The sequence below is a fragment of the Cognatilysobacter bugurensis genome (assembly GCF_014652095.1).
GTDB lineage: Bacteria > Pseudomonadota > Gammaproteobacteria > Xanthomonadales > Xanthomonadaceae > Cognatilysobacter > Cognatilysobacter bugurensis.
Window position 1 is genome coordinate 1 of record NZ_BMYD01000005.1, and the last position, 114,154, is coordinate 114,154.

Below are 114,154 nucleotides of genomic sequence, written 5' to 3' on the forward strand. Positions count from 1 at the left end.
CGGCGCGCGCGCGGCGTGCCGGCCGCCGCGGGGCCGAGCGCGGCGACGATGCGCTCGCGAGCGAGCTCGGCCATGCGGCGCCGGCCGTCGGCCACGCCCGGCGCGATCGGCTCGAGAAAGTGCACTTCGGCCAGCCGCGTGGGCTCGCCGAGCAGGCGAACGAAATTGCCGACGAACGACTCGCCGCGCGCGAATGCGACGCGTGTCTGCGCGCTGCCGCGCTCGCCGTAGACGAGCGCAACCGGCTGCACGGGCACCTGCGCGTCGACTGCGGCGGTGAAGATGCGCGCGTGGAACGGCCCGACCTCGGCGCCGCCGCGCGTGCCACCTTCGGGGAACACGCCGACCGCGCGGCCGTTGCGCAGCCGGCGCGTCATCAGCTGCATGACGCCGCCGAGCGACTCGGTGTCGCCGCGGCGGTGGAAGATCGTCTCCCCGCGCGTGGCCATCCAGCCGACCAGCGGCCAGCTGCGGATCTCGCGCTTGGCGACGAAACCCATCATGCGCTGGGTGTGCAGGATCGAGATGTCGACCCAGCCGACGTGGTTTGCGACAAACAGCACCGCGCCCGGCAGCGGGGTGCCCACGCGCCGCAACCGGAAGCCGAACACGCGCATGAGCCCGGCCTGCCAGGCGCGGATCACCCAGTGGTCGAGCCGTTCGCCGCGCACGTTGAGGCCTCCGGTCAGCGGCGTGATCAGCAGCAGCGTCAGCGGCAGGTGCACCAGCGCATGCCACAGCAGCATCGGCACGCGCACCGCGTAGCGCAGTGCACGTGCGAACAGGGCGTGGGACGCGGCGGCCGGACCGGGGGAGGAATGCGGCGCGTTCATCGACGACACGATACCGGAGCGCCTGCGGGCCCAGCCAGACGCGGCCCACGACCGACTCAGTCCGCGTCGATCACCGCGAGCGTGAGCCGCGACACGCACACCGGCTTGCCGCGCGCGTCCTCGATGCGGATCTCCCAGACCTGCGTGCGTGCCCCAACGTGCAGCGGCCGCGCCGTGCCGGTGACGGTGCCCTCGCGCACCGCGCGAAGGTGGTTTGCGTTGATTTCGAGCCCGACGCAGCGCCGGCCCGGCGCGGTGCACAGGTTGCCGGCGGTGCTGCCGAGCGTTTCGGCGAGCAGCACGGACGCGCCGCCGTGCAGCAACCCGTACGGCTGCTGCGTGCGTGCATCGACGGGCATCGTGCCGCGCAGGAAGTCCGGGCCGAGTTCGGTGAACACGATGCCGAGCGTTTCGATCGCGGTGCCGCGCGAAAGCGCGTTGAGCGCCTCAAGGGTCGGCGGGTTGCGGAACAGCGGCGTGGGAGCGGTCATCGCGGCACGGTAGCCGACGGCGCGATCGGATGCGATCGGCGCGTCGGCCGGGGCGCGGCGGCTTAGGCGAAGCGGAACCGCGGCAATGCGGGGTTCGTGATGTAGCGGCGCGGGGCGGCGTAGCCGCTGCTGCGCCCGTAGCCGACGCCGAACTCGCGCTCACGGCGGCCGAAGGCGCGGCATCGCGCGGCGGGCGCGGGGCGACGGTCGGGGCGGGAGAGACGGGGCAGATGGCGGTCATGGCGGTGGACTCGGGCGAAGGCGGGTGAGGCAGGAGGTCGTGATGCAGGCGGATCAGGCGAAGCGGAAGCGCGGCAGCGCAGCGTTGGTGACGTAGCGGCGCGGGGCCGCGTAGCCGCTGCTGCGGCCATAGCCGACGCCGAAATCACGCTCGCGGCGCTCGGCCGGTCGCGGGGACAGGGCCACAGGCGTGCGGACGGTGGCGGGGACGAAGGTCTGCGGGCGGGGGATGTTCATGGCGGTGCTCCGGTCGGGGTGTGCTCTGGTGTGCTGGTAAAGTACAACACCAGGTCGACGCCGCCATGGGCCGGAAGTCACCCAACCGGTGGGGGATCGGCGCGAGCGCAGCGCGGGGCGCGTTTGGAGGCCCCGTGGTGGCCGGCGCGGAGCGCCCCGATCAAGCGCGTGCCGCTGCGTCGTCGCCCGCGGAGCGACCGCCCGGCTTGGGCGCGGGGATCTCAGCGCGGCGGGGCCGGGGTGGCGCGGGCCCGAAGGCGCAGCGGCGTGACGTGCGGCGTGCGGCGTGCGGGGTGCGGGGTGCGGGGTGCGGGGTGCGGCGTGCGGCGTGCGGCGTGCGAGGTGCGAGGTGCGAGGTGCGGCAACGATCAGTGAACGCCGCTGCAGCCGCTGCGGTCACTTCGACGGTTGTGGCCATCGCGCTCACTGCGCCAGTGCGCCCGTCGCATGCGCTGTCGAGCGATCACGGCCCGCGACGCGGCGCGGCCGCCGGCCTCAGAGAATCGGCGCGAGCCCGGCGCCGAACGCGGTGAAGATCCGCGTGGTCAGGCCCTTCAAACCGAGCGCGACTTCCGGGAAATCGCCGACCGGCCGGTAGCAGGCGCGGAAGTTTGGCGCGTCCGGCGGCAGCGGCTGCGGGCACTCCGCGCTCGCGACGAACTCATAGCTGGTCGCGTAACGCATCGGCCACAGGTCGAACACCGGCAGTTGCTCGGAGACCTTGCCGAGCGAGTACTCCAGGCCCGACAGCACCGGCGGCTTGTCACGGCGCGCGATCACCCACGAGTTCGCCGGCGCGATGTCGCGGCGGATGCTGTCGGCGAGCGCACGGGCGAACGCGGGATCGGGGATCACGACGGCGCTTTCGGTGTTGTACGCATCGCCGCGCGGATCGAAGTTGTGCGTGCCCACCACGCCGACCCGGCGGTCGATCACCAGCGACTTCGCGTGCAGGCCCATGCGCACGCCCGCGCGGCGCAGCGGCACGGGTTCGTTCGCGCGTCGCCGTGCATAGCGCAGCGCCGCGTACTCGCGCGACAGCGCGCGGTAGCGCTCGCGCTCGGTCGCGCTGCCCTGTGGGTGGCGCGGTCGCGCCGGCAGCGGCGCGTTCGCGGGTTGCGACGCCGGCATCGTGGCGCCGGTGGCGGACAGGTCGATCGGCGCATCGAGCGGGAACGGCTTGTACTCGTAGATCGTGAAGCCAAACTCGCGCAGGTAGCGGCGTTTGTACTTGTGCGACAGCGCGTAGACGATGAACGCGTCGGTCGCCGCGAGGCTGTTCGTCGAGATGATCACGCGCGGCGGCGCCGGGCGTTCCTGCATGTCGCGAAACATCTGCTGGGCGGGCTGCGACAGCACGAGGTACGGCGTCTGCAGCAGCACTTCGTCCTGGGCCGATTCGATGAGCGCGCGCAGCGATTCCGATGCCTCCGCGTGCACGTGGCCTTCATCGGCGTGCTTGTCGGGCGAGTCGGAGATGTAGTGCACGGTGCCGACCTGCATCGCGCGGTCGGCGAGGCGTTCGCGCACGAGCGCGGCGTCGGCGGCGTCGCGCTGCATCGCGGCGGTGCGCTGCGGCCGCTCGTAGACGGGCGCGGGCCACGCGGGCACCCCGTTGCGCAGCAGGTGACGGCCGACGTCAGTGAGCTGCTCGATCGGCACCGCGCGGCGGTCGCGCCAGAAGCCGTCGAACTCGGTGTCCATCGCACGCGCGGTTGGCCCGGCGATGAGCACGTCGCGATCGCGGAACACGTACTCGTCGTCCCAGTCGTAGTACTCGTCCTGGTAGTTGCGCCCGCCGCTGATGCCGACGGCGCCATCGACGAGCAGCAGTTTGGTGTGCATGCGCCGGTTGAGCGTGCGCCAACAGCACGCGGCTGCGAGCACGTACTGCGGGTAGTTGATGCGTGCGCGGCCGAGCACGGGGTTGTAGAGGCGCACCTCGAGGTTTTCATGCGCGCCCGCGAGCGCGGCGAATGTTTCCACGTCGCGCAGTGCGGACAGCTGATCGAGCAGCAGCCTCACGCGCACGCCGCGCTTGGCCGCGGCGATCAGCTCCTCGAGCACGAGCCGACCGGCGTCGTCCTCATCGAAGATGTAGGTCTGCAGGTCGATCGTCGTCGTCGCACTGCGGATCAGGTTGATGCGCGCGAGCAGCGCGTCGGTGCCGCGTTCGAGCAACAGCGCGTAATGGCGCGGCGCCTCCGGCGTGGAGGCGGCGAACGCATCGGCGCCGAGCGCACGCAGCGGCGAAGGCTGCGCGCAGGCGTCGACGCGCTCGCAATCGACCTGCGACGGCCGCGCCTGCGCAGCGATCTGCGCAGCCGAGTCGCGCTGGGCGGGCGAAAGCGTGGCGCAGGCCGGCAGCAGCGCGGCCAGGGCGAGCGCCGCGAAGCGGCGAAATAGCGTCATGAACCGTCGGCGTGGCGGACGCGTAAAGTCAGGTGGACCCGGTTGCCGAGCAGCATCGGCAGACCGTCGAGGCCGTAATCGTCGCGCTCGACCGTGCCGTGTGCAACGACATCGCAGGCGCGGCCCGGGGTGTCGCAACCGGTCGCTTCGACCTCGAACGCCGCGGGCCGACTCTCGCCGAGCAGCGTGAGCGTGCCGGGCAGCGGACCGCCGCGTTCGAGCAGCGCAGGCTCGAATGGCGCCGAGACGAACGTCGCGTGCGGGTGGCGCTCGGAGTCGAAGAAGCGCGGCCCGCGGGCCAGGCGCGTGTAGCGCGTCGAGTCGGCGATGACGAGCGCGCCGGTGGCCAGCGCGACGCGCACGCGCTGCCGGCCGTCGGGCATCGCTTCGAGCACCACATCGGTGTCGGGAAACGCGCCGATCACACGCTGGCCCCAGCGCGTGCGCAGCTGGAACGTGGCAACGGTGTCGAGCGTGTGCGTGCCGGGCTCCAGCGCGGCCGGCTCTCCGGCGTTCACGGCCGGGGCGAGCAGGCCGAGCAGCAAAGCAAGTGCGAGGCTGCGTGCGATCACGGCCACCAGAACGCGTCGAGCGTGGCGATGCCCGGCTCGATCGCCGCGTCGGCGGGCAGCTTCAGCACCGCGACCGCCCCCGGCGGCATGCCGCGGTAGTCGCCGCTCTGACCGCTGTGCATGAGCGCGACGAGCTGCTCGAGACCCGGGTTGTGGCCGACGATCATCAGCCGGCCCACCTGCGCGTGCGCGTCGGCCAGTGCGATGAGCGTGCCGGGCGTGGCCTCGTAGATCGACGGCTCGAGCCGTTGCTCGACGTAGCCGATCGCGCCGAGCACGGTCTCGAGCGTTTCGCGCGTGCGGCGCGACGGCGAGCACAGCACGCAATCGGGCACGAGGCCGTGCTCGGCAAGCCAGCGGCCGGCCGACTCGGCCTCGGCGACGCCGTCGGGCGACAGCGCGCGGTCGAGGTCGGCCTGGCCGAGCGCGGCCGGCTCGGCATGGGCATGGCGCAGCAGGATCAGTTCACGCATCGTCGGTCGCTCGCGTCGGAAGAAGGGGGGCGGCGCGGGCGGTCATCGGTCGATCCAGTCCAGCAACGGATGCCAGTCGGCCTGGTGCTCGCGCACGTTTGCAGAGTGGTAGTCAAACAGGCTCTTGCCGAGCGAGCACAGCAGCACGTACGCCTGGCTGTCGCGCAGCTGCGCAACGAGCGGGTACGGCCAGCTTTCGAGCAGCTCGACGGTCTGTTGGGAGGCCTGCGTCCACGGCTTGAGCTTGTTGCCGACCAGCCCGACGCGCAGCTCGCCGCGTCGCACGCGCGGGTGCACGGCGAGCGAGTCGAGGAACGTCACCGTCGCCTCGATGTCGAGCGTCGATGGCGGCACGGGCGCGACCAGCACGTCGGCCTGCTCCAGCGCGGCCGCGAGGTCGCCGGCCATCGCGCCAGCAGGCGCATCGATGATGAGCCAGTGGGTGTCGGGCGGGACCTTGTCGGTCCACGCGCGGCGGCCCGCGCCGTCGATGCCGAGCACCGGGCTGGGCATCTGCAGGCGCCGCTGCGCCCAGCGCAGCGACGAGCCCTGCGGGTCGAGATCGACAAGCGCGGTGTTGCGGGCGCCCAACGCCGAATGGGCAGCCAGGTGCGTGGCGATCGTGGTCTTGCCGACCCCGCCTTTCGACCCGGCCACGAGCACGGTTTTCATCGCGTCCTCTCCGCCCCAACCCGTGGCGAGCCTACACCGCGCAGGCGATGGCAGTCATCACGGTTCAGCCACGCTGCGGTGGCTCAGGTCAGCAACCAGCCGGTGATCGACAGCCGGTCGTCGCGGGCCCACGGCGCGACCGTCGAGACCGCATGGCCGGCCGGCACCTGGAACAGCGAAAGCGAATTCCAGCGCGGCAGGAGCGTGGCGGTGACGCGGTCGCGGTCGATGAACTGCAACAGGCCGCCCCAGTCCGGCTTCCACTCCCGTGACAGGTTGAGCACGTACGCGTAAAGCCGCCCTTCGCCCGAGTGCGCATCGGTGTGCTCGCGCAGGAACTGCCCGGCGCGGTAGCGCGTCGCCTGTGCATTGACGCGGCGCACGCGCACGTCGCCCGTCAGGGCCTGCATCAGGTTCACGTAGTCGGGCGAATTGAACAGTTCGAGCACGCGGTGGAGCAGCAGCCCCGGGTCGCGCCCTTCCTTGTAGGCCGCGACCATCATGTAGCTGTCGTACGCGAACCGGTATGCCCGCAGCACGTCGGTTTCATCACGCGCGCTGCGCGCGACGTCGTGGAACAGGCGCACGCGCGCCGCCTCGTCCATCGCCACGTACGTGCGGTGGTCGATCGTGCGTGCGCCCTCGCCGTCCTGCAGCGCGAGGGTCCACGGCACCTCCTGCTGCAGGCACGTGCGCAGCCGCTCGGCCGCCGCCGGCTGCAGGTACTGCTCGATCTGCACGCGGCCTTCGTTCTGAAGACGCGTGCGCCAATGCATGACGTCGAGCGCGGGGTTGATCATCAGTACCCCGCGGCTTGCCCGTCCTTGCGGGACTCGCTCGCGCCAATGTAACCGCCGTTCGGATTGACCATGATCGCCTGGTAGCCGCCGTACGGGCCGTCGGCGAACTTCACGGCATGGCCCTTGCGCATCAGCGCCTGGATCGTTTCGTACGGAAAGCCGGTCTCGAGTTCGAGCACGCCGCCATCGCTCATCGCGGTGTTCTGGCCCGCGGGCTCGGTCGAGCCGTCGTGGTGGATGCGCGGCGCGTCGCCGGCTTCCTGCAGGTTCATGCCGAAATCGACGAGGTTGACGATGATCTGCGCGTGTCCCTGCGGCTGCATCGCGCCGCCCATCACGCCGAAACTCAGCCATGGCTTGCCGTCCTTCGTCGCAAAGGCCGGGATGATCGTGTGGAACGGGCGCTTGCCCGGCGCGTAGGTGTTCGGGTGGCCGGGCTTGAGCACGAACTGCTCGCCGCGGTCCTGGAAGATGAAGCCCAGCCCCGGCGGCGCCATGCCGCTGCCCATGCCGCGGTAGTTCGACTGGATCAGCGAGACCATCATTCCCTGATCGTCGGCGACGGTCATGTAGATCGTGTCGCCCTCGTTGAGCTCGGGGATGACGCCGGGCTCGACGGCCTTGGCGGCCGCGTCCATCGAGACGAGCTTGCCGCGCTCGCGGGCATAGGCCTTGGAGATGAGCTTTTCGACCGGGGCCTTGTAGAAGTCCGGATCGGCGTACGAGGCGGCGCGGTCGGCGAACGCGAGCTTCTTCGCCTCGGCGACGAGGTGCACGTGCTCGGGGCTGCCAAAGCCGTACTTCTTCAGGTCATACGGCTCGAGCAGGTTGAGCATCTGCAGCGCGGCAATGCCTTGGCCGTTCGGCGGCAGTTCCCACACGTCGATGCCGCGGTAGTTCGTGCTGACCGGCTCGACCCAGTTGCCGCGGTGCGCGGCGAGGTCCTCGTAGGACAGGAAGCCATCGTTCGCCTTGAAGTAGGCGTCGATCGTGCGCGCGATGTCGCCCTTGTAGAACGCGTCGCGCCCGCCCTTGCCGATTTTTTCGAGCGTGCTCGCGAGGTTCGGGTTCTTCCACATCTCGCCCGTGCGCGGCGCGCGCCTTTTATCCGTGCCGCCGCCGTCGACGGTGAACTGCTCGGCAAAGCCCGGCCATTTGCTCAGGCGCGGCACCGAGCGGTCCCAGTAGTACGCGATGACCTCGTGCACCGGATGGCCTTCGCGCGCATAGCGGATCGCGGGCGCTAGGTTCTGCGCCATCGGCTGGCGGCCGAACTTCTCGTGCAGCGCGAACCAGGCGTCGACCGTGCCGGGCACGGTGACCGGCAGCGGTCCGTGCGCGGGGATATCGGTGAGGCCGCGGCGCTGGAACTCGGCGAGCGTGAGCGATTTGGGCGAGCGGCCCGAGCCGTTGTAGCCGTAGAGCTTCTTCGTCTTCGGGTCCCAGACGATCGCGAACAGGTCACCGCCGATGCCGTTGCCGGTCGGTTCCATGAGGCCGAGTGCGGCGTTGGCGGCGATCGCGGCATCGACCGCGCTGCCGCCGCCCTTCATGACGTCGAGCGCGACCTGCGTGGCGAGCGGGTGCGAGGTCGCAGCCATCGCGTGCGGCGCGTAGACCTCGCTGCGCGTGGCGAACGGCTCGCCGGTGATGCGGTCGGCCGCCTGCGACGGCAGGGCGACGACGAGGCCGAGCGCGAGCGCGGCGGACAGGGCACGGAGCGGGAACAGGCGCATGCGGCGGATCCGGAATCGGGACACCGTCCGAGTCTGCCGTCGCGAGGGGTCGACTGCACGCGATGGGGCGCGCATCCGCCCAAGCCATTCAGTGCGGCCTTGCGAGCCGCCACAAAACGAAAACGCCCGGCCGGAGCCGGGCGTCGTTCGCGACCGATGGCCGGGCTCAGGCGCCCGGATCGAACGCGATCGTGCGGCGCGTGGTGACGGGTGCGTCGACCGGCTGGAAGCGCCAGCGCTTGACCGCATTGACGGCCTCGCGGTCGAACACGCGGGCCGGCTGCGCACGCACGACGCGCGCGTTGCTCACCGAGCCGTCCGGCGCGACCGTGAACTCGACCTGCACCTCGCCGGACTGGCCGGCGCGCAGCGCTTCGGCCGGGAAGCGTGGGGCGGGCGTCGACAGCGCACGCAGTTCGGACGCGGCCGACGATGCAGCCGGCGCGGCGGCGGCGGTGCGGGCCTGCGCCGCGCGCTGCTCGGCAGCGCGCTGTTCGGCCACGCGCTGCTCGGCGGCCCGCTGCTCGGCCGCCTGTTGTTCGCTCGCACGCTGCTCGGCGGCGCGGCGGTCGGCGGCCTGCTGCTGCGCCTGCGCGCCCTGCTGCGACGCGAGCTGCTTGGCGGCCTCCTGCTGCAGGCGCTGCTGGTCAGCAAGGCGCTGCTTTTCGAGCTCGGCCTGCTTCAGGGCCTCCTGCTCGGCCGTGAGCTTCTGCTCTTCGGCGCGCTTGGCGACGGCGACCTGCTGCGTCGCGATGCTCGTCTTCAGACGCGCGACGGCCGGGTGCTGCGGGTCGGCCTTCTCGAGCAAGGCGGCCAGCCGCTGCGCTTCGGCAAAGTCTTCGCGGTTGACGCTCTGCTCGATCGCGATGACGGTCATCGGCAGCAGGTCGGTCAGCGCGCTCGCGACCGCGGCGTCGCCCGGCTGCTTGTCGCGCAGGGCGAGGTAGTACTCGAGCGCGTTGTTGCTGCCCGGTGCGTACAGGCGGTTCTCGCGATAGGCGGTCGACGCCGCTTCGCGCAGCTGGTCCGGCGTCATCGCGGCGACCTGGGCCGACACGGCGTTGCCGGCGTCCACGGCGGGTGCGGCGGCGGCCGGTGCATTCGTTGCGGCCGGCGCGCTTTCATCGCTGCCGCAGCCTGCGAGCGCGAGACCCAGCGCCAGCACGAGCGAGAGTTGGGTGGCCCGGCCTGCACGGCGAGACGACAGGATCTGGATATTCAGGTTCATCGATCTCTCTCCCCAGAGAAGCATGCGCCGACAGGCGCCCGCGTCGTAGGACGCGCCAGAGCGCGTCGTTTGTCAATGCGCCGCGCCGCACCTGCGTGGCGGCGGTTTGGAACTGTGATCACGGTCGAATCCCGCCGTGCGCCGGGAGGGCACAAAGTGACGCAGGCCGGCGGCGCGCGTCGTTGTTTGCCGATGCAAAATCGCCGCTCGATCGCCGATGCGCAAGGCTCAGGCGTGCGTCCGCGCGCAGGGGCCCAGCGGTCGCGTCCATCGTTGTGCCGTCGTCGTGGTGACCGGGCCGATCCTGTCCGGGGCGACTTTCATCGACCGCATGACCTCCACTGCGTCGATTCGCTCCTGCGGCCTCGCGGCCCGGCGCCGGCCCATCGGGTCAGTTGCGGGAGCCGGTCCGGCGCGGTGCAGAACGTTCTGCAGCCGGGCGCCACGCCGCTCACCTGAAACCTGCAGCCGCGTTCTCAAAGCCCGCCTTCGTTTGATGCTCACAGGCCCCTGCGCTACGGTGCCCCGGTGCTGCGCCGTATCGCCAAGTCGTACCGTGCCGGGTTTCCAGCCGCTTCCGAGCAGCCGGTATCGGGCGTTCGTGCGGAGTCGGTGTCGTGAAGCTGCGCGGCTTCCGTCACCGTCGGATGGCCTTGCGCATCGCGGTCGCGCTGCTTTTTACGCTGCTCTTCCAGCATGCGGCGATCGCCGCGTATGCCTGTCCGCTGATGGGCGTGCCAACCCCGGTCGAGGCCGCGATGCCCGACTGCGGCGGCATGGAGACGATGGACGCACCGGTGCTGTGCGAACAGCACTGCAACCCGGACAACTCGACCACGCCCGACGTGCGCGTCGCGCAGCCCACGCCGGTGCTGCTGCCGCCGCTGCGATTCGAGCTGACCCGGACGCTTGCTTCGGCGTCGTCGCTGCAGCTCTACGAAAGCGTTCCGGTCCTGTGGGCCGATCCGCCGCCCACGCTGCGCTTTTGTAGCCTGCTGATCTAGATCTCCTGTTGATACGCCGTTCGCCGTTGCCCGTGAGGGCGACGCTTCGTTGTGCGCGTCAGGAGGTTTTTTATGTGTGTTTCCTTTGCCTTGCGCCGTGGGCGCCTAGCCACAGCACCAGCCCGTGCAGGGCTCGTTTTCGCCCTGTCGGTCTTCGCGTTATTCCTGCCGGTTCACGCGGCCCCGGGTGCGGCCGCGCAGCTGAGCTTCGAAGAAGCCGTGGCGCTTGCGGGGCGCGGCGCGCCGACGCTCGAGTCGCGATCCGCCAATATCGATGCCGCACGGGAGGAAGCCGCGCGCGCCGACGAACTGCCCGACCCGCAACTCATGGTCGGCATCGAGAACATGCCCGTGTCCGGCTCCGGTGCGTTCCGGCCGAATGGCGACGACATGACGATGAAGAAGATCGGCCTGATGCAGTCGTTTCCTGCGCGTGCCATGCGCGAGGCGCGGCAGCTGATTGCCGACCGGCAGCTCGAGCGCGCGCAGGCGTTGAGCGCGATCGAGCAGCTCGAAGTGCAGGAGCAGGCCGCGCAGGCCTGGCTCGCGACCTGGGCCGCGCAACGCGAGACGGACTCGTACGCGGCACTGCGCGAGCAGGCGGCTGTGGCAGTCAAAGTCGCGAAGGCGCGGCTCAGCGCGGGCACGGGTTCGGCCGTCGATGCGATGGCCGCGCAGGCCGCGGCGCTCGAGGTCGAAAACCGTGTCGATGCTGCCCAGGCGCGGCTGCAAGCTGCACGGGCGAGCCTCGCGCGCTGGCTCGGCCTGCCGTCGGAGCAACTGCCCGCGGTCGGCGCGGCGCCGACGCTCACCGAGTTGCCGTTTGCCGAACAGGTGCTGCTGTCGACGATCGACCGCCAGCGCGAGCTGCTCGACTGGCGCTATCGCGAGGCGATCGCGGAGGCCGAAATCGCGCTGGCCTCGGCCGACAAGCGCCCGGACTGGAGCATCGCAGCGGCCTACGGGCAGCGCGACGGCTCGCGCGCAGACATGGTGATGGTCGAGTTCCGGGTGGGCCTGCCGCTGTTTTCCCGCAACCGCCAGGACCGCGCGATTGCCGCACGCCGCGCGCAGCTCGCGTCGGTGGTCGCCGAGCGCGAGGACGCGCGGCGCGCTCAAAAGGAGGCGATCGAGCGCGCGCTGGCCGAATGGCGCGGCCTCAAGCAGCAGGTCGAACGCAAGGAGTCGCAGATCCTGCCGCTCGCGCGCGACCGCTCCGAGACCGCCGTGGCGGTGTTCGGCGGCGGCGGCCCGCTGCAGCCATGGCTAGAGGCACGCCGCAACGAGCTTGAAATCCACGTCGAGCACGCCCGCCACCTGGGCGAGCTGGGACGTGTCTGGGCCGCGCTGGCCTACCTGCTGCCGCGCGAGGAGACCGCCCGATGAACATGTCCCGAGAGCAGACCACGATCGCCGGCGTGGCCGGCGCGCTGCTGCTGGCCGCGGGCCTCGGCGGCGGTTACTGGCTGGCCAATCGCGACGGTGGTGAGCCCGCCGGCGCAGCGCCCGCCACAACCGCAACGGCTGAAGCCGGCGAGCCCAAGGTCCTGTACTGGTACGACCCGATGGTGCCGGACCAGCACTTCGACAAGCCGGGCAAGTCGCCCTTCATGGACATGGAACTGGTGCCCAAGTACGCCGACGAAGGCGGCGGCGCGACCGGCATTCGGATCGACCCCGGCGTGCAGCAGAACGTCGGCATCCGCACCGAAGCGGTCGAGACCGGCACGCTCGCCGGGCAGCTTCGCGTGCCCGGCACGCTGACCTGGGACCTGCGCAAGGAGGCGATCGTCAGCGCGCCGGTGGAAACAATCATCTCGCGCCTGATCGTCAAGGCACCGTTCGAGTCGGTGGGACGCGGCCAGCCGCTCGCGACCGTGCTCTCCCCCGTGTGGGGCAGCGCACTCGCGGAAAGCCGCGCGCTGGCGCAGGCGGACTCGCCGTACGCACGCGAGCTGCAGGGCGCCGCCCAGCAGCGGCTGCGCTATCTGGGCTTGTCGAACGCCACGACCGCCGGCAGCGGCGGCGTCACGCTGCGCGCGCCGCGCGGCGGCGTCGTCAGCGAGATCATGGTGCGCGAGGGGCAAACCGCGATGCCCGGCATGCCGATGTTCCGCATCAACGGCACCGACACGATGTGGCTCGAGGCCGCGATCCCGCAGGCCGGCGTGCAGGGCATCGGGCCGGGCACACCCGTCACCGCGACCGTCAGCGCCGCGCCGGGCAGGACGTTCGAAGGCGAAGTCGAGACGCTGTTGCCCGACATCGATCCGACCACGCGCACGCAGCGGGCGCGCGTCGTGCTGAAAAACGAGGACGGCGTGCTGGTGCCGGGCATGTTCGCCCAGCTCACGCTCAAATCCGAGGAGGGCCGCGAGGTGCCGCTGATTCCGAGCGAGGCGCTGATCGCGACCGGCGAGGACAGCCGCGTCATCGTCGTCGGGCCCGATGGCAACTTCCAGCCGGTGCGGGTGACGACGGGACGCACCAGCGGCGGGCGGACGGAAATTCTCTCAGGCCTCAAAGGCGGCGAACGCATCGTGACGTCAGGCCAGTTCCTGATCGATTCGGAAGCGAGCCTCTCGGGCGCGCTCGGTCGGCTCGAAGCGCCTGCGGACGACGCGGGCCAGCCCGCCGCGCCCGCCCAGGACGCCGCGCCCGCCAACGACCATGGCGGCATGGCGATGCCGCCGCCGAAGCCCGCTGCGCCAGCGAAGGGCGGCGGGCAATGATCGCCGCGATCATCCGGGCGTCGATTGCAAACCGCGCGCTGGTGCTCGTCGCGGCCGTGCTGCTGGCCATCGCCGGCATCTGGTCGGTGCAGCGCACGCCGCTCGATGCGCTGCCGGACCTCTCTGACACGCAGGTGATCATCCGCACCGAATGGCCAGGCCAGACGCCGCGCATTATCGAAGACCAGGTCACCTACCCGCTGACCACGACGATGCTGTCGGTGCCCGGCGTCAAGGCGGTGCGCGGTTATTCGTTCTTCGGCGATTCGTTCGTCTACGTGCTGTTCGACGACGACACCGACCTGTACTGGGCGCGTTCGCGCGTGCTCGAGTACCTGAGCCAGGTGCGCGACCGCCTGCCCGAGGGCGTGACACCCGCGCTCGGCCCCGATGCAACCGGGCTGGGCTGGATCTACGAGTACGCGCTGGTCGACCGCACCGGCAAGAACGACCTCGGCCAGCTGCGCGCGCTGCAGGACTGGTTCCTGCGCTACGAGCTCAAGACGATCCCCGATGTCGCCGAAGTCGCAAGCGTCGGCGGCATGGTGCGCGCCTGGCAGATCGTGCCCGATCCGCAGGCGCTCGCCGCGCGCGGCGTGACGATTTCGGAGCTGGTCGACGCGCTGAAGGCCGCGAACGGCGCGACCGGCGGCTCGGTCATCGAGCAGGGCGAAGCCGAACTGATGGTGCGCAGCGAGGGCTACCTCGACCGCCGGCAGGACTTCGAACAGATCCCGATCACGTCGCCGGACGGCGTGCCCGTGCTGCTCGGCGAAGTGGCCACGGTGCAGCGCGGCCCGACGTTCCGCCGCGGCATCGCCGAACTCGACGGCGAAGGCGAAGTGGCCGGCGGCATCATCGTGCTGCGCAGCGGCAAGGACGCGCTGGCCGCGATCGATGCGGTCAAGGCGCGCCTGCAGGAACTCAAGGGCAGCCTGCCGCCCGGCGTCGAGATCGTGCCGGTGTACGACCGCTCCGAGCTGATCCGCGAAGCAGTCAGCAATCTTTCACACAAGCTCATCGAGGAGTTCATCGTCGTCGCGCTCGTGTGCGCGTTGTTCCTCTGGCACCTGCGCTCAGCGCTGGTGGCGGTGATCACGCTCCCGCTCGGCATCCTCGCCGCGTTCATCGTGATGCGCATGCAGGGCATCAGCGCGAACCTGCTGTCGCTTGGCGGCATCGCGATCGCGATCGGCGCGATGGTCGATGCGGCCGTGGTGATGATCGAAAACGCACACAAGCACCTCGAACACTTCCACGAAGCGCACGGCCGCGAGGCCGAAGGCGAAGAGCGCTGGCAGCTGATGGGCGAGGCCGCGACCGAGGTCGGCCCGGCGCTGTTCGCGAGCCTGCTCGTGATCACGCTCTCCTTCATCCCGGTGTTCGCATTGCAGGCACAGGAAGGTCGGTTGTTCGCACCGCTCGCGTACACGAAGACCTATGCGATGGCGGCCGCGGCGGCCCTGTCGATCACGCTGATCCCGGTGCTGATGGGCTACCTGATCCGCGGCAAGATCAAGCCCGAAGCAAAGAACCCGGTGAACCGCGTGCTGATCGCCGGCTATCGACCGCTGCTCGAATGGGTGCTGCATTTCCCGCGCCTGACGATGGCACTCGGCGTGGTGCTGATCGCAATCACGCTGATCCCGTTGTCGCGCATCGGCAGCGAGTTCATGCCGCCGCTCAACGAAGGCACGCTGCTGTACATGCCCACCGCCCTGCCCGGCCTATCGGCCGGCAAGGCCGCGCAGCTGCTGCAGCAGACCGATCGCATGATCAAGACCGTGCCCGAGGTGGCGCATGTGTTCGGCAAGGCCGGTCGCGCGGATACCGCAACCGATCCCGCGCCGATCGAGATGTTCGAAACCACGGTGACGTTCAAGCCGAAGGACCAGTGGCGGCCCGGCATGACAATGGAGAAGCTGCAGGCCGAGCTCGATGCCGCGGTGAAGGTGCCGGGCCTCACGAACCTGTGGGTGCCGCCGATCCGCAACCGCATCGACATGCTCGCGACCGGCATCAAGAGCCCGATCGGCATCAAGGTGCTAGGCCCCGACACCAAGGTGATCGAGAAGCTCAGTGACCGCATCGAGCAAGTCGCCAAGACCGTGCCCGGCGTGAGCTCGGCGCTCGCCGAGCGCGTCAGCGGCGGACGCTACGTCGATGTCCAGATCCGCCCCGAAGCCGCAGCGCGCTATGGACTGAGCCAGGGCGATCTGCAGCGGCTGATCGGCACGGTCGTCGGCGGCGATCCGATCGCCGAGACGATCGAAGGCCGCGAGCGCTACCCGATCGTCGTGCGCTACCCGCGCGCCGATCGCGATTCGCTGGGCGCACTCGCGCAGCTGCCGATCATCGCGCCCGGCGGTGTGCAGCTCACGCTCGATCAGGTGGCGACGCTGTCGCTGAGCCCCGGCCCGCCGATGCTCAAGAGCGAGAACGGCCGGCTGGCCGGGTACGTGTTCGTCGACGTGGCGGGGCGCGATCTGGGCTCGGTGGTCGAAGACCTGCAGGCGGCCGTGGCACGCGAGGTCAAGCTGCCGCCGGGCTATGCGCTGGGCTGGTCGGGCCAGTACGAATACTTGCAGCGTGCGCTTGCAAGCCTGCAATGGGTCGTGCCCGCCGCGCTCGCGATCATCTTCCTGCTGATCTACCTCGTGTTCCGCGACGTCATCGAGGCCTCGATCATCATGCTGAGCCTGCCGCTCGCACTCGTAGGCGGGCTGTGGCTGATCTGGATGCTCGGCCACGCGATCTCGGTCGCGACGCTGATCGGTTTCATCGCATTGGCGGGCGTGGCGGCCGAGTTCGGCGTGATCATGCTGCTGTACCTGCGGCAGGCGTGGCATCGCGAACTGGAGCGAAACCCGCACGCCGGCCCGGACGAGCTCGACGCCGCGATCCGCGAAGGCGCAGTGTTGCGCGTGCGCCCGAAGGCGATGACCGTGGCCGTGATCCTGGCCGGCCTGATCCCGCTGTTCATCGGCAGCGGCGCCGGCTCGGAGGTCATGCAGCGCATTGCCGCCCCGATGATCGGCGGCATGGTCACGGCCCCGCTGCTATCCATGTTGATCATTCCGGCGGCCTACCGGCTCTTGTGTCGCCGCCGGATCGCCCGCAGTCGTTCCACCCCCGTCACTCCGTGAGGATTCCACCATGAAAGTTTTGATTGCCCCGTTGCTCTCGATCGCCCTTCTCGCCGGCTGCGGCGAAGAAGCCGGCACCGCTGCCGCGCCAGCCGATGCCACCGCGGAGGTCGCAGTGCCGGCGGCCGTCGATCCTGCCGTCGATCCTGCCGTCGAGCCCATCGCGGCGCCGGCCGCCGGCATGGACGCGCAGGCGGGCATGGCGGGCGACGCCGCCGGCACCGTCGCGACCGCGACCGGCACGGTCGAATCCGTCGACGCCGCCGCGAACAAGATCGTGATCGCCCACGGCCCGGTCGAAGCGCTGAAGTGGCCGTCGATGACGATGGGCTTTGACGCGACCCCGGAGCAGGTGCAGACCGTGCAGGCCGGCCAGAAGATCAACTTCGAGTTCCGCTCGGCCGGCCCGAACAACACGATCACGACCATCACGCCGGCCGAGTAAGCCGCGCCGGCAAAGCAAGATCGTCGAGGCGGCCACGGGCTGCCAGCCGTCCGGGCCTTGCGGATCAACGCACGGCCCGGACCGCGCATGCGGTTGGGCCTGTCCCCGCGGGCGCCGAAACGCCCGGCAGGCGTTTTCGTAGCCACGGCGTAAGCCCCTGCGCGAGCTTTGGGCTTTATTTCCCGATGCAAAAGCTCGAGAAAATCGCGCCGAGCAGGTCGTCGGCGCGAACCCGTCCGGTGATCTCGCCGAGCGCATCGTGCGCGTATCGCAACGCCTCGGCGCTGAGGTCGAGCATCTGCCCGTCGAGCTGGCCGCGCGCGTCGTCGAGTGCGTCGCCTGCACGTTGCAGCGCATCGACGTGGCGCGCGCGCGCCGTAAACGCGCCCTCGCCAGCGTCGCCGCCGGTGGCGAGCGCCGCGAGCTCGGCGTGCAGCCGATCCAGTCCCAGGCCGGTGCGTGCGGAGACCTGCAGGCGCACGTCGGACGCGGTGGCGCCCGCCGCGACGGTTTGAGTGGGCCGGTCCGCATCGCCGTCCGCGGCGCCGAGCAGGTCGGCCTTGTTGTGCACCCACAGCCGCTGCGGCACGTCGGCGATCGCATCGGCGACCGCCGCGGCGCCGGCGTCCGGTTCGCGCGCATCGAGCACGACGATCGCGAGGTCGGCGCGCTGCAGTTCGACCCGCGCGCGCCGCATGCCCTCGCGTTCGATCGCATCGCCGCCGTCGCGCAGGCCCGCGGTGTCGACGAGCGTGAGTTCGACCCCGTCCACGCGTACGGTCTCTTCGAGCACGTCGCGCGTGGTGCCGGCGACGTCGGTGACGATCGCGCGCTCGCGGCCCGCGAGCGCGTTGAGCAGCGAGCTCTTGCCCGCGTTCGGCGGACCGACGATCACGGCATGCAGCCCGTCGCGCAGCCGGCGGCCGCGCTCGGCGGCGGCGCGCAACGCGGTGAGCTCATCGGATAACGCGGCAAGCCGCGCGCGGAGCTGCGCGCCACCGAGCGTTTCGATCGGCTCGTCGACGAAATCGATCGCGGCCTCGACGTGCACGCGCACGGTCAGCAGGCCCTCGGCGATCGCCTCGACGCGGCGGCTGAACTCCCCATCGAGCGCGCGCCGCGCCGCACGCGCCGCGCGTGCGTCCGCGGCGGCAATGAGGTCGGCGACCGCCTCGGCCTGGGCGAGGTCCAGCCGGCCTTCGAGGAAGGCCCGTTCGCTGAATTCCCCCGCCCGCGCGTGGCGGGCGCCGAGCGCGATGCAGCGCGCGAGCAGCGCATGCAGCACGGCCGGGCTGCCGTGCGCCTGCAACTCGACGACGTCCTCGCCGGTGTAGCTCGCCGGCCCGGCAAAGTGCAGCGCGATGCCGTCGTCGATCGTCGCGCCGTCCGCGTCGCAGAACCGGACGTGGTGCGCACGCCGCGGTTCGAGCGCGCGCCGGCACACGGCACGCGCGATCGCAGGCGCGCGCGCGCCCGAGAGCCGGACGATGCCGACGCCCCCGTGGCCGGCGGCGGTCGCAATCGCGGCGATCGTGTCGCGCGCGGGAATGGAGTCGGTCGATGCCATGCGTGCAGTCTCGCGCAAGCGGTCTGGGCGCGACACACGCGCCTGCCGGGCCGTCGTGCCGCAGGCGGTGGTGTCACCCTGAAACGCGGAACCCGCCTCGCGGCGGGTTCCGGTGTCTTACTTCGCGACCGTCGCCGCCTTGCTCGGCGGCTCGGCGTAGCGCCGCGTCATCCACCACTGCTGCAGCAGGCCGAGGCCGGCGTTCGTGACCCAGTACAGCACGAGACCGGCCGGGAAGAACGCGAACATGACGCCGAACACGAGCGGCATGAACTGCATCATCTTCTGCTGCATCGGGTCCATGCCGACCGCAGGCGTGAGCTTCTGGGTGAACCACATGATCGCCATGTTCAGCGCAGGCAGCACGAAGAACGGGTCGCGCGCGGTCAGATCGTTGATCCAGCCGATCCACGGCGCCTGCCGCAGCTCGACCGATTCCAGCAGCACCCAGTACAGCGCCAGGAACACCGGCATCTGGATCAGCAGCGGCAGGCAGCCACCGACCGGGTTGATCTTCTCCTTGCGGTACAGGTCCATCATCGCGACCTGGAAGCCCTGCTTGTCGTCGCCGAAACGCTCCTTGAGCTGGGCGATGCGCGGCTGGAACTTGCGCATCTTCGCCATCGAGCGGTACTGCGCGGCCGACAGCGGGTAGAGGACCAGCTTGATCACGACGACGAGGCCGACGATCGCCCAGCCCCAGTTGCCGGACAGGGCATGGATCTTTTCGAGCAGCCAGAACAGGCCGTCGCCGAGCGCGGCGAGCCAGCCGAAGCGGCTGAAGTCGACCGCGCGCTCGAGGCCCGGCACCTGCTGCGCCTGGATGCCGGAGATCAGTTTCGGGCCCACCCACAGGCGCGCCTGCGTCGCCGCGGCGCCGCCCGGTGCGACCGTCACGGCCGGGCCCAAGGTGCGGATCAGGTATTCGGTGCCGGCGCTGCCGCGCGGCGTCGCGAGCGAGAACGTCGTCGTCGCGTCGGACTGCGGAATCCACGCCGCAAAGAAGTGGTGCTGGAGCATCGCGATCCAGCCGCCGATGACCTGCTTGTTGAGCGTGCCGTCCTCGACAAAGTCCTCGTAGTCGCGCTTTTCGTACTTGTCTTCAGCGCTGTACCACGCCGCGCCCTGGAAGCTGTAGCCGGCCGCGTTCATCGGCCCGGAGTTCTCGAGCGCGCGCGGCACGCGGCTCAGCTGCCGATAGACGTAGCCCTGCCACGGCGCCGCGCCGCGGTTGACGACCTCGTCTCGCACCTGCACGGCGTAGTCGCCGCGCCGGAACGTGTACGTGCGGCGGATCGTCACCCCGTTCGGACCGGTCCACACGAACGGCACGGTGACTTCGTTCTGTCCCGGCGCGAGGGCGTATCGGCGCGCGGCGCCCTGCGGCGCGAAACCGCCTTCGTGGCTCGGGGCCGGGCCGGTGCCGCTGACCCAGCCGCTTTGCGCAATGAAGAAATTCGCCGGGTCCTGGTCGAACAGGCGCACGGGGGCGCTGCCGTCGTCCTTCGTGCGCGGGTAGCGCAGCAGGTCGGCTTGGCCGAGTTCGCCGCCGTCGAGCACGACGCTCAACACGTCGGTCGTGACCGTAACCGGGGTGGCTCGGCCCGGTCCGGCAACCGCCGTCGCAGTTCCAGGGGCGGTCGGCACCGCCGGGACACCGGCCGCGGTCGGCACCGGCACCGCGCCATCGGCAGCGACCGTCGGAGCGATCGTGGGCGCGTTCTGCTCGCGGCCCCACTCCATCCACAGCAAGGTCGCCACCATCAGCCAGGCGAAGATCAGGAAGGCGCGGGTCTGGTTCATCGGCAGGCAGGCTCGGCCGACGCAAAGGCGCGGCGCGTTGATCGGAAAGGGCGGATCAGCGGGATGGGGGCTGCACGCGATCGGTGCAAGCCGCGGTCGGCATTGTGCCGGCCGGGGGGGCGGGCGGCAACGCGCCGGCGCGCTGCAGCAGCGTCAGCAGCGCGCGCTGCAGCGCCGCGGCGTCGAGCGCTGCAGCGCCGGGTCGGGCGACGACCACGTACTCGCCCGGCGCAAGTCGGGTGCGCTGCGCGCGGAATGATTCACGCAGTCCGCGCTTGATGCGGTTGCGCACGACCGCGCGGCGATCGACCTTGCGCGAAACGGCTAGGCCGAGGCGGGCGCCGGCATCGACCAAGGGCTCGAGAACCGGTGCCGCGTCGGGTCGCGCAGCGCGATGTGCGCCGGCCGAGCGCCGTGCAGGCGTCGCCGAAGCAGCCGGCACGCTGCCCGCGGTGGGGACGTCGGTGGATGCAGATGCGTGTGCGGGATCAGCGCCGCTGTGCACGCGGGCCATGTCAGCAGGCGCAGCGGTGTCCGGCGGCGGAGATACATCCAACTGGGATGCATCGGCGACGGCGGACGCATCCGTCGGCAACGGCTGGGCGGCTGGCTCGGCAGCAACAGGCGGTGCAGGCCGCCAATGCAATGCCAGCACGGGCAACGCCACGCGTCGGCCGTGCTGGAATATGCGGTCGTACTCGGCGCGCGTGCGGACACGCGCCGCGCGCGGAAACCGGCGCGTCACGCCCGCGCGCGCCGGCCGCGCAACGCGGCCGATGCCACGGGGCGCACCGGGATCAGGCGCAGAGGCGCTTGCGGCCCTTCGCGCGGCGGCGGGCAAGAATCTTGCGGCCGTCGGCGGTCGCCATGCGGGCACGGAAGCCGTGATCGCGCTTGCGCTTGAGGTTGCTGGGCTGGTAGGTGCGCTTCGTGGCCATGGTCGGCTCGGGGTGACGGCAAGAGAGAACCGCGAAGTCTAGCGACGGTGTCGACGTGGCGTCAAATCGCCAGATGCGCTCTGCCGCAGGGCTGCCCGCCCTACGCCGCCGCGTGCCTGTGGATTACCGCGGTCGAAGCCTGTGGACAAGTCCTGTCGTCCGCCGCCCCCCGGTGATAGGCTGCCGCATCCCTGACGCCTGTCCGCCGCGGCCTGCACGCCGCGCGATGGGCGCATTTCGTCCGCCGCGCGCGGACCGACCGAGCGAGCATTTTCCGCACGATGGATGCCTGGCCCCGCTGTCTCGAACGCCTCGAAGCGGAATTCCCGCTCGAAGAGGTCCACACCTGGCTCAAGCCGCTCCAGGCCACGCGCCGGCACGACGCGGCGGTGCTGTACGCGCCGAACGCGTTCGTCGTCGAGCACGTGCGCGAGCGCTACTTGCCGCGCATCCGCGAACTGCTGTCGTATTTCGCCGGTACCGACGAGGTGCTGCTCGAGATCGGCTCACTGCCGCGCGTCCCGGCTGCGGCGCCGACGCCGGCTGCGACCGGAGCAGCAGAACCGCCTGCGCCGCGCACGGTGCAGGCGATCGAATCGTTCAACGGGCAGCTCGACAGCCACTACACGTTCGAGAACTTTGTGGAAGGCCGCAGCAACCAGCTCGGGCGCGCCGCCGCGATGCAGGCGTCGCTCAAGCCTGGTGATCGTGCGCACAACCCGCTGCTGCTCTACGGCGGCACCGGCCTGGGCAAGACGCACCTGATGTTCGCCGCCGGCAATGCGATGCGCGAGTCGAACCCGGGCACGCGCGTGATGTACCTGCGCTCAGAGCAGTTCTTCAGCGCGATGATGAAGTCGCTGCAGGACAAGACGATGGACGCGTTCAAGCGCCAGTTCCAGCAGATCGACGCGCTGCTCATCGACGACATCCAGTTCTTCGCCGGCAAGGACCGCACGCAGGAGGAGTTCTTCCACACCTTCAACGCGCTGTTCGACGGTAAGCAGCAGATCATCCTGACCTGCGACCGTTATCCACGCGAGGTCGAAGGGCTGGAGCCGCGGCTGAAATCGCGCTTGGCATGGGGCCTGTCGGTCGCGATCGAGCCGCCGGACTTCGAGACGCGCGCGCAGATCGTGCTCAGCAAGGCCCACGAGCGCGGCGTCGACATCCCCGAGGACGTCGCCTTCCTGCTCGCGAAGAAGATGCGCAGCAACGTGCGCGACCTCGAGGGCGCGCTCAATACGCTCGTCGCACGCGCGAACTTCACCGGCCGCGCGGTCACCGTCGAATTCGCCCAGGAAACGCTGCGCGATCTGCTGCGCGCGCAGCAGCAGTCGATCGGCATCCCGAACATCCAGAAGGTCGTCGCCGACTACTACGGGCTGCAGATCAAGGACCTGCTCAGCAAGCGGCGCACGCGCTCGCTCGCGCGGCCGCGTCAGGTCGCGATGGCGCTGACCAAGGAACTCACCGAGCACTCGCTGCCCGAGATCGGCGACGCGTTCGCGGGCCGGGATCACACGACGGTGCTCCACGCGTGCCGGCAGATCCGGACGCTCATGGAGACCGACGGCAAGCTGCGGGAGGACTGGGACAAGCTGATTCGCAAGCTCAGCGAGTGATCGCAGCGCCTGTGGGCAAGCGCGGTGCACAACCCGGGGACGGATGCGGTGGAAGCTGTGGACAGATCGGACGTCGCCCGGGTGCGGTAGAGTTGTCCACAGCTTGTCCGTGACCTACACCGCCGGTTTTACCGGGGTTTGGCATGAGCAAAAAGCTTTTGAATTCAGTGGCTTGAGTCGGTTTTCCCGGGTTTTCCGGCCCTCCATCACCACCAAGCTTTTGATTTAATCCACTTCTTTAGTAATGGCACCGGGACGGGAATCCGCATGCGTTTCAGCCTTCAACGCGAAGTCTTTCTCAAGCCGCTCGCGCAAGTCGTCAATGTGGTGGAGAGGCGCCAGACGCTTCCGGTGCTCGCGAACCTGCTCGTGCAGGTGAACGACGGACAGCTGTCGCTGACCGGCACTGATCTCGAGGTCGAGATGATTTCGCGCGTTGCGGTCGACGACGCGCAGGACGGGGAGACCACGATCCCGGCGCGCAAGCTGTTTGAAATCGTGCGTGCGCTGCCGGACGGCAGCAAAATCACGGTCTCGCAATCGTCGGAAAAGATCACCGTGCAGGCGGGGCGCTCGCGCTTCACGCTTGCGAGCCTTCCGGCCGGTGATTTCCCGTCGATCGACGAGGTCGAGGCGACCGAGCGCGTGCACGTACCTGAGGCAGCCCTCAAGGAGCTGATCGAACGCACCGCGTTTGCGATGGCGCAGCAGGACGTGCGCTATTACCTCAACGGCCTGCTGTTTGACCTGCGCGAAAACGCGCTGCGCTGCGTGGCGACTGACGGCCACCGCCTGGCGCTGTGTGAGTCGGGCTTCGAAGGCATGGGCGCGCAGACGAAGCGTCAGATCATCGTGCCGCGCAAGGGCGTCCAGGAGCTGCAGCGCTTGCTCGAGGGCGGCGATCGCATTCTCGAGCTGGAGATGGGGCGCGGCCATTTGCGCGTCAAGCGCGACGACGTGACGTTCACCAGCAAGCTCATCGATGGGCGCTTCCCCGACTACGAAGCGGTCATACCGATCGGTGCGGACCGTGAAGTCAAGATCGAACGCGAGCTGCTTCGCGCGTCGCTGCAGCGCGCGGCGATTTTGTCGAACGAAAAGTACCGCGGCGTCCGCATCGAAGTGTCGCCCGGCCAGCTGAAGATCTCGGCGCACAATCCCGAGCAGGAGGAAGCGCAGGAGGAGGTCGAGGCGGACACGCGGGTTGACGACCTGGCGGTTGGCTTCAACGTCAACTACCTGCTGGATGCGCTGTCGTCGTTGAAGGACGAGCACGTCGTCCTCGCATTGCGCGACGCAAACTCGTCGGCGCTTGTGCGCGAGGCGGGCAGTGAGCGCTGCAGGCACGTGGTGATGCCGCTGAGGCTCTGATTCGCGCCGATGGGCGTGTTTCACGTGGAACATCTCGGCGCCCGGTTCTTCCGGGCGTCGTCTTTTGGAGCAGCGCCGCGGTGCAGGTCAGCCGGATCGACGTCAAGAACTTCCGCTCGATCCGGGAGGCCACGCTGGCGCCCTGCAGTGGCGTAAACCTGATCGTCGGAGACAATGGCGCGGGTAAGACCTCACTGCTCGAGGCGCTTCACCTCATGGCGCACGGGCGCAGCTTCCGCGGGCGCGTTCGCGACGGGCTCGTGCGCACCGATGCCGCAGGGCTTGAGGTCTACGTCGAGTGGACGGATCTGAGCTCGCCGATTCCGCGCGGCCGCCGCGCGGGGCTCAGGCACACGGGCTCCTCTTGGGAAGGGCGGCTCGACGCAGAGCCGGTGTCGCAACTAGGCGACCTGTGTGCGGCGCTCGCTGTCACGACGTTCGAGCCCGGCAGCCATTCACTGGTGACCGGCGGAGCGGAATCGCGTCGTCGCTACCTCGACTGGGGCTTGTTCCACGTGGAACAGGCGTTTCTACCGGCATGGCGACGTTATTCGCGCGCCCTGCGGCAGCGCAACGCGCTGCTCAAGGCCCGCCCGAACGCCGCCCAGCTCGATGCGTGGGACCGCGAACTCGCCGAATCCGGCGAGCTCCTCGCCCGGCAGCGCGACGCTTACGTCGAGGCGCTCGAGCCCGCCGTGGTAGCGACCGCAGCGGAGCTGGGGCCAAGCCTCGGTGAAGCCCGTCTCGAGCACGTGCCGGGCTGGCGTCGAGAGTCGCTCTCGCTGCTGGACGCCCTGCTCGTGAGTCGCGAGCGGGACGCGTTCGCCGGCTACACGTCGGTTGGCCCGCATCGTGCCGATCTCCGACTCGAGTTCGGTGCGGTTCCGGGGCGGAGCGCGCTGTCCCGCGGACAGGCCAAGCTCGCCGCACTGAGTGTTCTTCTGGGCCAAGCGCGTTTCCACGCGCAGGCCACCGGCGATTGGCCGGTCATTGCGCTCGACGACGTCGCGTCAGAACTCGACCGTCGCCACCGGGCCGGGGTGCTGGAATGGCTCGACGCGCTTCCGGCACAAGTGTTCATATCGGGGACGGAAGTGCCTGAAGACGTTCTGCCCTGGTCGCGTCCGAAGGCGACGTTCCACGTGGAACACGGCGAAGTCACCGCGACGGTCCTGGCCTAGCGCGACCGCACGACCGCCCCACCCTTGATCACGTTTCACGTGGAACATCGGAATCGCGTCTTCGTTGCCGGGCAGTCAGCCACCGACGCCCTGCGTCGCAGGGGCTGAGCCGCCCTCCGCTATACTCCAGCCACATCCCGTTTCTGCACCCCGGCGCGTGCCTGACCCGCGCCGATGGAGTTCGCTGCCGCATGACCTCGCACGATTCGATCCCCGAGCCCACCGCCGGCACCGCCCAAACCTACGACTCCAGCAAAATCACGGTTCTGCGCGGGCTCGAGGCGGTCCGCAAGCGCCCCGGCATGTACATCGGCGACGTCCACGACGGGACCGGCCTGCACCACATGGTGTTCGAGGTCGTCGACAACTCGATCGACGAGGCCTTGGCCGGACATGCAAACGAAGTGCTCGTCACGTTGCATGCCGATGGCTCGTGCTCCGTGTCGGACAACGGCCGCGGCATCCCGGTCGACATCCACAGGGAAGAGGGCGTCTCGGCGGCCGAGGTGATCCTCACCGTGCTGCACGCGGGCGGCAAGTTCGACGACAACAGCTACAAAGTCTCCGGCGGCCTGCACGGCGTCGGCGTCTCGGTCGTCAACGCACTCAGCGAGAGATTGTGGCTTGAGGTCTGGCGTGACGGGCATCATTGGCAGCAGGAGTACGCACTCGGCGAGCCCGTGTACCCACTCAAGCAGCTTGAGGCCTCGACCCGCCGCGGAACGCTGCTGCGCTTCAAACCTGCTGTCGAAATTTTCTCGGACGTTGAATTTCACTACGACATCCTGGCGCGCAGACTGCGCGAGCTGTCGTTCTTGAACTCGGGCGTGCGCATCGTCCTGACCGACGAACGCGGTGAGGGAAAGCGCGACGTGTTCGAGTACGAGGGCGGCATCCGCTCGTTCGTCGAGCATCTCGCCCAGGTCAAGACGCCGCTGCACCCGCACGTCATTTCGGTCTCCGGCGAGCAGAATGGCATCACCGTCGACGTCGCGCTGCAGTGGACCGACTCCTACCAGGAGACGATGTTCTGCTTCACGAACAATATTCCGCAAAAGGACGGCGGCACCCACCTGCAGGGCTTCCGCGCCGCGCTCACGCGTACGCTCACGAACTACATCGAGCAGAACGGCATCGCGAAGCAGGCGAAGATCGCGCTGTCTGGCGACGACATGCGCGAAGGCATGATCGCCGTCCTCTCGGTCAAGGTGCCGGACCCAAGTTTCTCTTCGCAGACGAAGGAAAAGCTCGTCTCATCTGAGGTCCGGCCGGTAGTTGAGAACACGTTCGGCGCACGTTTGCAGGAGTTCCTGCAGGAAAACCCAAATGAGGCCCGGGCGATCGCCGGCAAGATCGTCGACGCGGCCCGCGCGCGCGAGGCCGCACGCAAAGCGCGCGACCTCACCCGTCGCAAGGGCGCGCTCGACATCGCCGGCCTGCCCGGCAAGCTCGCCGACTGCCAGGAGAAGGACCCCGCGCTCAGCGAGCTGTTCATCGTCGAGGGTGACTCGGCGGGCGGCTCGGCGAAACAGGGCCGCAACCGCCGCACCCAGGCGATCCTGCCGCTGAAGGGCAAGATCCTCAACGTCGAGCGTGCGCGGTTCGACCGCATGCTCGGCAGCGCGGAAGTCGGCACGTTGATCACCGCGCTCGGCACCGGCATCGGCAAGGACGAGTACAACCCCGACAAGCTGCGCTACCACCGCATCATCCTGATGACCGACGCGGACGTGGACGGTTCGCACATCCGCACGCTGCTGCTGACGTTCTTCTACCGCCAGATGCCCGAACTCATCGAGCGCGGCCACATCTACATCGGCCTGCCGCCGCTGTACAAGATCAAGCAGGGCAAGACCGAGCTCTACCTCAAGGACGACGCGGCGCTCGTCGCGTACCTCGCCGGCAACGCCGTCGACGGCGCGTCGCTGATCCCCGCCGACGGGGAGCCGCCAATCACCGGCGGAGCGCTCGAAAAGCTCCTGCTCGCTTACGCAGCCGCCAAGGACGCCATCGGGCGCGCCGCGCACCGCTTCGATCCAGCCGTGCTTGAGGCGCTGCTCGATGCTGCCCCGATCGACACCACGCGCTTCGCCGACGCCGCCGAGGCCCGCGTGGAACTCGACCGTCTCGAGGCGCGACTCAACCGCACCGGACTCGGCCGGCCGCGTTACCGGCTCGAGTTCGCGCCGGGGACCGACACGTCCTCGCCGGTGCTCCGCATCCATCGCACGCACATGGGCCTCGACGTGCTGCAGACACTGCCGCTGTCGGCGTTCGAGGCAGGCGAATTGCGCGCGCTGCGCGAGGCCGCCGCGATGCTGCACGGGCTCGTGCGCGAGGGCGCGCAGATCGTGCGCGGCAACCGCTCGCAGGCGATCGACTCGTTTGCGCAGGCGCAGGCCTGGCTGCTCGACGAAGCGAAGAAGGGCCGCCAGATCCAGCGCTTCAAGGGTCTGGGCGAAATGAACCCCGAGCAACTCTGGGACACGACGGTGAACCCCGACACCCGCCGCCTGCTGCAGGTGCGCATCGAGGACGCCGTCGCGGCGGACCAGATCTTCTCGACGCTGATGGGCGACGTCGTTGAACCGCGCCGCGAGTTCATCGAAGACAACGCGCTCAAGGTCGCGAACCTCGACGTTTGACCCGCGCTTGAGTCCATCCACGTCCCGCGCGCGCCCGTGTCGCGCGGGCGCATTGACGGCGCATTGATGCCGCGACCGCTACAACCCAGCGGACATGAACACGGGATCGACCATGAAACACCTCCTGCTCGCCGGCGCCATCGCCACGGTCGTCGCCGCCTGCGCGACCGCGACGTCCCCCACCGGTCGCACGCAGCGCGTCGGCGCCGTGTCGCAGGCCGAGCTCAACCAGCTCGGTGCAGAAGCGTTCGCGCAGGCGAAGGCTAAGAATCGTCAGAGCAGCGATGCGCGGCAGAACGCGTATATGCGCTGCGTTGTAAACGCCGTTACAAGCCAGCTGCCAGCGGAGTGGCAGGCGCAGTGGGATGCAGCGCTGTTTGCCGACGAGTCGCCGAACGCGTTCGCGCTCCCGGGTGGCAAGGTCGGCGTCAACACCGGCATCTTCAAAGTCGCCCGTAATCAGGACCAGCTCGCGGCCGTCATCGCGCACGAGATCGGGCACGTTGTCTCGCGGCATCACGACGAGCGCATCACCCGTCAGATGGGCACGCAGGCCGGCCTCGGCATCCTCGGTGCACTCGTCGGCTCGCAGTACGGCCAGGGCGCCGCGCAGGCCACCAGCCAGCTCGGCGGCGCGGCGGCTCAGGGTCTGATCCTGCTGCCGAATAACCGCGACCAGGAAAGCGAGGCCGACGTCGTCGGCCAGCAGCTGATGGCAAGCGCGGGATTCGACCCGCGCCAGGCCGTCAACCTGTGGGAGAACATGATCGAAGTCGGCGGTTCGCGTGGCCCGGAGTGGCTGTCCACTCATCCCGACCCGCGTGCACGTCTCGACGAATTGGGCAACCGCGCCACCGGTTTGATGCCCGCATACGAGCAGGCGCGTCGCGCCGGTCGCTCGCCGAAGTGCGGTTGATCCCCGATATTTCCGGTTGCTGACCCCGTTCCTTCGTTCCGCACGTTTCTGTTAGCGTGACCGGCCGCGGCGCTGCGCCGTACCGCACTTTTACGGACCCCGCACCACGGGGCCCAAGACTCTCAGGTGACCGTATGAAGCATTCGACTCTCCGCCACGGTGTGTTGGCGGCCGCACTCGCCGCGCTGATTGTTCCGGCGTCGACCGCGTTTGCGCAGGACACCAGCGAACGGGAGAGCAAGACGCAGGACGCGAAGGGCCGCGCCGGAGCCGCATCACAGCGCGCGCGTGAAAAGAATGCAGATCGCGGCCGCGGCGAACAAACCGAAAACAGGGCCGAGCAGCAGTATCCGAACGCGACCCGCAAAGCCCCGGACGTAAAGGCGTCTGCAAAGATGTCGCCGAAGCTGCAAAAGCTCGTCAAGCAACTCGACGAGGACAAGCCGGCCGAAGCACGCCGCATCGCGGACGAGATCATCGCCGACCCGAAGGCAAACGCGTACGACCGCGGATTCGCAGCGCAGGCCGCCGCACAGGCCGCATTCGACGCCGATGACATTGCGGGCGCCACGCAGTATCTCAATCAGGCGATCGAGTCGAACGGGCTCGACAACAACGCGCACTTCGGCGCATTGCTGATGCTCGCCCAGCTCCAGCTGCAAGAAGACCAGTTCGAACAGTCCATCAAGACCTTCGATCGCTTCTTCGCCGAGACCAATTCCCAAAAGCCCGAGCATCTCGTGCTCAAGGGGAATGCGCTGTACCGCCTGGACCGCTTTCCCGAAGCGGCGGCCGTGCTCAAGCAGGCCATTGACGCTTCGCCCGAGCCACGCAGCGATTGGCTGCAGCTGCTGATGGGCGCGTACATCGAAAACAACCAAGTTGCGGAAGCCGCTCGGGTCGCCGAAACCGTCGCTGCGAAAAACCCCAACGACAAGCGCGCACAGATGAACCTCGCTGCTGTGTATCTGCAAAGCGACATGTTCGACAAGGCGGCTTCGGTGCTGGAGAAGCTGCGCGCGGCCGGCCAGTTCAACGAGGATAAAGACTACCGTCAGCTTTATTCCACCTACCTCAACATGGAAGGCAAGGAGAAGGAAGCGGCGACCGTCATCAACGAAGGTCTGGAAAAGGGCGTTTTGAAGCCTGAATTCCAGACCTACCTGGCGCTTGCCCAGGCGTACTACTTCTCGGACCAGCCCGGCCCGTCAATCGACGCTTATAAGAAAGCCGCGCCGCTTGCACCCGATGGTGAGACCTACCTCAATCTCGCGCGTGCCTTGTGGCAGGAAGACCGCATTGCCGAAGCGAAGGACGCCGCTAAGCAGGCCATCGCAAAAGGGGTCAAAAAGCCCGACGACGCGAAGAAGATCCTCGCGTTGCCGGCCAAGTGAGACAAGGCAACATGCCAAACCGCGCTTGGAACCAAGCGCGGCCTTTGGTATATGCTACGAGATTCCCGCGGTTTGAAGCCCGCGGTCATTCGAAAGCCCGCGGCGCACTTGCGTATTGCGGTAATCCTTCCCGAGCTGACGGCGCATGACGCAAGACCTCGAACTCCGTAAGAAGCACGATCGCGACGAAGGGTTGAACTGGGCGCGCATCGCCGGTATCACCTCCGCGATCGCCGTACACACGGCGGCCCTGCTGCTGATGTTGGCCCCGATGGCGCCGCCGGCAACGGAAGAGGCGGAAGAAGAGGTGACCATGGTCAACCTCATCAAGCCGCCACCGCCGCCGCCGCCACCGCCGCCGCCGCCGCCGGAAGAGATCAAGCCGCTGACGCCGCCGAAAACGCTGACGCCGCCACAGCCGACGCCGCTGCCGCCGCCGCCGGAAGAGCCGCCGATCGTCGTCGACGACCCGACGCCGATCGATGTGCCGGCTCCGCCGCCGGCCCCACCAGCGCCTCCCGCACCGGCCACGGACCTCAACACTGAAGGCGCGGTCGACCCGTCATCGCGTTCGATGAATCCGCCGCGTTATCCGCCGACGGAAGCACGCCAGGGCGTAGGTGGTACGGTGGTGCTCATCATCAGCATCGACGGCCAAGGCAACGTGCTCGACGTTTCGGTCGAGAAGTCGAGCCGCAACCGAAACCTCGATCGCGCAGCGATGGATGCGGCACGCAAGTGGCGTTTCCGTCCGGCGATGGAAGCTGGCAAGCCAGTGGCGAGCCGCGTGCGTGTCCCCGTCGACTTTGTCCCGCCGACCTGATTCCACGTTGTCGTAGCATCCTTTTCGATTTCCGATTCTCTTTCCTTTCCACGACATACAAAGGTAAGCGTCATGCTTCAGGAAGCCACCACTACTGCCGCTGCCACCGGGGGCGCCGAAGGACTCCAGCAGATGGGCTTTGCCCATGTGATGGCAAACTTCGACCCTGTCGGCTGGATCGTTTTCTTAACGCTCGTCCTCATGTCGGTCATGTCGATCTACTGGATCGTCATGAACTTCTTCAAGAACATGCGTCTGAAGTCGAGCTCCGACCGGGTCGTCAGCACGTTCTGGGAAACCCCGAACGCCCAGGACGCGATCCGTTACATGGAAGAGCAGCCGCGCAGCGAGCCGTTCTCGAAGATCGCGCTCGACGCCGCACAGGCCGCTGCGCACCATCAGCGTCACGAGGGTTCGCGTCTCGTCGAATCGCTGAATCGCTCCGAGTTCGTCGACCGCGCCCTGCGCCAGGCTGTCACGCGTGAGAGCGGCCGCCTCGAGTCCGGTCTGACCGTGCTTGCGACCGTCGGTGCGACCGCGCCGTTCGTCGGCCTGCTCGGTACGGTGTGGGGCATCTACCACGCCCTCGTCAAGATCGGCGCGACGGGTCAGGCATCGATCGACGCCGTGGCCGGCCCGGTCGGCGAGGCGCTCATCATGACCGCGATCGGTCTGTTCGTCGCAATTCCGGCCGTGCTTGCTTACAACTTCTTCGTGCGCCTCAATCGCGTGACGAACAACAAGTTCGACACGTTCGCGCATGACCTGCACGACTTCTTCGCCACGGGCTCGCGCGTTGGCGAGCTGGCCGCGAAGCGCTGAGTCTGAGTCCCGTCATCTCAAGCAGTTTGGAGTCCCGACATGGCCTTCAGTTCAGGCAATGACAGTGGCGGCCCGATGGCCGAGATCAACGTCACGCCGCTCGTCGACGTGATGCTGGTGCTGCTGATCATCTTCATGATCACCGCCCCGTTGATGTCGCATAAGGTCAAGGTCGAGCTCCCTGAGGCGACCCTCAACGACTGGGAAAAGACTGCGCCGCCCGTGCCTCCGATCACGCTCGCCGTGACGGAGCGCGGGGCGATCTTCTGGAACGACGAACCGATCACTAAAGATCTGCTCGAAAGTCGCCTGTCGATCGAAGCGCAGAAGACCCCGCAGCCCCAGATCAACGTGCGCGGCGACAAGACGGCCAAGTACCGCCTTGTCAACGAAGTGGTGAAAACAGCGCAGGCTCAAGGCATGCGCAAGGTCGGCTTCGTAGCGACCAAAGAAAAACGCTGATTCGACCGGAGATACGACATGGCTTTCAGTAGTGGTTCCGGTGGCGGCCCGATGGCGGACATCAACGTCACGCCGCTCGTCGACGTGATGCTGGTGTTGCTGATCATCTTCATGGTCACGGCGCCCGCGCTCACGTATCCGATCGACGTCAACCTGCCGCAGAAGTCGCTCAACCCGCCGCCGCAGACGAAGACGCCGCCGGATCCGATCAGTCTGCGCATCGACGCGTCGGGCCAGGTGTTCTGGAACGACACGCCGTACCCGCTGCCGACGATCGCGAACATGATGGAAGTCGAGGTCCAGCGTGACCCGACGAACCAGCCGATGCTCGAGATCGACGCCAGCGGTGATGCCGATTACGGCATCCTCGCCAAGGTGCTCGCTTCGGCGAAGAATGCACACATGGACAAAATCGGCTTCGTGCAGAACTGAGCCGACTGCTTACCGTCGATATTGGAAACGCCGCCCTTGGGCGGCGTTTTTTTTGCGCGCAGGCTGCCGAACGCGCTGCTCTGGCGCGGACGCGCGGCTTCAATGTCGCAGCTCCACGCAGCGAAATGCTCCAGGTGCCGGCACGTATTCCTAACCGGATGCCTGCAGATCGCCGCCGCGCGCGGCATCGCACCGTGGGCACACACCAGGTCGAGTCAACGGATGCAGCCACAGGCACCTCCGCAAAGCTGAAAACCCGTGCCTACACCCGTGCGTGTGCCTGTGGCCTGCATGCGCCCACGAGCCTGCGCTTGCACCCGCATCGGCGCCACGTCCCACACCGCACGCCCCACACCAAACGGCAGACCGCAGACGGCGGATAAATCTCCGCGGTGAGCGGGAGGTTGGAGCTTGCTCACACCGTACGTCTGGGCGTAGCGTCGAGTTGGGCTTGTCGCCCGAACCGGGAGAAGTGCATGGCCGCCTACGCTCCGCAGTCGTCCGAACGCGCGATCGCGCAGATCAACATCACGCCGCTGGTGGATGTGATGCTCGTCCTGCTCGTGATCTTCATGATTGCCGCGCCCGTCGTGACCCAAACACTGACGCTCAACCTGCCGGCGCCCACCGTGGTCCCCAACGAGCCGCCGCCGCGCGCCTTGCTTCAGGTCACGCAGGCCGGCGATTTCGTCCTCGACGGCCGCACGCTTGACGCGCGGGCGCTGCCCGTCGCGCTGACTGCGCTGGCCGAACGGCGCGGTGACACGGTGCTGGAGATCAAAGCCGCCGGAGACGGCGACTACCAGAGCTTCACCACCGCGCTATCGGCGGCACGGACGAGCGGGCTGCAGCACGTGACCTTCCAGCCGTAACGCGCGCAGCTTCCGCCACTGCGGCAGCGTCGCGATCGAGGCCCGGTCGCGACGCTTGCCGCGTCGAACCTGATCCAGCAAGCGGGCAAGTGATCCGTGATCCCACGGGATCCGGAACAGGCCTGCCGCACGCGGCCCCGCCGTGCGCACCAAACGGACGACAACCGATGCGGGCGCACTACGACCGTGGGATCGACTGCTAAGTTCTCAGCGCAGACGCTGGCCCGAATCCACGATCCGTCGATAAGCGCCCACCGTGGCCGCGAGTCCCGCGTACAACGCCTCGGCGACCAGCGCGTGCCCGATGGACACCTCGAGGACCCCGGGCACGGCCCTCAGGAACCCCGGCAGGTTGTGCTGATTCAGATCGTGGCCTGCGTTTATGCCCAAGCCTGCCGCCTGCGCGACGCGGGCCGTGTGGGCAAAGCGCGCGAGCACGTCAGAAGCATCGCCGCTCTCAAACGCTTCGGCGTAGGGGCCGGTGTAAAGCTCCACCCGGTCTGCGCCGATCTCCGCCGCGCGGGCCACCGATGCGCGTTGCACCGCATCGCCGTGCGCGTCGGCGAACACGCTGACGCGGCACCCAAGTGCTTTCAGCTCCGCGATCAGAGGCGCAAGCCGCGCGGCATCGCGAGCAAAATCGAAGCCGTGGTCCGAGGTGAGCTGCCCGTCGTCGTCCGGCACCAGCGTCGCCTGCGCCGGGCGCACGCGCTTGCACAAGGCCAGAAAGCCCGGATACCCGGCGCGAGCCGGCGCGAACGGGTTGCCTTCGAGGTTCAACTCGACCCCGCGCGCCGCCGTCAGCGCGGCGAGCGCGTCGACGTCGTCCGCGCGGACGTGGCGCGCGTCGGGACGCGGATGGACGGTGATGCCGTGCGCACCGGCGTCCAGGCACGCCGTGGCCGCCCGCACGATGTCGGGCTCGGCGCCGCCGCGCGAATTGCGCAGCACTGCGATCTTGTTCACGTTGACGCTGAGGACGGTCATGTCTGCACTTTAGCCGGGCCCCGCACCGAGCGCATCGGCGCCGAACTCGCAGCCGATGGGCAAGACATTTGGCCGCAAGCCACCGAGGACGAAACGGTCAACCACGACAGCGCAAGACGCCCGCCAACGCAGCCTGCCCCCGACCTACCGAATCGCCTCGCCAAAGCGGCGAACCCCGCCAGCCGACCGGCGCCCTCAGCGGCGCGCGTCACCCAGCGCAGTCGACTCGGCCGCCGCCGCGAGGCGGCGGGCCTCGGCCTGCTCGCGCAGCCGCTGCAGCTCCACCGCATCGACCAACGAAGACTCGTCGCGACTGCGACTTGCGACGCGTTGGGCGAGCCACCCGAGCGCCGCCGCGAGCGTCGCGACGCAGGCCACGAGCAGGCAGATGATGACGAGCGTGACCGAGCTGGCGCGGAATGCGACCGCGAACGCCGCGGCCGCGAGCAAAGCATAGAGCCAGGGCATCGCAGATCCTCCAAGGGGCACGGGTCGAGTCTAACGGTCGCGCGCTGCCCGCCACGTGCACTTGGCGCGCCGCGTCGACCGTTCGTCGTCTACAGCAGCGGCGACACCAGCCTCGCGAGCGCCTCGGGCAGGCGAGAGCGCAGCAGCGGGCGCGCGCGATCATTGCGGACCTCCGGCGCGTCGAGCAGGTCGTGCTCGAGCAGCTTTGCCAGCTCACCGGCGACCGTCTCGTCGCGAAACAGCACCGACACTTCGAAATTCAGGCGGAAACTGCGGTGGTCGAAGTTTGCGCTGCCGATGATCGCCAGGTCGTCGTCGCACAGCAGCGCCTTGGTGTGCATCAGGCGCGGGGTGTATTCGTGGATGCGCACACCAGCCTGCAGCAGGTCGTCGAAATACGAGCGCGTCGCGTACGTCACCAGGCGGCTGTCGCACACCTTGGGCACGATCAATCGCACGTCGAGCCCGCCGAGCGCCGCGGACGTAAGTGCCATCATCGCGGCCTCGCCGGGCACGAAGTACGGCGTGACGAGCCACACGCGCCGCGCCGCGGCGTGGATCGCGCTCACGTGCACGCGATGGATCGCCTCCCAAGGCGAGTCGGGGCCGGACACGAGCACCTGCGAGGCGATCGGACCGAGCGGCCCGCTCGTCTCCGGCAGCACCAGCGGAGGCAGGCGGGTCGCATACGCCCAGTCTTCGACGAACACGAGTTGCAAGGCACCGACGACCTCGCCCTCGAGCCGCAGGTGCAGGTCGCGGTACGCGTCCCCGCAGGCGCGTTCGTCCTGCTCGTCGGTGATGTTGATGCCGCCGGTGAACGCCACGCGGTGATCGATGATGACGATCTTGCGGTGCGTGCGCAGGTTCAACCACGGTCGCTTCCAGAACCGATGCAGGCGCATCGGGTGGAACCAGGCGATCTCGCCGCCGGCATCGAGCAGCGGCTGCATGAAACGCCGCGTGATCCGGGCGGCACCCACCGCATCCAGCAACAGTCGGACCGTCACGCCCGCGCGCGCGCGCTCCGCAAGCGCATCGCGCAGGGCCGTGCCGATGCGATCGGGCTTGTAGATGTAGTACTCGAGGTGGATGTGATCGCGGGCCTGCGCAACGGCCGCGAGCAGCGCGTCGTATTTCGCTGCGCCGTCGACGAGCAGCCGCACCGACGTCGCGCTGCCGGCGGGCAGCCCCGTGGTGGCACGCGCGACCCGCGCAAGCTCCGTCGATTCCGGGCTCGGGTCGTGCCCGACAGGCGGCGGCGGCATGCCCACGCGCGCGCGGCCACGGCGCAGGCGCTGACGCCGGATGCGCTGTGGGCCGAACACGTAGTAGATGAAAAAACCGAGGTACGGCAGCGCCGCGAGGCTGACCAGCCAACTCAGCGTCGCGACGGGCTCGCGCTTTTGCAGCACGATCCAAAGCCCCAGGCCCGCGACGTACGCAAGCCAGCCGATCGTGAGGTACAGGCCAATGTGCGGAATGCGCGCGAGCGCGTGCCAAGCCTGTTCGAGCGTGTCCACGCAGCCTCCCTCAGCGTTCCGGGTGCGCCGTCGCAGTGCCTGCGACGCCACGCGTTAGCCTAGGCGGCATGGACGATGCCCGCAAAGCCCGGGCGCCGATCAAAGGCCGCGGCGCTGCCTCGCGCGTGGCCGGGCGCTTCGACAAAACGCACACCGCCGGTGAGGACGACGGCTGGGGCTCGGTGTACGACGGCCTCGACGACGCTGCGCGTCCGCGCACCGAAGTCACCGCCGAAACCGCGCGTTCGATCATCACCCGCAATACATCCCCCGATATCGGCTTCAGTCAGTCGGTCAATCCATACCGCGGTTGTGAGCACGGCTGCGTGTATTGCTTCGCCCGGCCCTCCCACGCGTACCTCGATCTTTCGCCCGGGCTCGACTTCGAAACGCGCCTGTTTGCGAAGACGAACGCCGCCGAGCGCCTGCGCGAGGAACTGGCCAAACCGGGCTACGTGCCGTCGACGATCGCGCTGGGCATCAACACCGATGCGTACCAGCCGATCGAGCGCGGCCACCGGATCACGCGCGAGGTGCTCGAACTGCTCGCTCAGTGCCGGCACCCGGTGAGCTTTGTCACCAAGAGCGCGCTGATCGAGCGCGACCTCGACGTGCTTGCGCAGATGGCGCAGGACCGCCTTGTGCACGTGTTCTTCTCGATCACCACGCTCGACAACCGGCTCGCTTCGAAACTCGAACCGCGCGCCGCGGCGCCGCATGCCCGGCTGCGTGCGATGCGCGCGTTGCACGAGGCCGGCGTGCCGGTCGGCGTGATGATCGCCCCGGTGATCCCGTTCATCACCGACGCCGAGCTCGAACGCATTCTCGAGGCGTCGCATGACAACGGTGCCCGCGCCGCCGGCTGGGTGCTGCTGCGGCTGCCGCACGAGCTCAAGCCGATCTGGCGCGAGTGGCTCGAACTGCACTACCCGGACCGCGCGGCGCACGTCATGAGCTTGGTGCAGCAGATGCGCGGCGGGCGCGATTACGACAGCGGCTTCGGCACGCGCATGCGCGGCGAAGGCCCGTTCGCGCAGCTGCTCGCCCAACGCTTCAAACGCGCCACCCGGCAGCTCGGCTACGGGCGGCTTGCGCCACTCGATGTGTCCCGCTTCGAACCGCCGCGCCCGCCGTCGCCGCAGGGCGACCTGTTCTAGCCCTCAGCCGACTGCGGGCCAGAGCGGCCCATCGAGCCACAGCCAGCGCGCCATCCACGCCGATACGAGCGCGATCAGCACGGTCAGCGGCAGGCCAATGCGCAGGAAATCGTTGAAGCGGTACTGGCCCGGCCCGAGGATCAGCAGGTTGCCGTGGTGGCCGATCGGCGTGAGAAACGACGCCACTGCGCCGAGCGCAGTGCATACGACGAACGGCGTGGCCGGCAGGCCGATTGCCTGCGCCACCCCGATCGCGATCGGCCCGAGTAGCACCGTCGTCGCGGCATCCGACAGGATCTGCGTGAGCAGCCCCGCCAGCGTGAACAACACCAGCAACACGCCCAGCACGGGCCAGCCGGCGACGACCGTGAGCAGCGCGTCGGCCATGAGCTGCGCGGTGCCGGTCTGCTCCATCGCAATGCCGAGCGGAATTACGCCGGCGATCATCACGAAGATGCGTACGTCGATCTCGCGGTAGGCCTGATCGATATCGACGCAGCGCGTGGCGACCATCGCAACCGCGCCGAACAGGAACGCAAGCGGCGCCGGCAACCACTCGGTGCCGGCCGCGAGCACCGTCGCGGCGAGGATCGCGAGCGCGATCGGTGCGCGCACGCGGCGCCGCGCTTCGCCCGCGAACGGCACGAGCATCAGAAAGCCGTGGTGCGAGGCGAGCTCGGCAAAGCGCGACGGCCGGCCCCACAACACGAGCAGGTCGCTCTCGCGTAGGCGCGCGTCCGCGAGCCGGGGCGCAATGTACTCGTCGCGTCGCCACAGCCCGACGATCACCGCATGGAAGCGACGCGCGAAGTTGAGCTCGCCGATCGAATGGCCGATGAACTCCGAGCCCGGCGCCACCAGTGCCTGCACCAGCTGCGCATCGCCCTCGCCGCCTGCGTGGTCGGCAAAGCGCGACACCGCGTAGAGGTCGAGGTTTTCGTCGGCGTGCAGTGACGCTAGCGCATCGGCCGATGCTTCCACGAGCAGCACATCGCCGCTGAGCAGCGGGCTCGTCGGCGTGAGGTCCGCGCGCAGCTTCCCATCGCGCATCCAGCCGAGCAGGCGGAACTTGTCGCCGAGCGATTTCTGCAAGTCTGCGAGCGGCTTCGTGCTCCAGCGCGAGCCTTCGACGATCAAAAGCTCGGTGCGGTACCGGTCCAGGCGCAGGTAATCGGCGTCCCCCATCGCGCCGAAGTGCTTGGGCAGCAGCCAGCGCGCGATCAGCATGTACACGACGCCGATCAGCACCAGCGCCAGGCCGATCGGGGTGATCGAGAAGATGCCCAGCCCCGGCTCGCCGCTGCGCTCGATCATGTTGTCGGCGAGCAGGAACGCGGGCGCACTCACGAGCGTGAGCGTGGTGCCGAGCGACGCCGCGAACGACATCGGCATCAGCAGCCGCGACACCGACAGCCCGCGCGACTGCGCGAAGCGCGAGAGGATCGGCAGCATCATCGCGGTCACCATCACGTGGTGCGTGAACGACGACAGCGCCGCGACGGTCGGCATGACCACGGCGATGGCGCGCGATTCGCGCTGACCCGCGGCGCGCCCGATGCCTTGGCCGATGCGTTCGGTCAGACCGGTCGCGGCCAGGCCGCCGGAGATCACGAACACGGCCGCGACGATGATCGCCGGCTCGCTCGCAAAGCCCGACAACGCCTGCTTCGCGTCGAGCACGCCGGTGAGCACAAGCGCGAGCAGCGTGAGCATCGCGGTGACGTCGACGCGCAGACGCTCGCTGATGAACAGATACAGCGCGCCCGCGAGGATGAGCAGGAACAGCGCTTGTTGTAAGTCGATCGCCGGCATGCGCGCATTGTGCGGCACCGCATGGGCCCCGCCCATGCACCACCCCGTCACGGATCCTCGCTAAAATCCCGGCCGGCCCGCGGTTCCCGACCCGAATGACTGACTTTTCCGCCCTGTCAGGCGGCCCGGCGTCCCACCGCTTGCGGCGCGCGATCGAAGCGCTCGACACCGGCCTCGCCCTCGTCGACGCACGCGGACACTGGCTTGAATTCAACGCCGCCGTGCCGCGCCTGCTGGGCCAGTGCGCTTCTTCGCTCGAGGCGTCGCCCGCGAACGAACACGTAGCTGTGCATGATCGCGCCGCGTTCGACGGCGCACTCGCGGCCTGTCGCGACCGCGGCGCACGCGCCGATCTCACCTGCACCTGGCAGTGCGCCGACACGGCGCGCAGCATGCGCACGCGCATCGCACCCGCCGATGGCGATGACGGCGTCGTGCTCATCCAGCTCGATGCGATCGCCGATGTGACTGATACCGATCGCGCGCGCACGCTGCAGCTGTTTGCCGACAAGGTCTCGCACGACCTGCGCGCGCCGCTGCGCTCCATCGAGAGCTTCTCCACCTTGCTCGCGCGCCGCGCGGCCGAACGCCTCGACGACACCGACCGCGATCACCTCGCACGCATCCGCGCCGCGGCCGGTCGCATGGCCGGACTGCTCGATGCGCTCGGCGAATACGCACGTGCGTTGCAGGCCGAGCTGCGTTGCGCGGAGGTTGATCTGAGCCTGCTTGCCGAATGGGTCGGCGCGGAGTTGCGTGAAGCCGAACCGGACCGTGACGCCGCATTGCATGTGCAGCCGGGCCTGGTGGTGCATGGCGACGAGCGGCTGCTCAAATCAATGCTCGCGCAAGTGTTGCGCAATGCGTGGACCTTCTCGCGCGATCGCGACACCGTGCACATCGAATTCGACGGCGAACGCAATCACGACCGCCTCTATGTGCGCGTGCGCGACCGCGGCTGCGGATTCGACATGCAGTATGCTCACAAGCTGTTCGAGCCGTTTCAGCGCCTGCACGGCAGCGAGCAAGGCGGCGGCCATGGCCTCGGCCTGGCGATCGCGCAGTGCATCGCACAGCGTCACGGCGGATCGATACGCGGCACGTCGCAACCCGGCGTCGGCAGCGAATTCACGCTTGAATTGCCGGCCGTGCCGGACACGGACAAGGAACGGTGATGCAACGCGACATCCTGCTCGTCGAAGACAACCCGGACGACGTCGAACTCACGCGGCTTGCGTTCGACGAGGCGAAGGTTGCGAACACACTCGTCGTGGTCGGCGACGGCGCTGAAGCGCTCGACTATCTGTTTGCACGCGGCGCGTACGCCGATCGCGATCCCGCCGCGTTGCCGTCGATCGTGCTGCTCGATCTGAACCTGCCGAAGATCGACGGCCGCGAAGTGCTGCAGGCGATCCGCTCGAACGAGCTCACGCGCACGTTGCCGGTCGTGGTGCTGACCACGAGCACCGAGCCGTTCGACGTCGAGGCGAGCTACGCGCTCGGGGTGAACAGCTACATCCAAAAGCCTGTGGATTTCGAGCAGTTCGTGTGGGCGGTCAAGCAGGTCGGCCTGTACTGGCTCGTGCTCAACCACCCGCGCGAAGCGGGCTGACGCGCCCGATCAACCGCCGCCGAATAGTGTTTCGGCGCGCTGAAACAGCACCCAACTCGTCGCGATGACCTTGTCGCCGCCCTCCGGGCGGTTACCGCGATGCGTGTGCGTGAACGCGGCCGGCGCCAGAAGCACGGCACCTGCACGCGGCGCGACCTTGCGCTGCTGGTAGAGGAACTCGGTCTCGCCTTCACTGAAGTCATCGTTGAGGTAGACCGTCCACAGCAGGTGGCGGTGCAGCGTCTCGTTGCGCGGATCGCGCGGATAGAGCTCGCAATGCCAGTACGGGTAGCCGCCGCGACCGGCCGTGTAACGCTGCAGGTTGATCGCGCCGGGGCGGAACACGGTCTGCACGACCGGCGTGAGGTCTTCGTCGCTCATGTCGCGCAGGCGCTCGGGCGTGAGGCGATGGCGCGCGCCGTCGCGGCCGGGCACTTCGAGCATCAACGGCGCGATCAGCGTGTGCGGGTAACGGCGCAGATACGTGAGCAGCGCGCGGAACACTGCGAAGTTCAGCGTGTTCTCGATGTCCGTCCATTCGGCACGGCCGCTGATCGTGAGGTCACGGCTGTCCTTGAGGTCGGGCATGTGGCCGCCGCCGACCAGCCCCGGACCGTCCTGGCCGCTGCTGCGGAACCGCTCGACAAGCGCGGCGCACCACGCGGGATCGAGCAGGTCCGGGTAGATCTCGATGAAGTCCGAAGACGCGTCGGTCATGGCGGTACGCAAGCCAAACGGGAAGCGGCCATCCTCGCACGCAAAAAGCGAGGATCAAAAACGATACGTGCTGCTCGCTGTGCCGGTCTGCATTGCCAAACCGCGCGCTTACTGACTGAAAGCCGCGTCGACGACGCGTGAACATGTTCTGAGTTTGTTCAGCGACGTCATGACGATTTCACGAACGCAACGTTTTGCTGAACAAACCGCTGTGGCATCCCGATGACAACACCGAAAACTTTTTGATTTCAGAGGGTTGAGGAGTTGGCACGGAACTGGCTCCAAGGCAGGGGCCCGCCGAGACGCGGGCTTCGACCGGAGTCCCCCATGTCCCACCGCCCCCAGCGCCCTGCGCTCTTCCAGATGCCGCTCGCCGCAGCGTTGGTGCTCGCCGCTGCGGTGCCTGCAGGCGTGGCGGCCGCTGACCCGCAGATCGCGCCCGACCCGAAGCTCGTCATCGCCCGCACCGTCGAGCTGCGCATCGCGTACCGGGGCGTGCCGCGCGAGGACAATCCGATCCGCTCGCAGGCCACGACGTTTCCGTCGGCCGTGTTCCACGGTGCGGTCGGTTCGCTCGTCAATGAAGTGGCTGACGACCGCGTGCTGGCCGAACGCGGCGCCGCGAACAGTGCGCTGCCGATGATCGCGCCGTCGCTCGAGCGCGGTGCGAACGACACCGCGCTCGGTGCCCAGGCCGCGGGCGCGACGCTCGTGCCGCTCGGGCCTGCGGGCCCGGTGTCGCTGGGCGGCTCGATGCGCGGCGTCGCGAACACCGTGACCGGCGCGCTCGCCCCGATGATCAATGCCGCGCGCGCCGGCGCCGGGAGCGGCCCATGAACCGCCTGCGCGCGCTGGGATGGTTCGCGCTCGCTGTTACGACCGCCGGCCATGCGGCATCGCCGGGCGACCGCGCGCATGTCGGCGGGAGCGCCGTCCGCGACGCGCAGGGCCGCATCGCGCTCAACCAGGCGGCCGGCCACGGCAACGCGCAGGCGAACGTCGCCGCGATCGCCGTCGCCACCGATGCAGGCCTGCTTCGTCTTGATGTCGGCCAGCGCGTCACCGCCGGTGACGCGACGCGCGATGCCAGCGCGCGCCTCGATGGCCAAGCACTGTCGAACACGCGCGGTCTGCTGTCGATCAATCAAGTGGCCGGCGGCGGCAACGCACAGGCGAATGCGTTCGGCCTCGGCCGCGCCGACCTCGCCAGCGGCGCGCCCTCGCTCGGCCAGCACGTCGAAGGATTGGGCGACGCGGCACTCGCGGCCGTCGCCGGCAACGCCCCGATCGAGACCGCAGCCACCGCGGTGCCGCTGCGCGAGGCGGTGATCGCCGGCGACGCGCTGCGCGGCAGCCAGGGCGCCGTCCAGCTCAACCAGACCGCCGGCACCGGCAATCGCGCGGCGAACACCATCGTGCTCCTGCTGCCCGGGAGCGCCCCGTAAGCGTGCATTCCGCACACCCCGCAGCCGGGGACAGGCTGCCCATCCGCACCACCACGTCCACCCAGGAGAGAAGACCATGCAACTCAAGACCAAGCTCGTCGTCGCCCTCGTCGCATCGATGTTCGCCACCTCCGCGTTCGCCGAGGGCGACGACGTGGCCAACGACGTCGCATGGGACCAGATCAACAGCATGTGGACGATCGGCGACGTCTTCGTCAGCGGCGACATCGCCGTCGGCAGCCAGTCCTCCGCCACGGTCGACCAGGACCAGACGACCGCGCTGAACTTCGTACTCGGCGACGGCGACATGTCGGCCTCGGCCGAAGACAGCGCGCTGTCGGGCGCGATGGGCAACATCGGCGCGAACATCGCGGCGGGCGCAGGCAATGCCCAGGCGAACGATGCCGCCCTGTCGACGATCGACGGCGAGAGCGTGTTCTCCTCGGCGTCGGTGTTCAGCAGCCAGGCCTCGGGCGTCAACATCGCCTCCGATTTCCCGAGCGGCGCCGACAACCAGCTGAGCTACGACGCTTCGGTCGGTGACGACGTGCTCGCCGATGCGATGGGCAACATCGGCCTGAACGTCGCGGCCGGCGTGGGCAATGCGCAGACGAACGCGATGGCCGCCTCGGTCAACACCAGCGGCACCGTCGCGAACGCCAGCGCCGACTCCGAACAGACCTCGCTCGCGAACTTCGTCGCGGTGCTCGAAGACCTCGACGCGAGCGCCACGCTCGACGGCGGCGCGCTCGCGAATGCGATCGGCAACATCGGCGTCAACATCGCGGCCGGCTCGGGCAACCTGCAGCACAACGGCCTCGCCCTCGCCACGGGCACGGGCAACTGAGGTCGGATCCGGAGCGGCTTCACGCCGCTCCACCGGTCGGCGCCGGGCACCGTGTGTGCCCGGCGTCTCCGGCTGTCGTGCTGTGCCGTGTAACGCCGCTCTCCGTCGGAAGTCCGCCACCCTATGATCCGATCGACTCGCGCTTCGTTGTGGCAACTCGTTGTGCTCGCGGCATTGCTGGTGTGTCCGGCGCTGGCCTGCGCGCAGACGGCGGTCGATCTGGGTCGGCTGACGGGCCCCGTCGCGGCGCCGATCAAGAAGCAGGTGCGCACGCTGCGCGACCTGCGCTTTCGTGACCTCACGCCGCAGCGCTACGACTTCAGCTGCGGCTCGGCCGCGCTCGCCACGTTGTTGGAGCACGGCTACGGCATCGAGACGAACGAGACCGACCTCATCAAGCACATGCTCGTCGGCGCGGACGCAAAGGACGTCGTCAAGAACGGCTTTTCGATGCTCGACATGAAGCGCTACGTGTCGACGATCGGCATGCGCGCGCACGGCTTCAAGATCGAGCCCGACGCGCTGTACCGGTTGCAGATGCCGGTGATCGCGCTGCTCGATCTCAAGGGCTACAAGCACTTCGTGGTGGTGAAAGGCGCGGCCGCGGGCCGCGTGTTCATCGCCGATCCCGCGCTCGGTCATCGGGTCATGCCCGAGGCCGACTTCGTGCGAGGCTGGAACAACGTCGTGCTCGCCATCGTCGCCGACCGCCCGATGCGCACCGACTCCTACCTGCTCAACAGCCGCACCTCGCCCGCGCTTGCGCGCCGCGTCGATGCGCTCGATCGCGCGACGTCGCCGCCGCGCCTCGTCGAGTTCGGGCTTGTTTACGCGGATCTGTTCTGAGCGATGGACGACACGCCTGCGGCCATGAATCGAGGTGCTCCGTGAACCGACGTGCTCTGTCCCGGGCCTTGTGTGCCGCGTTCGTAGCAGTCGTGGCCGCGGTGGAGGCCGCAGCTGCGGCGCCGCCGGTCCGCGTGGAAGTGGTCGATGACGCCACGCTCGCAGGCATCAACGGCAAGTACCTCGGTGCGAACATGCTCGTGGGCCTTCGCATCGACATCGTGTCGTCGGTGCACGCGCCGGGACAGACGCAGGCACACGCCGCGGGCAGCCTGCTCGTGCGCCGCACCGGCGCAGGCTACGACGTCGCCGTCGATACGCGCGCGCACGCCGAGCCCGGCGCCGGCGCGCCGTCGCCGACGGGCATTGCAACCGGCGGCGAGGCGTTGCAGGTGGCGGGCATCGGCCAGGTCACGCAGATCGCCGGCAACGGCAATGCGATGTCGAACCTCACCACGATTCGCTTCGTGTCCAATGTCGGCACCGCGAGCGGCTTCAACGGCGCCGCGGCGAGCGCCGCCGCGGGCGGCGGGGTCAGCGCGCAGATCGCGTTCGGCAACGGCGGCGTACGCCTGGACCTGAACGCGCCGGGCGCGCTGCTCGGCCAGCACATCGACACCCACGCGCTCCACGGCGCCGGCGGCGTGATGCAGATCGGTCAGCTCACCGGCAACGGCATCGTGGCGCACAATCAACTGCACCTGCAGATCGCCACCGAGCTCATGCCCTCGCTGTGGCAGCATCAGCTCGGCGTGCAGCAGGCGCTGTCCGGCTTGCAAGGCCTGTCGCGTTGAATCGCTCGGCGCCGGGAGGGCGGCGCCACACCACAGGGATGGGGACCCCATGCGCACATTAAGCCAGCCGCCGGCGTTTGCGCCGTTGTTCATCGCCGTCGCGCTCGCACTCGGCGGCACCGCTCATGCGGCCGAGCCTGTTTCGCAGGACGTGTTGCTCGCGCGCCTGGACGCGCTCGCGGGGCAGGTGGAAGCCCAGCAGGCCGAGATTGCCCGGCTGCGCGCGCAGCTCGAAGAGGTCGAACTCGCGCAACGCGGCCGCGGACTTCCGGCCGCACCTATGGCTGCAGCGCCGCAACCGTTTGCTATTGCACAGGCCGGAGCTGCCCCGGCCGCCGATGCCACGTCGCCGCCAGGCGCCCCTGAGCCCTCCGCTGCGCCGACTCCGGCCGCGGCGCCGGTGGCTGCACCGGTGCAGATCGGTCAGGCGCGTGCCGAAGAAAACGCCGAGCGCCGCGAGCAGGAACGTGCGCTGGTCGTGCGCGAGCATGCGCCGCTGTTCGAGCGCACGCTCACGTTCGACGCCGGCTACAGCTACAGCTATTACGACCGCCGCCAGCTCGCGCTCAGCGGTTTTTTAGCGCTCGACGCGATCTTCCTGGGCACGATCAACCTCGATCAGACCAAGGCGACGCTGATGACGCTCGATCTCAGCGCGCGTTACGGCCTCACCGATCGCCTGAGCCTCGAAGCGACGGTGCCCTACGTCTGGCGCGACACGCGCTTCGTCAGCGCCGGTGCGGGCGGCGCATCGAACGTCGTCACTGAGCTGCAGCTGCACTCGAACGGCATCGGAGATGCGAGCCTTGCGCTGTACTACCAGTGGATCAAGGAATCCGCGCGCCTGCCCGACATCGTGACCAGCCTGCGCGTGCGCGGGCCGACCGGGCGCAGCCCGTTCGGGCTCAAGCTGATCCAGCCCGACGCGGAAAACAGCAACCTCAACGTGCCCGAGGACCTGCCGACGGGCACCGGCCTGTGGAGCGCGACCGCGAACGTGTCGGCGCTGCGCACGTACGACCCGGTGATCCTGTTTGGCAACCTCGGCTTCACCTGGAACCGCGCCAACGAGTTCGACGACATCTCGCCGGTGCTCAACCAGACCGTCCCGGCACGCGTTTCGCTCGGCAACACGATCCAGCTCAGCGGCGGCATCGCGATCGCGCTCAACGACCGGTCCGCGATCAGCTTCAGCGCGGCGAGTGCGCTGTCGGCAGCGACGCACACCAAGGTGCCGGGCCAGGATGAAGAGCAGCGCGTGCCCGGCAGCTCGGTCAACGCGACCACGCTGAACATCGGTGCGAGCTACGCACTGCCGTCGGGCTGGACGCTCAACGGCCAGCTCGCCGCGGGCCTGACGCCGGATGCGCCGAACTTCGTGTTCGGCCTGCGCGCATCGCATTCGTTCTGATTGCGACGCGGCGGTGCGGACGCGGGTTACGCGTGCCGTTCGGGGGCGCACGGCAGCAACGTTTAGCGGGGAGGTCTATACGGACACCGCCGCATGCGACGTTGGCGGGTGCACACGCGCGGACACCTGACCTTTGTGTTCGGCTCGGGCCGGTCGCTTTAGGTTTCAACGCGACGACGCGCGACGCCAGCTTGCAGCGCACAGCACGTGGCGCCGGGCGCCGCACTGCCGCATGGCTCCCGGCGACATCGGAAGAAGCGGCGACGCAGGCTGCACTGACGCCGTCGAAGCCGTGAGAAACAAGTCCGATCGGACCTGCTTCAGTGGTTAGATGCGGACGACTGCGGCTCCGGTCGAACCGTGACTACGGCATTGAAGGCATCAACGGTGCCGAGGGCATCGACGGCGACGAGCGTCGATGCCCTCGGCACCGATAGCCGACAACCCACAGCCGATAGCGGATAACCAATCGTCGGCACGCAGTGGCACTCACGCTGCGCGCGACGGGTCACCTCGCGTTGCTCTTCAGCGCGCGTCATACACCCAGCCACCGCGCGAGCGGCCGACTCACTGCAGGCGCACAGGCTGCGCGCAACGACGCGCTCACGATGACGCGCAGCACAGCGTTCCGCAGCTGCAACCGCCGGCAAGGGCGGGCCCGGCACGGCGGCCGGGTCCGCTGGCTCACGCGCCGACGGCCTGCGTGTCCTCGGCCTCGGCCTCGCGCAGGCCATGGCGGCCGATCAGGCGGTAGAGCGTGACCCGCGAGACGCCGAGTTCGCGCGCGGTGTCGATGAGGCGCCCGCGGTTGCGTTGTAGCGCGCGTTCGATCGCGTTCCGCGTCGCCGCGTCGCGCACCTCCTCGAGTGTCGGCGGCGGGCGCGAACTCGCGCTATCGATGTTGAGATCGGCCGCGGTGATGAGCCGGCCCTCGGCCATCACGACGGCCTGGCGCACGCGGTTGATGAGCTCGCGCACGTTGCCCGGCCACGGGTGCGTATGCAGCGCCTGGCGGGCGCAGGGCGCGAAGCCTTTGAGCGCGCGCCGGCCTTCCTGCGCGTACCGGCGCAGCGCGTGTTCGGCAAGGCGGTCGATGTCCGAGCCGCGCTCGCGCAGCGGCGGCTGCTGCAGGCGCAGCACGCACAGACGGTGGTAGAGGTCGGCGCGAAAACGCCCTTCGGCCACGGCGACATCGAGGTCGTGGTGCGTGGCCGAGATGATGCGCACGTCGATGCGGATCTGCTCGTGCCCGCCAAGCCGCTCGATGCTGCCCTGCTGCAGGAAGCGCAGCAGCGAGGCCTGGCTTTCCAGCGGCAGATCACCGATCTCGTCGAGAAACAGCGTGCCGCCGTTCGCCATCTCGATGCGGCCGAGCTTGCGCGTCTGCGCGCCGGTGAACGCACCGCGCTCGTAGCCGAACAGCTCGGACTGCACGAGGTTATGCGGAATCGCGCCGCAGTTGATCGCCACGAACGGTTGCGCCGCGCGACGCGAGAGCCGGTGCACGGCCGTCGCAGCAAGCTCCTTGCCGGTGCCGGTCTCGCCGGCGATGAACACCGGCGCGTCGGTCATCGCCGCCTTGCGCAGCGTGCGCGCGAGCATGCGCATTGCCGGGCTGTCGCCGATGATCCCGTCCATTGCGCCTTCGCCGGCAAAGTCAACGCCCGCGCACGCCAGGCGTGCCATGCCGTGCGCATGGCCGATCACGGTGTCGAGCACCGCTTCCGGGCACGGCATCGTGACGTAGTCGTAGCAGTAGTCGCGGATGAGCCGGCGCACCGTCTCGTCCTCGAGCTGGTTCGCCTCGACACCCGCCACCCAGCCGACGTTGTTCTGCGACAGCGCCGCGCCGAACGCGGCGAGGTCCTGCGCGCAAAAGCCCTCGCGCAGGTCGATGAGCGCGGCGAATGCGCGCTCGGGGTTGCGCTGCAGGATGCGCAGCGTCGCCCGTGCATCGGGCGCGCGGTGCAGCTGCCAGCCCAGGTGTTGCAATCGACCCAGCGTGAGCACGCGGCCGGCCCCGCCGCGCGTCACGTAGATCAGGTCCCGTCCGTGGTCTTTCGTTCCTTCGATACTGCCCGCTTCGCGTCCGAATGCGCTGACTGCGCTCCCGGCCGATCGATCGAAGCGGCTTGCGCCGTCCATTCCATCGCTTGCCATAGATTCCTCCATGCCCGCCGACGGGTTGCGCCGACTCCTCCGGGCACGACGGACAACGCGCTGTCCGGCCGTGACCGGCCAAAGCACGAAGCGCGTGACGGCAATGCGAATGGATCAGGCTGCGGCAGCGTCGCGCTCGAGGTGGTAACGCACCGCGGTTTCGACCTCGTTGCGGCTGCCGAGGAACACCGGCACGCGCTGATGCAGGCCGGTCGGGTTCACCTCGAGCATGCGTTGACGCCCCGTGCTTGCCGCTCCGCCGGCCTGCTCGACCAGCAGCGCCATCGGGTTGGCTTCGTACATCAGACGCAGCTTGCCGCCTTTTTCTGCACACTTCGCATCGAGCGGGTAGGAAAAAATCCCGCCCCGGGTCAGGATGCGGTGCACGTCGGCCACCATCGACGCCACCCAGCGCATGTTGAAGTCCTTGCCGCGCGGGCCGGCCTTGCCTGCCAGCAGATCCGCTACGTAGGCCTGCATCGGCGCTTCCCAGTGGCGCTGGTTCGACATGTTGACCGCGAATTCCTTCGTGTCCTCGGGAATGCGCATGCCGCGCGTGGTCAGCATGAAGCTGCCGATTTCACGGTCGAGCGTGAACGCGTGCGTGCCGTGGCCGACCGTGAGCACGAGCATCGTGCTCGGCCCGTAGGTGCAGTAACCGGCCGCGACTTGCGACGTGCCCGGTTGCAGGAAGTCCTCGTCCTTCGGCCCGTCGACGCAATCGGGGCAGCGCAGCACGGAGAAGATCGTGCCGACCGAGATGTTGACGTCGATGTTGCTCGAGCCGTCGAGCGGATCGAACAACAGCAGGTAACGGCCGCGCGGGTAGTGCTCGGGGATGCGCACCGCGTGGTCCATCTCCTCCGACGCGAGCGCCGCGAGGTGGCCGCCCCAGGCGTTCGCCTCGAGCAGGATGTCGTTGCTCAGCACGTCGAGCTTCTTCTGCGCCTCGCCCTGCACGTTGATGCTCGCCTCGCCCGCGCCGCCGGCATCGCCGAGCACGCCGCCGAGCGCGCCCTTGCCGACGGCGATCGAAATCGACTTGCACGCGCGCGCGACGACTTCGATGAGCAGCCGCAGGTCGGGCTGGATGTGGCCCTCGCGCTCGGCTTCGATGAGAAAACGGGTCAGGGAGATCGACGAACTCGGCGACATGGGCGAGATCCGGAGCAGGAAAGTGGGCATTGTCGCCGATGCGCGGGGGCGGTTCGAACCGTTGGTGGCCGCGGGCGACACGCGGCGCGGCGTTTACGCCTCGGCGGTCGCTTGGTTATCGGTGCGATCGGCGCGGCGCAGTGCGCGCATGAGCTGCTCGCGCGCAAGGCGCAGCATCAGCAGCGGCGCTTCCGGATCGGCCGCGTCCATCACGCGCCGCGCCAGTTCGACCGTATCGCGCACCGCATCGACGAGCGCCGCATGCACGGCCGCGAACGCATCGCACAGCTGGTGCGCCGCGGTGTCGAGCCTGCGCGCGAGTTGCGGATCGACGCCCTGGCCGGCGCGCTGCACGGCTTCGTCGAGCAGCGAATCGATGCGGCGGGCGGCGGGGTGCAACGAGTCGGCGGCTGCAGGCATCGCGGGTCCTCGGCGGGCGGGCGCGCATGATCCGGCCCCGTGCGTGAGGTGAGCGTCATCCGGCCGCGCGCCGGCCGTGACCTCGATTTAATCGGCCATGTGCTTACGCTTCGCCGCATGCAAGCGGCCGGCTGAACCGCTCAGATGACGCGCAGCGTGATCGCTTTGAGCACCGCGCGCGTGCGATCGCGGGTGTCGAGCTTGTCGAGGATTGCCGACACGTAGTTCTTAATCGTGCCTTCGGCCAGGAACATCGCGCGCGCGATCTCCTTGTTCGAATAGCCGCCGGCCATGAGGCGCAGCACCGCGACCTCGCGTTCGGAAAACAAGCTGCGCGGCGCGTTGTCGGCGTGGTAGCGATAACGCGCACGGACTGGTCCGCTGCTGACCGGCGCCAGCAACACCTCGCCGCGCGCGAGGCGCGCGATCGCCTCATGCAGGTCATCGGGCGCCGCATCCTTGAGCAAGAAGCCCTGCGCGCCGGCGTCGCGGGCGCGCAGCAGCAGATCGGGATCATCGAACGTGGTCAGCAGCAGCACGGGCGTAGCATCGCCGCGCTCGCGTAACGCGCCCACGAGCGCGATGCCATCGAGTCCGGGCATACGCACGTCGCTGATCACCACGTCGACGCGCGTCGTCGCCAGCGCGTCGAGCACCGCATCGCCGCTTTCGGCTTCGAGCGCGATCTCGATGCCGCGGCGCTCGAGCAGTGCGCGCAGGCCGGCACGCACGAGCGCCTGATCGTCGGCGAGCGCAATGCGCACGGCGGCTTCGCTCATCGCGGCAGCACCGCTTCGATGCGCAGCGCGCCGCGCTCGCTGCGCGCGAGGTGCAGCTGCCCGCCGCGCTCTTCGACGCGCTCGCGCATGCCCGACAGGCCGTTGCCTTCGCGCAGGGTGCCGCGCAGCCGCCCGTCGTCTTCGATGGCGACGACGAGCGCGCCTGCTGCATCGCGCAGTGCCACCTGCACCTGCGTTGCGTCGCCGTGCCGTGCGCTGTTCGTCAGCGCTTCCTGCACGAGCCGCAGCACCGTCTCGGCGAGCGCCGGATCGTCGATGCGCACGCGGTCGTCGATGTCGAGCGCAAGCCGCGGGCGCGGCAGCGGCGCCGCGAGTGCGTGCAGCGCCGTGGCGAGATCGAGCCCGGGCGCATCGCGCAGCGCATGCACGACGTTGCGCAGGTCGCCGAGCAGCTCGCGGGCCATCCGCTGCGCGATCGCCACTTCGGTGCGTGCTGCGAATGCGGGGTCGGCGGCGAGCACGTGCAGATTGAGCGACATTGCAGTGAGCTTGTGGCCGGCCACGTCATGCAGCTCGCGCGCCACGCGCAGGCGTTCGGCATCGCGCGCGCTGTCGGCGAGCAGCGCGCGCGTGGCGAGCAGATCGGCGTTGACGCGGGCGAGCGCATCGCGTGCGCGCTCGGCGGTCAGCGCGTAATGCGCGCACAGCATCGCGAAGCCCTGGAAGCCCGCATACAGCAGCGTGACAACGAGGGCGGCCGGGTGCCCGTGCGTGCGCAGGATCAGATAGACCGTTACGTCCGCCAGCACGAGCGCGGCGAGCACGACTTGCATCGGCCAGGCCAGCGTGATCGCCACGGCCCAGATCACAAGCAGCACCTGCGCGGTGCCGACCTTCGGCGACAGCGCAATGAGACTCAGCGCGAGCACGGACTGCACGATCAGCACCGCATGGCCGAGCGTACGATGACGTGCCGATGCGGCGTCGTGGAAGAAAAAGGCGAGCGTGAAGGCGGCCAGCAACGCCCAGCCCAGACCCGCGTTCTCGGTCGGCAGCCACCGCAACGACAGTGCGACCGCGAACAGCGTGCACATCGCCGCGAGATTCAGCGGTCGGAACAGCGCGGACAGGGTGGCGTGCATGGCGGCCATGCTGGGGGGTGCCGGTCGCGACCGCAACGGAACACGCGTCGAAAGTGACTTCCGGCAGGTCGACGTCGTGACCGCCGGGCCTGCCCCGCAGCAGTGCGCGCGCCGAAGCTGGACGCCGTTCACTGCGGAGGTTGCCCCGATGTCCGGCTATTCGCTTTTCGTTGCCCTGCACGTCGGCGCCGGCGTGATCGCGCTGGTTGCGTTCTGGCTCAACGCCGCACTGCGCAAAGGCAGCCGCCCCCATCGCCTCGTCGGTCGCACCTACCTCATCGCGATGGCTGCCGTGATCGTGAGCGGCGCGCCGCTGCTCGTGCAGCGCGTGATCGACGGCCACCCGGCCACCGCCGCATTTCTCGGCTACCTGCTGCTGCTCACCGCGACGGCGACGTGGCTGCTGTGGCGCGCGGTGCGCGATCGGACGGCGCTGCACCGCTACACCGGCCCGGTGTACGGCGGGCTCGCGATCACGAACATTGCGGCCGGCCTCGGCGTGCTGCTGCTCGGCCTGCGCGTCGATGCGCCGCTGCTGATCGGGTTCTCGGCCGTGGGCTTGGTGACCGGCATCGACATGCTGCGCAAACGCGCGCGCCTTGCCGCGCAGCCGCTGTGGTGGCGGAGCGAGCACACCGCCGCGGTGATCGCCTGCGGCGTTGCCACGCACATCGCGTTCCTCAGCCTCGGGCTGCCGCGTCTGCTGCCGTCGGTCGACGGCGCCGCGCTGCATTACCTCGCGTGGTTCGGACCGCTCGCCGTGGCCGTCGTCGCGCGTGTGCTGATCGCGCGGCGCCAGCGGCGCGCGATGTTGACCCGGACCACTCGCCCGGCCGTCGTGACGACCGCGGCCGCAGACGTCGCCCGCTGACCGCCTACAACGCGAGCGGCTCCACGCGCACCGACCGCACGGCGGCACGCCCGGCATCGGCTGCCGCCTCGCGTGTCTGCGCCGGCGTTGCGACGTCGATCTCGACGCGCACGCCCGCGCCCAGCGCATCGGCCACCGCCTGCGCGCGGGCCCGCGCGGTGCGTGCATCGCCGCCGTGGCCGGTCACGCGCACCGCGTCGACGCCCCAGCGCGCGAGTGACCAGGCAATCGCGTCGGCGCGGGCTTTCATCTCGGCATCGAGTTCGGCGCTGTCGTCGGCGAACACGAGCGGCGGCAGCGCCTGCAGCGCGGGCACGACCCGCACCGGCACCGCGGCGTCGGCCTGCAGCGCGCGTTCGAGGCCGAGCGCTTCGATCGCATCAAGCCCCGCGCGCGGGCGCAGCTGCCAGCGCACGCCGCCGCCTTCGAGCACTTCAAACTCACCCAGGTGCGCGAGCGCACGATCACGCATGTCCTCGAGCGCGCGATCGCGTGCGCTGCGCCGCTGCGCATCGCGCGTGGCCGCGTCCTGCAAGCGCTCGACGCTGGTGCGCAGCTGCGCGAGCGTTGCCTCCTGCGCCTGCAACTGCGCGTCGTCGGCGGTCAGCACTTCGCGCAGCTGCACGGTGACCGGCTGGCCGATCTCGCGCTCGAGCCGCTGCTCAAGCTGGGTCGCAAGCTTGGGCCGGTGCCGCGGCGTGAGCAGCACTGCGTCGACATGCAGCACGCGCCCGTCGCGGTCCACGCGCAGCGTCGTGACCCGGCCGTTGCTCTCGCGCGCGGCCTCATCGAGCGTGGTGCGGATCGTGCGGTCGACGACGCTGCGCTGCGCGATGTCGCGCAATGCGAGGCCGAGCGGCACCGACAGCAACGCGAACGTGCCGATGATGAGCGTGGCTTGCCACGCGGTCTGGCGCGGCGAGTCGTCGCGGGCAAAGCCATACCAGCGCGCCATCATCGTGACCGACAGCGCGATCGCGAGCAGGTTGGTCATGAACAAAAAGCCCGCACCGCCGACGATGCTCGGGCTGTTTGATGCGATGCCGTACCCGACCACTGCGAGCGGCGGCATCAATGCGGTCGCGATCGCGACGCCGACGATCGTCTCGCCCTTGCGCGTGATCGTCGCGTACGCGCCGGCAAGACCCGAGAACACTGCGACAAGCAGGTCGAACAACGTGGGCTCGGTGCGCGCGAGGATCTGCGGCGTGGCTTCCTGCAGCGGCGAAACCGCGACGATGAGCACGGCGATCAACAGCGATGCGGCCAGGCCGACCGCGAGCGTCGTCAGCGCGAGCCGCAACTTGCGGAAGTCGAACGTCGCAAGCGACATGCCCATCTCGACGATCGGCCCCATCAGCGGCGAGATCAGCATCGCGCCGATGATCACCGCGACCGAGTCCTGCAGCAGGCCGAGCGTCGCGATGCCGCACGACATCACGATCATGAAGCCGTAGCGCGGACGCAGCGCACCCGCGTCCTCGACGTGGTCGAGCACTGCCTGGCGGTCGACTTCCAGGTGGGTGCGACGCCAGTGGCGCAGCCAGCGCCACCAGATACCGGGACCGGTCATCGCGCGCGAAACCGCAATGCGGCGTTCGATCGCTTCGATAGCGTGCGCGGGCCGCGCGCGCCGAGCCGCAACGGTAACGCGCTCACGGCCTGCGGTTGGGTTCCAGCCCCAGGCTCGCCTGCAGCCGGTGCTGAAGGCGCTGCACCTGCGCCAGCAGGCGCTCGGCCTGGGCGTCGTCGAGATCGCGCAGGCCGTGCGACAACGTCGCGAGTTGGTCGAGGCTGCTCTGCAATTCGCCGAGTTCGACCTGAGCGCGTTCGCCCGCGAGCGAACCGACCGAGGTGCCGGCATTGCCCGCCCCGCAGCGGTGCTTGAGCATCAGGCGCAGACGCTCGGCCAGGCGTCGGTCGGTGTCCGTCCACGGCCGTGCGTGGCCGACCGAGGTCTCGCGCCAGCTCGCGAAGCTCGTGCGCGGGCCGACCTTTGCACCGGTCGCGTCGATCTGGAACGGCGCATCCGGGCGTCCGGCCCAGCGCACGTCCTCGAGCTGCTCGCGCCGGAAGAACAGCAACCACTCGGCGCATGTGCTGTCGAGCGCCACCGCGAGCACGCCGGCGAGGCCGTCATCGCAGCGACCTTCACCGCCCAAGCGCCAGTCGGCCACATCGCCGGTCATGACGATCGCATCACGGCCGTTGCCAATGCCCGCGCCGGTGCGGCGCAGCCAGTCGCGTGCCTCGTCCAGGCCCGCGCGGCTCGGCACGCGGCCCGTCGTGTTCCAGTCATCGCCGCGCAGCATCGCCACGCCGTCGCTTGGAACCGCGCGCTGCACGAGCGTGAGTTCGGTCGAGAGCGCCAGCGACGGCATGCGTGCATGCACGAGCTTGGTTTCAAGATGATCGCGGGCGGCACTGGCCTGTTCCTCGTACGCCATGGTCAGCTGCAGTTCGCGCGCGGCAATGCGCATCGACACGAACATACCGAACAGGTCGGCTGCGCCGCGCACCGCGGGCGGCACCGCACGCGGCGTGCGGTGATGGCAGGCGATCAGGCCCCAGAGGCGGTCGTCGACGACGATCGAGATCGACATCGAGGCGGCTACGCCCATGTTCTTGAGGTAGGCGATGTGGACCGGCGACACGCTTCGCAGCGCATGCTGGGAAAGATCGAGCGGCCGGCCGTCGGGCAGTGTCGGCGGCACCAGCGGCACCGGCGCGTAGCCGACGTCGGGGATCACGCGGATGCGGTTGCGCAGATACAGCGCACGCGCCTGCGGCGGGATGTCCGAGCCCGGGAAACGCAGGCCGAGATACGGGTCGAGATCGCCGGCGCGGGCCTCGGCGATCACCTCGCCCGAGTCGTCGTGCAGGAAGCGGTAGAGCATCACGCGGTCGAAGCCGGTCACCAGGCGCACCTGCTCGGCGATCGCGCGGTGGAACTCGGCCTCGTCCTCGACGTTCACGAGCCGCGCGATCATCTGCTGCGACAGGTCGCTCGCGCCGGTCTTCGCGCGCAGCCCCTGCGGCTCGATCTCGATGTGCACGAGATCGTCCTCGCGGTGCACGCCGAACTCGAAGATCTCCGCATGCGGGCCGAGGTTGCCCGCCGCGGCGCCGAACGGGCGATGGCCGACGCCGCTGTCGACGGCGGCGTTCGCGATCGCCTCGACCATGGCATCGTCGAGCAGCTGAGAGAGGTCCAGCCCGACCAGCTGCGCCGCGGGCTCGCCAAAGAGCTGCTCGCAGTTCGCCGAGGCGTGGCGGACGATCCAATCCGGCGCCGAGCACGACAGCAGGTAGCCGGCCGGCTGGATCGAGGCCGAGTGCTGGATCGGCTCGCTCGCGCATTGCGCAAGGGCCTGTTCGTAGCCGGCGACGTCGGTCGGGTGCATCCTCAGGTCCTTTCCGCCGCAAGGGCGAAGCTGTCCTCGGCAAGCGCGAACGTACGCATCGCGCCCAACTCTGCCGACGCGGCAGCCGCGCCGTCGTCCTCGACACCGTCCAGCCGGGCCAGCAGCGCGCGCCAGCGTCGCGGATCGTCCGCGTGCGCCTGCAGAAAGTGTACGCCCCCCACGGGACCGGGCCGTTGGCGCAGCTGGTGCATCATCATGCGCGCGCCCTGCGCCGAGCCTTCGAGCACGTAGAGCGCGCCGAGCAGGCCCGGGCCGTCGTCGAACTCCAGGGCCGGGGCCAGCGTGAGCGCGGGGAGTTCGAGTTCGGCGAGGTCGGATTCGAGCAGCGGTGAACGCGCGGGGACCAGCCAGTCCCGCCACTCGGGCTCGGCGTGAAAGCGCGCCGAGCCGCGTTCGAACGCGTCGACCGTGCGCTGCATGCCGCGCAGGTAGCACGCGTGGCTCGGCGCATCGAGCAGGCCGTTCGAAAAGCGCGCATCGATGCGCGCATGGACGGCCTCAGTGGCGCCGCGCAGACGGGTGAGCAGTGCCACGCGGCAGGTCCGGCGCGCTCAAGGCCCGCTGGCCCGAACGCGATCTGAAGAGGTCAGGGGCGTCGACTGGAGTCGCTGCCCACGGTGGCGCGTGCATCGGCACCCGCGGCTCAGACGTCGCCTTCGCTGAGCCAGCCCTCGCCGGTACCCCGCTGGTGCGCGACGTCGGTGTCGAGCACGTCGCCGGCGGGGATCGACGGCAAAGTGTCGAGCTTTTGGTAGATCGGCGCGAAGTCCGGGCTCGTCGCTTCCATCAGCTGCTCATAGCTGTCGATGACGAAGTACGTCTTCTGGTACGTGTCGATGCGGTAGCGCGTGCGCATGATGCGCTCGAGGTCGAAGCCGATGCGGTTCGGCGCGGCCGATTCGAGGCAGTGGATCGACTCGCCCTTGCTGCTCACGATGCCGCTGCCGTAGATGCGCAGCCCGTCCGCCTGCTTGATGAGGCCGAACTCGACCGTGTACCAGTACAGCCGCGTCAAATAGGTCAGCGCTTCGCCGCCGATCCCGTGCGCCTTGACGCCGCCGCGGCCGTAGGCGGCCATGTAGTCGGCGAACACCGGGTTCATGAGCAGCGGCACGTGGCCGAACAGGTCATGGAACAGGTCCGGCTCGGACAGGTAATCGAGCTGCTCGGGCTTGCGAATCCACCAGGTGACCGGAAAGCGGCGGTTCGCGAGGTGGTCGAAGAAGTCGAGCTCGGGCAGCAGGCCCTGCACCGCGATGAGCTCCCAGCCGGTCGCCTTGCGCAGCAGCTTGTTGAGCTCATCGAACTTCGGGATGCGGTCCGGCGACATGTTCATCGCCCCCTGCGTGCGCAGGAACTCGTCGCTGGCCCGGCCCTTGAGCACCTCGCGCTGGCGCGCGAACAGCTGCGCCCAGACCTCGTGGTCGGTGCTCGTGTACGTGCTCCACGGCTGCTCGATGACGGCCGTCGTGTAGACGGGGACGTAGCCCTTGTCGGTGAGCTGGTGTTCGACGCGTTCGGGCTGGGCGTTCACGGCTAGGCTCCTCGCGATGGGGCAGTGACGTCCACGATAGCGCGGACCACGTGCAATCGGCGTGCGTCCATTGCGCGCCGCGGCCGAGACGGCGCAATATTCGTGCGTCGATCCCGCCATGCACGCCACTAATGACCAAAGCCGAGCTCGATCGCACCGACCTGCTGCTGCTCGCCGAGCTGCAGCGCGGCGCGCGGCTTACGAACGCGGAGCTCGCCGAGCGCGTGCACCTGTCGGCCTCGGCCTGCCTGCGCCGCGTGCAGCGGCTCGAACGCGACGGCGTGATCGCCGGGTACCGCGCCCAGGTCGATCCCGAGCGCCTCGGCCTTGGGCTGCAGGCGTTCGTGCGGGTGCAGCTCACGCGCCACGACGCGGCGTCGGTGGCGGCGTTCGCGCAGCTGGTGAACGGCTGGGACGACGTCGTGGCCTGCCACGCGCTCACCGGCGACATGGACTACCTGCTGCACGTGGTCGTGCGCGACCTCGAGCATTTCTCCCGGTTCCTGCTCGATCGGCTGCTCAACGACGCCGGCGTCGCCGACGTCAACTCGAGCTTCGTGCTGCGCACGGTCAAGGCGTTTCGGGGGATGCCGCTGCCGTCGCGCTGAGCGCCTCGTCGGGCGCGGACGCATCGGCAATGACGACGCGGTTGCGGCCGCCGCGCTTGGCCGCGTAAAGCGCAGCGTCGGCCGCGGCAAGTGCGCGTGCGAACTGCGCGTCGTCGGTCCATGCGGCCAGACCCAGGCTCGCGGTGACCGGCACGCGCAGCGCGTCGATTGCAAATGGCGCATCGCCGACCGCCGCACGCAGCCGCTCGGCCGCCGCCGCTGCATCGCTGCAGTGCGTGGCATCGAGCAGCACGAGGAACTCCTCACCGCCCCAGCGCGCGATCAGCGCATCGCTGCGCAGGTGGCCGCGCATGCGACCGGAGACTGCGCGCAGCACGGCGTCGCCGCAGTCGTGGCCGTGGCTGTCGTTGATGTTCTTGAAATGATCGACGTCGACGAGCAGCAGCGCAGGCGTATGGCCGCGCGCACGCACCTGGGCATGCCACTGCGGCGCACGCTCGTGCAGCGCGCGCCGCGTGAGCAGTCCGGTGAGCTCGTCCGTGCTTGCAAGCCGGCTCAGCCGCGCGCCGAGCTGCGCGTTCGCGAGGTTCAGCACGAGCGCGCCGACTGCGAGCGGCATCAGCGCGTGCGTCACCGCGAAGACGGTGAGCAGCGGCTCCGGCATGTACATGAGGTGGCGCAGCTCAGGCCCGCGGTAGTCGATCGCGTACCACAGCGTCTGCGCCCAGGTCGCCGCGTACAGCGCGCAGATGACGCCCACGGCGCGCTCGGCTGCCGAGCGCGGCCGCAGCAGTGCATGCCGCGTCGCATATGCGAGGTTCACCGCAAACAGCAGGAAAATCGCGTGGAACACGATGCCGAACCCGCGCGGCGGCAACGGCCAGGCGGCGATCACGAGGCCGGCCAGCACTGCGACGCTCGGCAGTGCGCCGAAGCGCGGCGGGCGGGCCGAGACCATCCAGCCGAGTCCGCGTGCGATCAGCGCAGTGCCGACCAGCGACGCGGTCGCGCCGAACAGGATCGGCCAGCGCACTGTTGTGTCGGTGAACGCGTTGTGCGCGAGGCCGACGCCGAGGATCACGAAGCCGTACAGGCACAGGTTGAGCGGCGCGCGCTGCGAGGGCTCGGCCTGGCGCGCGATCAGCATCATCACCGCGCCGAGCAGGGAACCGACCCCGGCGATGATGTAGGCGGACAGCATGTCGATCGGGCGCATGGGCTCGTATTCCGCCCCCGGTGAATGCGGAAGGACGCGGACACGTTATCGGCGCGCGCCGCCTGCGGTTGATGCCGCGCCGCCTGCAGGCACGCGAACACGAACCGCGGTCACAGTGCCGGCGCGCCAGCGCTCGTGTTCGCTGTCCGGGCCGTCCGCTCAGCCGCAGCGCTCGCGGCCCAGCAAACGCTCGACACGGCCGGCCTGCGCCTCGCATTCGGCGCGTGCGCGGGCGGCGTCGGCCTCGGCGCGGCGGCGCGCTTCGGCCTGCGCGGCGTCGGCCCGCGCCTTCGTCATCGCGGCCAGCTCGGCGCGGATGCGCGGCAGCACGGCCAGCGCAGCGCGTTCGCCTTCGAGGATCGCGCGGTTCTTCGCCTCGAAGTCGGTCGCGCCGATGTCGAGCACCGCCGGGCGGATCACCGCGTTCGCACGCGCGAGTTCGAGCGCGCCGAGCTTCTGGCCCATGATCGTGATCGATTGGTTGACGTTGCCGAGCAGGCTGCCCGGCGCGCTGCCGCCGGCCTTGCTCGAGATGTCGACCGCGATGATGTAATCCGCACCAAGCCCGCGCGCAGCGTCGACCGGCACCGGGCTCACCACGCCGCCGTCCACGTATGTGCTCTTGCCGATCTTCACCGGCTCGAAGACGCCCGGGATGCTGCTCGATGCGCGCACCGCCTGGCCGGTGTTGCCGCGCGTGAACACGGTGCGCTCGCCGTCCTCGAGCCGCGTGGCGACGACCGCGAGCGGGCGTTTCATCGATTGCAGCGGGCGCTGGCCGACGAGCTCGTTGACATAGCTCTGCAGCTTTTCGCCCTTGACCACGCCGCCGGAGAACAGGCTCACGTCGCGGATCGAGGCCTCGTCGAGCTCGAACGCCTTGGTCTGCATCGCGAACGCGTCCATGCCGCTCGCGTACAGGGCGCCGACGACGCTGCCCGCGCTGGTGCCGGACACGACGTCGACGCGGATGCCGTTTGCCTCGAGCATCTTGATAACGCCGATGTGCGCGAAGCCCTTCGCCGCGCCGCCGCCGAGCGCGAGGCCCACGCGCACGGGCTTCGGGGCCGGGGCGGCGGTGGACGGTGCGGGCGCCACGGGCGCCGGCGCCGCGGCCTTGACCGGTGCGCCGCCGCAGGCGGCAAGCAGCGCGGTGACGGCGCCGAGGCTCAGGGCATGGAACAAACGGGACAGGCGCATCGGGGCATCCGGATCGGCGACGCCGCGCGGCGCGCGGTCGATCGGCGCGCAGCATAGCGGCCGCGCAGGGGGCGAACCCGACCGCAGGCCGAACGCCTGCGATGGGTGCTCACGGAGGCGGCGCGGCGGTCACCCGTCGCGGTGGGTCGCATCGCCAGTGCCCATGCGATGCGATCGACGGCACGGGGTAGGCACGCACCGGCGGACCGCGCCGGCCCGCCGGTGATGCCTGTGCTCGCCGTCAGTTGTCGCCGTCGAGCAGCCGCCCGAGCCCGCCGAGCATTGAACCCTCGCCGCGGGCCTGACCGCCGCCCTGGGGCGCCGCGGCGAGCATGCGGCCGGCCATGCGCGAGAACGGCAGCGACTGCAGCCAGACCTTGCCCGGGCCGGTCAGCGTCGCGAGGAACACGCCTTCGCCGCCGAAGAACATGCTCTTGACCCCGCCGACCGGGCGCACGTCCATGCTCACGCCCGCGTGGTAGGCGACCACGCAGCCGGTGTCGACGTCGAGCCGCTCGCCCGGCGCGAGATCGCGCTCGACCATCGTGCCGCCGGCGTGGATGAACACCCAGCCGTCGCCTTCGAGCTTCTGCATGATGAAGCCCTCGCCGCCGAACAGGCCGGTGAGGATCTTGCGCTGCAAGTGGATGCCGACGGACACGCCGCGCGCGCCGGCGAGGAAGCTGTCCTTCTGGCAGATCAGCCGGCCGCCGTGCTCGTCGAGCTTCATCGGCACCACGGTGCCCGGGTACGGCGCCGCGAACGCAACGCGCGCTTTGCCACTGCCGGTGTGCGTGAACATCGTCGTGAACAGGCTCTCGCCGGTCAGCACGCGCTTGCCGGCCGAGAAGATCTTGTCCATGAAACCGCCGCCCTGGCCCGAATGCGAGCCGTCGCCGAACACGGTGTCCATCTGGATGCTCGCGTCCTTGTACATGAGCGCGCCGGCCTCGGAGATCGCACTCTCGCCGGGATCGAGCTCGATCTCCACGAACGGCATGTCGTTGCCGACGATGCGGAAGTCGATGTCGTCGCTGCGACCGCGCGCGCCGCCCGCGCCCGGAGGCGGCGGCATGTGCGGCGGCGGGCCGCCGGCAGGTGCGCGCAGCTCGGGCACCTCGCGCACGGGCTTCCAACCGCTCATGCCTTCGCGCCAGGCCTGCGCCTCGGGGTGCTGGCGCACGAATTCGAGCGCGGAGGCTTCATCGAGCGGGCCGACGCGGTCGGTGCCGTGCGGGGGAACGAAATACCACTGGGTCATCGCGGCAATCCTTGTGCGGAAACAGGGGAGGCGAGTGTAGTCAGCGCACGCGGCGGCTTCAGGCTGGACGCCGGTTGCGCGTTGGGTGCGGTGCGGTCAGGCGAGTGCGGCGTGCGCGGCTGCATGCGCGTGCAGCGCCGCCGTGTCGAACAGCGGCACGCTCGCGTCATCGGCGGCAACGAGCAGGCCGATCTCGGTGCAGCCGAGGATCACGCCCTGCGCGCCGCGTTCGACGAGCGATTCAATGATCGCGCGGTACTGCGCGCGAGAAGCGTCCTCGATGCGGCCGCGGCACAGCTCGTCGTAGATCACCCGGTGCACGGTGGCGCCTTGCGTCTCGTCGGGAATGATCACCTCGAGGCCGCGGCGCTCGAGCCGCTCGCGCAGGAACGGCTGCTCCATCGTGAAGCGCGTGCCGAGCAGGCCGACGCGCGTGAGGCCCGCGGCATTGATCGCATCGGCGGTCGCGTCGGCGATGTGCACGAGCGGCAGGCCGCTCGCGGTTTCGACCGCATCGGCAACGAGATGCATCGTGTTCGCGCAGATCACGAGAAGTTCGGCCCCGCCCGCACGCAGCGCACGCGCAGCGTCGGCGAGCACGCGGCCGGCCGCGTCCCAGTCGCCCGCGCGCTGCAGCGCCTCGATCTGCGCGAAGTCCACGCTGTAGAGCAGCAGCCGCGCCGAATGCAGGCCGCCGAGACGCTGCGCGACCGTGCGGTTGATCTCGCGGTAGTAGGGAATCGTCGATTCCCAGCTCATGCCGCCGATGAGGCCCAGCGTCTTCATGCGATGCACCGTTGAATGCGATGACTGCATGCTGCCGCCCTGCAGCGTGCGCGGCCCGTGCCGACGGTCACGGCCGGCGCGTCATTCCGCCGTCGAGGTCGCGGCAGGCACCGCGTTCTTGCCGAAGCGCTCGCCGAAGAAGTCGCCGGCGTTCCATTGCGGCCGCTTCGCGTCGTTGCCGATCAATGCACCGATGCGCGCATTGAGCCGCGCAAGCCGCGCCGCATCGCCGTACTGGATCGGCTGTGACGCGTCGTCGCTCGGCTCGTGATAGTGCTCGTCGAGAAAGCCCTTCAGCGCGGCGGTGCCGTCGACGCCGTCCTGCGTCGACTCGATGCCGCCGTCGAGGTACACCGCCGGGATCCCGGCGCGGATGAACGCGTACTGATCGCTCCGCACGAACACGACTTCCTCGGGGAACGGATCGCGCGAGAGCCTGACGCCGACCTCGCGCGCGGCGCGCTCGACGATCGGCTGCAGGCTCGAATGCTCGACGCCGATCGGGATCACGTCGGACGTCGGCGCGAGCAGCACCGGCATGTCCATGTTGACGTTCGCGACGATCGAGCCGCGCGGCACGGTCGGATGCGTCGCGAACCACTCCGCGCCGAGCAGGCCTTTTTCCTCGGCGGTGAGCGCGATGAACACCGACGAGCGACCCGGCGCCTTCTCACCTGAGGCGAGTTCGCGCGCGGCCTCGAGCATGATGCCGACGCCGAGCGCGTTGTCGAGCGCGCCGTTGTAGATCGCGTCGCCGTTCACCGGCGTGCCGATGCCGACGTGATCGAGGTGCGCGGTGAATGCGACATGCTCGCCGGCGAGCTTCGAATCCGAACCCGGCAGCCGGCCGACGACATTGCGCGACTCGGCGTTCTCGATGCGCGTGCGCGCGGCCAGCGTGAGCGTGCCCGGCAGGTCGAACGGCGCCGGTGTGCCCGCCTTCGCGGCCTTGAACACCGGTTTCGGATCGCGGCCGAGCAGCGCAGCCGCGTTCGCGGCGCTCACGCTCGCGACGACCTGGAGCTGCGGGAACGTGTCGACGCCCTTGCCGTCCGCACCGCGCAGGCGCATGCCCGGATGGTCCCAATGCGCGGCGCCGCGCGCCCACGGTCGGCGCGCCTCGTCGTCGTCGGTCGCGACGAACACCGCGCCGACCGCGCCGCGGCGCGCGAGTTCGGCAAGCTTTTCGCGTGTCGATGAATAGAACGCACGGCGGTCGTTGTCGAACTTCTCCGGGGCGCCCGCGAACAGCACTGCGATCTTGCCGGTGACATCGATGCCGCGGAAATCGTCGTGCCCGAGCGCCGGCGCATGCACGCCCTGACCGACGAACACGGCCGGCGCGCTCACGCGTGCATCGGCCGCGTTGTAGTTGAGCGCGGGCAGGAAGTCGTCGCGAAAACGCAGCGCGCGGCTCGCGCCGTCGCGCTCGATGCGCAGCTCGCCGCCGGGCTCGCGCACCGCGCGCAGCAGCGGCACGCGCTGGAAGTAGGTGCCGTCATCACCGCCGGGCGCGAGGCCGATCGCGCGCATGCGCTCGGCGACGTAGAGCGAGGCGAGTTCATAACCGCGCGTGCCGGCTTCGCGGCCTTCGAGCAGGTCGTCGGCGAGAAAGCGCACGTCGGCCTCGATGCGCTGCGCGGCGGTGCCGGGCGCGGGCCGCACGTCGCGCGGCACGGGGGCATCTGCGCGGCCGGCTGGGACCTGGTCCGCGCTGCATGCGCTCAGCGCGAGGCCCATTGCGATCCCGTAAAACCAGCCGACTGCGCGCATCCGATGTCCTCGACGTCATGGGCGCCGTCGACGCGGCGCGGGCAAACCGATCGCGCCGAGCCTACCGGATCGATTGCCGCGGCCGGTTGGCGTGAGCGGTCAGGTGCGGGCAAGCGGCGGTGCACCGCACACCGTGCGGCGACGACACCGGAGTGATCAGCCGTTCGGTGCGCTGCGGCGCCATCGATCCCAACGTCGCAGGTAACGGCCACGAACGAACCGCTGCGCCCCCGCTAGTCGTGCGGCGGCCGCCGGAACGGCACCACCTCGCCGCGTCGCGTGTCGCGTTGCCACAGCACCGGCACGTCGTCGGGGCGCGGGCGTTCGAACTCGTCGCGGTCGGCCTGCGTGATCTCCGAGGCGGCCTCTTCTTCGACTTCCCAGCTGTAGCGGCGGCGCGGAAGGGCGGGATCGGCACGACGCCACAGCGCGGCCGCGATCAGGCCGCCGAGCGCGCCGCCGAGGTGCGACTGCCACGACACGCCGGCCTCGCGCGGCAGCACGCCGAGCACCATGCCGCCGTAGAGCAGGAACGCGATCATCGCCGCGGCGACCGCGGGCCGGTCGCGGCGCAACAGGCCGAGACCAAGCAGCAGAAACATGAGGCCGTAGGTGACGCCGCTCGCGCCGAGGTGGTACGAGCCGGCATCGCCGAGCCCCCACGCGGCCAGCCCGGAGCCGAGCCACGCGAACGGCAGCGCCCGCACGAGCGCGCGCGGGTACAGCCCGCCGGCCAGCGTGCCGAGTGTGAGCACCGCGATCGCATTCGCGGCCAGGTGCTCGAACGAGCCGTGCAGCAGCGGCGCGGCCAGCAGGCCGCGCCAGTTCGAAAGATCGCCCGGTTGCACCGCCCACGCGCGCACGTCGAACGCGCCCTGCGCGGAGAACACCGCGACGAGCACGAGGACGGCGGCGAGCGCGAGGTTGAAGGCGCGCCGCCAGCGCCGGCCGTCGGCCGTGCGCTGGCGGGGCGAATCGGACGGCAGGTCGTGGTCGGGCAGGTGCATGCGCCCGAAGTGGCGGCGCCGGCCGTGAACACAAGGCCGGCGCCGCGGCGGTCAATGGACCGCGGGGTCCTCGACCTTCGGCCGCAGCAGGCTCAGCGCGACGGTCGTGGCGATAATGGCGGCGACCACGCCGAGCGAGACCGCGATCGGGATCTTGTACACGTCGATCAGCAGCATCTTCGTGCCGATGAACATCAGCACGAGCGCGAGTCCGTACGGCAGCAGGTGGAAACGGTCGGCGAGGCCGGCGAGCAGGAAGAACATCGCGCGCAGGCCGAGCACCGCGAACACGTTCGAGGTGAGCACGATGAACGGATCGTCGGTGATCGCGAAGATCGCCGGGATCGAGTCGACCGCGAAGATCACGTCGGTGATGCCGACCATGACGATCACGATGAACAGCGGCGTGTACAGGCGCTTGCCGTGCTCGAGCACCGACAGCTTGCTGCCGACGTAACCGCGCGTCATCGGCACGTGGTTCGTGAGCCAGCGCAGCAGCGGGTTGTTGTCGAGGTCGGGTTCCTTGCCGGCCGCCCACAGCATCTTGACGCCGGTCAGCAGCAGGAAGATGCCGAACACGTAGAGGATCCAGTGGAACTTCTGCAGCAGCAGCGCACCGGCGAAGATCATGATCGCGCGCAACACGATCGCACCGAGCACGCCGATGATGAGCACCTTCTGGCGCTGCTCCTCGGGCACCGCGAAGTAGGTGAACAGCATCAGGAACACGAAGATGTTGTCGACCGCGAGCGATTTCTCGACGAGGTAACCGGTCAGGTACTCGAGCGCGACGCGCTGGCCTTCCTCGGCGCCGGACTGCCCGCTGACGTACCACCACAGCCAGCCGCCGAACGCGAGCGCGAGCACGACCCAGCCGATGCTCCAGGCCAGGGCTTCCTTGAAGGTGACGCGGTGCGGCCCGCCGTGGCGCATGAGCACCAGATCGACGAGCAGGGCGACGACGACGAGCGCGCCAAACGCGCTCCACAAAACGGGACTACCTATGGTTTCCATGACGAGGCTCCGGGGCGGACACGACGGACCGCGGTCGAATCTGCATCGCCTGGACGCACCTTCGCCGCGGATCGGCGAAGGTCTCGCTCGCAGGCCCATGGTTCTGCATGGGGGCCTGCCGTGGCACCGAGGCGCGACCTGATCGTCGCAAAACCCGTAATGACGGCGCCGCTGTGTGGGAGCTACTCCCCTTCAGGGCGCGATGTAACCCTGCGTTCGGGTAGCGCGTCAAGCGCGCGACTACAATGGTGTGATGACCGCCCATGATCCGACGCGCCCCGTGGTGCGCCTCAAGAACGCCTGGAAGTCCAGCCACCCGTGGATTTTCCAGCGCCTCGTCGATAAACCCGCGCAGCGCCCGAAGCCTGGCCAGATCGTCGACGTCGTCGGCGTGGACGGCGACTGGATCGGCCGCGGCTTCTACAACGGGCATTCGCGCATCGCGTTGCGCATGCTCGAGTCGCACCCGGACGTCGACGTCGACGCGGGCTGGTTCTCGCGCAAGATCGCCGCCGCGGTCGCGCTGCGCCGCGAGTTCCTCAAGCTCGACGAGGTCAGCGACGCCTGGCGCGTGGTGCACAGCGAGGGCGACGGCCTGTCGGGCCTGGTCGTCGACCGCTACGGCGATTTGATCGTCGTCGAGTTCTTCTCGGCCGGCATGTACCGCCACCGCGAATGGATCTACGCCGCGCTGTCCGAGCAGTTCCCGGGCTGCCGCTTCTACAGCTTCGCCGACGAGCACGTGCAGAAGCAGGAAAGCTTCGATTACAAGCCTGTTTACAGTGGTGGCAACCCGCGCGATGTGCCGCCGGCGGTGATCACCGAGTACGACGTGAAGTTCCGCGCCGACCCGGCCGGCGCGCACAAGACGGGTTTCTTCGCCGACCAGCGCGAAAACCGCCAGTGGCTCAGCGAACGCGTCGAAGGCAAGCGCGTGCTCGACCTGTGCTGCAACACCGGCGGCTTCGGTGTATATGCCGCCGTGCGCGGCGCGAGCGAAGTCGTCGGCATCGACATCGACGAGGACGTGCTCGAGATTGCGCGCGGCAACGCCAAGCTCAACAGCGCGCGCGTGAAGTTCATCCAGGCCGACGTGTTCCCGTGGATGCGCGATGCGGGCATCCGCGGCGACCTGTTCGACGTGGTGATCCTCGACCCGGCGAAGATGACGCGCGACCGCGAGCAGGTGATCCCCGCGCTCAAGAAATACCTCGACATGAACAAGCTCGCGCTCGGCTGCGTCGCGCCTGGCGGGCTGTTTGCGACGTTCTCGTGCACGGGCCTGGTCAGCGAGGACCAGTTCCTCGACATGCTGCGCCGCGCGGCGTTCTATTCGAACCGCACCGTGCAGGTGCTCAAGATCGCCGGCGCGGGCGCGGACCACCCGTTCCTCGCGCAGGTGCCGGAGTCGCGCTACCTCAAGGCCGTGTTCTGCCGCGTGCTGGACTGAGCCTGCGCGCCCCGCACAGGGGCGCAGCGGCTTACTTGCGCTCGTGTTCCTTCTGGGGCGAGCCGATCCCTGGCACGTCCGCCAGCGCCGAGCAGCTGTCGGTTTCCACGGTGCGTACCACGCTGAACGTGCCGTCGGTTTCGAGCACGACCGCGCGCACGTCCTCGAGCGCGCCGATGCCCTTGGCGCGGATCGCGGTGCGGATCTCCGATTCGGTGACCCGTTGCTTGCGCAGCGCGTCTTCGAGGATGCAGCCGTTCTCGAGCAGCAACGTCGGTTCGGCCTTGATCAGCTTGCGCACCCACTGCGAGCGCACCGACGCCCAGGTGATCACGTACTGGAAGCCGATCAGCATGCCGAGCGCGAACAGGCCCTGCGCGAGCGCGACGTTCTTCGACGTCAGGATCGACGCGAGCGTGGAGCCGAGCGCGATCGTTACGATGAAGTCGAACGCATTCCATTTCGACAGCGTGCGCTTGCCTGAAATGCGCAGGAAGAGAACGAGAAACAGGTATCCGACCACGGCGACGATCAGCGTGCGGCCGAGTGCCGGCCAGCTGTCGAAGAACGTCTTGGTGAAGAACGAGGCGCTGCTGCTGTCCATCGGGACTCCCGTGTTGGCAGGCCGTTCAGTAGGCCACGCGCGCGGTGGGCAGGCGGTGATCCCGGCGCAACCGCGCGTGTCGTCTCAGAGGTTGAGACGCCAATGCGCCTACGCTGTACCGCTTTGAGGCACCGGAGGCCGACATGACCGCGATCCCGCCCCTCGCCGTGATTGCGCTGCTTGCGCTCGTCGCGGCGGCCCTCGTGTTCGTCGGCATCATGCTGCTGCGCTTGCAGCGCCGGCCCAGCGAAGCCGAGACCCGCGCGCAGGCGCTTGCGGCCGAGCGCGACCGGCTTGCCGCCGAACTCGACCAGACGCGCGCGCGGGGGCGCGAGGACGGCGAGCAGCTCGGCGCGTTGCGTGCGGCGGCCGCGTCGCACGCGCAACTCGTCGATGAGCACGCCGTGCTGCGCACGCGCTTTGAAACCGTGCGCAGCGAGCTTGAAACCGAGCGCGTGGCGCGCGGTGCGGCCGCTGCCGAGCTTGCCGACCGCAGCGCGCAGCTCGAGACGATGCGCGCCCGCATGCAAACCCTCGAGACCGAACTGTCGCGCGTGCAGTCCGAGCACGCCCAGGCGAGCGCGCATCTCACCCACGCCGAAAAGGCGCGCACGCAGATGCAGCAGTTCGTCGACGAAGCGCAGGCCCGGCTCAGCGATGCGTTCGCGCAGCTCGCCGGCAAGGCATTCGAAGAGCGCGGTGCGGTGTTCGAAAAGAACATCCGCCACGCGACCGTGCAGTCCAAGGCCGACATCGAAACGCTGCTCAAGCCGTTCGCCGAGCAACTTGGCGAATTCCGCCAACGCGTCGACACGCTGTATGGCGAAGAGGCGAAGGAGCGCGCCACGCTCGTGGGCGCGCTCGGTGAGCTGCGCACGCTCAACCAGGACATGGCGGCACAGGCCGCCGCGCTGACCAAGGCGCTCAAGGGCAATGCGAAGGTGCGCGGCGACTGGGGCGAGCTCATGCTCGAAAGCGTGCTGCGCGGGTCGGGCCTCGAAGACGGCGTGCACTACGAGCGGCAGAAGCAGGTCGTCGGTGAGGACGGCCGCAGTCACCGACCCGACATCGTGGTGCGCCTGCCGGGCGATCGCTGCGTCGTCGTCGACAGCAAGGTCAACCTCGTCGCCTGGGAGCAGGCGATGAACGCCGACGACATCGACGCGCACCACGAGGCGATGCACCGCCACGCGATTGCGCTGCGCCAGCACGTGCGCGAGCTGGCCGACAAGCAGTACCCGAAGCTGTTCGGTGAGTCCGCGCTCGACGTCACCGTCGCGTTCATCCCGATCGAGGGCGCGCTGTCGGGTGCGCTCGGCACCGACGGCTCGTTGCAGACCTACGCGTTCGAGCGGCGCATCGTGTTCGCCTCGCCGAACACGCTGATGGCGCTGCTGCGCGTCGTGGACGGGCTGTGGACGCGCGAGCGCATCCAGAAGCAGGCCGAGGAGATCAACAAGGCCGGCGGCCTGCTGCTCGATGCGCTCGGCGCGTTCCTGGAGGACTTCGAGAAGATCGGCGCCCGCCTGCGCGCGGCCGACGACACGTTCAGCGCGGCCAAGCGCCGGCTCATCGACTCGAAGATGGCGGTGATCCCGCGTGCGAAGCGCCTCGTGAGCCTTGGAGTGAAGCCCAAGGGCAAGCTGCCCGAACTGCTCGCGCCCGACGCCGACACCGAGATCGAGGCGTTCGGCCAGAACCTGCTCAAGCAGGTCACGACCTCCACGCCGGGCGATCGCGACGCCGAGTGACGGCGGTCGCTCGGCCTATGACGCGAGCGGCGTGAGCGCCCGGCGCCTTTACCGGCGTCCCGCAGCGAGCGCGCCCGGCTCAGCCGCCGTCGGGCATCAGCGGCAGCGCGTCGACCGGCACGGTCGGATTGAACTCCTCGCGCAGGTAATCGGGCAGGCTGTCGTCGTTTTCGAGCGTGCGGTCGCCGAAGATCTGGTAATCGCGGCGCTGCATCCATGCGTCGCGCACGAGCGCGTAATCGTCCTGCGCGCCCTCGCGCAGGCTGTCGGTCGACAGCAGCTGCGAGCGGACGTCGACGAGCTGCAGGCCCTGCAGCGGCACGCGCAGCGCGTCGGCCTCGACTTGGCGCAGTGGGCTCAGAGGCGCATCGCCAACGAGGCCGAACACGTCACGCAGCGTGCGCGGGCCAAACAGCGGCAGCTCCACATAGCGCGAGCGCTTCCAGCCCCAGACGCCGAGCGTCTGCCCGAAATCCTCGCTCCGCAGCGGCAGCTTCGCGTTGCTCGCCGGATCGAAGATGCCGCCGATGCCGAGCGTGGTGTTCAGCGCGAAGCGGCCCAGCGACTGCGCGGCCTGTTGCGGCTTGCCCTGCAGCAGCGCATTGAGCGCCGACACGGGTTGGCCGAGATTGTTGAAGAAGTTGCTCGCCCCGAGCCGCACCGGGCGCGGCACCACGGCAACGTACGCCTGCGCGAGCGGCCTCGCGATCACGCGATCGACCGTGTTGTTAAGCCGGTGCACGCGGCGGTTGAGCGGCTCCCACGGGTCGTACGCACCGCGCACGCGCGCGGCCGGCGGCAGCGTCGGGTCGGCGACCGGATCGTACGGGCCGTAGAGCGCGTCGAAATCCAGCTCGGCCTGGGTGCGCGTGTCCTCGGTCGGCGGGCCGGCCACGGGCACCTCCGCCTCGAGCGATGCGCCGGCCGTTGCAGCCGCCGCCGGCTCGCCGGGCGCGGGCACGGCAAGCGTATCGAGCGCTGCCGGGGCATCGGCGAGCGCAGGGGCGACCGCCGCGTTCGGGTCGTCCGCCTTGACCGGCGGGCGCGCCGACGCGGCATCGGACCGGTTGTTCTGCAGCTCGGTTTCGCGCGCCGGCGTGCCATCGCGTGCGGCGGCTGCGCTTATTTCGGACGGCGCGGCTTCGGCTGGCGATGCCGATTGCGCGGCCGCAGGCGCGGCGCAGGCCGCGGCAATCAGCCACAGCGCGGCGGGCACGGTGCGCGCCGCGGGCGAGCGGGCCGGGCGCGACGCCGGCGGGGTCGGAGAGGAAGGTGACATAGTCGAATTGTAGCGAGCGGGCGCAGCGGCCCGCTGCTCAGCGGGCGAAACCGAGTGTCGCGGGATCGAGCCGGTAGGCGCCGCGCAAGGCGTCGAGGCCGGCCGGCGCGCCGTCGACCGCAAGCGCGCCGTTCGACAACTCGGCAATCAGCGCAAGGCCCGCGCTGTCGATGCGCTCGACGGCGGTGAGGTCGATGCGCTGCGCACCGGCGCGCAGCGGCGCGGCCTGCGTCCACAGCCGCGCGACCGCGTCGCGCACGAGCGCGCCGGAAAACACCAGCGCGTCGCCGTCGCGGCGCACCGCGACCGGGGCGGAGGCCGCGCGCATCAGTTCGTCACGTCGGCCTGCAGCTTCCCGGCGCGCAGGTCGGCGGCGACCTGGGCAATCGGCTTGCGCTTGAGCGCGCCGTCGAACTGCGTGCGGAACGTCTGCACGAAGCTCACGCCCTCGACCATCACGTCGAACACCTTCCAGCCGTTGCCGCTGCGACGCAGCAGGTAGGAGACCGGGATCGGCTCGCCGCCCTGACGCAGCATCTCGGTGTCGACCTTGACGACCGCGCCGTTGCGCATCGCCGTCTCCGACTTCACGCGCACCTTGAGGCGCGTGTTGAAGTCGAGCAGCGACGAGCCGTAGCGCTGCATGAGGTTGTCGGTGAGCGCATCGGCGAACAGCTTGACGTCCGCATCCGACGCGCCGCGGCCGTGCGTACCGAGCACGAGGCGCGCCGCGTAGTCGCGGTCGAACATCTGGTTGAACTCGCCCGCGATGAACTGGCGCAGCGCGGTGCGGTCCTTCGTGAACTCGTTGCGGCGCGCTTCGAGCGTCGACAGCACGCGCGTGCTGTTGTCGAGCACGAGGGCGCTCGGCGACTGCGCGGCCGGTGCGCTCGCAGCGGGCTTGGCGGCCTGCGCGAACGCCGGCGGCACGGCGAGCAGCAGCGAGGACGCGACGAGCAGGCCGACGAGGCCGCGGCGCGTGGCGCCCGAGCGCTGCGAGGTCGGGATCGTGGAGGTGCGGGTCATGGCGTCATTTCCTGTGCGGGGGCGGGCGTGGCGTCGGCAGCCGGATCGGCGGCCTCGTCCATGGGTGGCGCATCCTCACCGCCGCTCCCGGCACCGCCGCTGAACATGTATTTGCCGACGAGCTGGATCAGATCGACCGCCGGCTGCGTGAGGTAGATCTCGTCGCCAGGCTTGAGCGGCTCGGGGTCGCCGCCCGGGGACAGGCCGATGTAGCTCTCGCCGAGCAGGCCGCTGGTGAAGATGCCCGCGGCGGTGTCGCCCGGCAGGTTCTCGAACTTCGAATCGATCGCGAGCGTGACCACCGAGTCGTACTTGACCGGGTCGACCTGGATGTCGGCCACGCGGCCGACCGTCACGCCGCCGATCTTCACCGGCGCGTTCGGGCGCAGCGCGCCGATCGTCGTGAATCGGGCGGTCAGCGGATAGCGGTCGGCGGCGAAGCCCCACTGGCCGTTCGTCGATGCGAGCGCGAGCACGAGCAGCGACGCGAGCGACAGCAGCAGGAATGCGCCGACGGCGAACTCGATGCGGGGGGAGCGGTTACTCATTGGTCTAACCCTTGGAAGGTCCGCACGCGGGTGCGCGGGTTGGAGCGAAAAACGCGCATCACTGGAACAGCAGTGCCGACATCACGAAGTTGAACATCAGCACGAGCAGCGAGGCATTGACGACGGCGCGCGTCGTGGCGACCGACGTGCCCTCGATCGTCGGCTCGGCGTGGTAGCCCGCGTACGCCGCGACAAGCGCGGCGGTCGCGCCGAACACCGCGGCTTTCACGAACGCCATCAAAAAGTCCTTCGTGAAATCGACGCTGTCCTTGAGGACCTGCCAGAACGTGCCGGCCTCCAGTCCGATCACATGCACGGACTCGAAGTAGCTCGCGGTGATCGCAAAGCTGCAAAACAGCGCAGTCAGCAGCGGCACGCTGAGCACGGCGGCCCAGAAGCGCGGCGCGACCGCGCGGCCGACCGGGTCGATCGCCATCAGGCCGAGCGCGGTGATCTGGTCGGTCGCGCGCATGAGGCCGAGTTCGGCCGCGATCGAGCTGCCGGCGCGGCCAATGAACAACAAGGCAGTGAGCACGGGGCCCAGTTCGCGGTACAGGCCGAGGCCGAGCATCGCGCTGACCTGGTTGCTCGCGCCATAGGTCTCGAGTGCGCGGTAGCCGAGCAGGGTGACCGACAGGCCCACGAACGCGCCGCCGACCGCGATGATCGGCAGGCTGCGCGCGCCGATCTTGTAGATCTCGCGCACGAGCTCGCGCCAGAACGCGGCGTTCGGCTTCGACGCGCGCAGCACCGCAAACGAGAACAGCCCGGCTTGGCCGAGCGAGCGGATGGCGGCGGCGAGCGGCATCAGGCGGCGTCCTGCGCGGAGGCGGACACGGCGCCCGCGAAGGTGGAGTTGTCGAACGGGATCGGGCCGTCGGGCTGGCCGTCGAGGAATTGGCGGATCAGCGGATCGCTCGAGGCCTGCAACTCGGCCGGCGTGCCGGAGAACACGAGGCGCCCGTCCGCGATCACGACCGCGCGGTCGGCGACCGGGAGCGTCTCGTGCACGTGGTGGGTCACGACGACGCTCGTGAGGCCGAGCGTGTCGTTGAGGCGGCGCACGAGGCTCATGACGACGCCGCACGCGATCGGGTCGAGCCCGGTCAGCGGCTCGTCGTAGAGCATCAGCGGCGGGTCGAGCGCGAGCGCGCGGGCGAGCGCGACACGGCGCGCCATGCCGCCGGACAGCTCGCGCGGGAAGGCATCGGCCGCGGCGCGCAGGCCGACCGCGTGCAGCTTCATGTCGACGAGCCGCGCGATCACCGGCGCGGGCAGGTCGGTGTGCGTGCGCAACGGCAGCGCGACGTTCTCGGCCGCGGTGAGGTCGGTGAGCAGGCCGTTGCCCTGCAGCAGCACGCCCAGGCCCTTGCGCAGGTCCAGCAGCGCGCGTCCGGCGGCGGGCACCGGCCGGTCCAGGACTTCGACCGAGCCGGCCGACGGCGCGAGCTCGCCGGTCAACGCCGACAGCAGCGTCGACTTGCCGCTGCCGGACGGGCCGAACACCGCGACGACCTCGCCGCGGGCGATCTCGAGGTCGAGATCGCGCAGCACGACGCGACCGCCGCGCTCGAGGCGCAGACCACGCAGGCGGATGATCGCGGTGGAATCGGTCATGGGCGGAAGGCTGGCGCACACGGCGCAAAACGCCGGGCAGGGTGGCGGCGGCTGGCTGAACGGGGGATGTGCGGTCCTGATTGTCGCAGCACCGCCCTCGATTGCCCATGGCCGGTCGCGCCACTGGCTTACGTGTAGGCCATGACACCGTGTGAAGCGGCCGTGAAAATCCGGCCGTTGGGGACACGCGGTACCAGGGGGAAATGCCATGTCACGTTGGATGCGTGCGGTCGCGCTCACGCTTGCGCTGTGCTGCGCCGGCCCGGCCGCGGCCTGTGGACTGCAGGTCGAAGTGCTCTACACCACCACCGCCTACGATGCGCCGCCTGCGGCGGTCCCGGTGCTCGTGCGCCTGCAGGGGGAGCACGACGCTCCGGTGCGCACGCGATTGCCGCAGCGCAGCGGCGGTCATTGGCTCCGGCTGAGTTGCGCACAGCGCGTAGGCGACGGGGACCGGCAGCTGGTCGTCGACGGTCCTGACTCGCTGGGCCCGATCACGCTGTATCCGCCCGGCGCCGCGCCGAGCGTGCTGCCGGTGCGCCATGACCCCGACGCGCCGCGCCGCGTGCGTGGCTGGGCGCTCGCGCTGCCGAACGGCTGGCCGACCGGCAGCGTCGCGTACGTGCACGCGGCCGGCTCCAGCGCCGAGCCCATCGCGCTGCGTGTGGTGCCCGCCCAGGTGCTGGCGCGCGAAGCCAGCGCGCTCGCCTGGCGCGCACAGGCCGCGGCCGCGGTGCTTGCGGCGCTGGCACTGGCGATGCTGCTGATCCACCTGCGGCACCGCGACCTGCTGTACCTGAGCTACGCCGGGTACTGCGTGTGCGCGGCGAGCTACATGGTCGTGCTCGCCGGGGCCGAAGGCAGCGTGCTTGCCGGCTTCGCGAGCCACGGAGCGACCGGGCGCTGGGCGCTGGCCACGCTCGGGCTCGCGTTGCAGCTCGTCTTCACCCGCCGCGTGCTCGAGCTCGATCGCCTCGTCCCGACCGGCGCGCGCGTCATCGGCGTGCTATTTGCCCTGCAATTCGCGCTGCTGGCGCTGCTGCTGGTTGCCCGCGCTCACGTGCACGGCTGGTATCCCAGCGCGGTCAATGTGCTGCTGATGCTCGGTGCTCCGCTGGTGCTCGCGATTGCCGCGATTGCATGGCACCGGGGCGCGGCTTACGCAGGCTATTATCTCGTGGGTTGGACTCCGCTCGTCGCCATTGCCGCGCTGGTCGGCGCACACCGGCTCGGCGTCGTGAACGCGCCTTGGGCGAGCGCCCTGCTTGCGCCGGCGGCGGTCATGGAGGCGCTGGTGCTCGCGTTCGCGCTGACCCGGCAAGCGACCCACCGGCGCCGCATCCGCGACCGCCTGCGCGCATCGAACGAGCGCGACGCGCTCACCGGCGCACCGAACGCCGTCGCCCTCACCCGGCTGCTCGACGCTTGGCGCGACCTCGGCGCGCTGGGTTCGCGCAGCTACGCCGTCATCCTCGTCGACCTCGCTGCGTTCGATGCGTTCTGCGGGCAGCACGGCCTGCCCGCCGCGAACGCCGTGCTGTGCCAGACGCACGCGCGGCTGCGCGCGACGATGAACGAGCACGACACGCTGGCGCGCATCGGCGGGGCGCGGTTCGCGATCGTGCGCGAGGGCGGCCGTGCCGAGGCCGAGCGGCTCGCGCAGGCGCTCGTCGAGGCGATCGCCGCGCGGCCGTTCCACGTCGACGGCGCGTCGCACGCCGTGGTCGCCTGCACCGGCGTCGCAATGGCCGTGCGGGGCGAGCCGGTCGGGCGGCTGATGCAGCACGCGCGGCAGGCGCTGGCCGCGTCGATCGGCCGCGACGGCGCGTCGTCTCCGGAGGCCGTGCCGGACGTGGGAACCGTGCCGTGGCTGCGCGCGCCGCGCGTTCACGCACCGTACGGCGAAACGCCGCGTGCCTTCACCGCCGATGCATGAGGCCGGGCCTACGTTGCCTCGACCGCAAACGCACCCTCGCGTGTGCGCCGTCGTCCCGGAGCCTGCCATGAGCGAAATCAAGAAAGACCACAGCATCGGCGCCGGCACCGGCGCGGTCGCCGGCGCGATCACCGGCGCCGCCCTCGGCGCGGCGGCCGGCCCCATCGGCAGCGTCGTCGGTGCGGTCGCCGGCGGCATCGTCGGTGCCAAGGCGGGCGACTCGATCGCCGAGGCCGTGAACCCGACCGACTACACCGAGCACTTCGAGCGCGAGTACCGCAGCGCCGGCCACCCCGACGGCGCACACGACTGGCGCGATTACGGCCCGGCGTACACCTACGGTTACACGAGCTATGCGCAGCACCGCGAGCGCGGTTTCGACGACGCCGAGGCAGACCTCGAGCGCGACTGGCCGCAGTCGCGTGGCGAATCGCGGATCGACTGGACCGGCGCGCGCGATGCGGTGCGCGACGGCTGGCGCCACATCGACCGCCGCCGCGAGGACGCCGGGCGCTGAAATGGCCGCCCCACGTGCATCCGGCTTCGGCGGATGCACGCGGCCGTGCAACCCAGCGTTCACCCGCGCGACTGCCGGCCCTGCGGCGCGCGCGTTAGCATGCGCGTCCTCTTGATTGCATGGGACCGCCGACGATGGCTGTCAACGACACGCCCACGCGCGAAGAAGCCGAAGCTGCGGTGCGCACGCTGCTGCGCTGGGCCGGCGACGACCCGGACCGCGAAGGCCTGCTCGACACGCCCAGGCGCGTGGTCAAGGCGTATTCGGACTGGTTCGGCGGCTACAGCCTCGATCCGCGCGAGTACATGGCGCGCACGTTCGAGGAAGTGGCCGGCTACGACGAGATGGTCGTGCTACGCGACATCGAGTTCGAAAGCCACTGCGAGCACCATATGGCGCCGATCATCGGCCGCGCACACGTGGGCTACCTGCCCGACGGCAAGGTCGTGGGCATCAGCAAGCTTGCGCGCGTCGTCGATGCGTATGCGCGCCGTTTCCAGGTGCAGGAAAAGCTCACGGCGCAGATCGCGGACGTGATCCAGGACGTGCTGCAGCCGCGCGGCGTCGCGGTTGTCGTCGAGGCGTCGCACGAGTGCATGACCACGCGCGGCGTGCACAAGCGCGGCGTGAGCATGACCACGTCGACGATGCTCGGCGCGTTCCGCGAGGACGCGCGCACGCGCGCCGAGTTCCTGCAGTTCATCCAGAGCCCGCGGCGCTGATCGACGGCGCCGCCGCCTGCGCGGCCGGTGATCTGGTCGCGTTGGTGCGGCGTTCGGGCGCGACGACTGCGCCCGGCCGCCAGGCCGCTCGCCGGCGCTCGCAGTTCCACCCGGTGTCCGGGGCACTCGCCGAACGATTCACTGATCCAGCCGCTGTCAGCGCGAGCACGTCGCGCAGGCATACGCGGTCTAGCGCGCCGCCCGAAGCACGCTCGCGACGCGGTCGATGTCGGCCTCGTCGATGTGCAGGTGCGGCGCGATGCGCAGCACGCCGTGGCGCGCGGTGCAGACGATGCCGTCGGCCCGCAGCGCTAGCACGCATGCATCCAAGGCGGCATGACGCGGGCGCAGCCCGACGAAGTGCGGCGCCCCGACGTCCGGCATGTCGAAGCTGTCGACCACCTGCTCTCGCAACCGCGCGGTCAGCGCGCCGAGCCGCGCCGCGATTGCGTCGACGCCCCACGCATGCAGCTGCGTGAGCGCGGCCTCAGCGACGGACAGGCGCGGCACGTCGACGATCTCACCCGCATCAAAGCGGCGCGCGCCCGGGCGCAGCGCGTTGTCCGCGGCCGCGTCGAACGACCAATCTTCACGCGCGCAGTGCGCGCTCCAGTGCGCTTCGATCGGGGACGCATGCTCGCGCCAGTGCGGCGAGGCCCAGAGCACGCACAGCCCGTGCGCGCCGAGCAGCCATTTGTAGCCCACGCTCACCGCGAACGCGGGGCGCCAGCGAGCGATCTCGGCCGGCACGGCGCCGAGGCTCTGGCTGAGGTCGAGCACCAGCGCGATGCCGCGTGCGTGGCAGGCGTTGGCGATCAGGTCGAGGTCGAGCCGGCCGCCGTCATGCCAGTGCGTGTGCTCGAGCGCGGCCGTGCGCAGCGCCGGCTCGTGCTCGATCGGCTCGAGCACGGCCGCCGTTGCATCGGCCCCGCGGCGCACCGCGACGAGCCGCGCGCCTGCCTCGCCGCAGCGCTGCTGCCAGGGCAGTAAGTTCGACGGGAACGCATCGTCGAGCACGAGCACGGCTTCGTCGGCCTCGAGCGGCAACGCACGCGCGGCCAGCGCGAGCCCGTACGCCGCCGACGGCACGAACGCGACGCCGTTCGGATCGCCGTCGAACAGCAACGCCGCTTGTAGGCGTACGCGTTCGGCCTGCGCGGCCCATGCATCCCAAGACGCGTCCCACGGCCGCGTCGCGGCATCGAGAGCGGTTTGCGCCGCGCGGTGCACGGCGTGCAGGCGCAGGCTATGCGCGGCGAAATCGAGGTACATCCCACGCTCGGGACGCATGAACGCATCACGCGCGCGGGCCAGCGGCAGCGGTTCGATCGAAGGGTCGGGCATGCAGGCTCCGGGTCAGCGCGCCAGCGTGGGCGCAGCCACATCATGACCCCGTCACCGCGCCATCGCGGGTGATCGCGCACGCTCATCGGGCATGTCACTGCTCGAGTCTCCCCGGCCGCCTGCCTCGACTGATGCGCTTGCTGTGCGCTATCGCCGGGTCCGTGCGCGGAGCCTCGCGCTGGCTGCGCCGCTGAGCGCGGAAGACGCGTGCGTGCAGAGCATGCCCGACGCGTCGCCGACGAAATGGCACCTCGCGCACACGACGTGGTTCTTCGAGCAGTTCGTGCTCGCCGCGCAGCCGGGTTATCGCGCCGTCGACGACCGCTGGGCGTATCTGTTCAACAGTTATTACGAAGGTGCGGGCCCGATGCATGCGCGGGCGCAGCGCGGGCTGCTGACGCGGCCGTCGCTCGACGCGGTGCTCGCCTACCGGCACGAGATCGACGCGCGCATGCAGCGTGCGTTCGAAGCCGGCGCGCTCGACGTGCACGCCTGGCGCACGATCGAGATCGGCTTGCACCACGAGCAGCAGCACCAGGAGCTGCTGCTCACCGACATCAAGCACGCGCTTTCGATCAACCCGCTGCAGCCGGCCTACCGCGACGACCTCGCGCAGGCGCGCGCCGACGCGGTGCCGCTCGCCTGGCAGGCGTTCGACGAGGCGATCGTCGAGGTCGGCGCGCCGCCGTGGCCCGAGTCGGCCGAGGCGTTTGCCTACGACAACGAATCGCCGCGCCACCGCGTGTTGACGCTGCCGTTCGCACTTGCGAACCGGCCGGTCACGAACGCCGAGTACCGCGCGTTCATCGACGACGGCGGCTACGAGAACACGGCGCTGTGGCTCAGCGCGGCGTGGGCGCGCATCCGCGCCGACGGCTGGGCGCGGCCGCTGTACTGGCACGACGACCTCGAGCGCGAGTTCACGCTCGGCGGCACGCGCGAGATCGATCCGCATGCGCCGGTGTGCCACCTGAGTTATTACGAAGCCGATGCGTTCGCGCGCTGGGCCGGCGCCCGCCTGCCGACCGAGTTCGAGTGGGAGCGCGCCGCCGTATCGAACACGCCGTCGAGCCGCGACAACTTCGTCGAGCGCGACGCGCTGCACCCGCAGGGCGGCGATTCGCAGGCCGAAGGGCTGCAGCAGCTGTTCGGCGACGTGTGGGAGTGGACGACGAGCGCGTACACCGCGTATCCGGGCTTCGCCCCGTGGCCGGGCACGCTCGGCGAATACAACGGCAAGTTCATGTGCGGGCAGTGGGTGTTGCGCGGCGGCAGTTGCGCCAGCGCACGCGACCACCTGCGCGCGAGCTACCGCACCTTTTTCTTTCCCCCTGACCGCTGGCAGTTCACCGGCCTGCGGCTCGCCAAGGACTTTGCATGAATGCCATGACCGCACCCGTGCTGCCAAGCTGGCGGCTCACCGACCTGCGCCCGACGCCGGACGACATCGTCGGCGACACGCTCGCGGGCCTGTCTGCAACGCCCAAGCGCCTGCCGTCGAAATACTTCTACGACGCGCGCGGCTCGCAGCTGTTTGAGCGCATCACGCGCCAGCCCGAGTACTACGTCACCCGCGTCGAGCTCGAGCTGCTCGAGCAGCGCCTGCCCGAGATCGCGCAGACGATCGGCGCGGACGTGCACGTCGTCGAATACGGCAGCGGCAGCGGCCGTAAGACGCGCCTGCTGCTCGACGCGCTGACGCGTCCGGTCGCGTACACGCCGGTCGAGATCTCGCGCACGACGGTGATCGAAAGCACCGCACGCCTCGCTGAGGAGTTCCCGCGCATCGAGATGCTGCCGGTGTGCGCGGACTTCACCAAGCCGGTGCCGCTGCCCGAGCCGCTGCACGATGCGCAGCGCACGCTCGTGTTCTTCCCGGGCTCCACGCTCGGCAATTTCAGCGACGAAGGCGCCGTCGAGCTGCTCGCCGCGATGCGCGAGACGATGGGCCCGAACGGGCAGGCGCTCGTCGGCATCGACCTCGACAAGGACCCCTCGCTCGTCGAGGCCGCGTACAACGACGCCGCCGGGGTCACCGCCGCGTTCACTCTGAACCTGCTCACGCGCCTGAACCGCGAGATCGGCAGCGATTTTGACCTCGACGGCTTCCGCCACCGCGCCGTGTACGCGCGCGACCGCGGCCGCATCGAGACCGACCTGGTGAGCCTGCGCGCGCAGACCGTGCACGTGGCCGGTCGCGCGTTCGAGTTCGAAGCCGACGAGTCCATGCGCGTGGAGATCAGCTGCAAGTACGAGGACGCGCCCTTTGCCGAACTGGCCGCGCGCGCCGGCCTGCGCGTCATCGACGGCTGGAACGACTCGCGCAACTGGTTCGGCCTGCGGTTGCTTCAGCCATGAGCGCGGTCCCCACGATTCCCGGCGACGACACGCTGCTCGACTGCCTCATCATCGGTGCGGGCCCGGGCGGGCTCACCGCCGCGACCTACCTCGCGCGCTTCCACCGGCGCATCCTCGTCGTCGACGCCGGCAGCAGCCGCGCACGCTGGATTCCGACGAGCCACAACTGCCCGGGCTTTCCGAGCGGCGTGCACGGCACCACCTTGCTCGAGCGCCTGCGCGACCAGGCCACCGGCTACGGTGCGCCGATCGTGGAGGCGACCGTCGCCAGGCTCGAACGCGAGGACGACGGCTTTCACGCCACGTCTGGCGACGGCCAGCACTGGCACGCGCGCCACGTGATCCTCGCGACCGGCATCGTCGACCGCATGCCCGCCCTGGAGGGGCTGTCGGCCGCGATCGACGAAGGCGCAGTGCGCCTGTGCGCGGTCTGCGACGCTTACGAGGCGAGCGACGAGCGCATCGCGGTCTACGGCCCGATTGACGAAGCGATCGGCCATGCGTTGTTCCTGCTCACGTTCTCGCGTGACGTGCACGTGGTGCCCGAGACCTCCCGGCGCGCCGACGCCGACCGCCTGCGGCGCGCGCAGGACGCCGACATCACCGTGCACCCGCCGGCCGAATCGATGGCCTACGACGGCGAATGCACGGTCGTCGAGTTCGACGGCGTGCCGCCGCAGCGCTTCGCCACGCTGTACCCCACGCTCGGCGGCGAAGCGCAGGCCGGGCTTGCGCACGCGCTGGGCGCCCGCTGCGACGACAACGGCGAGCTCATCGTCGACGAGCACCAGCGCACGTCGGTCGACGGCCTGTACGCGGTCGGCGACGTCGTCAGCGCGCTGAACCAGATCGCGGTGGCGGTCGGTCATGCCGCGATCGCCGCGACCGACGTGCACAACCGCCTGCCGCGCAACTTCCGCGAGCACCGCGAAACCCAGCCCGAGACCGCCCCCGACCTGCCCAGCCCGGCGTCTGCGCCGACGCCGCCCGAAACCCACGCGCGGCACTGACCCGCAGCGCCCTCGAGAGACACGACGATGCCGACCCTGTGGTTCGTTCCCGACGGCCGCGTGCCGTACACCAGCCACGGACCCGGCATGCCGATCACGCTCGAGGAGGCAGTCGCGGTGTTCGGCACCGATCCGCTGCGTTACCTCGGCCGCGCCGCGCCGAGCCTGCAGCCCGACGCCCCGTCCGAGGATCCGCGCAACGTGATCGTCGAGCTCGGCGAGGCCGAAGGGCGCAACACGCTGTTGCCGGAGCCCGGGTTCTATTGGGCGGTCAGCCTCGACGTGGACGACGCCGCGCGGCGTCTGCAACGCGAACGCATGCGCCGCTGAGCTCCGAGCGGCCCGGCGGCGCCGCGCTAGACTGCCGCCCCGTCGTCGCCCGGCCCCGTCGTGACCGCTGCCGCCCCTGCGCCGCGCGCTGCCCGCCCGGCCGCGCTGGTGTTCATCTTCATCACCGTGCTCATCGATGTGCTCGCGTTCGGGCTCATCATCCCGGTGCTGCCGCACCTCATCGAGGGTTTTGTCGGTGGCGACACGGTCACCGCCGCGCAGTGGGTCGGCGTGTTCGGCACGGTGTTCGCGGCGATCCAGTTCGTTAGCGCGCCGGTGCAGGGCGCATTGTCGGACCGCTACGGCCGGCGCCCGGTGATCTTGCTGTCGTGCCTCGGGCTGGGCCTGGATTTCGTATTCATGGCGCTTGCCAACTCGCTGCCGTGGCTGCTCGTGGGCCGCATGATCTCGGCGGTGACCTCGGCGAGCTTCACGACCGCAAATGCGTACATCGCCGACGTCACTTCGCCGGAAAAACGCGCACAGAGCTTCGGGCTGATCGGCGCCGCGTTCGGACTGGGCTTCATCATCGGCCCCGCGCTCGGCGGCTGGCTCGGCAGCGTCGACCTGCGCGCGCCGTTCTGGGCCGCCGCGGTGCTCGCGCTCGTCAACTTCGCGTACGGCCTGTTCGTGCTGCCCGAATCGCTGCCGCCCGAGCGGCGCACGCCGACGCTGGTGTGGCGGCAGGCAAACCCGTTCGCCGCGTTCGCGCGGCTGCGGCGCTACCCGCAGGTGCTCGGCCTGGCCAGCGTCGTGCTACTGATCAACTTTGCGCACTACGTGTACCCGAGCGTGTTCGTGCTGTTCGCCGACGTGCGCTACGGCTGGGGCCCGCAGGCGGTCGGCGGCGTGCTTGCGCTCGTGGGCGTGATGAGCGTGATCGTGCAAGCGGTGCTCGTGCGGCGCGCGGTCGCCCGGCTCGGCGAGCGCCGCACGCTACTCATCGCGCTCGGCATGGGCGCGCTCGGCACGGTGGGCTATGCGTTCGCGCCCACCGGCGCGTGGTTCATCGCGATCATCCCGATCACCGCGTTGTGGGGCATGGCGACGCCGGCCACGCAGGCGCTGATCACGCGCCGCGTCGGCGCCGACGAGCAGGGCCGCGTGCAGGGCGCGCTGTCGAGCCTGGTGAGCCTGGCGGGCATCGTCGCGCCGGCGGTGTTCACCGGCGTGTTCGCGTTCTTCATCGACGAGCGCGCGCCGGTGCACGCGCCGGGCGCGCCGTTTGCGCTCGCCGGCGTGTGCCTCGCGATCGCGTGGTGGCTTGCACGCCGGCACGCACCTCGGCCCGACGCACCGGCCGACGCTCATTGAAAGACGCCCGCTGAACGACGGCCGCGAATCCGCCCGCGCTTGATACCGGGCTCACGCAGCGCTGCCTACGGTGCAGGGACCGGCTTGTGCGCCGACTCGAAACCGACTGCGTGAGCCGCGCCGCGATTCAATCCAACCCCCTGACTGCGATTGGCGCGAGGCAGGCGCGTGCGATCCCGATGGAGCGCACTGCGTGTCGGCCGTGAACGCGCGGCCGGCCACGTCGCGCGAGGCGACGAACGATGCGCGCGGTGGCGCGCCATCGCCACGCAGCCCGGTCCGCACGAGCGTGACGCCCGCGCGTGCCGCCGCGAACGACGCGGCGTCCGACGCGGTGCGCATCGCGCGTGAGGCCGGCCTGCGCCATGTCTGCGACGCCTCGCCCGGCATCAAGCGCCGCCGCGACGGCGATGCCTTCGTCTACGAGACGCCCGATGGCGAGCGCCTCGATGACGAGGCCACGCTGGCGCGAATCGCCGCGCTCGCGATCCCGCCCGCGTACACCGACGTGTGGATCTGCCCGCGTGCGAACGGGCATCTGCAGGCGACCGGCCGCGACGCGCGCGGACGCAAGCAGTACCGCTACCACGCGCACTGGCAGGCCGCGCGCGGCGACGGCAAGTTCGAGCGCGTGATCGAGTTCGGCGAGGCGCTGCCGAAGCTGCGTCGCCGCCTGCGCCGCGACCTCGCACGCCGGGGTCACCCGCGCGAAAAGGTGCTCGCGATCGTCGTTGCGGTGATGGCCGAAACCCTCGTGCGTGTCGGCAACGACGTCTACGCGCGGCGCAACAACTCGTTCGGGCTGACCACACTGCGCAACCGGCACGTGGCGTTCCTCAAGGGCGGCCGCGCGCGATTCAAGTTCCGCGGCAAGGCCGGGCTCGAACACGAGATCGTGCTCGACGACGCGCGCCTCGCGAAGCTCGTGCGCGCCTGCCAGCAGCTGCCCGGTCAGTCGCTGTTCCAGTACCGCGACGACGACGGCGCGGTGCAGCCGGTCAATTCGGACGCGGTCAACGACTACCTGCGCGAGGCAATGGGCGCATCGTTCACCGCGAAGGATTTCCGCACCTGGGGCGGCACGCTCACCGCGGTGCAGTGCTTCGCCGCAACGCCGCTGCCGATCGACGACGACGGCCGTTGCAGCGAACGCGCGCTCGCTGCGGCTGAAAAGGCGGTCGTCGGCGAAGTCGCCCGTGCGCTCGGCAACACCGTCGCGGTCTGCCGCCGGGCGTATATCGATCCGGCGGTGTTCGACGGCTGGCGCAGCGGTGCGCTGCAGCGCGTGGCCGAGGGCGCGCGGGGCGCCCGCCAGTGGGAGCGCGCGACGTTGCAGTTCCTGCGCGACGCACGGCGTCGTGCCGCGCGGTCGGAGCGTACGCGCAGCCGCCGCGGCTGAGCGCATCGCCGGCGCGTCCTTCACCGCCGCACGCGCGGTCCCGGCCGACACTGCATGCAACCGGACCGGGGCATGACGATGGCGCGCTGCGACACCTGCGGCAACAACTACGACAAGGCGTTCACGGTGACGATGCCGGACCGCAGCGGCACGTTCGATTCGTTCGAATGCGCGATCCAGGCGCTCGCGCCGACCTGTGCGCGCTGCGGCGTGCGCATCGTCGGCCACGGCGCCGAGCACGACGGGGCGATCTACTGCTGCGCGCATTGCGCCCGCGAGTCGGGCGTGCGCGGCCTCGACGACCGGGTCTGACCGGCGCCGCCGGGCCCGGGCCGCCGATGAGACGGTCTGCTGCGACAGCGCGCGCGCCGCGCCGCGCCGCCTGGCTCCGCCGCATGCAGCGGTGGCTCGAACTGCCGATGCTGCTGCTGTCGGTCGCGTGGATCGCGCTGTTCGTGCTCGACGAGGTGCGCGGGCTCGGCCCCGGCCTGCAATGGGCGGTCAACGCGATCTGGATCGTGTTCATCGTCCACTTCGTCGGCGAGTTCACCCTCGCCCCGGACAAGTCCGACTACCTCAAGCGCAACTGGCTGTCGGCGATCGCCCTCGTGCTGCCGGCGCTGCGGGTGTTCCGCGTGCTGCGCGTGGCCCGGTTCATGCGCGCGGCGGGCTGGCTGCGCAGCGTGCGGCTGGTGCGCGTGATCGGCACGTTCAACCGTGGCATGCGCGCGCTCGGCCGCGCGATGCGTCGGCGCGGGGCCGGCTACGTGATCACGCTGACGGGGGTGGTGACGCTGATCGGGGCGGCCGGCATGTTCGCATTCGAGCGTGACTCGGCCGCGTCGGGCATCGACAGCTTTAGCGACGCGCTGTGGTGGACGGCGATGATCATGACCACGATGGGGTCCGAGCAATGGCCGCAGACCACGGCCGGGCGCGTGCTGTGCGTGCTGCTTTCGCTGTATGCGTTCGCCGTGTTCGGCTATGTCACCGCAATGCTGGCGAGTTTCTTCGTCGGTCGCGATACGCCGCCGCCGGTCGCGAGCGACGACGCGGCGCTCGCGCGGCTCGAAGCACAGCTTGCGGCGCTGCGCGAGGAACTGGCCGCCTCGCGCCAGCGGCCCGGTTGACCCTCAGCCGCAGCGGGCGCCGCTGATCGCGCCCTGCGCGTTGACGTCGAGGTTCAGGCGGTCGGCGCGGTAGTCCATCGTGACCACCTCGCCGGGGCGGATCACGCGCACCGTCGAACTGCCGGACTCGACCCGAGCGCGTTCGACCACGTCCTGGGTCGGCTCACGCCCGATCGCCCAGCGCACCGCTTCCGCATTGCACATTCCCTGACCTCCTGACGACACCGCGCCCGGCTCGGGCGGCGGACCCATGGTCGCGCAGGCGCCCACGGACAGCATCAGCACGACGAGGGGCGCGGCGACGCTCCGGATGTCGAAGCGGGACGGTCGGCGATCGGCGCGGCGACGTTCGATCATGGTGGATCCTCACAGTGGAATCGCAGGCTGCGGTGGCACTTGTGTGGACCGCGTCAACGCCATTCATGTATCCGAAGCCTGTGCCTCGACCAGGCGCTGCAGCAGCCGCGCGAGCGTCACCACGTCCTGGTGGTTGTGCGCTGCGACACGGCGCAGCAGGCCCGAGCTGCCGCCGCGCAGGTACGTCAGCCACGCCATCGGCGCCTGGGAGCCGGGCAGGTCGTCCTCGCGCACGATGCGCAGCAGCTCGCGTTCGATCGTAGCGAGCCGGCAGTTCTCCCAATGCCCGCGGTAGCGCCGGCGCGTGGGGTGCAGCAGGTCGACGTGGTCGAGCCCGTGCAGCGCATCGGGCAGCCGCGCGAGCCGGTAGCGGGTCTTCAGCAGCGGCGCGTCGTAGCTGCGCCCGTTGTAGCTGGTGAGCACCGTGTGCGGCGCGAGCCACGATGCGAACTCGCGCAGCATCGCCGTCTCGGCCGCGAGCGTGCTGATCAGCAGCTGGCGGATGCGCAGGTCGCCGTCGTGCCAGTCGGCCGCCCCGATCATGAATGCGCGCGTGCCGGTGCCGCCCGCAAGGCCCGTGGTTTCGGTGTCGAAGAACAGCAACGACGCCGGGTCGACCGCGTCCTCGCGCCGCGCGAACGCGAGCGGCAGCGCCTGCAGCGGCGGCGCATGCGGCAACCGCGTCTCGATGAGGTGCAGGCCCGGTGCGATTTCGACGCCCGGCAGCGCGCGATCGGGGGCGGTGCGCGGCGCGGCCACCGGGGCCCGATCGCGCACGCCGAGCAGGCGGCGCAGCGAGCCGAGGGTCGGCGAAGCGCTCGGGTGGGGCGTCGATGCCGGGGCCGCCGCGTGCCGCGCAGCGGATGCATTCGCGTCCGGTGCTGGTTGGCCGCGCTGCGCGGCGTCGCGACGCAGCACCTCGTCCCACGGCGCCGCCGGAGACGCCGCCGTGTGCAGCGACGTGGACGGCCGTGAGGCAGCGGCTGTGGTGGGATCGGCAGTCGACGCAGGTGGCGCGCCGCCCGGCACACCGACGGGATTGGGCGCAGCCGGCGAATCGCGTCGTGGCGTGGGCGTGGGCGCTCCCGCCTGCCGCTTGAGCGCGCGCAGCCTGTCGAGCGTGACCGTCATGGCAACACCCTCGAAGCTGAAGCGCAGCGGGCCTGCGCGCATCGCGAATGGACCGGTGCGCATGCCAGCACGCGCGGGCGTACGGCGCCCGGTCGATCCACCGACGGCCCGCTCATGCGCCGCGCTCCAGCGCACGCGGCACGTCCGCATCCAACTGCGACGGCGAGGTTGCGAACAGCCCCAGCACGCGTCGCGCCAGCGCCTTCGGCGTGGTGCCGTCGCGCTGCTCGTCGCCGGCGAGCACCGGGCCGACGCAGGCCGGGCAACCCGCGCGGCAATCGCAGCGCTCGACGAGTTCGATCGCGCGCGACACGAGCTCACTGCTGCGCGTCCACAGCGGCTCGCTGAGGCCCACGCCGCCGGGGAAGTTGTCGTAGAGGTAGACGGTCGGCACGAACTGCTGCACTTCGTCGACCGCGAGCGCCTGCCCCTCGCCGCCGCGCAGCTGACCGCGCCCGCCCGCGTCGTGCGTCGCGAACCACGCGCCATCGCCGTTACCGACGGCCTTGCACAGGTCGCGCGCATCGGCCATGACCGCCACGGTGGCGACGATGTGCAGCGCATAGCCCGCACCGAGAAAGCCATCGAGCGCATCCTGCTTGCCCGCGAACCACGCGAGCAGCACCGCCTGCGGCAGCTGCCACCACGCGGCCGTGGTGTGCAGCTCCTGGTCGGGCAGGTTCACCGGCCCGTAGCCGATGTTTTCGTGCGTGTAGTAGCGGATCTTCTTGTAGCCGGCCACGCGCCGCACGACATGCACCTCGCCGTGGTGCGCATTGCCGTGGCCGGCATCGCTGCCATCGAAGCGCTCGAGCACCTTGAGCTTCGTGTAGTCGATCGAGTCGGTGTAGTAATCGACGAACGTGCGCGTGACGTAGGCCTTGCGGCCTTCCCAGTCGAGCGATTCGACCTGGTACGGCGTGCTCTGCACCATGTGGATCGCGCCTTCATACAGCGTGAGCGCGGCGGCCGAGTAATCGACCTCGGCGATGATCGTCTGCCGCCCGCCGCTGCGGTCGACGACGACGAAGTTGCCGTCCGCGACCGAGCGCAGGCTCACCGCGTTCGCCGGATACGCGTCGGCGATCCACTCCCAGCGTTCGCCCTCGCGGTGCACGACGTCGGTCTCGGCGAGCGCCTCAAGGTAGACCTCGGGCTCGATCGGGCCGAAGCGGTCGCCGTCGATAAACGGCAGCTCGAACGCGGCGCAGCGGATGTGATCGAACAGGATCAGCGGTTGGTCCGGTGCGATGCGCGCATGCTCCGGCGAAGCGTCGGCAAAGAAGTCCGGATGGCGCACGACGTACTGGTCGAGCGGCTGCGAGTTTGCGACGAGCACGCCCAAGCTGGGCTGCTGACGCCGCCCCGCGCGCCCGAAGCGCTGCCAGGTGCCGGCGACGCTGCCCGGGTAGCCGTTGAGGATCACGACGTCGAGCGAGCCGATGTCGACGCCGAGCTCGAGCGCGGACGTGCTCACGATGCCGTCCACATTGCCCGCACGCATCGATCGCTCGACCTCGCGGCGCTCGGTTGGCAGGTAGCCGCCGCGATACGCACGGATGCGTGCGGGTTTACGGGGGTCGCTGTCGAACACGTCCTTGAGGTACTTCGTCAGCACCTCGACCATGAGCCGCGTCTGCGCGAACACGAGCGTCTTGAGACCGGCCTTGATCGCGAGCCGCGCGATGCGGTTGCTCTGCGAGCGCGCCGATGCGCGCAGGCCGAGATCGGGGTTCACGACCGGCGGGTTCCACAGCAGCACATGGCGATCGCCGCGCGGCGCGCCCGATTCGCAGATCGCGGTGACCGGTGCTTCGATGAGCGCCTGCGCATGTGCCTGCGGGTTGCCGATCGTCGCCGAGCACACGATGAACTGCGGGTTCGCACCGTAGAACGCGCAGATGCGCTTGAGGCGGCGGATCACGTTCGCGACATGCGAGCCGAACACGCCGCGATACGTGTGGATCTCGTCGATCACCACGTACTGCAGGTTTTCGAAGAACTGCGCCCACTTGGTGTGATGCGGCAACATCGCCTGGTGCAGCATGTCGGGGTTGGACACGACGATGTCGCCGTGCAGGCGGATCGCCTGGCGCGCATCGCCAGGCGTGTCGCCGTCGAACGTGAACGCCTTGACGCCAAGTTCCCCCGCGCGATTGAGCTCGAGCAGCTCGGCGACCTGGTCCTGCGCGAGCGCCTTGGTCGGGAACAGGTAGAGCGCCTTCGCGCGCTGCGTCATCGCGGCGGCAACCACCGGCAGCGTGTAGCACAGCGACTTGCCCGACGCGGTCGGGGTCACGACCGCGACATGCTCGCCGCGACGCGCGGCGGCCCAGGCCTGCGCCTGGTGGGAGTAGAGGCGGTCGATGCCGCGCGTGCGCAGCGCCGCGGCGAGCGCGGGCGGCACGTCGTCGGGGATCGGCGCATAGACGCCGTCGCAGCCGGGCAGCGTGAAATGGCCGGTGATGCGGTCGCCGTAGCGGCGCGCGAGTGCCTGGGTGAGCGCGGCGCCGTCCCCGCGGCGGCGGACCGGTGCGCGCACGAGCGCGTCATGCGCAACCTCTGCCTCCTCGTGGCCGAGCCGGGCCAGGGCCTGTCCGGGTTCCATCGCGCGCCTCTTCACAAAGCGCGCAGTGGGCCCGAGCGGCGTCTCAGTCCATGAGACGGGCGGTTCAGCTCATCATCGGCACGGCGGCTTCGAGCTCGCGGGAGTCCACGGCGCGCACGGTCCACGCCCGCAGCTTCGCCGGGCTCGGCACACCGATGCCGCGGATGCGCCCGTGCGTGTACAGCGTCACGTGTGGGGGCGGCACCGGCAGCTTGCGGCCGAGCAGGTCGCCGAGTGCCTGATGGAAGCGCGCCATCGCCGGCATGCGCACTTGCTCGATCAGCGCATGCGAGATGCGCTCTTCGCCGGATTTGTAGCGCACAACCTTCCGCAGTCGGAGCAGCTCATGGGTGCGCTCCAGACGCCAGTCCTGCGCCTCGAACGCCGCGCGCACCGCGCAATTGCGAAAGCGCTCGCCGAGCGAGGCATGGAGCTGGCGGCCCAGCGCGCGGCCGGCCAGCGTCACGTGCAACTCGTCACGCGGCTCGAACTCGATGCCGTCGAGCGCGATCGGCGCATGCGGCGGCGCCCAGGCGTCCACCGGGATCGGCAGCACGAGGGTCTGTTCGTCCGACCAGCCCGGCCAGTCGATGTCGAATCGGATTGTCATTGGATCGTCCACCCGCCGGCGCACCGCCGGCCTGCCTGCAGTCAAGCAAACGGCGCCTTGCGCGGTCGTGAAAACAACGTGGACGCGACGCCCGCGTGATTGCCGGCCGTCGCGACGCCGCGTACAACCTCGGCACCGTCCCGCGCGAGCCTGCGATGCACGCCAAGCCCCACGCCCCGTCCTGCGACCGCAATCGCGATCCGATCCTCGACGTCCTGCGCGAGCACTTCGCCGCGCGGAGAAACGTGCTTGAGATCGGCAGCGGCACCGGCCAGCACGCGGTGCATTTCGCCGCCGCGCTGCCGCAGCTGCAGTGGCAGTGCAGCGACGTCGCCGAGCACCTGCCGGGAATCGCGATGTGGCTCGACGAGGCCGCGCTGCCGAACACGCCGCCGCCGGTCGAACTCGACGTCGCACGCGGGCCCTGGCCCTCGCCGACGGGTGCGGCCCCCCGATTCGATGCGGCGTTCACGGCCAACACCCTGCACATCATGGGCTGGCCCGAGGTGCAGGCGCTGTTCGCCGGGCTCGACCGCGTGCTCGATGCCGAAGCGACGCTGATCGCCTACGGGCCGTTCAACGTCGGCGGTGCGTTTACGAGCGAGAGCAACGCGCAGTTCGATGCCTGGCTGCGCGACCGCGACCCGCGCTCGGGCGTGCGTGACCTCGAAGCCGTGGATGCGCTCGCGCAGGGCATCGGTATGACGCGCATCGCCGACGTCGAAATGCCCGCGCACAACCGCTGCCTCGTCTGGACGCGCAGCGCGCACGCTTGAGCGAGTGATCTGCGCGTCTGCACATGAACAGGCGCGCGGCTCGCGCCGTTCTGCGACGACGTCCGAAAACTCCGCGCGTCCCGACCCCGGTTCAGCCCACCCGCATGTGCGCTGCGTATCCTGCGCCGATGCTACGTACTGCCTGTTTTGCCCTTGGGTCGGTCGCGCTTGCGGCCACGGTCGCGTGCTCGATGCATGCCGCGTCGCCCTCCGCAGGGCCCATCGAGACGTCTGCACCGCCGCGCGCAGCCGCTGAGCTGCCGCGCCCGGTCGTAGCGACGCCGGTCATTCCGGCGCCGTCACCCGCCCCACCAGCCGCCGCGGTCGACACGCGATGGCATGCACTGCGCGCGGCCGCACCCGACCTCGACGCCGGCGTGCTCGCGCTCGCACTCGAGGCGCGCGAGTGCGCGGCGCGCAAGGGCACGAAGACGGGCGACAAGCTTGCCGTCATCGACTATTCGCGACCGTCCACGCAGCCGCGGCTGTGGGTGTTCGACGTCGAGCGCACGCGCCTGCTGCACCGCGAGCACGTTGCGCACGGCCGCGGCAGCGGTGAGAACCATGCACGTGCGTTTTCGAATCGCGACGGCAGCCACCAGACCAGCCTCGGCCTGTTCGTGACCGCGGAGACCTACGTCGGCGGCAACGGCTATTCGATGCGCATGGACGGGCTCGACGCCGGCGTCAACGACGCCGCGCGCGATCGCCTCATCGTTATGCACGGCGCCCCGTACGTGGATCCCGCGCAAGCGCAGCGTCAGGGCCGGCTCGGCCGCAGCTACGGCTGCCCGGCGGTGCGTCCCGAGATCGCGCGGCAGATGATCGACACGCTCAAGCACGGGCAGATGCTGTTTGCGTATTACCCCGATGATGCGTGGCTCACCGGCTCACGCAATTTTGGCTGCAGCGGGCGCAGCGCGCGTGAGATCTACGCGAGTGCACACGACACGCGGTCCGGCGGTTCGACGGAGTCGGTCGCGTACTGATAACACCGGCACGCGTCCGCCCAAGCAGCACCGGTGCACAACAGCGATTTCGACTCGTCCAAACGCCGCCCCGGCGGGCACTGGGCGGCGTTTGGACCGGCGTTGCATCGGTGCGGCAAAGGAATATCGTAGACGGTGCGACGGCCATGGGTCATGGGGTCGCCAAGCTCACGGTTTCCTGCAATGTCACATCACACAAGGAGGGACGATGAAACAGATCCTGTATCTGCTCCTGGCCGCGGCTCTGGTATCGACACCGTATGCAATTGCTGGTGAGGAAGAGCCGGTACGTCTTGATCAGATCCTCGAGGAACAGCGGTCCATTCGCGGGGCGATCGAGACGCACGACTCGGCGTATCAACACGTTTCCGAGTACAGGCGTAAGCGGGTCTTCGAGGCGCAGGATCGACTTTTCTATCTGGCAGAGGGTCGAGCGGATCTGGGCGCCTTGCCGCCAGACGATCGACTGGACGTGTTCAATCAGCTCAAGAAAATCGAAGCGCTCTTATCCGCTGGCAGGGAAAGCGAGCGCACCGTCTGCGAGCGGGTTGCAATCGCAGGTACTCGACGCTACCAGACGGCTTGCATGACCGAGGCAGAGCGCGAGCGCCGCGCCGAGTCGGCAAAGCGGGCGATGCTGGAACGTGCCGCGTGCACGACGGCCAAGTGCAAGGCGGGCGGCTGACTCCGAGGGGTCCGGGCCTTTACGGAACTGATAGCCGCCGACCATGCACTCGGTTGCATCGATAGTCATCGATACCTCGCCGGAATAGGCAGCCCCGGCAGTTCACGGCCGGCGGTCCGGCGCGGCGACCCGGTCTGGAGGCCCCGCAACGCGGGGCCTTTTTTTGCCGCGCGTCAGGCGACCTGCACGATGCGCAGCGGATTGCTCCACTCGCGCAGCAGCTCGGTTTCGCGAGCCTTCGCCTTCTCGAGATGCGCTTCTTTGACGTGTCCGTAGCCGCGGATGTGCTCCGGGATCGAGGCGATCTCCGCGGCGAGCCCCACGTTGCCGCGATCGAGCGTACCGAGGAGGCCTTCGACCGTGCGGAAGTACTCCTCGATCAAGCGACGCTCCATGCGGCGCTCTTCGGTCCGGCCGAACACGTCGAACGCGCCGCCGCGCAGGAACTTCAGTTTCGCCATGAACTTGAACGCGGTGAACACCCACGGGCCGTACTGCTGCTTGACGAGCTCGCCGTTCGCGTTGCGCTTGGCGAGCAGCGGCGGCGCGAGGTGGAACTTGATCGTGTAATCGCCCTCGAACTGCTGCTCGATGCGGCGCTTGAACTCGCCGCTCGTGTACAGGCGCGCGACCTCGTACTCGTCCTTGTACGCCATGAGCTTGAACGCGTAGCGCGCGACCGCTTCGGTGAGGTCGGTGCTGCCGGGCACTTTGTGCTGCTCGACGCCGCGCACCTTTGCAACGAAGTCCGAATAGCGCTTCGCGTACGCCGCGTTCTGGTACTCGGTGAGGAACGTGACGCGGCGCACGATGAGCTCGTCGAGCGAGCGCGACAGGCGCGCGTCGTCGAGCGGCAACGCGATCACGTTGTCGACGCCGTGCGACGGCACGTGGCGCAGGTCGTCGGCCTCGCGCGCATTGCGCGGCGCCGACGGGCTGCCCGATTCGTGGCCTTCCCATTGACCGGGCGAGAGCATCGGCAGCGCATGCGGCGTCGCTTCGGCCGCCGTCGGCGCGTTACGCACGAGGCCGGCGGCCTCGGCGACCGCGCGCGCATCGATCGCGGCCAGGCGACCCCATGCGAACGCGGTCTTATTCATCTCGATCGCCGCGCCGTTGAGCTCCACCGCGCGCATGAGCGCATCGAACGAGATCGGCACCAAGCCTCGCTGCCATGCGTAGCCGAGGATGAAGAGGTTCGTCGCGATCGCGTCGCCGAGCAGCGCGGTCGCGAGTTGCGTCGCATCGACGACCGCGAGCGTGCTGTTCGCATCGTCGCCGAGCGCGCGGCGCACGCCCTCGACGATGTCGGCGGCCGGAAACTGCATGTCCGGACGCGTGGTGAACGTGCCCGGCATCGCCTCGTAGCTGTTGAGCACGACGTGGCTGCGGCCCGCGCGCACCTTCGACAGCGCCCAGTAGTCGTTGACGACGACCATGTCGCAGCCGAGCACGAGGTCGGCTTCGCCGGCCGCGATGCGCACCGCGTGGATGTCGGCCGGCGTTTTCGCGATGCGGATGTGCGTGGTCACCGCGCCGCCCTTCTGCGCGAGGCCGGTCTGGTCGAGCACGCTCGCGCCCTTGCCCTCGAGGTGCCCCGCCATGCCGAGCAGTGCGCCGATTGTCACGACACCGGTGCCGCCGACGCCGGTGATGAGGATGTTCCACGGCTGCGCGAGGCTGGACGCGAACGCAGGCGCCGGCAGGTTCGCGAGGCGATCGGCGGCCGACGCTTTCTTGCCTTTCTTCAAGGTGCCGCCTTCGACGGTCACGAAGCTCGGGCAGAAGCCTTCGGCGCAGGAGAAGTCCTTGTTGCAGTTGCTCTGGTCGATCTCGCGCTTGCGGCCGAACTCGGTTTCCTTCGGCAGCACCGAGACGCAGAAGCTCTTCTTGCCGCAATCGCCGCAGCCTTCGCACACGAGCGAATTGACGACCACGCGCTTTTGCGGATCGACCATCTTGCCGCGCTTGCGGCGACGGCGCTTCTCGGTCGCGCAGGTCTGGTCGTAGATCAGTACCGACACGCCCTTGACCTCGCGCAGGCGCTTTTGCACGGCGTCGAGCTCGCGGCGGTCGAGGAATTCGACGCCTGACGGGAAGATCGAATTGTCGCTCCACTTCTCGATGTCGTCGGAGAGCAGCACGATCGTCTGCACGCCCTCGCTGCGCACCTGGTGCGCGATCTGCGGCACGGTGAGCGTGCCGTCGACCGGCTGGCCGCCGGTCATCGCGACCGCGTCGTTGTAGAGGATCTTGTAGGTGATGTTGACGCCGGCCGCGACCGACTGGCGTATCGCGAGCGAACCGCTGTGGAAGTACGTGCCGTCGCCGAGGTTCTGGAACACGTGCGGCGTGTCGGTGAACATCGCCTGGCCCGCCCACGTCACGCCTTCGCCGCCCATGTGCGTGAACGTGTCGGTGTCGCGGTCCATCCACGTGACCATGTAATGGCAGCCGATGCCCGCGAGCGCGCGGCTGCCTTCGGGCACCTTCGTCGACGTGTTGTGCGGGCAGCCCGAGCAGTAATGCGGCACGCGCGGGAACTGCGCGCGCGGCAGCGCGAGTTCGGATTCCTTGTGCTCCATCCACGCGAGCACCGCGCGGATGTGCTCCGAATCGTGGAACTTCTGGATGCGCCGCGCGATGACCTTTGCGATGCGCGCGGGCGTGAGCTCGCCGGTGCTCGGCAGGATCCACTCGCCGGCCTCGTCGTACTTGCCGACCACGCTCGGACGCTCGGCCCAGTTGTACATCTGCTCCTTCATCTGGCTTTCGATGAAGGACAGCTTTTCCTCGACGACGACGACGTCGCTCAGGCCCCTTGCGAACGCGCGCAGCCCCATCGGCTCCAGCGGCCAGGTCATGCCGACCTTGTAGACACGGATGCCGAGCTCGCGGCAGGCGCGCGGATCGAGGCCGAGGTATTCGAGCGCCTGCAGCACGTCGAGGTAGGACTTGCCCGTCGTGATGATGCCGAGCCGCGCGTCCGGCGCGTCGAGCACGATGCGGTCGATCTTGTTCGCACGCGCGAACGCCTGCGCGGCCTTGACCGCGTACTGGTGCAGGCGCATTTCCTGCTCGAGCGGCGGGTCCGGCCAGCGGATGTTGAGGCCGCCCGCGGGCATCTCGAAATCGTCGGGTGTGACGATCTGCAGCGCGAGCGGGTTCACGTCGACCGAAGCCGAGGATTCGACCGTCTCGGCGATCGTCTTGAAGCCGACCCAGCGCCCGGTGAACCGGCTCATCGCCCAGCCGACGAGGCCCATGTCGAGGATGTCCTGCACACCGGCCGGGTTCAGCACCGGCATCATCGCGGACACGAATTCATGCTCGGAGCCGTGCGGGAGCGTCGAGCTGCGGCAGGCATGGTCGTCGGCCGCAAGCGCGAGCACGCCGCCGAGCTTGCCGGTGCCGGCCGCGTTCGCATGCTTGAACACGTCGCCGCAGCGGTCCACGCCCGGGCCCTTGCCGTACCACATGCTGAACACGCCTTCGACGGTCGCGCCGGGGAATAGGTTCGTCTGCTGACTGCCCCAGACCATCGTCGCGCCGAGGTCCTCGTTGAGGCCCGGGGTGAACTTCACGCCGGCCTCGGCGAGGTGCTTCTTCGCCTTCCACAGCTCCAGGTCGAAGCCGCCCAGCGGACTGCCGCGGTAGCCGGAGATGAAGCCGCCGGTGTTCAGGCCCGCGGCCTGGTCGCGCAGGCGCTGCATCAATGGCAGCCGCACCAGCGCTTGCACACCGGACAGGTAGATCCGGCCCTCGCGGCGGCTGTACTTGTCGTCGAGCGTGTAGCGCGTGTCGACCTGCGGGGCCTCGGGCACGAGCGCGGGGGTCGCCGACGCGGGCGAGGTGAGTTCGGCGGTCTGGGTCATGCGGAAGCTCCGGCGGGCGCGAAGGCGCCGCGAGAAGGCGTGCGAGGGCACGGAAAGCGCGCCGCCCGGCAGACGAAAGCGCCGGACAAAGCCCCGGAATTGTAGCAGCCGGCAAATTTCGGGCCGGGGGCGCGCGCTAGCATGGTGGGCTGATACAGGGGATTCACGTCATGAAACTGCACGCGTTCACACTTTCGCTCGCCCTTTCGTTCGCCCTCGCAGGCGCGGCCCATGCCCAGTCGCTGCCGAAGCCCGCCGAGTTCTATTTCGAGGCCGACGCCAACACGGCCCGCCCGATCGTGGCGGTGCGCGAGAGCGGCGACGCGGCGGTCGAGCGGCTGCTCAAGACCATCAAGCGCGATCCCCGTGCGCTCGAAGAGCGAGCGCAGCTCGCGCGTCTGGCGATGACGGGGGGGCGGCCGGAACTCGGGCACGAGCTGTATGCCGCGGTGTTCGCCGGGCTCGACGCCCATCACTCGATGTGGCGCTCAGCTCACTGGAATTACGGGTGGGACCTGTACCGGACCGGCGATTACGCCGGCGCGCTCAAACAGTGGGAGCCGCTGGTCACGCAGTTCGGCGCGCGCCAGCCCACGGCAGCGTGGATGCCGCCGACGCTCGCGCTCGTGCTGTGGCAGCTCGGACGCCGCGACGAGGCCGTGCAGTGGTACGCCGCGGCAGTGCGCACCGAGCCGACGCAGTGGGCCACGTCCGCGCGGTTTGCGACGTTGTTGCCGGAGTGGCGCGACGAGGAGCGCACAACGCTCGCCGAGGTCCAGCAGGCCTGGGCCGCGAATCCGCCGAGCTGGCCGTAATCGGCTGCTGATCGCACGGGCGGCGCTGCGCCACAAGCAGCAGCGCCGTCGAACGGCCCGTACGGACGGCGTTCCGCGCAGACGCAGGGCGGCTGCATCGCGTGCGGCCGCCGCCCAGATGGACGCGCTGCACGCGCCCCGGCGTGCCTGGTCGAGGATGGGCCCGGCAATGCAGGCCGCCGAGCCGGTGCGTGAGCCGCACCCGCCACTCGGGTGCACGTGACCGACGCCGCCGCCGCCGCGCCGCCGCCATCCGCAGAACAGAGCCGCGGCGCATCCGCGCGATCCGCTCGATGAACGGACCGCGCGCGCTGCCGTCACCCCGCGATTGCGACCCGCTCCTGGCGATAGCGCTGCACCGCCGCGAACCACAGCAGCGCGGCCAGGCCGATGCTCGCGCCGAGATAGATCGCCCACATCTGCGCGTCGATCGGCTCGGCGCGCACGACGCGCACGATCATCTGGTTCTGCGCGAGGAACGGCACCGCGAACTGCCACGCCTGCGTCTTGACCGGGTTCACCATCAGCACGAACGTCGGGATCATCGGCAGCAGCAGCAACCACGTCATGTGGCTCTGCGCCTCCTTCATGCTCTTCGCCGACGCCGCGAGCAGCGTGAGCAGCGAGGTGCCGATGAACAGCATCGGCAGCAGCACGAGCAGCATCTTGCCGATCGCCAGGAAGCTCACGTCGAGCATGCGTCCGATCCCGCTGGCCAGCTGCGCGCTGACCTTGAACGCCAGCAGCGTGAGCAGCAACGACAGCAGGCCCAGCGCGCAGGCCGCGGCGATCTTGCCGCTCACGATCGCGCCGCGCTGCGCCGGCGTGGCGAGCAGCGGCTCCAGCGACTGCCGCTCGCGTTCGCCCGCGGTCGCATCGAGGATCAGGTAGGCGCCGCCGATGAACGCCGACAGGATCAGCAGGTACGGCAGCATCATGCTCAGCACCATGCCGCGCTTGGCTTCCGCGGTCGCGAGATCGCGGCTGCCGACACTGACCGGCTGGGCGACCTGCGGCGACATGCCGCGTGCCAGCAGGCGCAGCGAGCCGACCTGGCTGCCGTAACCGCTGATCGCGTTCTGCAGGCGCTTGGCCGGGATCTCCGCATCGCGCCGGGTGCTGTCCTGCACGATCTCGACCAGCGCCGGCCGCCCCTCGCGCCAGTCCTCGGCAAAGTCCTCGTCGATGTGCAGCGCGACGTCCACGTCCTGGCGCGCGATCGCCGCGTCGAGATCCCCGGGCGGCTTGGTCGCCTTGATGCCGTGCGTGGCCAGGTAGGCGACCAGGTTCGGCGCGCGCTCGGCGCCGACCACCGGCACTTCGAGCACCTTGTCCAGCTGGGTTTTTGCGCGCTTTTCCGCCAGCGAGCCCATGCCGAGCATGAGCAGCGGGTACAGCAACGGCCCCATCAACAGCGCCAGCGCCAGCGTGCGCCGATCGCGCGAGATGTCGAGCAACTCCTTGCGCATGACCGCAAGCATCATCTTCAGCGAACTCATGCGTGCAGCCCCTCTTCCGAGCCGATCGCTTTCACGAATGCATCCTCGAGGTTCGGCTCCCCGGTCTGCGCCCGAAGCTCATCGGCCGTGCCGCTGGCCACGACCTGGCCCTTGGCGATGATGACGATGCGGTCACACAACGCGGCGACCTCCTGCATGATGTGGCTGGAAAAGATCACGCACCGGCCCTCGCTTCGAAGCTGCTGCAAAAAGCCGCGCATCGCGCGCGTGGTCATCACGTCCAGGCCGTTCGTCGGCTCGTCGAGGATCACGTTCTTCGGGTCGTGCACCAGCGCGCGTGCGATCGCCGTCTTCGTGCGCTGACCCTGGCTGAAACCTTCGGATTGCCGCTCGAGGATGTCGTCCATCTGCAGCGCCTTCGCCAGCGACGCGGTGCGTTGTTCGATCTGCGCACGGCTCAGCCCGTGCAGCTGGCCGAAGTAGGCGATGTTCTCGCGCGCGGTCAGTCGCTTGTAGATGCCGCGTGCATCGGGGAGCACGCCGAGCGAACGGCGCACCGCGGTGGCATCGCGGGTGGCGTCGACGCCGTCGACGATGACCTGCCCGGTGTCGGGCTGCATCAGCGTGTAGAGCATTCGCAGCGTGGTGGTCTTGCCGGCACCGTTCGGGCCGAGCAGGCCGGTGATTTCGCCGTCGCGCGCCTCGAATGTCACGCCGTCCACGGCGCGCACGAGGCCGGTCTTGGTCTTGAAGGATTTACGCAGGTCGTTCGCGATGATCATGGTCGGCCCGGATTCATGAGGTCGGATGCGCGATGCGCGCAAGGGCTGGTCAGGCCGCCGCACGCGCGGTCTGGCAGCTCGCAGCAGCGGACGCGGCCCATCACGGTTCCCACCCGTTGAAGCTCGTGAACGGCGGCACGAAGTCCACGCTCTTCAGGCACTCGGTGTCGAGCGCCTTCGCATCGGCCGACTCGATGAACTGGCTGAGCAGCTTGGGCATGCAGCCGATGTGGAACACGTTGTGCGCCTGGCCGCGCAATACGACGTGGCGTCCGTTCGGCAGCCCCTTGAGCACGCGCTCGCCGTACTCGGGCGGCGTGACGGGATCGAGCTCGCCGGACATCAGCAGCGCCGGCACCGGCGATTCCAAAGGCTTGTTGAAGCCGGCCGGTCGCGTGCCTTTCGGCCACACCGTGCACGTCTCGAAGAACATCCGGGACAGCTCGGCGCCAAGCACGGTGTCGGCGTCGGCCGGGTCGGGCCGGTAGCGGTCGGCGTCCTCGGCGCAGATCACCGACAGCTGCATGCCGCGTGCGATCTGCCCGCCCATCGACGCTTCAGCGAGCTTCGACAGGGCCATCAACGGGCCGTACTCGCCCTTCGCCGCCTCGTCGATGACCACAGGCAGCAGCGAGGCGAGCTGCGGCATGTACGAAAACGCATGGCTCAGGCCGGTCAGCGTGTCGGCGGTGAGCGTGCCGCGCTTGACCTCGCCGGTGCCCGGGTCGCGGTAGTCGACCTCCACCGGCGCCGCCTGCAGCTTCGTCTTGAGCTGGCGCAGCTGCGCGCGCAGGCCGGTCGGGAAGCGCGCCTTGCAGGCCGCGGACTGCTCGCAGCGCGCCTCCTGCAGCGCGAGTGCGCGGTCGAACGTGCGCGCGAACTCGCCGCCCACGACGAGGTCGTTCGGCGCGACGCCGTCGAGCACGATCGTGCGCGTGCGATCGGGGTGGCGCGCGGTGTACTGCTGCGCCACGCGCGTGCCGTACGACACGCCGATCAGGTTGACCTGCGGGACGCCGAGCGCGGCGCGCACGGCTTCGAGGTCCTGCACCGCCTCGGTCGTGGTGTAGAAGCGCGGGTCCGCGTCGAGGCCGGCCAGGCACTGCTTCGCGAGTTCCGCCAGGCTCGCGCCGCCGGTGTCGGCCTCGGCCACGGCAGCCGGCTCGCCCTTCGCGTCGTTGCAGACCAACGGATTGGACTGCCCGGTGCCGCGCTGGTCGACGAGGATCACGTCTCGGTTCTTGCGCACCGCGGCGAACGCGCCGTCGATCTGCGGCCACACTTCCGTCGCGGCCTGGCCCGGGCCGCCGGCGAGCAGGAACACCGGGTCCGGCTCGGCCGCGCCTTCCTGGGTGGCCGGCAGCCACGCCATGTTGAGCATGATCTTGCGGCCGTCCGGCTTGGCGCGGTCCTCGGGCACCGCGAAGCGGGCGCACTGCGCCTCGACGCTTTCGGTGCTCATCGGGCCGGTCAGCGAACACGGCTCGAACGTGATGCTGCCAAAGCGGCGTTCGGCCGCGCCGGTGGTCTTTGCATCCTGCGTGTCCGGCGTGTCGCAGCCGGCCAGCAGGCACGCCGTCGTCAATGCGACGGCCAGCAGTCGTACGGCTTCCATGGGTCCCCTTTCATTCCCGGCAAAGCGCCTGTGAGGATGACAGACCGCCAAGTCCGGAAAAACCTGACCGATGGCAGGGGTGCCTGCGCGCGTGCGGTGTCCGCCCGGTCGGAGAGGGTGCGTTGCGGCCGCCTTGCCGGCGTGCAACGCCACCCGCGGGTGCATGCGCAGCGGGCAGCGTCGGCGTTGAGGCCGGAACGACCGGGCGCCGGCGGGGCAAGGCGATGCAGGCGTCCGCCGCACGTGCAAGCCGGCCGTGACGCAGGCTGGGGGCGGCCCCAGGAGGGCCCCCGCGGATCGGCGCCTATTTGCTGCTGACGTACTTCTCGCGCCGGACCTGCGGCACCGCGAGCCCGTGGCCTTTCAGCGCCTCGAAACACGCGTCGACCATGTTCGGGTTGCCGCACAGGTAGGCGATGTCGCTGTCCGGGTTCGGTGCGAATTCGGCCAGGAACTGCTGCACGTAGCCGTGGCGCACGTCCGCATGCGCCTGCGCCGAGCCCGGCTCGGGCAGCTCGCGCGAGAAGCACGGCACGAAGCGGAAGTGGTCCGGGTGTTTATGCGCGAACGCGCGGAACTCGTCGCCGTAGAGCAGCTCGGTCGGGTTGCGCGCGCCGAACAGCAGCACGATTTCGACGCCGCGCTCGCCGATCAGCCGCTCGAGCTCGGGCAGCATCGAGCGGTACGGCGTGACGCCGGTGCCGGTGCCGATCAGCAGGTAGCGGCGGTTCGCGTCCTGCGGCATCAGGCAGAAGCGGCCGAACGGCCCGCTCGCGTCGACCACGCCGCCGATGTCGAGGCCTTCGAACAATGCGGTCGCGGCGCCGCCGGGCACGTAGCTCACCGCGATCTCGACCGCTTCGCCCGGACCGAGCGCGTGATCGTGGATCGTCGCCAGCGAATAGCTGCGCTTCGTCGCGGTGCCATCGCCGTACTGGAAATGCACCTGGATGAACTGGCCCGGGATGAAATCGAGCGGGGCGCCGTCGTCGCGCACGAAGACGTAATGACCGACGGTGGGCGCGAGCATGCGCCGCGACACGAGCTTGAGGGGGAAGTGCTGGATGGCCACGGGGCGATTGCTGCAACGCTGCGTGGCCGGAGCGCCGCCACGGGGCCGCCTATACTACCGGCATCGCCGTTCCGCTTGCGGCACAGGCTTGTCCCCCGATGACCCAGATTCCGGCAGCCGCGCCCGCGGCGCCCGCACTTTCGATCCACGACCTTCGCAAGACCTACGCCCGCGACGGGGCCAAGACCGGTGTCGAGGCGCTCAAGGGCGTGTCGCTCGACGTCATGCCCGGCGACTTTTTCGCGCTGCTCGGGCCGAACGGCGCGGGCAAGTCGACGTTGATCGGCATCGTGAGCTCGCTCGTGAACCCCACGAGCGGCCAGGTGCACATCTTCGGCACCGACCTCGTGCGGAACCGCAGCGCGGCGATGCGCCTGATCGGCCTCGTGCCGCAGGAAATCAACTTCAACATGTTCGAGAAGCCGCTCGACATCCTCGTCAACTACGCGGGTTTCTACGGTGTCGCGCGTGAGGAGGCGCTCGTGCGCGCCGAAGAGGAGCTGCGCCGCGCGCAGCTGTGGGAAAAGGCGACGGTGATGAGCCGCACGCTGTCGGGCGGCATGAAGCGCCGGCTCATGATCGCCCGCGCGATGATGACGCGGCCGCGCCTGCTGATCCTCGACGAGCCCACGGCCGGCGTCGACATCGAGATCCGCCGCGGCATGTGGAAGACGCTGCGCGAGATCAACGAGGCCGGCACGACGATCATCCTCACCACGCACTACCTCGAGGAAGCCGAACACCTGTGCCGCAACATGGCGATCATCGATCGCGGGCGCATCGTCGAGCAGGGGCCGATCAAGGCGCTGCTCGCCAAGCTCGACGTCGAAGGCTTCCTGCTCGACATCGAAGGTCGACTGCCGCATACGCTGCCCGCGATCGAAGGCGTCACGCTCGTCGCGACCGACGATCACACGCTCGACATCGAAATGCCGCGCGCGATGGACCTCAACCGCGTGTTCGCCGCGCTCGGCGAGGCCGGCATCTGCGTGCGTTCGATGCGCACCAAGAGCAACCGCCTCGAAGAGCTGTTCGTGCGGCTGACCGGCGACAACGCCCCCGACGGCACCGCGCAGCCCGCGCCGCAGCCGGTCGCGTGAGGCGACTTTCAAGGAATGCCCCTTCGATGAACACCACGCCCCACGCCGAGTCTTCGGTCGCGCAGCGCAACTTCGTCGCGCTCGGCACGATCGTGCGCCGCGAGATCACCCGCATCCTGCGCATCTGGGGCCAGACGCTGGTGCCCCCGGCGATCACGATGACGCTGTACTTCCTGATCTTCGGCGGCCTGATCGGCTCGCGCGTGGGCAAGATGGACGGCCTGCCGTACATGGACTTCATCGTGCCCGGCCTGGTCATGATGAGCGTGATCCAGAACAGCTACGGCAACATCTCCTCGAGCTTCTTCGGCGCGAAATTCGGCCGCCATGTCGAAGAGCTGCTCGTGAGCCCGATGCCGCACTGGGTGATCCTGCTCGGCTACGTGACCGGCGCCGTGCTGCGCGGGATCATGGTCGGCGCGATCGTGCTGTGCATCGCGTTGCTGTTCACCGACGTGCGCATCCCGCACCCGCTGGTCACGCTGAGCACCGTGCTGCTCGGGGCGACGATCTTCGCGCTCGCCGGCTTCGTCAACGCGGTGTACGCCAAGAAGTTCGACGACATCGCGATCGTGCCGACGTTCATCCTCACCCCGCTCACGTACCTCGGCGGCGTGTTCTATTCGGTCTCGCTGCTGCCGGCGTGGGCCGAGGCGGCGACGCACCTCAATCCGATCTTCTACATGGTCAACGCGTTCCGCTACGGCCTCATCGGGCACAGCGACGTGCCGGTCGGCATCGCGTATGCGCTGATGTTCGCGTTCGTCATCGCGCTCGCGGCGCTCGGCCTGTGGCTGCTCAAGCGCGGGATCGGGCTGCGCAGCTGAGGCGGGGCCGCGTTGCGGCCCGCGCCGTCAGTGCGTCGCGGGCTTGGCCCGCCTGCCGCGCACCTTCGCGTTGATCCATCCGCCGAGATCGTCGAGCACGGTGAACGTCGCCGGGATCACGACCAGGCTCAGCAGCGTCGAGGTGATGAGGCCGCCGATCACGGCGACCGCCATCGGCGCGCGGAAGCTGGAATCGCCCGAAAAGCCGAGCGCGATCGGCAGCATGCCGGCGCCCATCGCGAGCGTGGTCATGATCACCGGGCGTGCGCGCTTGCGGCAGGCGTCGACGAGCGCATCGTGCTGGCTCATGCCGAGGCCGTCCTCCGCCATCACCGCGTAATCGACGAGCAGGATCGAGTTCTTCGTCGCGATGCCGATCAGCATGAGCAGGCCGATCAACGCCGGCAGCGACAGCAGGTGCTGCGTGATCAGCAACGCGCCGAACGCGCCGCCCGCGCACAGCGGCACCGCGGCGAGGATCGTGATCGGCTGCAGCGGGTGGTTGAACAGCAGCAGCAGCACCATGTAGATGCACACCAGCCCGGCCGCCATCGCGAGCAGGAAGCCGGTGAACAGCTCGATGAAGATTTCCGCATCGCCGGTGTTGAGGAACACGACACCCGGCGGTGGGTCGCGCACGGTCGGCAGCTGCTGCACCTCGGCCATCACTTCGCCGAGGGGCCGACCGTTGAGCTCGGCGGTGAACGTGACGTTGCGCTGGCGCTCGTAGCGCGAGATCTGCGCCGCGCCGCTGCCGCGCTCGATGTCGGCGACCGCCGACAGCGGCACCGGGCCGTTCGCTCCGGGCACGCGCAGTTGACCGATCAGCGCGGGATCGGCCAGCGCGTCCTGCGCGAAGCCGACGCGGATCGGCACCTGGCGCTCGGGCAGGTTGAGCTTGGCGAGGCGCTGCGTGTAATCGCCGCTCGTCGCGATGCGCGCGGCCTCGGCGATGTCGGCGGTCGACACGCCCAGATCCGCGGCGCGTGCGGGGTCCGGGCGGATCACGAGTTCGGGCCGCAGCAGCGACGCCGACGAGCTCACGCTGCCGAGCCCTTGCAGCGTGCGCAGCTCGCGTTCGAGCTGGATCGATGCGTCCTGCAGGCGGCGTGGGTCGTCGCTCGCGAGCACGAGTTGCAGCGTTTCGCCCGGCTCGGAGCTGATGTAGCTCACGCGCACGCCGGGCAGGTCGGCGAGCTTCGCGCGCGCGAGACGCTCGAGCGTTTTCTGGCCGCGGTCGCGATCGCCCTCGGGGCCCCAGTCGAGCACGAGCGTCGCCTTGCGCGCTTCGCCGACGCCGGTCTTGCCCGGATCGCCGATGTCGAGCACCGAGCCGATCGTCGTGTAGACCTGGCGCAACTCCGGGATCGACGCGAGCCGCGCGCGCGCCTGTTCGGACACGCGCACGGTCTCTTCGATCGGCGTGCCCGGCGGCAGCTCGAGGCTGAGGTTGCTGCGGCCGAGGTCGGAGAACGGAATGAACGTGGTCGGGATGAACGGGATCAGCGCGAGCGAGCCGAAGAAAAACACCGTCGCCGCCCCGAGCGTGATCCAGCGGTGGCGAAGCGCGGCATCGACGAGACGCAGGTAGCGCCGCATCAACGGGCCCTCGGTTTCCACGTGCGGCTTGGGCTTGAGCTGGTACGCCGCGATCATCGGCGTGAGCAGGCGCGCGACGAGCAGCGAGAACAGCACCGCCGCCGCGGCCGTCCAGCCGAACTCGCGGAAGAACTTGCCGGGGATGCCCGGCATGAACGCGACCGGCACGAACACCGCGGCGAGCGTGAGCGAGGTCGCGATCACCGCCACGCCGATCTCGTCGGCCGCCTCGCGTGCGGCCTCCAGCGGCGGCTTGCCCATCTGCAGGTGGCGCACGATGTTCTCGATCTCCACGATCGCATCGTCGACGAGGATGCCGACCACCACGCTGAGCGCGAGCAGGGTGATGAGGTTGAGCGTGAAGCCGAAGAAGTACATCACCGCGAACGTGGGGATGATCGACAGCGGCAATGCGAGCGCGGAGATCCACGTCGCGCGCCAGTCGCGCAGGAACAGCCACACGACGATCAGCGCGAGCAGCGCGCCTTCGAACAGCATCGTCATCGACGATTCGTACGAGCGCTCGGCCTCTTCGACCATCGACGTCACGAGCTGGAACTTCACGCCCGCATGCGCGGCCTCCAGCTGCGCCAATGCCTCGCGTACGCCCTCGGCCACTTCGAGCTCGCTCGAGCCGCGTGAGCGCGACAGCGAGAACGCGACCACCGGTTGGCCGTCGAGCAGCGCGACCTGGCTCGGATCGGCGGCCGCGTCGGTGATGCGCGCAAGCGTGCCGAGTCGCACCGCGCGGCCGTCGCGCAACGGGATGCTGAAGTTGCGCAGCGCCTGCGCGTCCGCCGCAGTGCCGACGGTGCGAATCACCTGCTCGCTGTCGCCGAGTTCGGCGCGGCCGCCGGGCCGCTCGACCTGGCTGCGCGCGATCTGCTGGCTGATCTCACCGGCCGTCACGCCGTACGCGAGCAGCGCCTGCGGGTCGAGGTCGATGCGGATCTGCCGCTCGATGCCGCCCTGGCGCGAGACGAGCGCGACACCCGGCACGCCGTACATCGCACGCGCGACCTCGCGGTCGACGAACCAGCTGAGCTCGTCCACGCCCATGCGCTCGGACGCGACGGCGTAGGTCATCAGCGCACCGCCGATGTCGACCTTGCTGACGATCGGCTCCTGGATGTCCTGCGGCAGGTCGCCGCGGATGCGGCTGACCGCGTCGCGCACATCGTCGAGCGCGGTCGGCAGGTCGGTTTCGAGTTCGAACTCGACCGCGGTCGTGCTCGCGCCTTCCGTGACCGTCGAAACCACGCGCTTGACGCCGTTGAGCGTGGCGACCTGGTCCTCGACCAGGCGCGTCACTTCGGTCTCGAGCTGGGACGGCGACGCGCCCGGCTGCGGCACGGTGACCGTGACCATCGGGAACGCGATGTCGGGAAAGCGCGCGACCGGCAGCTTCACAAAGCCCCACAGACCGGCCAAGCACAGCACGAAGAAGATCATCAGCGCCGGCAGCGGCCGGCGGATCGCCCACGCGGAGACGTTGATCATGGCGCCGCCGGCGCAGGGTTCGCGGCGGGCGTTGCGGCGCTTTCGGCGACCACGCGCACGCGGTCACCGTCGCCGAGGAAGCCCACGCCGCGCACGGCCACCGGCGTGCCCGGCTTGAGGCCGTCGAGGATTTCGATCACCTCACCGGCGCGCGTGCCGGTGCGCACGCGCAGGCGCTTGGCGACGCCATCGCGGCCGACCGTAAAGACGTACGGATACCCATCGCGCTCGACGACGGCCGCGGCCGGCACGGTGAGCGCCTGGCCGGCGCCGGTTGCGATGCGGCCGGGGACGAACTGGCCGATCTGCAGGCCTTCGGGGTCGGGCAGGTCGGCGTAGACGGTGCCGGTGCGCGTGGTGGCGTCGACGCCCGGGCTCACCGCCCGCACGCGGCCTTCGGCGACCGCGCCGCCGGGCGCGTCGAGCGTCACCGGGTCACCGACCGACACGCGCGCAATTTCGTCGGACGCGAGCTCGGCCTGCCACTCGAGCCGGCCGTCGCGGATCAATCGCAGCAGTTCGCTGCCTGCGGCGACGACCTGGCCCGGCTCGACGAGGCGCTTGGAGATGATCCCGTCGTCGGGCGCGCGCAGGCGGGTGAAGTCGACCCGCAACTGCGCGGCATCAACCGCGGCACGGGCGGTCGCGACGCGGGCCTGCGCCTGCGTGCGCGCGGCGCGCAGTTCGTCGAGCGCGCTCGCACTGATGAGCTGCTCCTTGCCGAGCGTTTCGCCTCGGCGCAGGTTGGCCTGCGCGAGTTCGAGCCCGGACTGCGCCTCCGCGTGCGCGGCGCGCGCCTGCGCGAGCTCGCTCGATACCGTGCGCGCATCGAGTTCGAGCAGCAGCTCGCCCTTGCGCACGCGCTCGCCCACGTCGACGTGCAGGTCGGTCACGCGCAGGCCGCCGAGTTCGACGCCGAGCTGCATCTCCTCCCATGCGGTGACCGGGCCCGAGACCGCGATCGTGCGCGGCAGTTCACGCATGCGCGCGGGCTGCACAGTGACCGCGAGCGACGACGGCGCGGCGTCCGCCGCCGGCGCCTCATCGCGCGAACCGCATGCGGAAAGCACCGCGCACACGCATGCCGCGGCCGCCCAGTGTCGGATCATCGTGTTCCTCGGAATCGCTCGGGCGCTGCGCCCGCGACCGCCAAGGATACGGGCCGGTATGTGACCGGCGAAGTGTCGCTTATGGCGCGGGCAGGCGGAAAAATTCGCGTGCGGTCGCGCTCGTGCGCGCGGCCACGGTCTCGACGGGCTCACCGCGGTCGCGCGCGAGTTCCTCGACGATGTGCGCGAGGAACGCCGGCTCGTTGCGGCGGTCCTTCGGCATCGGCTTGAGCGTGCGCGGCAGCAGGTACGGCGCATCGGTCTCGATCATCAGCCGGTCGAGCGGCAGGTGCGGCACGATCTCGCGCAGATGCTGGCCGCGCCGCTCGTCGCAGAGCCAGCCGGTGATGCCGATGTGCCAGTCGCGATCCAGATACGCGAACGCCTCCTCGCGCGTGCCGGTGAAGCAGTGCACGACGCACGGCCCGAGCTTGCCTTCGAAGTTGCGCATGATCGCGACGAAGTCCTCGTGCGCGTCGCGCTGGTGCAGGAACAGCGGCTTACCCGTGTCGACCGCGATCTGCAGCTGCTGCTCGAACGCGCGGCGTTGCGCCGGCCGCGGCGAGAAATCACGGAAGTAGTCGAGCCCGCATTCGCCGACCGCGACGACCTCATCGTGCGCGATCAACGCACGCATCTCGGCATCGCACTCGGCCGTGTATTCGACCGCATGGTGCGGATGCACGCCCGCAGTCGAATACAGAAAGCCCGGATGCGCCTGCGCGAGTTCGAGCGCTTTGGGCGAATGCTCGCGGCTTGCGCCGGTGATCACCATCTGCACGATGCCGGCCTCGCGCGCGCGCGCAAGCACGGCGTCGCGGTCGCGATCGAAGGATTCGTGGGTGAGGTTGGCGCCGATGTCGATGAGATGCACGGACGGGACCTGCGAACGGATTGGAGCGGGGCGGGTCGGCAAGCCGGGCCGCGCGACGGGGCGCAAGGATACCTCCGGGGCCGCCAGCGCCTGAGACAATGCCGCCGCTGCGCCGCACCTTGCCTCCGGTTCTCGACACCGTGCCTTTCCCGATCGATTCCCTGCTGCCTGCGATCCGCGCGAGCCTCGACGCGCACCCGCGCCTGGTGCTCGAAGCGCCGCCCGGCGCGGGCAAGACCACGCAGGTGCCGCCGGCGCTGCTTGATGCGCCGTGGCTGCGCGGTCAGAAAATCGTGATGCTCGAACCGCGCCGGGTCGCAGCGCGCGCGGCCGCGACGTTCATGGCACGCCAGCGCGGCGAGCAGGTCGGCAGGACTGTCGGCTACCGGATCCGCTTCGAGAACCGCGTTTCGGCCGACACGCGGATCGAGGTCGTCACCGAGGGCATCCTCACGCGCATGGTCCAGGACGACCCGACGCTCGACGGCGTCGGCGCGCTGCTGTTCGACGAATTCCACGAGCGCCACCTGGCGGCCGACCTCGGCCTTGCGCTTGCGCTCGACGTGCAGGCGCAGCTGCGCGACGACCTGCGCATCGTGGTGATGTCTGCCACGCTCGACGGCGAGCGGCTCGCGTCGTGGCTCGATGCGCCGCGCCTGTCGAGCGCGGGGCGCAGTTACCCCGTCGACATCGCGCACTTTCCGGCGCGCCGAGACGAGGCGCTCGAGCACCACGCGCGTCGCGCGGTCGAGCACGCACTCGGGCAGCACGCAGGCGACGTGCTCGTGTTCCTGCCGGGCCAGCGCGAGATCGCGCGCGTCGATGGCGCACTCGCGAGCGCCGCATTGCCGGCCGACGTCGACGTGCTCGCGTTGCACGGCGAGTTGCCGATCGAGCAGCAATCGCGCGTGCTGCAGCCGGGACCCGACGGCGCGCGCCGCGTCGTGCTCGCGACGAATGTCGCCGAGTCGAGCGTGACGCTGCCCGGCGTGCGCGTGGTCATCGATGCAGGCCTCGCGCGCGAGCCGCGCTACGACCCGAACAGCGGTTTCGCGCGGCTCGACGTGGTGCCGATCGCGCAGGCCTCGGCCGACCAGCGCGCCGGCCGCGCCGGCCGCGTTGCCGACGGCTGGGCGTACCGGTTGTGGCCGCAGTCGCAGCGGCTCGAACCGCAGCGCCGGCCCGAGATCGCGCAGGTCGAACTTGCGGGCCTCGCGCTCGAACTCGCGGCTTGGGGCGCGAGCGATCTGCGCTTCGTCGACGCCCCACCGCCCGGCGCGCTCGCGGCCGCGCGCGAACTGCTCGAGCGGCTCGGCGCGCTCGATCGCGATGCGCTCACACCGCTTGGCCGGCGCATGCTCGCGCTCGGCACGCACCCGCGGCTCGCCGCGATGCTGCTTGCGCCGACCGATCCGCGCGAGCAGGCGCTCGCCTGCGATGTCGCTGCGCTGATCGAAGCGCGCGATCCGCTGCGCAGCCGCTCCGATGCGCTCATCGATCGCTGGCAGGCGCTGGCGGCGTTCCGTGCCGGTCGCATCGCGCCCGATGCCTCGCGTTCGGCGCTCGCTGCGCTCGATCAGGCGGCGAAGCAATGGCGTCGTCGCTTGCGCCTTGATGCGCCGCCGCCGGGGAGCGTGCCCGCGCATGCGCTCGGCGACGTGCTCGCACACGCGTTCCCGGATCGCATCGCACGCCAGCATCCCAGCGATCCGCGCCGCTACACGCTGTCGAACGGTCGCAGCGCGCAGCTGTTTGACGACAGTGCGCTGTTCGGTGAGCCGTGGATCGTCATCAGCGAACTGCGCGACGAGGCGCGCGACGCCCGCGTGCTGCGCGGCGCGCCGGTCGACGAGGCGCGACTCGCACGCGAGTTTCCGCAGCGCTTCGTCAGCGAGGACCGCGTGGTCTGGGACGCGGCGGCGCGCGGCGTCGCCGCAGTGCGCGAACGGCGCTTCGACCGCATCGTGCTCGAGCGTCGCCCGCTTGCGAAGCCCGATCCTGCACGCTGCGCCGAAGCGCTCATCGAGGCCGTGCGCGATCTCGGCCTCGACGCCTTGCCGTGGACCGAAAACCTCGTGCAATGGCGTGCACGCGTGCGCTGCCTACGCGCGTGGATGTCCGAGCTCGGCGAAGCACTTCCGGATCTTTCGGACGCTGCACTGCTCGCATCGCTCGACGACTGGCTCGCGCCCGCGCTCGCCGGGAAAACGCGGCTCGATTCGATCGACGAAGCCGCGCTGGCCGAAGCGCTCAAGTCCGGTCTCGACTGGT

General features: G+C 69.8%; 102 protein-coding genes (1 of these 102 cut by a window edge). 47 read left to right on the plus strand and 55 right to left on the minus strand.

Annotated elements, in window-relative coordinates; all coding sequences use genetic code 11:
- The 10 genes from IE075_RS12920 to IE075_RS12965 all read right to left on the minus strand — a co-directional run.
- The coding region (locus IE075_RS12920; protein ID WP_189457288.1) for a lysophospholipid acyltransferase family protein at positions 1-833 on the minus strand (833 nt) is incomplete at its 3' end.
- A gap of 56 nt (positions 834-889) precedes the next feature.
- Positions 890-1,324, minus strand: coding sequence for a hotdog fold thioesterase (locus IE075_RS12925; protein WP_189457291.1), 435 nt, complete (start codon positions 1,322-1,324; stop codon positions 890-892).
- Between the two features lie 294 nt (positions 1,325-1,618).
- Positions 1,619-1,801: a hypothetical protein gene (locus tag IE075_RS12930; RefSeq protein WP_189457293.1), complete on the minus strand. Its 183-nt coding sequence runs from the start codon at positions 1,799-1,801 to the stop codon at positions 1,619-1,621.
- Between the two features lie 495 nt (positions 1,802-2,296).
- Positions 2,297-4,213 (minus strand): phospholipase D family protein, encoded by a 1,917-nt coding sequence (locus tag IE075_RS12935; protein ID WP_189457295.1) that lies wholly within the window; start codon positions 4,211-4,213, stop codon positions 2,297-2,299.
- On the minus strand, positions 4,210-4,785 hold the full coding sequence (locus IE075_RS12940; RefSeq protein ID WP_189457297.1) for a YceI family protein: 576 nt from the start codon (positions 4,783-4,785) through the stop codon (positions 4,210-4,212). The genes IE075_RS12935 and IE075_RS12940 overlap by 4 nt, the downstream gene beginning before the upstream one ends.
- Positions 4,782-5,258 (minus strand): SixA phosphatase family protein, encoded by a 477-nt coding sequence (locus IE075_RS12945; protein ID WP_189457300.1) that lies wholly within the window; start codon positions 5,256-5,258, stop codon positions 4,782-4,784. Before IE075_RS12945 ends, IE075_RS12940 begins: the two co-directional genes overlap by 4 nt.
- Before the next feature lie 42 nt (positions 5,259-5,300).
- Positions 5,301-5,930 (minus strand): ParA family protein, encoded by a 630-nt coding sequence (locus tag IE075_RS12950; RefSeq protein ID WP_189457303.1) that lies wholly within the window; start codon positions 5,928-5,930, stop codon positions 5,301-5,303.
- 83 nt (positions 5,931-6,013) lie between these two features.
- Entirely contained in the window at positions 6,014-6,730 is a 717-nt protein-coding gene (locus IE075_RS12955; RefSeq protein ID WP_189457305.1) for a 2OG-Fe(II) oxygenase, read from the minus strand.
- Positions 6,730-8,466, minus strand: a complete 1,737-nt coding sequence (gene ggt / locus IE075_RS12960) for a gamma-glutamyltransferase (RefSeq protein ID WP_189457306.1) — start codon at positions 8,464-8,466, stop codon at positions 6,730-6,732. The genes IE075_RS12955 and ggt overlap by 1 nt, the downstream gene beginning before the upstream one ends.
- 166 nt (positions 8,467-8,632) lie before the next feature.
- On the minus strand, positions 8,633-9,694 hold the full coding sequence (locus tag IE075_RS12965; protein WP_189457309.1) for an energy transducer TonB: 1,062 nt from the start codon (positions 9,692-9,694) through the stop codon (positions 8,633-8,635).
- A gap of 617 nt (positions 9,695-10,311) precedes the next feature.
- Between IE075_RS12965 and IE075_RS12970 the strand changes: the two genes are divergently transcribed.
- The 5 genes from IE075_RS12970 (at position 10,312) to IE075_RS12990 (ending at position 17,021) form a co-directional block, all read left to right on the plus strand.
- Positions 10,312-10,698, plus strand: a complete 387-nt coding sequence (locus IE075_RS12970) for a hypothetical protein (protein ID WP_189457310.1) — start codon at positions 10,312-10,314, stop codon at positions 10,696-10,698.
- Between the two features lie 219 nt (positions 10,699-10,917).
- Positions 10,918-12,084, plus strand: a complete 1,167-nt coding sequence (locus tag IE075_RS12975; RefSeq protein ID WP_229792525.1) for a TolC family protein — start codon at positions 10,918-10,920, stop codon at positions 12,082-12,084.
- Positions 12,081-13,430 carry an efflux RND transporter periplasmic adaptor subunit gene (locus tag IE075_RS12980; RefSeq protein ID WP_229792526.1) on the plus strand — a complete coding sequence of 450 codons (1,350 nt, stop codon included), beginning with the start codon at positions 12,081-12,083 and terminating at the stop codon, positions 13,428-13,430. The genes IE075_RS12975 and IE075_RS12980 overlap by 4 nt, the downstream gene beginning before the upstream one ends.
- Complete coding sequence (locus IE075_RS12985; RefSeq protein WP_189457314.1) at positions 13,427-16,576, plus strand: efflux RND transporter permease subunit; 3,150 nt, start codon at positions 13,427-13,429, stop codon at positions 16,574-16,576. The genes IE075_RS12980 and IE075_RS12985 overlap by 4 nt, the downstream gene beginning before the upstream one ends.
- 10 nt (positions 16,577-16,586) lie before the next feature.
- Positions 16,587-17,021 carry a copper-binding protein gene (locus tag IE075_RS12990; RefSeq protein WP_189457316.1) on the plus strand — a complete coding sequence of 145 codons (435 nt, stop codon included), beginning with the start codon at positions 16,587-16,589 and terminating at the stop codon, positions 17,019-17,021.
- 175 nt (positions 17,022-17,196) lie between these two features.
- Here IE075_RS12990 and mnmE read toward each other — a convergent pair whose 3' ends face one another.
- The 4 genes from mnmE to rpmH all read right to left on the minus strand — a co-directional run bounded on the left by mnmE (position 17,197) and on the right by rpmH (position 21,329).
- Entirely contained in the window at positions 17,197-18,588 is a 1,392-nt protein-coding gene (gene mnmE / locus IE075_RS12995; RefSeq protein WP_189457318.1) for a tRNA uridine-5-carboxymethylaminomethyl(34) synthesis GTPase MnmE, read from the minus strand.
- Between the two features lie 117 nt (positions 18,589-18,705).
- The gene (yidC, locus tag IE075_RS13000; RefSeq protein WP_189457320.1) at positions 18,706-20,391 is read right to left on the minus strand and encodes a membrane protein insertase YidC; all 1,686 of its coding nucleotides are present in this window, start codon (positions 20,389-20,391) and stop codon (positions 18,706-18,708) included.
- Positions 20,392-20,446: 55 nt separating this feature from the next.
- Positions 20,447-20,746, minus strand: coding sequence for a ribonuclease P protein component (gene rnpA, locus IE075_RS13005; protein ID WP_229792540.1), 300 nt, complete (start codon positions 20,744-20,746; stop codon positions 20,447-20,449).
- A gap of 442 nt (positions 20,747-21,188) precedes the next feature.
- Positions 21,189-21,329, minus strand: a complete 141-nt coding sequence (rpmH, locus tag IE075_RS13010) for a 50S ribosomal protein L34 (protein WP_031374044.1) — start codon at positions 21,327-21,329, stop codon at positions 21,189-21,191.
- 281 nt (positions 21,330-21,610) lie between these two features.
- On the opposite strand from rpmH, the gene dnaA reads away from it, so the two are divergent.
- The 11 genes from dnaA (at position 21,611) to IE075_RS13065 (ending at position 33,872) form a co-directional block, all read left to right on the plus strand.
- On the plus strand, positions 21,611-22,954 hold the full coding sequence (gene dnaA / locus IE075_RS13015) for a chromosomal replication initiator protein DnaA (RefSeq protein WP_189457323.1): 1,344 nt from the start codon (positions 21,611-21,613) through the stop codon (positions 22,952-22,954).
- A 267-nt stretch (positions 22,955-23,221) separates the two neighbouring features.
- Positions 23,222-24,325 carry a DNA polymerase III subunit beta gene (gene dnaN, locus IE075_RS13020; protein WP_189457324.1) on the plus strand — a complete coding sequence of 368 codons (1,104 nt, stop codon included), beginning with the start codon at positions 23,222-23,224 and terminating at the stop codon, positions 24,323-24,325.
- Positions 24,326-24,405: 80 nt separating this feature from the next.
- On the plus strand, positions 24,406-25,506 hold the full coding sequence (gene recF / locus IE075_RS13025; protein WP_189457325.1) for a DNA replication/repair protein RecF: 1,101 nt from the start codon (positions 24,406-24,408) through the stop codon (positions 25,504-25,506).
- A gap of 191 nt (positions 25,507-25,697) precedes the next feature.
- The gene (gene gyrB / locus IE075_RS13030) at positions 25,698-28,151 is read left to right on the plus strand and encodes a DNA topoisomerase (ATP-hydrolyzing) subunit B (RefSeq protein ID WP_189457326.1); all 2,454 of its coding nucleotides are present in this window, start codon (positions 25,698-25,700) and stop codon (positions 28,149-28,151) included.
- 112 nt (positions 28,152-28,263) lie between these two features.
- On the plus strand, positions 28,264-29,067 hold the full coding sequence (locus IE075_RS13035) for a M48 family metallopeptidase (protein WP_189457327.1): 804 nt from the start codon (positions 28,264-28,266) through the stop codon (positions 29,065-29,067).
- A gap of 134 nt (positions 29,068-29,201) precedes the next feature.
- Positions 29,202-30,461 (plus strand): tetratricopeptide repeat protein, encoded by a 1,260-nt coding sequence (locus IE075_RS13040; protein WP_425489381.1) that lies wholly within the window; start codon positions 29,202-29,204, stop codon positions 30,459-30,461.
- A 145-nt stretch (positions 30,462-30,606) separates the two neighbouring features.
- Entirely contained in the window at positions 30,607-31,284 is a 678-nt protein-coding gene (locus IE075_RS13045; RefSeq protein WP_189457329.1) for an energy transducer TonB, read from the plus strand.
- A gap of 72 nt (positions 31,285-31,356) precedes the next feature.
- Positions 31,357-32,106 (plus strand): MotA/TolQ/ExbB proton channel family protein, encoded by a 750-nt coding sequence (locus IE075_RS13050; RefSeq protein WP_189457330.1) that lies wholly within the window; start codon positions 31,357-31,359, stop codon positions 32,104-32,106.
- A gap of 39 nt (positions 32,107-32,145) precedes the next feature.
- Positions 32,146-32,568, plus strand: a complete 423-nt coding sequence (locus IE075_RS13055; protein WP_189457332.1) for an ExbD/TolR family protein — start codon at positions 32,146-32,148, stop codon at positions 32,566-32,568.
- A gap of 18 nt (positions 32,569-32,586) precedes the next feature.
- Positions 32,587-33,000 carry an ExbD/TolR family protein gene (locus tag IE075_RS13060; protein WP_189457335.1) on the plus strand — a complete coding sequence of 138 codons (414 nt, stop codon included), beginning with the start codon at positions 32,587-32,589 and terminating at the stop codon, positions 32,998-33,000.
- 476 nt (positions 33,001-33,476) lie between these two features.
- Positions 33,477-33,872 (plus strand): ExbD/TolR family protein, encoded by a 396-nt coding sequence (locus IE075_RS13065; protein ID WP_189457337.1) that lies wholly within the window; start codon positions 33,477-33,479, stop codon positions 33,870-33,872.
- Positions 33,873-34,079: 207 nt separating this feature from the next.
- On the opposite strand, the gene IE075_RS13070 is transcribed toward IE075_RS13065, so the two are convergent.
- From IE075_RS13070 to cls, 3 genes are all read right to left on the minus strand, one after another.
- Positions 34,080-34,859 (minus strand): pyridoxine 5'-phosphate synthase, encoded by a 780-nt coding sequence (locus IE075_RS13070; protein ID WP_189457338.1) that lies wholly within the window; start codon positions 34,857-34,859, stop codon positions 34,080-34,082.
- Between the two features lie 195 nt (positions 34,860-35,054).
- Positions 35,055-35,327 carry a hypothetical protein gene (locus IE075_RS13075; protein WP_189457340.1) on the minus strand — a complete coding sequence of 91 codons (273 nt, stop codon included), beginning with the start codon at positions 35,325-35,327 and terminating at the stop codon, positions 35,055-35,057.
- A gap of 89 nt (positions 35,328-35,416) precedes the next feature.
- Positions 35,417-36,850: a cardiolipin synthase gene (cls, locus tag IE075_RS13080; protein ID WP_189457343.1), complete on the minus strand. Its 1,434-nt coding sequence runs from the start codon at positions 36,848-36,850 to the stop codon at positions 35,417-35,419.
- A gap of 68 nt (positions 36,851-36,918) precedes the next feature.
- Here cls and IE075_RS13085 point away from each other — a divergent pair, with 68 nt between their 5' ends.
- Complete coding sequence (locus IE075_RS13085) at positions 36,919-38,007, plus strand: PA0069 family radical SAM protein (RefSeq protein WP_189457345.1); 1,089 nt, start codon at positions 36,919-36,921, stop codon at positions 38,005-38,007.
- Between the two features lie 3 nt (positions 38,008-38,010).
- Here IE075_RS13085 and IE075_RS13090 read toward each other — a convergent pair whose 3' ends face one another.
- Positions 38,011-39,819, minus strand: coding sequence for an SLC13 family permease (locus tag IE075_RS13090; RefSeq protein WP_189457347.1), 1,809 nt, complete (start codon positions 39,817-39,819; stop codon positions 38,011-38,013).
- 95 nt (positions 39,820-39,914) lie between these two features.
- Between IE075_RS13090 and IE075_RS13095 the strand changes: the two genes are divergently transcribed.
- Both IE075_RS13095 and IE075_RS13100 read left to right on the plus strand, forming a co-directional pair.
- Positions 39,915-40,994, plus strand: coding sequence for a sensor histidine kinase (locus IE075_RS13095; RefSeq protein ID WP_189457350.1), 1,080 nt, complete (start codon positions 39,915-39,917; stop codon positions 40,992-40,994).
- Positions 40,994-41,431, plus strand: coding sequence for a response regulator (locus tag IE075_RS13100; protein ID WP_189457352.1), 438 nt, complete (start codon positions 40,994-40,996; stop codon positions 41,429-41,431). The genes IE075_RS13095 and IE075_RS13100 overlap by 1 nt, the downstream gene beginning before the upstream one ends.
- A gap of 9 nt (positions 41,432-41,440) precedes the next feature.
- On the opposite strand, the gene IE075_RS13105 is transcribed toward IE075_RS13100, so the two are convergent.
- Positions 41,441-42,148, minus strand: a complete 708-nt coding sequence (locus tag IE075_RS13105) for a 2OG-Fe(II) oxygenase (RefSeq protein WP_189457354.1) — start codon at positions 42,146-42,148, stop codon at positions 41,441-41,443.
- 327 nt (positions 42,149-42,475) lie between these two features.
- On the opposite strand from IE075_RS13105, the gene IE075_RS13110 reads away from it, so the two are divergent.
- The 6 genes from IE075_RS13110 to IE075_RS13135 all read left to right on the plus strand — a co-directional run bounded on the left by IE075_RS13110 (position 42,476) and on the right by IE075_RS13135 (position 47,491).
- Positions 42,476-42,985, plus strand: a complete 510-nt coding sequence (locus IE075_RS13110) for a hypothetical protein (protein WP_189457357.1) — start codon at positions 42,476-42,478, stop codon at positions 42,983-42,985.
- Positions 42,982-43,593, plus strand: a complete 612-nt coding sequence (locus tag IE075_RS13115; RefSeq protein WP_189457359.1) for a hypothetical protein — start codon at positions 42,982-42,984, stop codon at positions 43,591-43,593. Before IE075_RS13110 ends, IE075_RS13115 begins: the two co-directional genes overlap by 4 nt.
- 76 nt (positions 43,594-43,669) lie before the next feature.
- Positions 43,670-44,440, plus strand: coding sequence for a hypothetical protein (locus tag IE075_RS13120; protein WP_189457362.1), 771 nt, complete (start codon positions 43,670-43,672; stop codon positions 44,438-44,440).
- Between the two features lie 123 nt (positions 44,441-44,563).
- On the plus strand, positions 44,564-45,286 hold the full coding sequence (locus IE075_RS13125; protein WP_189457364.1) for a C39 family peptidase: 723 nt from the start codon (positions 44,564-44,566) through the stop codon (positions 45,284-45,286).
- A gap of 41 nt (positions 45,287-45,327) precedes the next feature.
- Positions 45,328-46,080, plus strand: a complete 753-nt coding sequence (locus IE075_RS13130; RefSeq protein WP_189457367.1) for a hypothetical protein — start codon at positions 45,328-45,330, stop codon at positions 46,078-46,080.
- Positions 46,081-46,129: 49 nt separating this feature from the next.
- Positions 46,130-47,491 carry a transporter gene (locus tag IE075_RS13135; protein WP_189457370.1) on the plus strand — a complete coding sequence of 454 codons (1,362 nt, stop codon included), beginning with the start codon at positions 46,130-46,132 and terminating at the stop codon, positions 47,489-47,491.
- Between the two features lie 684 nt (positions 47,492-48,175).
- On the opposite strand, the gene IE075_RS13140 is transcribed toward IE075_RS13135, so the two are convergent.
- From IE075_RS13140 to IE075_RS13160, 5 genes are all read right to left on the minus strand, one after another.
- The gene (locus IE075_RS13140) at positions 48,176-49,651 is read right to left on the minus strand and encodes a sigma-54 dependent transcriptional regulator (RefSeq protein WP_229792527.1); all 1,476 of its coding nucleotides are present in this window, start codon (positions 49,649-49,651) and stop codon (positions 48,176-48,178) included.
- Between the two features lie 114 nt (positions 49,652-49,765).
- On the minus strand, positions 49,766-50,806 hold the full coding sequence (locus IE075_RS13145) for a class 1 fructose-bisphosphatase (protein WP_189457373.1): 1,041 nt from the start codon (positions 50,804-50,806) through the stop codon (positions 49,766-49,768).
- A gap of 93 nt (positions 50,807-50,899) precedes the next feature.
- Complete coding sequence (locus IE075_RS13150) at positions 50,900-51,226, minus strand: hypothetical protein (protein ID WP_189457375.1); 327 nt, start codon at positions 51,224-51,226, stop codon at positions 50,900-50,902.
- Between the two features lie 140 nt (positions 51,227-51,366).
- Positions 51,367-52,005 (minus strand): response regulator transcription factor, encoded by a 639-nt coding sequence (locus IE075_RS13155; RefSeq protein WP_189457377.1) that lies wholly within the window; start codon positions 52,003-52,005, stop codon positions 51,367-51,369.
- Positions 52,002-53,108, minus strand: coding sequence for a sensor histidine kinase (locus IE075_RS13160; protein ID WP_189457380.1), 1,107 nt, complete (start codon positions 53,106-53,108; stop codon positions 52,002-52,004). Before IE075_RS13160 ends, IE075_RS13155 begins: the two co-directional genes overlap by 4 nt.
- Between IE075_RS13160 and IE075_RS13165 the strand changes: the two genes are divergently transcribed.
- Positions 53,107-53,979: a DUF2306 domain-containing protein gene (locus tag IE075_RS13165; protein ID WP_189457382.1), complete on the plus strand. Its 873-nt coding sequence runs from the start codon at positions 53,107-53,109 to the stop codon at positions 53,977-53,979. The two genes, IE075_RS13160 and IE075_RS13165, sit on opposite strands and share 2 nt — an antisense overlap.
- A 4-nt stretch (positions 53,980-53,983) precedes the next feature.
- Here IE075_RS13165 and IE075_RS13170 read toward each other — a convergent pair whose 3' ends face one another.
- The 4 genes from IE075_RS13170 to phhA form a co-directional block, all read right to left on the minus strand.
- Positions 53,984-55,552, minus strand: a complete 1,569-nt coding sequence (locus IE075_RS13170) for a DUF389 domain-containing protein (RefSeq protein WP_189457385.1) — start codon at positions 55,550-55,552, stop codon at positions 53,984-53,986.
- Positions 55,553-55,634: 82 nt separating this feature from the next.
- Entirely contained in the window at positions 55,635-57,383 is a 1,749-nt protein-coding gene (locus IE075_RS13175) for a GAF domain-containing protein (RefSeq protein WP_189457387.1), read from the minus strand.
- Between the two features lie 2 nt (positions 57,384-57,385).
- The gene (locus IE075_RS13180; protein ID WP_189457389.1) at positions 57,386-57,937 is read right to left on the minus strand and encodes a biliverdin-producing heme oxygenase; all 552 of its coding nucleotides are present in this window, start codon (positions 57,935-57,937) and stop codon (positions 57,386-57,388) included.
- 110 nt (positions 57,938-58,047) lie between these two features.
- Positions 58,048-58,938, minus strand: coding sequence for a phenylalanine 4-monooxygenase (phhA, locus tag IE075_RS13185; protein ID WP_189457391.1), 891 nt, complete (start codon positions 58,936-58,938; stop codon positions 58,048-58,050).
- 131 nt (positions 58,939-59,069) lie between these two features.
- Between phhA and IE075_RS13190 the strand changes: the two genes are divergently transcribed.
- Entirely contained in the window at positions 59,070-59,546 is a 477-nt protein-coding gene (locus tag IE075_RS13190; RefSeq protein WP_189457394.1) for an Lrp/AsnC family transcriptional regulator, read from the plus strand.
- On the opposite strand, the gene IE075_RS13195 is transcribed toward IE075_RS13190, so the two are convergent.
- The 7 genes from IE075_RS13195 to IE075_RS13225 form a co-directional block, all read right to left on the minus strand.
- On the minus strand, positions 59,509-60,723 hold the full coding sequence (locus IE075_RS13195) for a GGDEF domain-containing protein (RefSeq protein WP_189457397.1): 1,215 nt from the start codon (positions 60,721-60,723) through the stop codon (positions 59,509-59,511). The genes IE075_RS13190 and IE075_RS13195 overlap by 38 nt on opposite strands.
- Positions 60,724-60,882: 159 nt before the next feature.
- On the minus strand, positions 60,883-61,923 hold the full coding sequence (locus tag IE075_RS13200; RefSeq protein ID WP_189457399.1) for a patatin-like phospholipase family protein: 1,041 nt from the start codon (positions 61,921-61,923) through the stop codon (positions 60,883-60,885).
- A gap of 241 nt (positions 61,924-62,164) precedes the next feature.
- Entirely contained in the window at positions 62,165-63,184 is a 1,020-nt protein-coding gene (locus IE075_RS13205; protein ID WP_189457404.1) for a TIGR00266 family protein, read from the minus strand.
- Between the two features lie 96 nt (positions 63,185-63,280).
- Positions 63,281-63,970: an aspartate/glutamate racemase family protein gene (locus IE075_RS13210; RefSeq protein WP_189457408.1), complete on the minus strand. Its 690-nt coding sequence runs from the start codon at positions 63,968-63,970 to the stop codon at positions 63,281-63,283.
- A gap of 81 nt (positions 63,971-64,051) precedes the next feature.
- Positions 64,052-65,743, minus strand: coding sequence for a M28 family metallopeptidase (locus tag IE075_RS13215; protein WP_189457410.1), 1,692 nt, complete (start codon positions 65,741-65,743; stop codon positions 64,052-64,054).
- Between the two features lie 233 nt (positions 65,744-65,976).
- Positions 65,977-66,750 carry a rhomboid family intramembrane serine protease gene (locus IE075_RS13220; RefSeq protein WP_189457412.1) on the minus strand — a complete coding sequence of 258 codons (774 nt, stop codon included), beginning with the start codon at positions 66,748-66,750 and terminating at the stop codon, positions 65,977-65,979.
- Between the two features lie 51 nt (positions 66,751-66,801).
- The gene (locus IE075_RS13225; RefSeq protein ID WP_189457414.1) at positions 66,802-67,764 is read right to left on the minus strand and encodes a TerC family protein; all 963 of its coding nucleotides are present in this window, start codon (positions 67,762-67,764) and stop codon (positions 66,802-66,804) included.
- A gap of 253 nt (positions 67,765-68,017) precedes the next feature.
- On the opposite strand from IE075_RS13225, the gene IE075_RS13230 reads away from it, so the two are divergent.
- Positions 68,018-69,214, plus strand: a complete 1,197-nt coding sequence (locus tag IE075_RS13230; RefSeq protein ID WP_189457416.1) for a class I SAM-dependent rRNA methyltransferase — start codon at positions 68,018-68,020, stop codon at positions 69,212-69,214.
- 31 nt (positions 69,215-69,245) lie between these two features.
- Here the strand turns inward: IE075_RS13230 and IE075_RS13235 are convergent, their stop codons facing one another.
- Complete coding sequence (locus IE075_RS13235; protein WP_189457417.1) at positions 69,246-69,818, minus strand: DUF421 domain-containing protein; 573 nt, start codon at positions 69,816-69,818, stop codon at positions 69,246-69,248.
- 143 nt (positions 69,819-69,961) lie between these two features.
- Here IE075_RS13235 and IE075_RS13240 point away from each other — a divergent pair, with 143 nt between their 5' ends.
- The gene (locus IE075_RS13240) at positions 69,962-71,569 is read left to right on the plus strand and encodes a DNA recombination protein RmuC (RefSeq protein WP_189457419.1); all 1,608 of its coding nucleotides are present in this window, start codon (positions 69,962-69,964) and stop codon (positions 71,567-71,569) included.
- Between the two features lie 79 nt (positions 71,570-71,648).
- On the opposite strand, the gene IE075_RS13245 is transcribed toward IE075_RS13240, so the two are convergent.
- The 6 genes from IE075_RS13245 to IE075_RS13270 are packed head-to-tail and all read right to left on the minus strand — an operon-like array spanning position 71,649 to position 76,249.
- Positions 71,649-72,848, minus strand: coding sequence for an MlaA family lipoprotein (locus IE075_RS13245; protein ID WP_189457420.1), 1,200 nt, complete (start codon positions 72,846-72,848; stop codon positions 71,649-71,651).
- Between the two features lie 37 nt (positions 72,849-72,885).
- Entirely contained in the window at positions 72,886-73,176 is a 291-nt protein-coding gene (locus IE075_RS13250) for an STAS domain-containing protein (RefSeq protein ID WP_189457422.1), read from the minus strand.
- Positions 73,176-73,874: an MlaC/ttg2D family ABC transporter substrate-binding protein gene (locus IE075_RS13255; RefSeq protein ID WP_189457424.1), complete on the minus strand. Its 699-nt coding sequence runs from the start codon at positions 73,872-73,874 to the stop codon at positions 73,176-73,178. Before IE075_RS13255 ends, IE075_RS13250 begins: the two co-directional genes overlap by 1 nt.
- Complete coding sequence (gene mlaD, locus IE075_RS13260) at positions 73,871-74,422, minus strand: outer membrane lipid asymmetry maintenance protein MlaD (protein WP_189457429.1); 552 nt, start codon at positions 74,420-74,422, stop codon at positions 73,871-73,873. The genes IE075_RS13255 and mlaD overlap by 4 nt, the downstream gene beginning before the upstream one ends.
- Before the next feature lie 58 nt (positions 74,423-74,480).
- Positions 74,481-75,230, minus strand: coding sequence for an MlaE family lipid ABC transporter permease subunit (locus IE075_RS13265; RefSeq protein WP_189457434.1), 750 nt, complete (start codon positions 75,228-75,230; stop codon positions 74,481-74,483).
- Positions 75,230-76,249 (minus strand): ABC transporter ATP-binding protein, encoded by a 1,020-nt coding sequence (locus IE075_RS13270; RefSeq protein WP_425489378.1) that lies wholly within the window; start codon positions 76,247-76,249, stop codon positions 75,230-75,232. The genes IE075_RS13265 and IE075_RS13270 overlap by 1 nt, the downstream gene beginning before the upstream one ends.
- Between IE075_RS13270 and IE075_RS13275 the strand changes: the two genes are divergently transcribed.
- The 3 genes from IE075_RS13275 (at position 76,248) to folE (ending at position 79,214) form a co-directional block, all read left to right on the plus strand.
- Complete coding sequence (locus IE075_RS13275; protein ID WP_189457438.1) at positions 76,248-77,975, plus strand: sensor domain-containing diguanylate cyclase; 1,728 nt, start codon at positions 76,248-76,250, stop codon at positions 77,973-77,975. The genes IE075_RS13270 and IE075_RS13275 overlap by 2 nt on opposite strands.
- Before the next feature lie 67 nt (positions 77,976-78,042).
- Positions 78,043-78,492, plus strand: a complete 450-nt coding sequence (locus IE075_RS13280) for a hypothetical protein (RefSeq protein ID WP_189457443.1) — start codon at positions 78,043-78,045, stop codon at positions 78,490-78,492.
- Between the two features lie 134 nt (positions 78,493-78,626).
- Positions 78,627-79,214: a GTP cyclohydrolase I FolE gene (gene folE / locus IE075_RS13285; RefSeq protein WP_189457446.1), complete on the plus strand. Its 588-nt coding sequence runs from the start codon at positions 78,627-78,629 to the stop codon at positions 79,212-79,214.
- Between the two features lie 189 nt (positions 79,215-79,403).
- On the opposite strand, the gene IE075_RS13290 is transcribed toward folE, so the two are convergent.
- On the minus strand, positions 79,404-80,558 hold the full coding sequence (locus IE075_RS13290; protein WP_229792528.1) for an aminotransferase class V-fold PLP-dependent enzyme: 1,155 nt from the start codon (positions 80,556-80,558) through the stop codon (positions 79,404-79,406).
- A gap of 91 nt (positions 80,559-80,649) precedes the next feature.
- On the opposite strand from IE075_RS13290, the gene egtB reads away from it, so the two are divergent.
- The 8 genes from egtB (at position 80,650) to IE075_RS13330 (ending at position 88,099) form a co-directional block, all read left to right on the plus strand.
- Positions 80,650-81,939 carry an ergothioneine biosynthesis protein EgtB gene (egtB, locus tag IE075_RS13295; RefSeq protein WP_189457449.1) on the plus strand — a complete coding sequence of 430 codons (1,290 nt, stop codon included), beginning with the start codon at positions 80,650-80,652 and terminating at the stop codon, positions 81,937-81,939.
- Positions 81,936-82,916: an L-histidine N(alpha)-methyltransferase gene (egtD, locus tag IE075_RS13300; RefSeq protein ID WP_189457452.1), complete on the plus strand. Its 981-nt coding sequence runs from the start codon at positions 81,936-81,938 to the stop codon at positions 82,914-82,916. Before egtB ends, egtD begins: the two co-directional genes overlap by 4 nt.
- A complete protein-coding gene (locus tag IE075_RS13305; RefSeq protein WP_189457455.1) occupies positions 82,913-83,926 on the plus strand; it encodes an NAD(P)/FAD-dependent oxidoreductase in 1,014 nt (337 codons plus the stop codon). Before egtD ends, IE075_RS13305 begins: the two co-directional genes overlap by 4 nt.
- Positions 83,927-83,953: 27 nt before the next feature.
- Entirely contained in the window at positions 83,954-84,256 is a 303-nt protein-coding gene (locus IE075_RS13310; protein WP_189457459.1) for a hypothetical protein, read from the plus strand.
- Positions 84,257-84,316: 60 nt separating this feature from the next.
- Positions 84,317-85,570: a TCR/Tet family MFS transporter gene (locus IE075_RS13315; protein ID WP_189457461.1), complete on the plus strand. Its 1,254-nt coding sequence runs from the start codon at positions 84,317-84,319 to the stop codon at positions 85,568-85,570.
- Positions 85,571-85,859: 289 nt separating this feature from the next.
- Positions 85,860-86,969, plus strand: a complete 1,110-nt coding sequence (locus tag IE075_RS13320; protein ID WP_308427831.1) for a DNA topoisomerase IB — start codon at positions 85,860-85,862, stop codon at positions 86,967-86,969.
- 72 nt (positions 86,970-87,041) lie between these two features.
- Positions 87,042-87,281 (plus strand): hypothetical protein, encoded by a 240-nt coding sequence (locus IE075_RS13325; protein ID WP_229792529.1) that lies wholly within the window; start codon positions 87,042-87,044, stop codon positions 87,279-87,281.
- An 83-nt stretch (positions 87,282-87,364) separates the two neighbouring features.
- A complete protein-coding gene (locus IE075_RS13330; RefSeq protein WP_229792530.1) occupies positions 87,365-88,099 on the plus strand; it encodes an ion transporter in 735 nt (244 codons plus the stop codon).
- A 3-nt stretch (positions 88,100-88,102) separates the two neighbouring features.
- Here the strand turns inward: IE075_RS13330 and IE075_RS13335 are convergent, their stop codons facing one another.
- From IE075_RS13335 to IE075_RS13350, 4 genes are all read right to left on the minus strand, one after another.
- A complete protein-coding gene (locus IE075_RS13335) occupies positions 88,103-88,456 on the minus strand; it encodes an I78 family peptidase inhibitor (RefSeq protein ID WP_189457467.1) in 354 nt (117 codons plus the stop codon).
- 63 nt (positions 88,457-88,519) lie between these two features.
- Entirely contained in the window at positions 88,520-89,650 is a 1,131-nt protein-coding gene (locus IE075_RS13340) for a ribonuclease H-like domain-containing protein (RefSeq protein WP_308427830.1), read from the minus strand.
- Between the two features lie 49 nt (positions 89,651-89,699).
- Positions 89,700-92,195 carry a DEAD/DEAH box helicase gene (locus IE075_RS13345; protein ID WP_189457470.1) on the minus strand — a complete coding sequence of 832 codons (2,496 nt, stop codon included), beginning with the start codon at positions 92,193-92,195 and terminating at the stop codon, positions 89,700-89,702.
- Positions 92,196-92,259: 64 nt separating this feature from the next.
- Positions 92,260-92,805, minus strand: a complete 546-nt coding sequence (locus tag IE075_RS13350; protein ID WP_189457473.1) for a hypothetical protein — start codon at positions 92,803-92,805, stop codon at positions 92,260-92,262.
- A 155-nt stretch (positions 92,806-92,960) separates the two neighbouring features.
- Here IE075_RS13350 and IE075_RS13355 point away from each other — a divergent pair, with 155 nt between their 5' ends.
- The 3 genes from IE075_RS13355 to IE075_RS13365 all read left to right on the plus strand — a co-directional run bounded on the left by IE075_RS13355 (position 92,961) and on the right by IE075_RS13365 (position 95,255).
- Positions 92,961-93,581, plus strand: coding sequence for a DUF938 domain-containing protein (locus tag IE075_RS13355; protein ID WP_189457740.1), 621 nt, complete (start codon positions 92,961-92,963; stop codon positions 93,579-93,581).
- A 191-nt stretch (positions 93,582-93,772) separates the two neighbouring features.
- Positions 93,773-94,570 carry a murein L,D-transpeptidase catalytic domain family protein gene (locus IE075_RS13360; RefSeq protein ID WP_189457741.1) on the plus strand — a complete coding sequence of 266 codons (798 nt, stop codon included), beginning with the start codon at positions 93,773-93,775 and terminating at the stop codon, positions 94,568-94,570.
- A gap of 208 nt (positions 94,571-94,778) precedes the next feature.
- A complete protein-coding gene (locus tag IE075_RS13365) occupies positions 94,779-95,255 on the plus strand; it encodes a hypothetical protein (protein WP_189457476.1) in 477 nt (158 codons plus the stop codon).
- Positions 95,256-95,428: 173 nt separating this feature from the next.
- Here the strand turns inward: IE075_RS13365 and IE075_RS13370 are convergent, their stop codons facing one another.
- Positions 95,429-99,130, minus strand: a complete 3,702-nt coding sequence (locus tag IE075_RS13370; protein WP_189457479.1) for an indolepyruvate ferredoxin oxidoreductase family protein — start codon at positions 99,128-99,130, stop codon at positions 95,429-95,431.
- 170 nt (positions 99,131-99,300) lie between these two features.
- Here IE075_RS13370 and IE075_RS13375 point away from each other — a divergent pair, with 170 nt between their 5' ends.
- Positions 99,301-99,945, plus strand: a complete 645-nt coding sequence (locus tag IE075_RS13375; RefSeq protein WP_189457481.1) for a tetratricopeptide repeat protein — start codon at positions 99,301-99,303, stop codon at positions 99,943-99,945.
- 317 nt (positions 99,946-100,262) lie between these two features.
- On the opposite strand, the gene IE075_RS13380 is transcribed toward IE075_RS13375, so the two are convergent.
- The 4 genes from IE075_RS13380 to IE075_RS13395 all read right to left on the minus strand — a co-directional run bounded on the left by IE075_RS13380 (position 100,263) and on the right by IE075_RS13395 (position 104,874).
- A complete protein-coding gene (locus IE075_RS13380; RefSeq protein ID WP_189457483.1) occupies positions 100,263-101,444 on the minus strand; it encodes an ABC transporter permease in 1,182 nt (393 codons plus the stop codon).
- Positions 101,441-102,187: an ABC transporter ATP-binding protein gene (locus IE075_RS13385; RefSeq protein WP_189457486.1), complete on the minus strand. Its 747-nt coding sequence runs from the start codon at positions 102,185-102,187 to the stop codon at positions 101,441-101,443. The genes IE075_RS13380 and IE075_RS13385 overlap by 4 nt, the downstream gene beginning before the upstream one ends.
- 100 nt (positions 102,188-102,287) lie before the next feature.
- Entirely contained in the window at positions 102,288-103,802 is a 1,515-nt protein-coding gene (locus tag IE075_RS13390) for an alpha/beta hydrolase (RefSeq protein WP_189457488.1), read from the minus strand.
- 304 nt (positions 103,803-104,106) lie between these two features.
- Complete coding sequence (locus IE075_RS13395; protein ID WP_189457490.1) at positions 104,107-104,874, minus strand: ferredoxin--NADP reductase; 768 nt, start codon at positions 104,872-104,874, stop codon at positions 104,107-104,109.
- A gap of 98 nt (positions 104,875-104,972) precedes the next feature.
- On the opposite strand from IE075_RS13395, the gene IE075_RS13400 reads away from it, so the two are divergent.
- Positions 104,973-105,974 carry an ABC transporter ATP-binding protein gene (locus IE075_RS13400; RefSeq protein ID WP_189457492.1) on the plus strand — a complete coding sequence of 334 codons (1,002 nt, stop codon included), beginning with the start codon at positions 104,973-104,975 and terminating at the stop codon, positions 105,972-105,974.
- 26 nt (positions 105,975-106,000) lie between these two features.
- The gene (locus IE075_RS13405) at positions 106,001-106,801 is read left to right on the plus strand and encodes an ABC transporter permease (RefSeq protein ID WP_189457493.1); all 801 of its coding nucleotides are present in this window, start codon (positions 106,001-106,003) and stop codon (positions 106,799-106,801) included.
- A gap of 27 nt (positions 106,802-106,828) precedes the next feature.
- Here the strand turns inward: IE075_RS13405 and IE075_RS13410 are convergent, their stop codons facing one another.
- From IE075_RS13410 to IE075_RS13420, 3 genes are all read right to left on the minus strand, one after another.
- Positions 106,829-109,900 (minus strand): efflux RND transporter permease subunit, encoded by a 3,072-nt coding sequence (locus IE075_RS13410; protein WP_229792531.1) that lies wholly within the window; start codon positions 109,898-109,900, stop codon positions 106,829-106,831.
- Positions 109,897-111,009 carry an efflux RND transporter periplasmic adaptor subunit gene (locus IE075_RS13415; RefSeq protein ID WP_189457494.1) on the minus strand — a complete coding sequence of 371 codons (1,113 nt, stop codon included), beginning with the start codon at positions 111,007-111,009 and terminating at the stop codon, positions 109,897-109,899. The genes IE075_RS13410 and IE075_RS13415 overlap by 4 nt, the downstream gene beginning before the upstream one ends.
- A gap of 79 nt (positions 111,010-111,088) precedes the next feature.
- A complete protein-coding gene (locus IE075_RS13420) occupies positions 111,089-111,883 on the minus strand; it encodes a TatD family hydrolase (protein WP_189457496.1) in 795 nt (264 codons plus the stop codon).
- A 98-nt stretch (positions 111,884-111,981) separates the two neighbouring features.
- On the opposite strand from IE075_RS13420, the gene hrpB reads away from it, so the two are divergent.
- Positions 111,982-114,154, plus strand: partial view of an ATP-dependent helicase HrpB gene (gene hrpB, locus IE075_RS13425; RefSeq protein WP_189457498.1) — the 5' portion only. The gene runs 371 nt beyond the window's last position; only the first 2,173 of its 2,544 coding nucleotides appear in the window; it begins with the start codon at positions 111,982-111,984; the stop codon falls past the right edge of the window.

Coding starts and splice junctions, on each gene's coding strand:
- IE075_RS12925 (WP_189457291.1), bottom strand. CDS start 1,324: ATGACCGCTCCCACGCCGCTGTTCCGCAACCCGCCGACCCTTGAGGCG.
- IE075_RS12930 (WP_189457293.1), bottom strand. CDS start 1,801: ATGAACATCCCCCGCCCGCAGACCTTCGTCCCCGCCACCGTCCGCACG.
- IE075_RS12935 (WP_189457295.1), bottom strand. CDS start 4,213: ATGACGCTATTTCGCCGCTTCGCGGCGCTCGCCCTGGCCGCGCTGCTG.
- IE075_RS12945 (WP_189457300.1), bottom strand. CDS start 5,258: ATGCGTGAACTGATCCTGCTGCGCCATGCCCATGCCGAGCCGGCCGCG.
- IE075_RS12950 (WP_189457303.1), bottom strand. CDS start 5,930: ATGAAAACCGTGCTCGTGGCCGGGTCGAAAGGCGGGGTCGGCAAGACC.
- IE075_RS12955 (WP_189457305.1), bottom strand. CDS start 6,730: ATGATCAACCCCGCGCTCGACGTCATGCATTGGCGCACGCGTCTTCAG.
- ggt (WP_189457306.1), bottom strand. CDS start 8,466: ATGCGCCTGTTCCCGCTCCGTGCCCTGTCCGCCGCGCTCGCGCTCGGC.
- IE075_RS12965 (WP_189457309.1), bottom strand. CDS start 9,694: ATGAACCTGAATATCCAGATCCTGTCGTCTCGCCGTGCAGGCCGGGCC.
- IE075_RS12980 (WP_229792526.1), top strand. CDS start 12,081: ATGAACATGTCCCGAGAGCAGACCACGATCGCCGGCGTGGCCGGCGCG.
- IE075_RS12985 (WP_189457314.1), top strand. CDS start 13,427: ATGATCGCCGCGATCATCCGGGCGTCGATTGCAAACCGCGCGCTGGTG.
- IE075_RS12990 (WP_189457316.1), top strand. CDS start 16,587: ATGAAAGTTTTGATTGCCCCGTTGCTCTCGATCGCCCTTCTCGCCGGC.
- mnmE (WP_189457318.1), bottom strand. CDS start 18,588: ATGGCATCGACCGACTCCATTCCCGCGCGCGACACGATCGCCGCGATT.
- yidC (WP_189457320.1), bottom strand. CDS start 20,391: ATGAACCAGACCCGCGCCTTCCTGATCTTCGCCTGGCTGATGGTGGCG.
- rpmH (WP_031374044.1), bottom strand. CDS start 21,329: ATGGCCACGAAGCGCACCTACCAGCCCAGCAACCTCAAGCGCAAGCGC.
- dnaA (WP_189457323.1), top strand. CDS start 21,611: ATGGATGCCTGGCCCCGCTGTCTCGAACGCCTCGAAGCGGAATTCCCG.
- dnaN (WP_189457324.1), top strand. CDS start 23,222: ATGCGTTTCAGCCTTCAACGCGAAGTCTTTCTCAAGCCGCTCGCGCAA.
- gyrB (WP_189457326.1), top strand. CDS start 25,698: ATGACCTCGCACGATTCGATCCCCGAGCCCACCGCCGGCACCGCCCAA.
- IE075_RS13035 (WP_189457327.1), top strand. CDS start 28,264: ATGAAACACCTCCTGCTCGCCGGCGCCATCGCCACGGTCGTCGCCGCC.
- IE075_RS13040 (WP_425489381.1), top strand. CDS start 29,202: ATGAAGCATTCGACTCTCCGCCACGGTGTGTTGGCGGCCGCACTCGCC.
- IE075_RS13045 (WP_189457329.1), top strand. CDS start 30,607: ATGACGCAAGACCTCGAACTCCGTAAGAAGCACGATCGCGACGAAGGG.
- IE075_RS13050 (WP_189457330.1), top strand. CDS start 31,357: ATGCTTCAGGAAGCCACCACTACTGCCGCTGCCACCGGGGGCGCCGAA.
- IE075_RS13055 (WP_189457332.1), top strand. CDS start 32,146: ATGGCCTTCAGTTCAGGCAATGACAGTGGCGGCCCGATGGCCGAGATC.
- IE075_RS13060 (WP_189457335.1), top strand. CDS start 32,587: ATGGCTTTCAGTAGTGGTTCCGGTGGCGGCCCGATGGCGGACATCAAC.
- IE075_RS13065 (WP_189457337.1), top strand. CDS start 33,477: ATGGCCGCCTACGCTCCGCAGTCGTCCGAACGCGCGATCGCGCAGATC.
- IE075_RS13070 (WP_189457338.1), bottom strand. CDS start 34,859: ATGACCGTCCTCAGCGTCAACGTGAACAAGATCGCAGTGCTGCGCAAT.
- IE075_RS13075 (WP_189457340.1), bottom strand. CDS start 35,327: ATGCCCTGGCTCTATGCTTTGCTCGCGGCCGCGGCGTTCGCGGTCGCA.
- IE075_RS13085 (WP_189457345.1), top strand. CDS start 36,919: ATGGACGATGCCCGCAAAGCCCGGGCGCCGATCAAAGGCCGCGGCGCT.
- IE075_RS13090 (WP_189457347.1), bottom strand. CDS start 39,819: ATGCCGGCGATCGACTTACAACAAGCGCTGTTCCTGCTCATCCTCGCG.
- IE075_RS13095 (WP_189457350.1), top strand. CDS start 39,915: ATGACTGACTTTTCCGCCCTGTCAGGCGGCCCGGCGTCCCACCGCTTG.
- IE075_RS13100 (WP_189457352.1), top strand. CDS start 40,994: ATGCAACGCGACATCCTGCTCGTCGAAGACAACCCGGACGACGTCGAA.
- IE075_RS13105 (WP_189457354.1), bottom strand. CDS start 42,148: ATGACCGACGCGTCTTCGGACTTCATCGAGATCTACCCGGACCTGCTC.
- IE075_RS13110 (WP_189457357.1), top strand. CDS start 42,476: ATGTCCCACCGCCCCCAGCGCCCTGCGCTCTTCCAGATGCCGCTCGCC.
- IE075_RS13115 (WP_189457359.1), top strand. CDS start 42,982: ATGAACCGCCTGCGCGCGCTGGGATGGTTCGCGCTCGCTGTTACGACC.
- IE075_RS13120 (WP_189457362.1), top strand. CDS start 43,670: ATGCAACTCAAGACCAAGCTCGTCGTCGCCCTCGTCGCATCGATGTTC.
- IE075_RS13125 (WP_189457364.1), top strand. CDS start 44,564: ATGATCCGATCGACTCGCGCTTCGTTGTGGCAACTCGTTGTGCTCGCG.
- IE075_RS13135 (WP_189457370.1), top strand. CDS start 46,130: ATGCGCACATTAAGCCAGCCGCCGGCGTTTGCGCCGTTGTTCATCGCC.
- IE075_RS13140 (WP_229792527.1), bottom strand. CDS start 49,651: ATGGCAAGCGATGGAATGGACGGCGCAAGCCGCTTCGATCGATCGGCC.
- IE075_RS13145 (WP_189457373.1), bottom strand. CDS start 50,806: ATGTCGCCGAGTTCGTCGATCTCCCTGACCCGTTTTCTCATCGAAGCC.
- IE075_RS13150 (WP_189457375.1), bottom strand. CDS start 51,226: ATGCCTGCAGCCGCCGACTCGTTGCACCCCGCCGCCCGCCGCATCGAT.
- IE075_RS13155 (WP_189457377.1), bottom strand. CDS start 52,005: ATGAGCGAAGCCGCCGTGCGCATTGCGCTCGCCGACGATCAGGCGCTC.
- IE075_RS13165 (WP_189457382.1), top strand. CDS start 53,107: ATGGCGGCCATGCTGGGGGGTGCCGGTCGCGACCGCAACGGAACACGC.
- IE075_RS13160 (WP_189457380.1), bottom strand. CDS start 53,108: ATGCACGCCACCCTGTCCGCGCTGTTCCGACCGCTGAATCTCGCGGCG.
- IE075_RS13170 (WP_189457385.1), bottom strand. CDS start 55,552: ATGACCGGTCCCGGTATCTGGTGGCGCTGGCTGCGCCACTGGCGTCGC.
- IE075_RS13175 (WP_189457387.1), bottom strand. CDS start 57,383: ATGCACCCGACCGACGTCGCCGGCTACGAACAGGCCCTTGCGCAATGC.
- IE075_RS13190 (WP_189457394.1), top strand. CDS start 59,070: ATGACCAAAGCCGAGCTCGATCGCACCGACCTGCTGCTGCTCGCCGAG.
- IE075_RS13195 (WP_189457397.1), bottom strand. CDS start 60,723: ATGCGCCCGATCGACATGCTGTCCGCCTACATCATCGCCGGGGTCGGT.
- IE075_RS13200 (WP_189457399.1), bottom strand. CDS start 61,923: ATGCGCCTGTCCCGTTTGTTCCATGCCCTGAGCCTCGGCGCCGTCACC.
- IE075_RS13205 (WP_189457404.1), bottom strand. CDS start 63,184: ATGACCCAGTGGTATTTCGTTCCCCCGCACGGCACCGACCGCGTCGGC.
- IE075_RS13210 (WP_189457408.1), bottom strand. CDS start 63,970: ATGAAGACGCTGGGCCTCATCGGCGGCATGAGCTGGGAATCGACGATT.
- IE075_RS13215 (WP_189457410.1), bottom strand. CDS start 65,743: ATGCGCGCAGTCGGCTGGTTTTACGGGATCGCAATGGGCCTCGCGCTG.
- IE075_RS13220 (WP_189457412.1), bottom strand. CDS start 66,750: ATGCACCTGCCCGACCACGACCTGCCGTCCGATTCGCCCCGCCAGCGC.
- IE075_RS13225 (WP_189457414.1), bottom strand. CDS start 67,764: ATGGAAACCATAGGTAGTCCCGTTTTGTGGAGCGCGTTTGGCGCGCTC.
- IE075_RS13230 (WP_189457416.1), top strand. CDS start 68,018: ATGACCGCCCATGATCCGACGCGCCCCGTGGTGCGCCTCAAGAACGCC.
- IE075_RS13235 (WP_189457417.1), bottom strand. CDS start 69,818: ATGGACAGCAGCAGCGCCTCGTTCTTCACCAAGACGTTCTTCGACAGC.
- IE075_RS13240 (WP_189457419.1), top strand. CDS start 69,962: ATGACCGCGATCCCGCCCCTCGCCGTGATTGCGCTGCTTGCGCTCGTC.
- IE075_RS13245 (WP_189457420.1), bottom strand. CDS start 72,848: ATGTCACCTTCCTCTCCGACCCCGCCGGCGTCGCGCCCGGCCCGCTCG.
- IE075_RS13250 (WP_189457422.1), bottom strand. CDS start 73,176: ATGCGCGCGGCCTCCGCCCCGGTCGCGGTGCGCCGCGACGGCGACGCG.
- IE075_RS13255 (WP_189457424.1), bottom strand. CDS start 73,874: ATGACCCGCACCTCCACGATCCCGACCTCGCAGCGCTCGGGCGCCACG.
- mlaD (WP_189457429.1), bottom strand. CDS start 74,422: ATGAGTAACCGCTCCCCCCGCATCGAGTTCGCCGTCGGCGCATTCCTG.
- IE075_RS13265 (WP_189457434.1), bottom strand. CDS start 75,230: ATGCCGCTCGCCGCCGCCATCCGCTCGCTCGGCCAAGCCGGGCTGTTC.
- IE075_RS13275 (WP_189457438.1), top strand. CDS start 76,248: ATGTCACGTTGGATGCGTGCGGTCGCGCTCACGCTTGCGCTGTGCTGC.
- IE075_RS13270 (WP_425489378.1), bottom strand. CDS start 76,249: ATGGCATTTCCCCCTGGTACCGCGTGTCCCCAACGGCCGGATTTTCAC.
- IE075_RS13280 (WP_189457443.1), top strand. CDS start 78,043: ATGAGCGAAATCAAGAAAGACCACAGCATCGGCGCCGGCACCGGCGCG.
- folE (WP_189457446.1), top strand. CDS start 78,627: ATGGCTGTCAACGACACGCCCACGCGCGAAGAAGCCGAAGCTGCGGTG.
- IE075_RS13290 (WP_229792528.1), bottom strand. CDS start 80,558: ATGCCCGACCCTTCGATCGAACCGCTGCCGCTGGCCCGCGCGCGTGAT.
- egtB (WP_189457449.1), top strand. CDS start 80,650: ATGTCACTGCTCGAGTCTCCCCGGCCGCCTGCCTCGACTGATGCGCTT.
- egtD (WP_189457452.1), top strand. CDS start 81,936: ATGAATGCCATGACCGCACCCGTGCTGCCAAGCTGGCGGCTCACCGAC.
- IE075_RS13305 (WP_189457455.1), top strand. CDS start 82,913: ATGAGCGCGGTCCCCACGATTCCCGGCGACGACACGCTGCTCGACTGC.
- IE075_RS13310 (WP_189457459.1), top strand. CDS start 83,954: ATGCCGACCCTGTGGTTCGTTCCCGACGGCCGCGTGCCGTACACCAGC.
- IE075_RS13325 (WP_229792529.1), top strand. CDS start 87,042: ATGACGATGGCGCGCTGCGACACCTGCGGCAACAACTACGACAAGGCG.
- IE075_RS13330 (WP_229792530.1), top strand. CDS start 87,365: ATGCAGCGGTGGCTCGAACTGCCGATGCTGCTGCTGTCGGTCGCGTGG.
- IE075_RS13335 (WP_189457467.1), bottom strand. CDS start 88,456: ATGATCGAACGTCGCCGCGCCGATCGCCGACCGTCCCGCTTCGACATC.
- IE075_RS13340 (WP_308427830.1), bottom strand. CDS start 89,650: ATGCGCACCGGTCCATTCGCGATGCGCGCAGGCCCGCTGCGCTTCAGC.
- IE075_RS13345 (WP_189457470.1), bottom strand. CDS start 92,195: ATGGAACCCGGACAGGCCCTGGCCCGGCTCGGCCACGAGGAGGCAGAG.
- IE075_RS13350 (WP_189457473.1), bottom strand. CDS start 92,805: ATGACAATCCGATTCGACATCGACTGGCCGGGCTGGTCGGACGAACAG.
- IE075_RS13355 (WP_189457740.1), top strand. CDS start 92,961: ATGCACGCCAAGCCCCACGCCCCGTCCTGCGACCGCAATCGCGATCCG.
- IE075_RS13360 (WP_189457741.1), top strand. CDS start 93,773: ATGCATGCCGCGTCGCCCTCCGCAGGGCCCATCGAGACGTCTGCACCG.
- IE075_RS13365 (WP_189457476.1), top strand. CDS start 94,779: ATGAAACAGATCCTGTATCTGCTCCTGGCCGCGGCTCTGGTATCGACA.
- IE075_RS13370 (WP_189457479.1), bottom strand. CDS start 99,130: ATGACCCAGACCGCCGAACTCACCTCGCCCGCGTCGGCGACCCCCGCG.
- IE075_RS13375 (WP_189457481.1), top strand. CDS start 99,301: ATGAAACTGCACGCGTTCACACTTTCGCTCGCCCTTTCGTTCGCCCTC.
- IE075_RS13380 (WP_189457483.1), bottom strand. CDS start 101,444: ATGAGTTCGCTGAAGATGATGCTTGCGGTCATGCGCAAGGAGTTGCTC.
- IE075_RS13385 (WP_189457486.1), bottom strand. CDS start 102,187: ATGATCATCGCGAACGACCTGCGTAAATCCTTCAAGACCAAGACCGGC.
- IE075_RS13390 (WP_189457488.1), bottom strand. CDS start 103,802: ATGGAAGCCGTACGACTGCTGGCCGTCGCATTGACGACGGCGTGCCTG.
- IE075_RS13400 (WP_189457492.1), top strand. CDS start 104,973: ATGACCCAGATTCCGGCAGCCGCGCCCGCGGCGCCCGCACTTTCGATC.
- IE075_RS13405 (WP_189457493.1), top strand. CDS start 106,001: ATGAACACCACGCCCCACGCCGAGTCTTCGGTCGCGCAGCGCAACTTC.
- IE075_RS13410 (WP_229792531.1), bottom strand. CDS start 109,900: ATGATCAACGTCTCCGCGTGGGCGATCCGCCGGCCGCTGCCGGCGCTG.
- IE075_RS13415 (WP_189457494.1), bottom strand. CDS start 111,009: ATGATCCGACACTGGGCGGCCGCGGCATGCGTGTGCGCGGTGCTTTCC.